Raw genomic sequence first — 111,697 nt, 5'->3', positions numbered from 1 at the left:
CCGCCTTGACCGCCAGCGCCTTTTTCAGGCGGGTCTGCATCTCGGTGTGCCGGGGCGGGTCCGTGACGGCCAGCTGCTTGCCGCCGGCCGGGTCGTCCGTGCCCAGCAGGTCGAGCATGGTGCCGCGTTCGGAGGTGAAGGTCGCGGTCTCGCGCAGTACCCGCTCGGCGTCCTCGAACCCGACGATGTTCCAGAATCCGCGCTTTTCGTCGACCTCCTGACGGGTCAGCGAGTCCAGCTCCCGCATCCGCCGCCACACGGCGTGCGCGTCACCCTCGCTGTAGAGCAGGGGATTGACGAGGTCGGCCGCTCCCGGGTGCACGGGGCATCTGGAAATGGCGGCATCGTGGACTTTCAAGGTCGTCATCCTTTCGTCCGTGTGCGGAGCGGACCCTCCTGAATTGCTCGGAGGCGTGCCGCAGGACAACGTACAGGACAGGCACCGAGGCGTGAGTCAATAACTCTCCCGTCCGCCCGATCCGAGCATGCGAAAGAATTCGGACACCGACTTCCGGCCAGGGGGAAGATATTGAGTCACGTGGCCGGAATCGAAAATGAGCTGGTTGGGGCTGCGCATTCCATACATTCGAGATCACCCTTGACATGCTGAATGCGGTCGACCTAGCCTCATCCAGCCGATGGTCGGAGATCACATCCGGCCGTGCACACCCTTCCTTTCCTGTTTGAATTGGCGTCGAAATATACGCGGCACAGACTGTCATTTTCGCGATCCCATCGTTAGGCGAGTATTGAGGGGGATTCTTTCTTGCTGTCCGCTTCATCACGGGAAGAGCCTCTTTGGTATCCGGCCACCCGGATGCAGCAGGGCCTGTGGGTGCTGGATCACGACGAACTCCTCAAGCCCACGCAACTTGTCCCCTCGGTGATCGAGTTCACGGGACCGGTGGATCACGCACTGCTCGTGTCCTCGGTGCGGCGCGCGCTCGGCAGGCACCCGTCGCTGCGAGCCCGGTTCCGGCTCGACATGAAGCGCCGCCGGGTCGAATACAGCACCCACGGGGAAGCGGCCGATGCCGGATTCCTCGACGCCGCGGCCGAAGGCTGGACCGAGGACGAGATCGACCGGCTGGTGCGCGCGCTGTGCTGCACTCCGTTCGACCTGGCCGCCGAGGCGCCCGCACGGGCCGAGGTCGTCCGGATCGACGCCGAGCGGACCCTCCTCGTCCTCACCTCGCACCACATCGTCTTCGACGGCCTGTCGCGCACGATGCTGCTTGAGGAGATCTTCACCATCTACCGGGCCGGACTCGCCGGTGTGGAACCGGAGCTGAGCAGCCCGCCACATCCGGCCTCGGTGGTCGTCACACCCTCGGAGGAAGAGGTGGCCGCCCAGGTCGCGGAGGTGGTCGCACGGCTGCGCGGCGCCCCCACCGATGTGCGGCTCCCCTTCGAACGTACCCACCAGGACACGTCACCGCTCGGGACCACCGTCACCACCCGCCTCGACGCGGAGCGGACGGCCAGGGCCATGGCGGTGGCGGCGCAGGAGGGCTGCACGCCCTTCATGCTGGGCGTCGCCCTGCTGGCCGGCACCCTGGCCCGGAGCAGCGTCCAGCGGGACTTCCTCATCGCCTTCGCCTGGCCGGGACGCGACCATCCCGAGGCCGCCGACGTCATCGGCATGTTCATCACCACGGTGGTCCTGCGCGTGTCCCTCGACTCCGGCACCACTTGGCGCCAACTGCTGCGCAACGCGCGGATCGGCAGCATGGAGGCGTTCATGGACAGCGACGTACCGCTGGACGCCATCTCGGCCGAGCTCAACCCGGACCGCAACGCGCTCTGGCCGCCCCTGACCCCGGTGCTCCTCAACCTGGACGACGCGCCGCACGCGCCCGAACTCGCCCCGGGTGTCACGGGCCGGCTCCGGCCGCTCGACCCTCTGTACATCAAGTACGACCTCGCGGTGTTCGTCCGTGTCGCGGACGACGCCGAGGGACGGCAACTGGAGCTGTCCCTGGACCACCCCGTGGACGTCACCGACCACGCCACCGTCTCCGCCTTCCTGACGAGCCTGCGGCGCAGTGCCGCGGACCTTGCCGCCTTCCCGGAGGAAACCGTGCTCGAACAGCCCATCGACGCGATCAACCTGGACGACCCCGCCGAGCGGCTCGAACTCGTACGGTCCATCTGGCGGGAGGTCCTGGAGAGCGACGAGATCGACGACGACGTCAGCTTCTTCGAATCGGGCGGCGACTCCCTGCTGCTCGTGCTGCTCGTGGAGCGGCTGAGCCAGGCGTCCGGGCGGGCGCTGCGCACCGTCGACCTCTTCCGCTCGGCCACGGTGAGCGGCCAGGCCGAGCTGCTCGCGGGTCCCGCCGGGGAATCCGCACCCACCGCCCCGGCCGGCCTCCTCGACGCGGCCCGCAACCGGCGCACCGCCGACGAGGCCGTCCGATGACGCGCGAAGAGCTGGCCCTGTCCGTCCTGGGTGAGGAGAGCGACCCGGCGAGCTTCGCCACGGAGAGCCTCATCGCCCTCGGCGGCGACTCGCTGCGCGCGATGCGTCTGGCCGCTCTGCTCCGGGAACAGCTGGGCCTGCGCATCGAGGTGGCGGCGCTGCTGAGCGCGCGGCCCCTCGCCGAGGTGCTGGCCGACGCGGCGCCCGAGGCCCCGGGCGCCGGCGCTCCGCCGGCCGGCGAGCGCCCCGATGCCGCGGACGACGGCTCCCTTTCCCCGGCGCAGCGCGGGATGTGGTTCATGGAGCGCGTGGCCGGCGGCTCCCCGTACAACCTGGTCTTCAGCTGCTTCGTCGAGGACGGCTCGCTGGACCGGGAGAAGCTCGCCAAGGCCCTGGCCGAGACCGCCGCCCGCCACGAAGGTCTGCGCACCGTCTTCCGCGAGAGCGACGACGGTGTCGCGGGCGAGGTCCTGCCCGCCCACACGCCGGAGCTGACGGCGTTCACGTACGACGGCCCGGCGGCCGGCTTCGACGCGTATGTACGCCGAGCGGCCACCGAGCGGGGGGGCGAGCCCTTCGATCTGTCGGCCGCTCCCGCCTACCGGTTCCTGCACTTCTCGCACCCGGGAGGCCGCGAAGCCGTCGTCCTGGCCGCACACCACATGCTGCTCGACGGCTGGGCGGTAGGACTACTGCTCAAGGAGGTGTTCGCCCGCTACGGAGCCCTCACCGGCAGCGCCCCCGGGCCGGACTTCGCCCCGGCCGTCCAGCTGCGGGCGCTGCTGCGCCGTCAGGAGGCCCTGCGCGCCGCGGGCGGGTGGGACAGCAGCGGAACCTTCTGGAAGAGACACCTCGACGGGGTCCCCCCGGTACTGGAACTGCCCGCCGACCGGCCGCGCCCCGCCGTCCAGGACGCCGCGGGCGCGCGTACCGCGCTGGACCTGGGCGCCCCGGCGACCGAAGCGGTGACCGAGCGGGCCCGGGAGCTCGGCGTCACCCCGTACGCCTTTCTGCTCGGTGCCTTCGGCCTGGTCCTGAGCCGGCGGACGGGCGCCCGCCGGCTGCTCGTCGGGGTGCCGCTGCTGGGCCGCGGATCCTCCGAGCTGGAACGTCTGATCGCCGTGTCCGGCAACCTCGTACCGGTACGTGTCGATGTCGACGACGAGTCGAGCGCCGCCGACTATCTCCGCTCGGTGCACGCTTCCCTGGCGCGGAGCATCGACGCGGGCGACCTGCCCTTCGAGGAGTTGGTGTCCCGCCTCGGGATCGAGCGCGGCCACGGCTGCCACCCTCTGGTCCAGGTCTGCTTCGGCATGCACGACCAGCTCGTGCCGGAGACTCTCAGCGCCGGAGCCACGCGACTGCGGGTCGAGGAGGGGCACGGCGGCGGTTCGCAGTTCGACCTCACGCTGCTCATCGGACGCGCCGAGCCGTCGTTCGCCGGCCACGTGGAGTACGCGACCAGCGTCTGGACCGAGGACGAGACCCGCGCGTTCGTCGCCGATTTCCGCGCGGCCGTGGACCAGCTGGCCGCCGACCCGGCCGTCCGGCTCGAGGAGGTGCGCTGCATCTCCTCAACGGGCCGGGCACGGCTCGACGAGATCAACAGAACGGGCCGTGACTTCCCCGCCACCTCCCTCGACGCGCTCTTCCGGGAGGTGGCCGCGCGGACGCCGGATGCCGTGGCCGTACGCGACGAGGCGTCCGCACTCACCTACGCGCAGCTGGCGGAGGCTGCCCGCGAGCAGGCGCGCCGGTTGCGCGAGGCCGGCGTCGAGCCGGGCGACCGGGTGCTGGTGGGCGTGGACCGGTCGGTGGCCGAGGCCGTGGCCGTCCTGGGAGTGCAGTGGGCGGGCGCCGCGTACGTCGGCGTGGAGCTGAGCGGGTCGGACCCCCATCTGGCGAGGATCGTGGGGCGTGCCGAACCGGCCGCGGCTCTGGTCGGCCCGGTCTCCGGGGCCGCCGCGACGCGGGTCGCCGCGCTGGGCGTCGCGCCGGTCGCCACCTGGGAGCCCTCCTGGGCGGCCCCGGCCGGTGTGCGGGAGAGCGCTGTGCCGTTGGCGCCGGAGGATCCCGCGCGCACGGCCTACGTGGCCTTCACCTCGGGGTCGACCGGTGAACCGAAGGGCGTGGTGGTCCCGCACCGTGCGGTGATCCGCCTGGTCCACCAGGCCGGCTACCTGAGTCTCGGCCCCGGCGAGCGGATGCTGCGGCTGTCGCCGCTGGCCTTCGACGCGTCGACGCTGGAACTGTGGGGCGCCCTGCTGACCGGGGCCACCCTGGAGGTGCACCCGGCCGGTCTGACGTCGCCCACCGAGCTCGGGGCGTTCCTGCGCGAGCGTGAGGTCACCGTCGCCTGGCTCACGTCGGGTCTGTTCCGGCTGCTCGGGGAATTCGCCCTCGACTCGCTCGCCGGTGTACGGCAGCTGCTGACGGGCGGCGATGTCGTGCCGCACGACCAGGCGGCTCGCGCGCTCGCCCGCCACCCGGGCCTGGTCATCACCAACGGCTACGGGCCGACGGAGAACACCACCTTCACCACCACCCACTCGGTGGAACGGCCCGAGGAGGTCGACGGCCCGCTGCCGATCGGCCGGCCGGTGCCCGGCACGCGGGTGTACGTGCTCGACGAGCGCCGCCGGGTGGTGCCTCCGGGAGCGGCCGGTGAGCTGTACGCGGGCGGCGCCGGTCTCGCCGACGGCTATCTCGGCGACGAGGACGAGACGGCGCGCACGTTCGGAGTGTTCTCCCCCGACGTGCCCGAACGCCTCTACCGCACGGGCGATGTCGTACGGATGGACGGGCTCGGAAGGCTGCGTTTCCTCGGCCGGGCCGACGATCAGGTCAAGCTCCGCGGCTACCGGGTCGAGCTGAGCGCGATCAGCGACGCCCTGACCGCTCATCCTGAGGTGCGGGACGCCGTCGTGAACGTCACGGACGGCGACAGCGCGGAGAAGCGGCTGGTGGCCGGGGTGGTGCTGGCCGACGGTGCCGGGATCGACGCGCCCGGGCTGCGCACCCTGCTCCAGGAGCGGCTGCCGGCCTACATGGTGCCCACGCTGTGGGCCGTCGTGGACCGGCTGCCGGTGACGGCCAACGGCAAGGTCGACCGGCGCGCCCTGGCGGCGCGCGCGGTCCCGGCCGGCCGGGCGGCGGCCGCCGCGTCCGGCGGTGCCTCGGCGGCGCGTCCCGCCGAGCCGGCGCGGGAGACGCCGCGGACGGCCGCCCGCGATCTGACCGAGCGGCTCGCGGAGCTGTTCACCACGGTCATCGAGGACAGTGAGCCGGTCACCGGGATCGTGGCCGACACCGACTTCTTCATGGTGGGCGGCAACTCCCTCGGCGCGGTCCGGCTCATGCGCAAACTGAAGGCACAGCTGGGAGTGAGCGTGCGCCTGCGCGACTTCCTGCTCTCCCCGACTCCGGACGGCCTGCGGGCACTCGTCGAGAAGGCCGCCGGCCGGTGAACCGTACGCCCGCGCTGTCGCCGTCCCTCCCGGAGGGCTCCCGGGCCCCGGAGTGGGACGAGGGGCTGGACTGCTGGGTCGTCGCGGATCCGCGACTGGCCCGACAGGTCCTCAACCACCCCGGCTTCGCCTCGGGGACCTTCGAGCGCTCCTTCCAGCTGTACATGCCGGAGGCGGCGCGGGAGGAGTACCGCGAACTCACCGCGTTCCTGCGGCTGTGGTTCGTACAGGCCGACGCCCCCGAGCACACGGCGCTGCGCCGCCCCGTGCAGCGGATGATGTCCGCCTCGTACGTCCGCTCCCTCGCCCCGCGCATCGAGGAAATCGTCGACGAGTCTCTCGACGGCCTCGCGTCGGCCCGGCCGCACGACGTGGTGCCGGCGGTCGCCGACGCGATCTCCGGCAGAGTCATGGCTCATGTGGTCGGCGTCGAGGAGGAGCCAGCGGTGTTGCACCGCTGGTCGCGGACGCTGTCCCTGTTCATCGGCGCCATGTACCGGCGCGATTACGCCAAGGAAGCCCACCACGCCATGACGGAGATGGCAGGGGCCCTGTCGCGGGCCTCCGCCCCGGCGGGCTTTCCGCGTGACACACCGGAGGACCGGGCCCGTACGACCGCGACCTGGGCGATGAACCTCTTCGGCGGTCTGGAGACGACGGCGTCGCTGCTGGGCTCGACCGTCCTGACCGCGCTGGGCGACCGGGCCGTATGGGACGGGATCCGCGAGGAGCGGGAGGGCGCGGTGGAGGCGCTCGTCGAGACCGTGCTCGTACGGCGTCCGCCGCTGCGGCATCTGGGGCGCGTCGTCGCGTACGACCAGGAGGTGGCCGGAGCGCGGCTGAAGGAGGGTGACCTCGTGCTCGTCAGCCTCACGGGCCATGGGCTGCTCGCCGATCCCGATGCCGATCCCGAGCCCGGTGCCGGCGGTTGCCCGGCCACCGGGGCCGGTCAGCCGGAGCAGCACCTGGTCTTCGGCCACGGACCGCACTACTGCGTCGGCGCGCCGCTCGCCCGGCTGGAGGCGGCCTTGCTGCTGCGCCGGTTCGCGCGGCGGTTCCCGGACGCCCGGCTCGCCCCCGACGCCGCCGTGTGGGGCCCCAACCTCTCGTACGTCGGTCTCGACCATCTGTACGTCGACCTGGGCCTGGAAGACACCCCGTCCCGTTCCGGAGGGGTGTGACCGTGTCGACGGAGAACGCTGTGGCCGTGGTGGGCATGGCCTGCCGGCTGCCGGGCGCCGAGGACGTCCGCCAGTACTGGGCCGCGCTCACGGGCGGTGTGGACGGGATCAGCCGCAGCACGCCGGAGCAACTGCTGGCCCGGGGGGCCGACCCCGACTACGTGCGCCGGGAGAACTTCGTCCCGGCCATGGGTGTCATCACGGGCTCCCGCCGGTTCGACTGGGCGTTCTTCAGGTACAGCCGGGCCGAGGCCGCGGCGATGGACCCGCAGCAGCGCGTGTTCCTGGAGTGCGCGACGACGGCGATCGACGACGCGGGCATCGATCCCACCCGGTTCCCGGGTCGGGTCGGGGTGTACGCGGGTGCCGACCGGGTCGGCTTCCGCGCCGACGACTCGCTGAGCGAACTCGCCCTGTACATCGGCCGGGAGAAGGACTTCCTCGCCACGCGTGTCGCCTACAAGCTGGGGCTGCGCGGTCCCGCGCTCACCGTCCAGACGGCCTGCTCGACCTCGCTCACCGCCCTCCACCTCGCCGTACGCGCCCTCGTCGGGGGAGAGTGCGACGCGGCCCTGGCCGGGGGTGTCAGCGTGATGCCCGGCGGGGAGTGGGGCTATCTCTTCGAGCCGGGCGGCATCCTGTCGCCCGATGGGCGCTGCCGGCCTTTCGACGAGAACGCGGCGGGCACCGTGCCCAGCGAGGGCGTCGCGGTGGTGGTGCTCAAGCGGCTCGCGGACGCGCTGCGCGACGGCGACCGGATCGCGGCGGTGATCGCCGGCACGGCGATCAACAACGACGGCTCGGACAAGATGGCGTACACCGCGCCCTCCATCACCGGGCAGAGCGAGGTGATCCGCGACGCCCAGCGGATCGCCGGCGTCGACCCGGCGGACATCGACTACGTCGAGGCGCACGGCACGGCGACCCAGCTCGGCGACCCGGTCGAGGTGCAAGCCCTGACCGATGTCTTCCGGGATGCCTCCGGCGCCACCGGCTGGTGCCGGCTCGGTGCCGTCAAGGGGAACATCGGACACACCGGCGTCGTGGCGGGCGCCGCGGGGCTGATCAAGACCGCGCTGATGCTGGAGCGCGGACAGCTCGTGCCCACCGCCCACTTCGGCAGTCCCAACCCGCTGCTGGAATTGGAGAGTTCGCCCTTCCGGATTGCCGCGCGCAACGAGCCCTGGCCCGCCCGCGGTACCCGGCTGGCGGCCGTCAGCTCCTTCGGCGTGGGCGGCACCAACGCCCACGTCCTGCTCCAGGGCGCGCCGAGCCGGGCGCCTCGGACCGCGCGGCCCGGGCCCCGGCCGCTCACGCTGTCGGCAGCCACACCGGACGCGCTGGGACGGCTGGCCGGGGCGCTCGCGGACCGGCTCGAACCGGCCCCTGCCGGGGAACGGGTGCCGTCGCTCGCCGAGGTGTCCCGGACCCTCGCGGAGCGGCGCGTCCACCGGCATCGCACGGCGGTGGTGGCCGGGGACCCGGCAGAGGCGGCGCGGCTGCTGCGCGAGGTCTCCGTACGGGCCGCCGAGGCCGGACCGAGCGCGGGTGCGGGTGTGCCGGATGCGAGCGCGAGCGCGGGTGCGGGTGTGGCGACGACGGCCGGGCGGCCGAAGAAGCTGGGGAAGGTCGCCTTCCTCTTCCCCGGCCAGGGCACCCTGCGGCACGGCGCGGGCGCCGCCGCGTACCGGCTGCTGCCCGGATTCCGGGCGGCGTTCGACGAGATACGCGAGGCCGTGGGCGACGCGGACGCCATCGACCTGGCACCCGTCGTCACCGACGCGGCGGCCGGGTCGGGTGCGTCAGCGGGCTCCGGGCCCGGAACCGGCGCGGCGCACGACTGGTTCGCCGACACCGTGCACCAGCAACTGGGCCTGTTCGCCCTCGGTTACGCCTTCGGGCGGCAGCTGGAGGCATGGAACATATATCCCGCCGCCATGCTCGGGAACAGCGTCGGCGAGTACGTCGCCGCCACCCTCGCCGGGGTCTGGGCCCCGGCGGACGCCGCCGCCCTGGTGCTCCGGCGCGCCCGCGCGATGGCGGACACCGAACCGGGCCGCATGCTCAGCGTCGGTGCCCGCGCCGAGGAGGTCGCACCCCGGCTGCCCCCGGACGGTGAGGTCACCATCGCCATCGAGGCCGCCGGCTCCGTGGTCCTGTCCGGCCCCGAGGCGGCCATGGCGGACCTGGTCGCGGGAGAACATCTCGCGGGCCTCGAAACCACCCCGCTGCACACCCGGCGCGCCTTCCACTCGAAGGCCATGGAACCGGCCGCCGAGGCGGTGCGGGCGACCATTTCGTCGATGCCCGCCCGTCCGCCCCGGCGGCCACTCGTCTCCAACACGACGGGAGACTGGGCCGACCCGCAGGAGGTCGCCGGCCCCGACTACTGGGCCGCGCAGCTGCGCCGGCCGGTCCTCCTGGGTGAGGCGATGACCACCCTGCTCGGCTCGGGCTGCACGACGTACGTCGAGCTGGGCCCCGGCAGCTCGATGATCGGCGGCCTGCGCGGCAGCCCCGGCTGGGACAGCGCGTACACCACGGTCCGGATGACCGCCCGGCCCGAGGAGCCGGCCGACGGCGGCCTGCTGGCGGCGCTGGGCACCCTGTGGGAACACGGCGCCGACCGCGCGCTCGACGACGTGTTCGACGCGCTGCACGGCACCGGCGAGGAGCGTCCGCCGCGCTGCTCCCTGCCGGGCTACCCGTTCCTCGGCGAGGACCCGGAGTCCGGGCGGCCCGCCCCGGTGCGGCGGCCGGGAACGGCGGCCCCGGCAGAAGGTCCCGCGCCGGCCGGGCGGGCGGTGGCGCCGGACGACCGGGGGGCGGCGGGGGCCACGGCGGTGCGGATCCTGCTGGAGGAACTGTGGTGCGGCGCTCTCGGTGTCCCCGGGGCGCTGGACAGCGACGACTTCTTCGCTCTGGGCGGGGAGTCACTCATGGCCGTCACCCTGACGGCGCGGGTCCGGGAGCGCACCGGCTGCGTGCTGTCCGTCACGGACTTCTCCCGGGCGCCGTCGTTCGGCGAGCTGGTCGCGGCGGTCGAGCGGCGGCTGCCGGCGTCCCCGGCGGCGGACGGTCCGCCCGCCACCGGTCCGGAGGCCGTGATCCCGGGCGTCGCCACCCTCAGCGAAGGCGGTACGGAGCGGCCGCTGTTCCTGGTCGCGGACGCGACCGGCAACGCGCTCCCCTACCGGGTGCTGGCCGATCTGCTGGGACTGGCCGGGGACCGGCCGGTCCTCGGCCTGGAGGACACCGGCACCGGGCGCCCGCGACCGCGCACGATCGAGGCCATCGCGGCCGCCCATGTCACCACGCTGCTCCGCGCCCAGCCCGAGGGTCCGTACACGATCGGTGGGTGGTCCTTCGGCGCCGTCGTCGCCCACGAGATGGCACGCCGGCTCACGCGGCGCGGCAAGCGCGTGGACCTGCTCGTGTGCCTGGACGGCTTCGTCCCGGACACCGGGGGGCTGCCGATGGCCTTCGCCCCCGACTTCCTGCGCGCGGGCCTGCGCGCCCAGGCCGAAGCGGCGCTCGGGATCGGCCCGCTCGCCCGCCAGGTCCGGCGCAGTCCGGCGCTGCGGAGGCAGTTCATCGCGAACCAGGCGACGCTGCTGCGCTACCGGCCTCGGCCCGTCGCGTGCCCGGCCGTGCTCTTCAAGGCGTCGAGCGGACGGCCGGAGGCCGACCGGCTGCGTACCCGGCTGTCCGGTCTCTACGGGGACGGGATCCGGGTGGAGCCGGTCGGCGGCGACCACTGGTCGATGATGGCGCGCCCGCACGCGGGCGACCTGGCGCTGAAGCTGCTCGACGTACTTCCGGGTGATTCCGGGTGATTCCGGCCGATTTCAGCGGCGGGACAAGGAGAGGATGACGATGGCTGACAAGCCGCCGGGCGGGGGCACCACCCGTGACCCGGGAGCCCTGACGACGGCAGACCCGGGGGGCGCGACGACGGCGGAGCCGGCCCGCGACCCGGGAGCCGTGGCGACGGCGGACGCGGGCCGGGAGGCCGGCCCGGCCACAGCGGAGACCTCGCTGCTGCGCAACGGGAACTTCCAGGCGCTGTGGACCAGCGAGGCGTTCGCCGCGCTCGCCAAGGAGACCGCGGAGGTCGCCTATCCGCTGCTGATCCTCGCGACCACCGGCTCAGCGCTCTACGCCGGCGCGGTGGGATCGGCGCAGCTGATCACGGCGAGTGTCATGTCGATCCCCGGCGGCACCCTCGCCGACCGGGTCGACCGGCGGATGCTGCTCATCGTCTGCAACGTGGCCCGTGTCCTCCTGCTCGGGTTGTTCGCCCTGCTCATCTCGACCGGGAACGTCAATCCGTTCGTCATCTTCGGCATCGCCATCGGTTCGGCGGTCTGCCTGGGCGTCTCGACCCCGACGGGCCTCGCGGTCATCAAGCAGTTGGTGCCACCGTCGCAGCTCACCCAGGCGACGGCGCAGAATCAGGTGCGGTACTTCGCGGCGACCATGGGCGGCCCGCCCGCCGGCGGGTCCCTGTTCGTGGTCGCCCGCGCGTTCCCGTTCCTGAGCGCGGCGGTGGCCTTCCTGATCTCGACGGTCCTGCTGCTGTTCATCCGCAAACCCCTCACGGTGGAGAGAGCCGCACCGGGAGAGAAGCGCAACGCGGCCCAGGGCTTCAGGTTCCTGGCCCGGCAGCCCGTCCTGCGCCTCCTGATCGTGTGGATCATGGGCTCGAACATGGCGTTCACCCACACCGGTGTCTTTCTCGCGCTGATCGCCACCGCCGAGAGCCGGGGCGCCTCGCCGGCCTTCACCGGCATGCTGCTGTCGATCGCCGGGGTCGGGGGGCTCGTCGGTTCCCTGCTGGCGGGCCCGATCATCAAGCGGGTGCGTCCGCCGGTGCTGTTCCTGGCCGCCGCCTGGATCGGGCCCGTCGCCGCCGTCCTGCTGGCGAACGTCTCCGGCCTGATCCCGCTCGGCATCATCGTCGCCTGTGTGTTCCTGCGTGGCCCGGTCACCAGCGCGCTGTTCCTCGCCTACCTGGCCGCCATGGCGCCCGACAAGATGCAGGGCCGCGTACTCGGCGCGGTGATGTTCATGTCCATGGTCGCCGCGCCGGTCGGTGTGTTCGGGATCGGTGCCCTCTTCGACCTGGCCGGCCCCACGTGGGTGTTCACGGCCATGGCCATCGCCTCCGGCCTCGCCGCGCTGCCCACCCTCAGCCCCCTCATCCGCAAGCTCGCCCCGCCGGAGGAGTACGCCGACACCACGGCGACCCCTGCAGCGGAGCCCACCCACAGGGAGACGTGATGACAGCCGAGACATCGGGCGAGACCGCCAGGGCCGACGGCGCGAGCGGCGCCGACCGCCTTCCGCCGGAGTTCTTCACGGCGCCCGAGGCAGGCGCCACCCACGCCGCGAACGCGAGGCTGCGCACGTCCGGCTGCCCCGTCCACGCCATCGACTACCCGCCGGGCGGCGACGCGTACGTCGTCGCCGACTACGAGACCGCGCTCAAGGGCTTCAGCGATCCGCGCCTGTCCAAGCGGGTCGACAACGCGCCGGGCTGGTTCCGGGACCTCCTCAAGGACAGCAGCCCGGTCCTCATACGCAACATGATCACCGCGGATCCGCCGGAGCACACCCGGCTGCGCAGGCTGGTCAGCAGGGCCTTCGTACCGCGCCGCATGGCACTGCTGCGGCCCCGCATCCAGGAGATAACCGACGAACTCATCGACGCCTTCCCCGAGTCGGGCGAGGTCGACCTGATGGAGTTCGCCTTCTCCCTGCCGATGCGTGTCATCTGCGAGTTCCTCGGCGTCCCGATCGACGACCGTCCGGAGCTGCACGCCTGGGGCAACTGGCTCAGCGGCGCGCCCTTCCCGGACGAGGAGTCGAACAACAAGCTGAAGTGGGCGAGCGACAGCATCGAGCGCTACCTGGTCGACCTGCTGGAGCGGCGTCGCCGCTCCGGGCTCGGCGACGACCTGGTCAGCATCCTGCTGCGGGCCGCCGACGAGGAGGACGTCTTCACCGACGACGAACTCGTCTCGACGCTGGTCCTGCTGATCATCGCCGGCCACAAGACGACGGCCAACCTCATCGGCAACGGGATGCAGGCCCTGTTCGGCCAGCCCGGCCAGCTCGAACTGCTGCGCTCGAAGCCGGAGCTGGCCGAGTCGGCCGTCGAGGAGTTCCTGCGCTTCGAACCGCCGGTCTACCGCGGCACCCTGCGGGTCGCCACCGAGGAGATGGAGCTCGCGGGCTGTCCCATTCCCAAGGAGGGGTTCGTCCATATCCTGATGGACTCCGCGAACCGCGACCCGGAGGCGTTCGAGAACCCCGACCAGCTCGACATCACCCGTGGCACCAACCGCCATCTGGCTTTCGGCCAGGGCGCGCACTTCTGCGTGGGCGCCCCGCTGTCCCGCGTCGAGGGGCAGGTGGCCTTCCCCACCCTGCTGCGCAGGCTGCCCGGACTGGCCCTGGCGGTCCCGCACGACCAGCTCGAATGGGTCTTCGACAACTCCACCAGTCGTGGCCTGAAGTCGCTGCCCGTGCGGTACGAGGCCCGGCTGGCAGCCGACGAACTGGAGCACTGAGATGACCGTCAGCACCACCCTGGTCTGCCTGCCCTTCGCCGGTGCGGGGGCCTCCTTCTACCGCCCGTGGCAGCGGCTCACCGGCGACGGTCTGACCCTGCTCCCGCTGCAGCTCCCGGGCCGGGAGCGGCGGATCGACGAGGACCCGTACACCGACGCCCATACCGCCGCCGACGGCCTGCTGGCCGATCTCCGTGACTCCCTCGGCACCTCGCAAGAGCCCCACAGGATCGCGCTGTTCGGCCACAGCCTCGGCGCCGTACTCGCCTACGAGCTGGCGCACCGGCTGGTCGCCGAACCGGGCTTCGCGCTGGTCCGGCTGTTCGTCAGCGGCTCCCCGCAGCCCTCGGAGCCGCGGGCCCGCCGCGCCACCGGGCTGCCGGACGACGCGTTCCTCGCGCGCGTGAACGAGTTCGCCGGCTACACGCACGAGGCGCTCGAAGACCCCGAGATGCGTGAGCTGATCCTCCCGGCCCTGCGGGCGGACGTCGAGATGCACGAAAACTACGTGCCGCGTACGGACCTGCCGCTGCCCGCCCCCATCACCTCCGTGCGCGGTGCCGACGACGAGCTGGTCACCCGCGACGAGGCCGCCGCCTGGTCGAAGGTCGCGGGCGGGGACTTCCGGTCCGTCGAACTGGCCGGCGGTCACATGTATCTCGCCGATTCCGCTCAGGCGCTGCTGGACGTCATCTCGGGCGACGTCGGCCGAACGGCGGGCGGGCCGTGCGCCTGAAGGGGAAGGTCGTCGTGGTCACCGGGGCGGCCCGCGGCCTCGGCCGCGCCACCTCGGTGGCGTGCGCCGCCGAGGGCGCCGACCTGGTACTGCTCGATCTCTGCGGCGACCTGCCCGGCGTGCCGTATCCGCTCGGTACGGCGGGCCAGCTGGAGCACACCGCGACGCTGTGCCGCAAGGCGGGCGCCGCGGTGCTCACGGCGGAGTGCGACGTACGGGATCTGCGCTCGGTGGAATCGGCGCTCGCGCTGGCCGAGGGCCGGTTCGGCCGGATCGACGGCGTCGTCAACAACGCCGGGATCGCGGCGCCTTCGGGCAAGCCGGCGCACGAGATCAGCGAGGACGAGTGGTCGCTGATGATCGATGTCGACCTGTCCGGGGCCTGGCGGGTGATCCGTACGGTCGGCAAGGCGATGAGCGAGCGCCGCTCGGGCAGCATCGTCAACGTCGCCTCCACGGCGGGGCTGGTCGGATATCGGCACTTCGCCGGGTATGTGGCGGCCAAGCACGGCCTGGTCGGGCTGACGAAGGCCGCCGCGCTCGACTACGCGCCCACGAAGGTCCGGGTCAACGCGGTCTGTCCCGGATCGGTACGCGACGACTCGGCCGCGGAGGGCCGGATGCTCACCGAGATCGCCCGGGCGCTCGACGTACCGGTGAGCGAGCACGAGCGGACGTTCGTCGAGGCACAGCCGATGAACGCGCTGATCGAGCCGGAGGACGTCGCCTCCGCCGTGGTCTACCTGGTCTCGGACGACTCCCGGCAGGTGACCGGGTCGGTGCTGACCGTCGACGGCGGATTCACCGCCCGCTGAAGGGCCGTCGCACCGACAGCCGAAATGACGAGGCGAATGAGCGAGGCCGGACGAGCGAGGCCGAACAGACAGGGAGGACACCCGTGCTGGGTGCACAATGCCATGCGGTCCGCGTCCGGCTGACCGCTCCACCGGTACCCGAGCGGGCGCTCGGCGCCCGGCTGACCGCCGCGGGGCCCTGGCGGCTGTGGGTGGACGACATACCGGCCGGGGCGGCGGAGCCGCTCGCCCTGCGCCGCCGCGCGGCCGAGCTGAACCGGCCGTCGGCCGGAGTACGGTGTGTCCTCCTGCGGTACGCCGACGGCGAGGCGGACCTGGTGATCGTGGCGGACCGGAGCCGGCTGGACCGGCACGGACTGCGGCACCTGATCGCCGTACTGACCGGGACGCGGCCCCCCTCGCTGTGCCCACCGCCCGCCGCGGGGCGTGCCGGGACGTGGGCCGAGGGCCCCGCGCCGGAGTGGGGCCAGGGGGAGCCGGGCTCTGTCCCGCACGGTACGCACCACCTCGACCTGGCGGACGACGGCAGCACGGACACGGCCGGCCTACTGGCCGCGCTCGCCCTCACTCTGAGCCGCTACGAGGGCCATGGCGCGACGGGGAGCGTGGTCGTCGCGACCGACCGCTCCGGTGCGCTGGAGATCGCGGCGGAGCCGACCGCCACCCTCGCGGATCTGCGCGAGGCCTCGCCGGCCCGGGTGGACGGTCCCGTCACGGCCGGGCTGATCGACGGGACGGACCCCGGCCCCGGGCGAACGCCCGGCGACGGTATCCGGCGGGGCGGCGACGGCCTCGGGCCGCTCGGCGACGAGTATCTGCCCTGCCTCGCCCCGCTGTTCCCACTGACGGTCGCGGTCTCCCCGCTGCCGGACGGAGGCTCGCGCCTGTGGTGCTCGTACCGGCGCAGCCACTTCTCCCCCGAGGCCGTCGAACAGTTCGCCCGGCATCTGGCCCACGTGTACGGGCAGTCGACGCGCGCGTCGCGGACTCCGGTCGCCGACGTGGAACTGCTGGACGCCCCGGAGCGGGACAGAGTCGCGCGGCTCGGGCGCCCCTCCGCCACCTGCCCGGACGAGCGGATCACGCTGCCCGAGGCATTCCGGCGGACCGCGTCCGTGACGCCCGACGCCGTGGCGGTGTGTGAGGGAGACGTACGGCTCACCTACCGCGAGCTGGACGACCGGTCCTCCCTTCTCGCGGCCGGCCTGCGGGCACACGGGGTCCGGGACGGCGACCGGGTGGGCGTCTGTCTGGAGCGGACGGCGGAGCTGGTCGTCACCATGCTCGGTGTGCTCAAGGCGGGTGCGGCGTACGTACCGTCCGACCCGGCCTATCCCGCCGACCGTCTCACCTACACGGCGGCGGACGCGGGGCTGGGTGTGGTCGTCACCCGGCTGTCCGAGTTCCCGCGCGGTGGGCGCACGACCACGCTGACCCCCGACGAGCTGTCAGCGGCGGCGCGCGGCGCCTCGCGGACGCCCGCGACCGAGGCGGCTCACCCGGCGACCACCCCGGACGATCCGGCGTACGTCATCTACACCTCGGGTTCCACCGGGCGTCCCAAGGGGGTGGTCGTCCCGCACCGCAACGTCGTCTCCCTCGTCGAGGCCACCCGCGGCGACTACCGGCTGGGGAGCGACGACGTATGGACGCTGTTCCACTCCGGAGCCTTCGACTTCTCGGTGTGGGAAGTCTGGGGCTGCCTGCTGACGGGGGGACGGCTGGTGGTGGTGCCGTACTTCGTCTCGCGTGACCCCGGCGAGTTCCGCGATCTGCTGGTCGCCGAGCGGGTCACGGTCCTCAGCCAGACCCCGACCGCCTTCTCGCAGCTGCTCCAGGTCGATCACGGCGAACTCGGCGTCCGCTTGGTGGTGTTCGGCGGCGAGCCGCTGGACAGCCGGATGCTGCCGCCCTGGTTCGACCGGCACCCCGAAAAGGTGTGCCGCATGGTGAACATGTTCGGCATCACCGAGACGACCGTGCACGTCACCGCCCAGACCATGACCCGCGAACTCGCCCTGGCGGGGTCGCGCTCCGTGGGCGCCGCCCTGCCCGGCTGGCATCTGTACGTGACCGACTCGCGCGGCCGGCTGGTGCCCCCCGGGGTGAGCGGCGAGATTTGCGTGGGCGGCGCCGGAGTGGCCCTCGGCTATCTCAACCAGCCCGAACTGACCGCCCAGCGGTTCGTGGCCGACCCGTACACCGGCGGACGGATGTACCGCAGCGGCGACCTCGGCCGGCTGCTGCCCGACGGGAGGCTCGAACACCTCGGCCGCATCGACAGCCAGGTGAAGATCCGCGGCTTCCGGATCGAGCTCGACGAGATCCGCTCCGTACTCCTGGAGGACCGGGACGTCCAGGCGGCGGCCGTCGTGGTCCGCCGGGACGACCCGGCCGATCCCGCCGCCGCCCGGCTGGACGCCTACGTCGTACCGGCCGACGGCGGAACCGGCGCGGACACCCCGGGGATCCGCAAGCGCGCCGCCGGCATCCTGCCCGAGCACATGGTCCCCGCCACGGTCACAGCCCTCCGTACGCTCCCCCTGACGACGAACGGCAAACTCGACGCCGCCCGCCTCCCGGCCCCGGCCCGGTCCCCGGCTTCCCGGCCGGCCGAGGCCGACACGGTCGCCGGACTCGCCGAAGCTCTCCGGGACATCTGGGCGACCGTCCTGGGCACCCCCGTCGGCCTGGACGACGACTTCTTCGAGCTGGGTGGCAACTCCCTCTTCGCGGTGCGCGTGAGCGCGGCCCTCCGTGCCCGCGGCCTCCCGTCCCTGCCCTTGCGCGACCTCTACCGGACGCCGACGATCCGTGCCCTGACCAAGGACTGAAGCGATCATGAGGCTCCGGAAGAGGCATCCAGCCGCCGCGATCTGATCCCGGAGAGCACAAAACCCCAGGTCACAAGCTAGGTGACCTGGGGTTTTCGCTGAGCCCCCTGTCGGATTCGAACCGACGACCTACGCATTACAAGTTGTCCGATCTTGATCCGGTGACGTCCGCTGGCATCCGCCGCACGGCTCCCGCACCTGTTCAGAGAACCTGCCACACCTTGCGGACGTCGATGGACCACCACGGAAGGGGATGTGATTGAGACCGCAATTGAGACCACGCCCCTCCGCCCCGAACACCATCAGGCCGAACCGCCGACATCGGCCGACCTTTAGCTCGTCAGCGGCCCTACGGCAGCACCTAGCCGGTTCGCCATTACCTGCGCCCCGCGTGCCCTTCGCCCTTTGGCAGCCTTCTCGATCTGGCACGCGGCGACACCCGTGCGGAAAGTTCAACTATCTTGACGTCCAGGGGCCCTCACCTCGAATTAGATTCTCCAGCAGAGTCAATCTCGTAGATGGAGTATCAGGCTCGGGAACCGCACAACTTCTTTGCAGCCTGCACCAAAAGATCCGTTCGCTCTTCGAGAAAAGCAGAGAAATCGTCCCTGAACAGGGAATCGGGCAGCAGTGCACCGTTTTGGATTGCCTCAATATCGGCAGGCATATCGGCACGATAAACTGACGGCGCACAGTCGCTAATCTTTCTATTCTCCGCCCGTGAAATGATCGCGAAGTTGGCGAGGCAATTCGCGACTTTCTCGGCCGGAGGATTAGAAAGTTTCCTGAGGTGCGATCGCGGAAAACAATGGTGATATTCGTGCCGATTTGGCTCGGCGAGCACCTTATCCAATTCGACGCCTTGGCCGGACAAGAATGACTTGGGCTTGAGACTCGCCAATAGGAGGATCATGGTTTTAGTCGCTACCGTCCGACTATTGAATTGATTTCCAGTGAAGAAGCGTTCATTGACATCAACAGGGATATCTTCAAGGATCGTGCTGGTGCCGTTTCTCAGCTCAAGAGCCGCCTCCACGTCACGCTTGATATTTCGCCCGGGGTTCCCGCTATAGCGATGGCCAAACGAACTACGCCAGAACCAGCGGAGGAGCACGGTCCGCTCATCATTCGTGATCGGTTGCGACTGACGCACCGAGAAGAAAGTCGCGAGCGGAATCAACTGAGCCGAGTAGGGCATGAATTTGAGATGCCGGATCCCCAGATTCGTTCGCACGAAATCGATAGCTAGCCCTAGCGCCTTTTCAACGATCTCGAACGATACCCGCACATCGCTTCCGTTGATATTTACAAGCGATTCAGGTGCAGGGTCACCCTGCAAAATCGCGGAGCAGCAGCGGAGCATTAGATCATTATCAGTTCCAATACTACCGAATCCGAAGTTCTCGAACGTCTCTGCCAGAGCAAGGAATTTCTCTTGCAAATCAAAATCTTCACTCCAGGTCCAAGCGGTAAGGAGTTCAAACATCGTCAGTTCGACGCCCATCCGGTTTACGCGCTCGAAGACAATGGCAACACTTGTCCTATCCTCGGATTCGAACGTTTCAACTGGAATCAGAGCTTCTTTAAACCTCTCCTGAACCTTCACGATTTCGACATTGCGATCGACAGTTAGAGGCTTAGTAGCCGAAGAAAAAGCCACTGGGTCAAAGAAACAGTTGAGCGGGAAGTAGCGGTCAGGGGCCTGCATGATCTCTGACTCTTGCAGGGCCACAAAGCGCGTGCCCTGAGCATCCCCCTCAGCCTTAAAGTCATAGTAAACTGGAAGCCAAACTTCGGGGTTCTCCTGCTTCGGTGTCAACTCGGTCTGAAAAGTAGAGAAAATAGAAGTTAGTCGCTGCTGCCCGTCGAGCACGTAATCTACCGGATAGTCCTTCTCCGGGGGGCGGAGTTCAAAGCCACCCAACTCCTTCTCTGTCTTCAGAGCGGTTCTCGTACGCCAGAGAAGTACCGACCCAAATGGAAATCCTTTATAAATGCTATCCATGAGGAGGGCAGCACTGGTCGGCTCCCAAATGTAGCTTCGTTGGAATCCAGGCACGCGCATAGTTCCATTGTGAATTCGCTCAATGGCCTTACGCAACGGCAGTGGCTCACTCACAGAATACCCCCAGAATGACTACAGAGTGCGATCGGTTCGATCGTACTGGACGCCGGATTCCTTTTTCGACTCTTTGTGGAAATACGGACTGAAACTCACCCCGGCGAGCGCGTCAGCGCCGTCTGCGTGGTCCACTGCGGCTCGCACACCGCCGGGATACTGCCGAACCCGTCTACCAGGGCCGCGTCACCATGTGCACGAACAACGACGGCAGCACCGACCGCAGAATCGCCGCGCCTAGAGCGAACCCGAAGTCCGCCACAAGGGCGAGGACTTGGAGACGCAACGCGGCGCGGGCCGCGCGCCCGTGGCCGGCCGAAGAGGAGTAACCCCCGCCTTGACCCTGGTCGATTCTGGCCAAAGGTTGGCCAGACGCCCTGGTCAACACTAGGAACCGGCGGCGGCGGAGTGAGACAGGGGGAAAGTAGAAGGGGTGCCCCTCATTGGGGGCCACCCCTTCTGACCAGCATCTACGCTGACCTGCACGGTGGGTGTGGGATTTGAACCCACGGTGACATCGCTTCTACGACGGTTTTTAAGACCAGCCGCTTAGCCGCTCCGAAAGCAGCCCCGACCTGCCCAAATGCCACTCACCTCCACGCTGGCGCGCCGATCTTGGCCGCAGGATGGCCACAGGCCCCTGACGGATCACCTGAGAGCGTCCGCGATGGCGTCCATCGAGTCGGTCACCGCCACGGCGCCCGCCGCCACCAACTTGGCTTCCTTTCCAGGCTTGTTGGCGTAGCCGATGGTGGCCACCTCCACGGCGCGCCCGGCCTGCACGTCGCGCGCCGCGTCCCCGACAAAGACGCACGACGCGGGCGCGGTAGACGCGGCGGACAGGGCATCGAGTAGCAAGCGCGGGTTGGGTTTCATGGAAGTCGGGTCGCCCGGCACTCGTCCGAACACCCCCGCGATGTCGCCGCTGAGCCCGTGATCATCGAGATAGGCGCGGATCGCGTCACCCGAGTTGTTGCTAATGATCCAGACGGAGCGGCCCGATTCGGCACAGGCGCGAATGACGGCTTCCCCGCCAACGGTCCGCTCAGCGAGGGCAACCGCCTCCACCTCCAATCGCGTCAGCGTCTCGTCCGCCGTGGCCGCCAAGTCCGGACGCATGTCGGCAACGTGCCGCAGCAGCGCGAGCGGGTCTGTCTCCGCCGCCCAATCCGCGGGGGCATCCACGGTGAGGACGGGAAGGAGCGCGCCGTACAGCTGGCGCGCGACGTCGGGCGCGGGCAGGCCGGCGAAGACCGAACAGACCGGGCCATCGAAGTCGAGGAGAACGTGCTTGACGGGTCGAAGCACGTCTGCGAGGGAGTTCGTGTTCATGGCTGCCGCTCATAGGAAATGGTGTTCCACACACTGTCGAACCAGAGCTGAGCCTGCTGAATGTAGAGCGATCCCAACGACGCGTCATCCGGTCCAGCAGAGTGGTGAAAGAGCGTCGTGTCCTTGCCGGTGACGTCGAAGAACGTACGCGGCTCGCCTTCGACGGAGAGGGACCGTTCACGCAGCGGGTAGAACCCGAAAAACGCTTCCCGCCGGTTCAGGATGTACAGCTTGAACAGGCTGGACGCCTTGTGAACGCGCACCTCAACGCTGACTGACTTCACCAGTCCGTACTCTGCGAGCACTTCCACAGAGTGTTTGATACCGCCGGCATTCGTCAGGGCGATGTTCCGCGCCCGATCACGTAGCGCGACTTCATCCTGTAGTCCGTCGACCAGAACGGGAACTGCCATGGGCACGGTTGTGTCGGGCAGAAGCAGGCGAACCGTGATGGATTCCGGGGTGAGCCGACCCGATCGGATCTTGTCTAGCGGTTCCTGCATGGCGTTGTACAGGGTTTCGCTGGAGAAACCGGCGAAGTCGAGAGTCACTTGCGGCTCGGCAAACGCCGCCTCGATGTGGGGCCGGAGCCCTACCGGGCGCTCCGTACGCTCCCGCACGAATGACCCGCTCCCCTGGCGAGTGATGATCAGGCCCTCACTCCGCAGTAGCTCTAGAGCCTTGTCCACGGTGCCGCGCGCCACGGTGTAGCGCCGGGCCAGCTCAGGGCCGGAGGGAAGTTTGTCGCCGGGGGCGAACCCTTCTTTCTTCGTAAGGATCGCAGCTCGCAGAGAGCTGCTGACCTGCTGATACGGCGGGCGCGGGTCATCCGGGTCAAGGCTCATCCACCCATCCTAAGCCACATGCCCAACATGCACGGGTCACCCAGCTCTCTTGACCTGCCTAAGCAGGTTGTCTATGTTGAGCATGTCACCGCGAACGAAGCGGAGACATCGAGAAGGGGCCTTCTTTGGGCTGCTTCGAACTGCACAGCAAGGGGCCCGGGATAGATCGGGCCGAGGGACCCGGACCCCTGGTCAACCGGAGGGCATCGAGACCGAAAGGTCATGTCTCTGCCTGAAACGGGAGCTCGTGTTCCCGAAGGAGACACATCGTCCATGTCCGCCCGAGATGAGGGGGTTGTCCATGTTCCAACGAAGTAGTGGGGCGTCATCTGCCGCTGGACCGGCACAGGTGACCACGCCCCATTGCGTCGGTGACCACGCGACATCGGTCACCACTTCCCACCCGTGATCCCCGTGGATAGCGCGGGGCCGGTTGCCTCCTCCGCCCGTCCGGGTCGCTGCGTGCGATGCCGTACGGGCGGGGTTGAGGGGAGCCGGAACATCTCCGGACCTGCACCGATACCGCAGGAAAGGTAGTCATGACAGGAACGATCCTTGCGATTCTCGGGACGCTGGCCGGGACGCTGGTTGCCGGGTTCATGCAGCACCGGACCACCTCCCGTACCGCGCGGGACGCGGTGGTCGAGCGGCGGCGTCAGGCGTTGGCCGAAGCGGTCCCGGCGCTGCTGGCCGCGCTGGTCCGCCACCGCGAACAGCAGTACTTGAAGATCGTGGCCCGCCGGGAAGGTGAGCCCGAGACGGCCGAGGCGCGGCAGGTGCGGTACGCGGCCCGGTCGGGTGTGACCGGGGCCATGGACACGCTCCACATGGCCACGGACCACCCCGCCCTGCTCGCTCTCGCGCAGGAAGCGGTGGACGCGGCTTTCGCGCTCGGAGACGTGCCGGCCCAAGAGCTGGACGCGGCGGGACTGCGGGCCCGCCAGGCACACACCGCACTACGCACCGCCGGCGCCGCGCACCTCTACGCCTGACCACCCCACCGTCGCACCACCCGATTGAGGAGAAACCCCATGCTCGGACGACGACGCCACACCGACGCTCAGGCCGCGCTTACCCAGCAGGCCGATGACCTCAAGTGCGCGGCCCGCGCGAAGAAGTGGGGCATGGACGACAGCGCGAAGAAGTGGAAGGCCAGCGCGGATGCCGCGTTCGGCGACTTCGCCCGCATCACGAAGGAAGAGCACGACCGCAAGAAGAAGTAGCAGTCACCCCCGATGGTGACCCTCACGGGCCGGCGGGTTCGACTCCCGCCCGGGGCACTCCAACCAAACAACGGCGCGCGGCCCCGGTGGTGAGACACCGGGGCCGCTGTTCGAGCCGTGTCACCTACCAGGGAGAACCCGACTCATGCCTTACATCGGTACTGATCAGACGGTCGTTACGGCCGCCTCGTACGACGGCGAGCCGACGGCCGCCGAGCTGGACGCGATCGAGATCGAGATGCCGCTCATCCGGGCGGAGGTGGAACTCCTCGACGCGCAGATCATGACCCTGGACCGTCCGGCCAACGAGCTGGACACCCGCCGGGTCCGCCGGGCCCGCCGCCGCGTGCTGGCCGCCCGCCGGGAGCTCTCGAACCGGGGCACCACGATGAGTACGTCCGGGGGTGCCGCGTGAGCACCGACCTGGACAAGAGGCTGACCGCCGCGCACGCCGAGGTGAAAGCGGAGATCGCCCGCACCGACACCAAGACGTCGTTGCTGCTGGCGTTCATCGGCGCCCTGCTGGCCGGGGTGTGGACGGTCGCCAAGGACGCACCCCTGCCGGTCGCCGCGCTGGTCGTCGGTGGCTTGGGTGTGGGCCTGTTGCTGGTTGCGGCGGGTCTGCTGCTGCGGGCGGTGCGACCGAACATGTCCGGCGCGGCCGTGGCGGGCTTCCCCTACTGGGCCCGGCTTACCGCTGAGGAGATCCGTACCGCGCTGGCGGAAGACCGGCGCGGTGCGGACATCGCGAATCTCTCCCGTATCGCCGTGGCCAAGTTCCGTCGCCTGTCCCGCGCGGTCGATCTGACCTGCGCGGCCGGCGTGCTGCTGATCCTGGCCGCTGTGATCGCGATCGGGGGTGGGCTGGCATGAACCGCACCGCCAAGACCCTGCTTGTCCTCGCCCTGGTCGGTGTGGTCGGGATGGCGTTTCGGGTGTCGTGGAACGCGTTGCGGGACGTGGCCCGTGCGATCGGCGCGGACGCGACCGGGGCCACCCTGTACCCGTTCGTAGTGGACGGCCTGATGGCCCTAGCGCTGGTCGCCGCGCTGGTTCTGGTGGGGGACGATCGCCGGTTCGCGCTGCGGGTGCTGGCCGCCTACACGGTCGCCTCGCTGGTCCTGAACTACGTGCACGGTCTCGTCCCCGGCCTGCACAGTCGGGCGGTCGACTGGGGACAGTTGGCCGACTGGAACCCCGCCAACTGGGCGCTGGTCCTGCTCGCCACGTCGCTCCCGGTCGGGTCGATCTACTTCGGTTCCGACCTCGTGGCGAAGGTGTTGCACCACCGACCGGCCCCGATCACAGATCAGGATGTATCGCCGCAGGTCATCGCAAATCGGTTGGGGTCTGACCTGCGGGAGTCGACCCCCGCAACGCCTGCCAAGGTGGCGGCGCTCCCCGCCCCCGCCGCTGTCGAGTCGGTGCCGGAAGTCGAGCCGACCGAGACGGCGCCGGTAACGGCCGTCGACGCTGTCGAGTCGCGTCCGCGTCGGTCGACGGGTCCGGTACCTGAGTCGGCCCGCACACCCCGACCGACCCGCACCCCAGATCAACTCCTCACCGAGGCGCGGTCGGCTACGGCTGACTGGCCGGACGCGGACCTGACGGCCGAAGCGGTCCGCAAGGCCGTCCGGACGTCGTCCGCCAACGCCCGCACACTGCGCGACGCACTGCGGGCCGAGCGCGCCGAAACGCGTGAGGCGGTGACGGTATGAGCGCCGTTCTGACCGTGCTGGCCACCGCCGGGCCGCTCGCGGCCGGATGGTCCGCCCACCTGTACGTACTGCGCCGCCGGTTGAGTACTGCCCGCCGCGACCCGCTCACCGGGCTGCGCACCAGGGACGGCTTCACCCGCCGCGCCACCACCCTGCTCAAAGATGAGCGGGCGGTGGTGCTGCTCGCGGACGTGGACCGCTTCAAGCAGATCAACGACACCTTCGGCCACGCCGCCGGGGACGCGCTGCTCAAAGCAACGGCGGACCGGCTCGCACACTACGTCGGCCCTACCGGGGTCGCCGGACGGCTGGGCGGTGACGAATTCGCCGCAGTGGTCATCGACAAACACAACACGGTCGCCGACCTGCTGACCGTCCTTCACGGGGTCCTCGCCCGGCCGGCCGCCGGCCTGGACCCGGCGGTGCACACCACGGTCTCCCTCGGCTGGGCCCGCGTGGCGGACTTTCCGGGCGAGGACCTGTCGGGTCTGCTGCGCCGGGCGGATGAGGCGATGTACGCGGCCAAACAGGCGCGGGCGGGTGTCCGGCGGGCCGGTCTCGGCATGCTCTTCGCCACCCTGACCGGCCGCCGCTCCGGCCGGCGTGGCGCCCGCACCACCGCCCCTGACCTGGGGCGGGCGGCCTGATGTCGGCCCGGTTCTTCGACCCGGACGGCGACCTGTACGGCCTCCCGACATTCCCTTTCCGTATGGCCCCGGACGGCTACGCGACGCGCCGCCAGCTCCGGGCCGACGGCCTGCGGCCCGGGGGCCAGCCGGCCGCCGCGCAACTTCTGTGGTTCTCCAACCGCCGCCGCCGCACCGGCCAGCCCCCGACGCTCCGTGTCGCCTACCTCTACCACCGCGACCTCGCCAAGCCCGTACGGCCCATGACCCCGGGCCGTGCGGCGGCGCTCGCCAAGGCGATGCTCGCCCGCCGCACCTGCCCGGAATGCCACACGGACACGGGGTACTGCATCCCGCGCTCGCTCGGCATGTGCGTCACGTGCGCCTATCCCGATTCGGAGACTCCGTGAAGCTCACCCTCAGCACACACAAGCTGTCCGGCCACCGCTCCACCCTCCGCACCGCCAAGGGCATCACCGACAAGGCCGTACGCCTGGTCGACCGGCAGGTCAGGGGGACCATGCCGGACGTCGACGTCGTCCTGACCACCGAGCGCGGCATGGTCGACCTGATGGTTGCCGCCGACCTCGCTCTTGCCGGCGCGGACGACCGCCGCTCCCAGCACCGAGCCACCAGCAACGCCCGGCAGGCCGCCCGCGACATCCTCGCGGTCGCCCTGCCCTGCCCGGACGGATCGGCACTGATCGTGATCCGGGCGGACAAGCACGCGACACCGGGCGCGTTCGCCGTGACGGTCGTGCACGAGCTGGTCCACGCCGTGCAGTTCAGCCGCAGGGACGTCACCGAGCACCACGTCCGGCAACTGCGTGCCGAACTCGGTATCCAGCGCCAGACCGGCCGGCAGGCCCGGCAGTACGAGCGGCTGCTTCGCGAGCACGAGGGCGAGGCGTACAGCAACGAGTACCTCGCCGACCACATCGTGCCCGGCGCCACCGCCGCCCGCGCCGCCTGACCACACCCTCACCAGTTCAGCGCGCCCCGGGGTGGCCGCGCCCGGCCAAGGAATCGCGGCCACCCCGGCTCTCTCTCACTCCCGCCCCGTTGGGGCAGTCAGGAGCACTTCCAGCATGTCCGAGAACGTCGTACAGCTCCACAAGAACACCGACCCCCCAGCGGACGATCCGGCGCCTGTCACGATGCTCACCGTCGTTGACGCCCCGCCGGCCCCGCAGCCCGTACCGCTGTGGGTGCGCTCGGGGCGCGCGGTCAAGACGGCCCTCACGCACGAGTCGACCCGTTCGACGGCGCGGGCGGTCGTCCGGCACGGTCTCTACACGTTCAACGGCGGGCGGATCGTGGCCCGCCGTACCTGGGACGGCCGTACCGGTGCCCGCTACGAGCGGATGCTTCGCGCGGCGGAAGCCGCGGGAAACCATGAGCTGGCCACCGAGTGGGAAGAGCGGTTGCAGCACTTCCGCGACGCCCGGCACCGCCGCCGCATGGACCTGCTCACCTCACCCGTCGACGTCGCCAAGGGCGCCGCTGTCGGCACCGGGATGAGCATCGGCCTGCTCATCGCCCTGGGCGTCGTGATGGCCATCAACACCGGATCGGTCGGGGACGTGATCACGCCCCTGTCCGCGACGGTCGACTTCATCGCCCTGCTGATCCGGATCGTGCAGGTGGTGTGGGGCCCGGCGCTCACGATCGGCCCGCTGCTCGCGCTACTGGCCCTGTGGTCGGTCGGCCGCAAGCAGCACGCCGCCCCCGCATGGGCCCTGCCCGCCAACATCCGCAACGGCGAGGGCGAGCCCATCACCCCCTCAATCGTGGTCAAGGCCCTGCGCGACCTCGGAGTCCCGGCCCTGGGCCGGGCCATCAAGGAGATGGGCGACGCCGGCGCATCCATGCTCGGACCCATCCGCATCGCCGGATGCGGCGTCGAAGTCGACGTCACCCTGCCCTCCGGGGTGTCGACCAACGAGGTCCAGAGCAAGCGCAGGAAGCTCGCCGAGAACCTGAGCCGACACGAGCACGAGGTGTTCATCACCATCCCCACCGCCGCCCGCACCGTGCGCCTGTGGGTCGCCGACTCCGGCGCCCTGGACGAGCCCATCGGCCCCTCTCCGCTGGTCACCGACGAGTCGATGACCGCCGACTACATCAAGGGACGGGCCCCGTGGGGGCAGGATCTGCGCGGCGACGCGGCGAGCCTGAGCCTCTACCAGCGCCACCTTCTGATCACCGGCCTGTCGAACCAGGGCAAGACTGCCGCGCTGCGGGCGCTCGCCCTGTGGCTGGCCCTTGACCGGTCCGTCGAGTTCTGGATGGGCGACCTCAAAGGTGTGGGCGACTGGGACATGTTCGACGGTCTCGCCGCCCGGCTCATCCAGGGACCGACCGACGAACACGTCATCCAGGTCACCGAGATGGTCGAAGACGCCGTGGAGGAGATGAACCGTCGTCTCCAGGCGCCGCCCGGCACCGTGTTCCCGCTGCTGGTCGTCATCGTGGACGAAGCACAGATGGCGTTCATGTGCCCGGCCGTCGGAGACGACAAGCGGCCCTACGGCGGATCCAAGGCCACCTCCCGGTACTTCATGGGCGTCCGCAGGATCCACAACCAGGGCCGGGCAGTCAACGTCCTGATGTGGCAGGGCACCCAGGACCCCACCGACCAGAACCTTCCCAAACTGGTCCGCGAGGGCGCCCACACCCGCGCCTCCCTCGCGCTGGGCACCGAGTCCCAGGCCCGCATGGCCCTCGGGGACAAGGCCGTCGACGGCGGCGCCGCCCCCAACCTGCTGCGCCCCGGCCTGGACAAGGGCACGCTGGTCGTCGCCTCCGACGGCATCGCCATCCCCGCCGGCCAGGCATCCATCACCGTACGCACGCACTACATCAGCACCGACGACGCCAAGGACATCGCGGAGCGGGCCAAGGCACTGCGCGACGGCGTCACCACCCTGCACGTCATCGACCGGGGCGAGGACCGCGACACACTCGCCGACATCGCCTCAGTCATCGGCGACGCCCCCCGGGTGCGCACCAAAGACGTCCTCGCTCGCCTCGCGATGCTCAGCGAAGACGCCTACGGCGCCTGGTCATTCATCGACCTCAAGCGCGTCCTGGACGACGCAGCACCGGACGGCCCGGACCTCGCCTACAAGTCCGACGGCGTCATGGTCGTCGGCCGCGACCGCCTCGCCCGCGCCCTCGCCAACCGCGACGAGACCGGTTCCGGTTCCGGTTCCGCTGCCTGACGGCAGGGAAGCGACCACCCCAGGGTCAGGGAGGGAGGGAGAACTCCCTGAACACCTCCCTGACCCGCCTCCCTGGCCCTGAGCTGCACAAATGATCGCTCAGGGAGTCAGGGAGGCCCGCAGGTCAGACCCCCCAAACACCCTCCACAGCACCCCGGGCAGGGGGTGCCCACGCCTCCCTGCCCCACCCCCGGAAGGGATTCCGCATGTACCCCGACCACACCCACCAGCCGCACGCACAGCGGGCCGTGGAAGTCCACCAGCCCACGCCCCTCGCCCCCGTGACCGCGGCGCCGCTCGTGCCGATGCAGCCGGGCAGCGTCCCGACCGTGGCGAGCATCGTCCTCACGGACGGCCGTGTCGTCACCGGCTACGCCATCGCCCCCGCGCAGCCGGCACCGCTCGCGGCCAAGCCGCCCGTATCGCGAGCCGCGGTGAACGTCGCCCTCGGCGGCGTCGGGTTCCTCGCCGTGTGCGGCGGACTCCTCATGCTCACCGCCTTCATCACCGCCCTGACCGCGTTCATCACCCAGCTCATCATCCTGGCCGCGGTCATCTTCGGCGGATGGATCGCCGTACAGGTCCTCGGCACCGGACGCAGCAACGGCGGGACCACAGTCAACATCCGCAAAGCCGTGATCAAGCGCAACCACTTCGGCGGCTGAGGGGGTGCCGTGACAGCCCCGCCCAACGCGCAGAGGCTGCACATACAGCCCATGAGGTGGAAGGCAGCGTGCGCCTACGTCGCAGAACACCACCGCCACCACGCCCCGCCGCAGGGACACCAATTCTCCCTTGGTGTCCACACCCAGGAGGGCCGCTTGGTTGGCGTCGCGATCGTGGGACGTCCCGTCAACCGTCACCTCGACAACGGACTGACCGTTGAGGTCACCCGCGTGGCGACAGACGGCACCCCCAACGCCTGCTCCGCCCTCTACGCAGCTGCATGGCGCACCGCCCGCGCTGCTGGATACCGGCGCGCCATCACCTACACCCAAAACGGGGAGAGCGGAGCCAGCCTGAAAGCCGCGGGGTGGCGCAAGGTCGCCGATCTCCCCGCTCGGGGCGGTTGGAACAGCCCGAGCCGGCCGCGATGCGCTCTCGGCACCGAGAACGTGGCACGGGCGCTGTGGGAAGTCACGACCCACAACGCCCCTCCGCTTTTCGCGCCTTGTGATGAAACCCGTGACGGAACGGGGAGCGCTCAAAGCCGTAGACGCTGCTCAGAGTGCCGCGAGCCGATCGCGGCAGCTGCTACGGGGCGCCCCGCGCGTTACTGCTCGCCGGCCTGCCGGCAACGCGCCTACCGAAAACGCAGCCGCTGAACCCGCTCACGCCTCTTCGGAGGCGAGCGGCCAGCCGGCGAATCCGTTCGCGGTCCGGTAAACCAGCGCCACACCCTGCTCGGCAAGGAGGGCCTGCACGTCCGTAGTGGGCGCGCTCGGCAACAAAACAGCGACACGCAACCCCTCATTACCGGGGACGTGACGGCGGTAGTCGGCAAGCTGCCCGATCGCCATACGGACGTTGGCCCGGCTCGTCAGCCCCTTGGCCTCGAACAGCACGTGATCCGTCGCGTCATACAGATCAGGGGTCAACGCGCCCGGCTCCCCCTCGATGGTGAACTGGAAACTGTGGCTCTTGTGCCCCGCGGCCGTCAAGTGGGCCACGAACGCCTTGACCAACTCACCCTCACGGCGAAGCACCTTGCGCTTCCCGGCGGGGATGTCCGCGACCGTTTCCGCGGTGTTGTGCTGCTCGGTCTTCTTGACCTTCGCACCGCTCTGCGCGGGCAGTTCAACCGGCTCCGGCAACTCGGTCACCGGGTTGGTGATCTCGTAGCCGGATGCGGTGGCGGGCTGCTGCCAGTCAGCCTCCGTCCACGCCGGCGTCGTACCCGGCGCCGGCCGGAACCGGAACACCAGCGCATCCCGCATGACCTTGTCCTTGCCGGGACCGCGGCGCACGTCGTATGCCTTTACGGGGTCCACCACCATCTGGCCGATGTACCGCTGCCGCATGGCCGCACTGTCGGGCATCTTGCCGTCCGCGACGAACAGGTGAATCTCACGATTCTTCTCGGCAGCAGTCAGCAGTGACCCGTTGCGGCCAGACGGCTTCTGAGGCCCGTTCGCGCCGGCACCGGTGTACAGGTACAGCGGCCCGAACTCGTCGTCCTCCGCACGGCCGTCAAAGGTGTAGCCGTACTCCTCGCCCGCAGATGGGTCGGAGTACACGAACACTTTGCCGGCATCGTCGGCCGGTTCGATCCCCTGGAACGTGCCACACCCGTAGATCGCGGCGATCTCCTCGCGGCTCGTAAGCACGCCCGGCGAAAGATCAAAACTCGTCGTCATGCCGCGACGATAACCGCCCCCACTGACAACCTGCCGACCCATTTCCCTCTGGTCGCAGGTGAAAGGGCGGCCCCCGTCTCGCCAAAGTCACGGGCCGCCCTCGCCAGCCAGTCCCTCGAAGAGAACTGGAGACACCCAGCATGACCCAAGCCGCGTCCATTCATCCACTCACCGCTGCCCTGGATCTGGCGAGCCGAGGCGTGCCCGTCTTGCCGCTGCGGGCGGGGAAGGTCCCGTTCGGGAACTGCCCGCCCTGCCGGGACAACGCCTGTGGTGGCCGGCCGAACATGAAGACCCCCGGCCCCTGCCTGTGCCACGCGCCGTGCCACGCGTGGGCCGCCGCAACCACCGACCCCACCGTTCTCCGAGCACGGGAGTGGAAGAGGGCATGGCGCGAAGCCGCGGCGGTGGCCTACCACCCCGGCGGTGTCAGGCTGACCGTCGTGGACCTGGACCACGCCGACGCCGCCGCCTGGGCCCGGCAGGCACTCCCCGCGACCCGCACGGTTGCGACGACGCGGGGCGAGCACTGGATCTACCGGGGTGCGATGCAGTCCGCTAACGCGGTCCGCGACGGCGTCGACATCAAGTCCACGATGTCCTACGCCCGGTGGCTCGGACCCGGCACCGGCACCATGACCGCCCTGCCCGACGCCGTGCGCGCCCTGGTCGTCAAGGAACCCTCCACGACCCGGGCCACCCCGCGCGCCGCCGCCGTGTCCGCGCCGGTCGCGAACGGGGAGTGCCCCCACCGCACGCCCGCTTACCTGGATCGGGGCGTTGCGATGGCTGAGCAGCGGATCACCGAGGCGTCCAGTGCGGTACACGCGACCGTCTATCGCACGTTCCTCGCCGTGCTGGCCGCGCACGGCCGGTGCGGTTGCCTGATCGACACCCACGTGGCCCGGCTGTTCGCCGCCGCGCAGGCCAAGGGCGAGTCCCCCCGGCACTGCACCGACGCGTGGGCCAACGCCTTGACCCGGTTGGGACTGTGACCATGGCTGATGACGAGAAGAACCCGGCCCGCGAGGTCATCACCGAGTACGCGCAGACGCACTTCCGGTACTTCCGCACCGCCGACGGCACCGTGTACGCGCAGAAGAACGGGCACCCCGTGGCCCGTCCGATCCGCTCGCAGGGCACGACGGGCAGCCACCGCCAGGAACTCATGGTCGGTATGTACAGGGACGGGCGCGGCGTGTTCAACGGCAGCTCCCTCAAAGAGGCGTTGGACTTGATCGAAGCTCTCGCGCTGACCGAGAACACCCAGGCTGTCTATATCAGGGTCGCCCCCGGGTTCGACGGGGCGACGTGGCTCGACTTGGGCCGCGCTGACGGGCGGTCCGTCCGTATCCACCCCACCGAGTGGGACATCACCGTGCCCGACCCGCGCGAGGTGTGCTGGCGGCGCACCCAGCTCACTGGGGAACTCCCCCTGCCCGTGAAGGACACCGACGGCAAGGGCATCGATCTGCTGCTGAGGCTGTGCAACTTCGCCGGCGCGGAGACCGAGTGTCTGGCCCTCGCCTGGCTGGTCGGCTGCCTCGGGCCGTCCGTTCCCGTCCCCGCCCCGTTCCTCACCGGCCCCCAGGGCGCGGGCAAGTCGACCGGCGGGCGGATGCTCGTGCGGATCATCGAGGGGATGAGCGGGGACCTGCGGCGGGCGCCGAAGGATGAGGAGAACCTGATCGCGGCCGTGGCCGCAGGATGGATCACCGCCCTGGACAACCTCTCCCACATGACCCCGGACCTGTCCGACGCCATGTGCTGCATCGTCACCGGGGCCGAGAGCGTCAAGCGCGCGCTGTTTACCGACGGGGACGTGCACCGGGCCCGCTACCGCCGCCCGTTGCTCCTGACCGGCATCGACGTCGGCGTCATCCGGCCCGACCTCGCCGAACGCCTCCTCCCGCTCCGCCTGGAACGGCCCCGCGTCCGGCGTACCGAGGCCGAGCTGTGGACGGACTTCGAAGAGGCACTGCCGGTGATCCTCGGCTCGCTTCTGGACCTCACGGTCAAGGTCCGCGCCGCCCAGGCGGAGACGCCGACCGATCTACGGATGGCGGACTTCGCCCACCTGTGCGCGCAGCTCGACATGGCCGCCGGCCTCGGAGCGCTGGCCGCGTACCGGGCCAGCCTGGACGACCTCAACGACGACGTCATCGAAGGCGACCTCTTGGCGCAGACCGTTCTCCAGCACGCCGAGACCATGGCTCCCGGCGGCGAGCAGCGCATGACGTCCACGGAGTGGCTGCACTGCCTCAGTCGCCTCTACAGCGGCGACGAACTACGGCCCCTGCCTAAAGGCTGGCCAACCACCGGAAAAGTCCTCTCAGACCGCCTCAAACGCCTTCAACCCACTCTCGCGGCCCGAGGCGTCCTCATCGACAGCGGCCGTACCCGCGAAGGCCGTTACCTCGAAATGACCCGCAAGGGCCCACCATCACCCCCCGAACAATCGGCAGCGTTCTGACCCGCAACGCCGGTCACGGGAACAAGCAAGAGGAGCACGCCCGCGCGGGTGCTCCTCTTGCTTGTCCGGCGGAACGCCGCCCCAAGGTCGTGCCGCGCAGCGGCTCCTCATCGCACCCAAGGGAGCACGGCACTACTACAGACTTCCCCTCCTTTTTCCTAAGTAGGGAAGCTCTGCGTCACAGCGTCACGCACACCCACAAACGGCCCCCTGACCTGCTGCAACGGGCGTGACGCAGACCGCATTTTCTGCGTCACCGCTGCGTCACAGCGTCACGCCGTGACGCAGCCCATGACGCAGCCGTGACGCACCCCACACCCCTGCGTCACCCAAAACCCCAGGTCACAGCCCTACATGACGCACGTGACGCTGTGACGCAGAAATCCACACCTCGGACAGACACCGCTCTTCGCCAGCCCAAGGAGCCACGGTGACCACCCCGACGCGACCCATCGAACCCCTTCTCTACACCCCGAAAGAGGCCGCAGAAGCCCTGCGGCTCGGCCGATCCACCGTCTACGAACTGATGGCCCAAGGCGCCCTGGAGTACGTCAAGCAGGGCCGCGCCCGGCGCATCAAGGTGACCACCCTGAGGGCGTACGTCGACGGAATGCCCGCCCAGAACACATCACACTGAACCCCCCGTCGAAGCGCGGCCCGGACGGCCCTCGGGTCGCGCTTCGGCGTTGAAGGAGCACGATGAACACCCGCAAGCCGAACATGGAGTCATCGATCTACCTGGGCGGCGACGGTTGGTGGCACGGCCGCGTCACCATGGGCACCAAGAACGACGGGAGCCCCGACCGTCGGCACCGCCGCGCCAGGACCGAAACCGAGATCAAGCGCAAGGTCAAGGCGTTGGAGAAGCAGCGCGACGAGGGCAGGGCGCCCGTGGCCGGCCGCAAGCCGACCGTCGAAGCGTGGATGACCACGTACCTGACCACGATCGCCAGCCTCAAATTGAAGCCCCGGTCGCTCGATGACTACTGGTCCAAGACCCGCAACGACATCATCCCCGGCGTCGGAAAGCACCGGATCGACAAGCTCGCCCCGGAGCACCTGGAGCGCATGTACGCCGACATGCTCCGCGAGGGACACGCCCCCTCCCACGTGCTGAAAGTCCACCGCATCCTGTCCCGCGCCCTGAAAATCGCCCACCGGCGCAGGATGATCGTGGAAAACGTCGCCACGCTCGTTGACCCGCCGACGGTGGACGAGACCGAAGCGAACCCGTTCACCATGGAGGAAGCGAAGGCGTTCCTGCTAGCCGCCGCGAAACGGCCCACGTTCATGCGGTGGCTGGTCGGGGTCGGCATGGGCTTCCGCCAGGGCGAGGCGCTGGGCCTGCGCTGGAAGTACGCCGACCTGGAAGCGGAGTTGTTCAACCCGCACTGGCAGCTCCAGCGCCTCACCTGGCGCCACGGCTGCGACGACCCCCACGCCTGCGGTGCGCGCCTTCACCGCTTCGAGCTCTGCCCGCCGGACTGCGCGACGCACCGCACGTACACCCGGGGCTGTCCCCGACCCTGCCCGAAGGGCTGCACCCGCCACGCGAGCACCTGCCCGCAGCGCAAGGGCGGCGGACTCGTCTTCACCCGACCCAAAACCAAGAAGAGCCGCAACGCGGTTCCGATCCCACCGCCGTTCATCCCGGCACTGCTCGAACACCGCGAGCAGCAGAACGAGGCACGCACCGCCGCCAGCGACCTGTGGCAGGAGCACGACGTCCTGTTCTCCCGGCCCGACGGCCGCCCGCTCGACCCGCGCCAGGACTGGGAGGAATTCAAGGAATTGCTGGAGGAAGCGGGCATCAGCGACCGACGCCTGTACGACGGGAGCCGCCACACCGCCGGCACGATCCTGAACGAACTGGGGGTGGACATGCCCACGATCATGGAGATCCTCCGCCACACCCAGATCAGCCAGACACGGCGCTACGTCAAGGGCCGCTCCGCACTTTCCAAGGACGCCATGCAACGCATGGGAGACGCCTTCATCCCCGGCCCCGGGGCCACTACTGAGACCAGGACTGAGACCACAGCCAGCCGAGCGGCCCGCGCCCGGTATCGGCGCCGTATCCGCTGAACAAAAAAGCCCAGGTCAGACACCGTCTGACCTGGGTTCCACCAGAGCCTCCTGTCGGATTCGAACCGACGACCTACGCATTACAAGTGCGTTGCTCTGGCCAGCTGAGCTAAGGAGGCGTGCGCGAGCAGTGTAACCGCCCTGCGACACCACCCGGTGATGAATTCGTCATCGCCCGGCTGCTGACAGATCGGAAAACGCCAGGTAGCGTCACCTCCAGTTCACCCAGGTGGACTAGACCCGTCCTCCGCCTTCCGGCGGAAGACCCATTCCTTTACTCGGATCGTCCGGCACGTTCCTGCCGGTGAGGGGACACAGCACCATGGCAACTGTCTCGTTCGACAAGGCAACCCGCGTCTACCCGGGTTCCACCAAGCCCGCCGTCGACCAGCTCGAGATCGAGATCGCGGACGGCGAGTTCCTCGTCCTCGTCGGTCCCTCCGGCTGCGGCAAGTCGACCTCCCTGCGCATGCTCGCGGGTCTTGAGGACGTCAACGGCGGCGCCATCCGCATCGGTGACCGCGACGTCACGCACCTGCCGCCGAAGGACCGGGACATCGCCATGGTGTTCCAGAACTACGCGCTGTACCCGCACATGTCCGTCGCCGACAACATGGGCTTCGCGCTCAAGATCGCCGGCGTGAACAAGGCGGAGATCCGCAAGAAGGTCGAAGAGGCCGCGAAGATCCTCGACCTCAGCGAGTACCTGGACCGCAAGCCGAAGGCGCTCTCCGGTGGTCAGCGTCAGCGCGTCGCGATGGGCCGCGCCATCGTGCGTGAGCCGCAGGTGTTCCTCATGGACGAGCCGCTGTCGAACCTCGACGCCAAGCTCCGTGTCTCCACCCGTACGCAGATCGCGTCGCTGCAGCGCCGCCTCGGCATCACCACGGTGTACGTGACCCACGACCAGGTCGAGGCCATGACCATGGGTGACCGTGTCGCGGTCCTCAAGGACGGTCTGCTCCAGCAGGTCGACTCGCCGCGCAACATGTACGACCGCCCGGCCAACCTCTTCGTCGCCGGCTTCATCGGCTCCCCGGCCATGAACCTGGTCGAGGTGCCGATCGCCGACGGTGGCGTGAAGTTCGGCAACAGCGTCGTCCCCGTCTCCCGTGAGGCGCTCGCCGCCGCCACGGCCAAGGGTGACAAGACCGTCACGGTCGGCGTCCGCCCCGAGCACTTCGACCTCGCGGACCAGGCCGAGGCCGGCGCGCTGTCGAAGGACGCCCCGGCCGGCCTGGCCGTCACCGTGAACGTCGTCGAGGAGCTCGGCGCCGACGGTTACGTCTACGGCACCGCCGACCTCGGCAGCGAGAAGAAGGACCTCGTGGTCCGCGTCAACGGCCGCGCCGTGCCGGACAAGGGCACCAAGCTGCACGTCGTGCCGCGCGCGGGCGAGCTGCACGTCTTCTCGACCTCGACCGGTGAGCGCCTCACCGACTGATACCGCACCACCCGCACCACTCGCGATACCGGCGCCACTCGCGCCACCCGCACAACGGACACCCGACGACTGACGCGCCCGCACCGCATCGCGGCCCGAATTCGTCCGCGCGGCCCCGCACTCCGGTGCGGGGCCGTTCGCGTATGTTTGCAAATAACGTGACAGGGAGGCTATTTCGGGCGGGGTTCGTCAACACCCGATTCGAAAAGACGCATCGAACCATCCCCCGCGAGAGTGACTAAATGTCGCCAAATCATCACTGGCCGCTACGCTCGCCTGCGTGACCCACACTGCCCGCCGTATCGGCCGAACTCTCGCTTTCGTACTGCCCGTCGTCCTGGTTCTCTCCGGGACCCTCGCGGTCGCCCGCGTTCCGTGGGCGTCCAGCACCGCCGAGTCGCAGATCCTGACCGCTTCCTCGGACACCGCCTCCGTGCGGGCCAAGTCCCGTACCCCGCAGGACATTCTCCGCGACAAGCTCCTCGTGGAGCTCCAGGAGAAGGACCCGGGGATCGCGCTGACCCACCTGCAGCGTGAGGTCGAGGAGCACCCGTCGCTCGCCAAGCACTGCGTCTCGATCGCCCGCGCCCTGGGCCGCGCCGCCGTGGCCGCCTACGGCCCCACCCGCGCGCAGTCGTTCTCGCGCCCCGTCTGTGACACGTCGTTCGCCTTCGGGGTGTCCCAGCAGAGCGCGGGGAGCTGACCGCCGGCGCCCTGTCCGCCCCGCCTATCGTTCACGGCATGCATACGTTTCCGACGCAGGCCGTGATCCTCGCGGGTGGCCAGGGGTCGCGGCTGCGCCCGTACACCGATGACCGTCCCAAGCCGATGGTCGAGATTCCCGGCACGGGGACCCCGATCATCGGCCATCAGCTTGCCTGGCTGGCCGCCGAGGGCGTGACGGACGCCGTCGTCTCGTGCGGCCATCTCGCCGAAGTCCTCCAGGAGTGGCTGGACTCGGCCGATCTTCCGCTGCGTGTCACCACCGTGGTGGAGCCCGAACCCCTGGGCCGTGGCGGGGGTCTCAAGCACGCCGCCGCCCGACTGCCGGAGCCAGGACTCCCCTGGTTCGCCACCAATGGCGACATCTGGACACGTTTTTCACTCCGCGAGATGGCGGCGTTCCATGCCGAGCGTGACGCGATCGCGACGCTCGCCCTCGCCCGTCCACGGATCCCGTGGGGGGCTGTGGAGACCGATGAGTTCGGCCATGTCCTGGACTTCATCGAGTCGCCCCCGTCGCCCTTTCTGATCAACGCGGGTGTGTACGTGTTCTCGGCGGCGTTCGTCGATCTGCTGCCGGAGCGCGGCGACCACGAGCGGACGACGTTCCCCGGGCTGGCGCGCGAGCGCAGGCTGGCGGGCTTCCCGCTGCCGCAGGGCGCGTACTGGCGGGCCATCGACACCGCGAAGGACCTCACGGAGGCGGCCAAGGAGCTGGCCACCGTGAGGTCCTGAGGCGTGCGGAGGCGTTGAAGAGCCCTACAGCGGGCCCTAAGGCGAGGCCCTGCGGAGCCGTACCGAAGGAAGCCGTACCGGAGCCGGACAGAGCCGGACAGAGCCGTGACGGAGCCGTACGGAGTCGCCGTACGAGGCTGAGCACCACGGAGCCGTTCCCCGCCCGCGCGGACACACGGGAGGGGCGGCCGCCCTGACCCGGGTGGCCGCCCCTCCTGCCCACGGTGACGCGTCAGCCGAGCAGGCCACCGATGGGGTTGTGGTTGCCGCTGCCGCCCGACGAGCCGCCCGTGCCGGATCCTCCGCCGTCGCCGCTGCCGGTGGCCCCTCCTCCGGTGCCACCGCCGCTTCCGTCGCCCGTACCGCCCGTGGAGGACGGTCCCTGGCTCATGGACGGCGGCGGGGCCTGCTGCGCCGTCCGCGGGGGCTGCTGGGCCGTTCCCTGGGTCTGGCTGGGCTGCTGGGCTCCCTGCGCGCTGCCGACGCCGCCGGTCTCACGGACCGCGCCACTGCCGGGAGTCGACTGCTGGGCCGACGGGCTGCCCGACCGGGTCGCCGAGGGCTTCTTGGAGCGTTTGGCCGTGGTGCCGCCGCCGGCCGGTGTGCCGGAGGCGCTGCTGCGGCCGTCACCGGGCTGGTGGGGCAGCGGGACGCCGGGCAGTTGGTTGACCGGGTCGACGCCCGGGCCGGGCACCGTGACCATGTCGGAGGAGCGTACGGCTCCGCCGAGGACCGAGCCGATCAGCAGCGTCAGGCCGATGACGACGGTCGCGGCGATCGCGCCCCGGCGCAGGACGCGGCGGCGCAGGTCCCAGAGTTCGGAGCGCGGGCCGAGCTTGCGCCAGGCCTCGCCGGCGAGGCGCGCGTCCACGGAGTAGACGGGGGCGCCCGCGATGATCAGCGGCGACCAGGCGGCGAGGTAGATGATGTCGGGCGCGTCGTACGCCGGAACGGTCCGCCAGCTGACGGTGAGGAGCAGCGCGGCCGACAGCAGGGTGCCGAAGCAGGCGGCGAGGCGCTGCCAGAGACCGAGGACGGTGAGTACGCCGGCCACGACCTGAAGGAAGGCGACGCTGAGGCCGGCCCCGACGGGGTGGGAGAGCGCGAAGTCCCTGAGGGGTTCGGCGAGGGCCCAGGGGTGCAGTGAGCCGAGCCACTTGACCATGGACCCGCGCTCGCCGCCGTCGAAGTAGACGGGGTCGCAGAGCTTGCCCATGCCGGCGTAGATGGAGATGAAGCCGAGGAAGACGCGCAGCGGGAGCAGCACGACGCCGAGGTTCATGCGGCGGCCGGGGTAGTAGGCGTGCCGGACGCCCGCCGTCCCGTCGGCCCGGGTGCCCGTGGCGCCGTACCGCCCGGCGGGCGACCGGTCGTCGTCGAACTCGTCGTCGAGGCCGGTGTCGAATTCGTCGTCGAGGACGGCGTGGGGGCCGGTGCGGAGATCGTCGTCGTAAGCGAGGCCACCGTCCGGGGCCCGACCGGCGTTGCCGCGCCGGGCGTACGGCACACGCTCGGGCGCGTCGTAGGCGCCGACGGCCTGCCGCATCGGCGGCAGCAGCGGGGTGGTCCCGGTGCCGGGACCCGCGCCCCGGACCACGGGGGTCGGCATGGTGGTGTCGTCGAGGTCGATCCGTGGGATGACCTGGGTGGAGCCGGTTTCGTACCCCCTTACGGGTACGTCGTTGACGGCGCTGCCCGCGCGGCCCACGGAGGAGTTCCGTACGGCCTGGAGGAGTCCGGTGGCTCCGGGGTCGCCCGGCTCGGACTTGCCGCTCCAGACGACGGGGGCCCTGCGGCGGGCCGTCCCGCCGGCGGAGCCGCCGATCCCGGGGATGCGTGCGGTGTCCGCCGCGGCGCGTGCGGGGCTGAGGCGCTGAGGCGATGCCAGCTTCACCCGGAAGCTGGCGTGGTTCACGATGACCTGCGCGGGATCGCAGTCCACCTTGAGCATGCTCAGCGGGGGCTGATCGTCGAACCCGGACCGGGGCGTTCTGGTGTCCACACTCATCTAACCGAGTGACTTGTGTTTAGGACACTGCCTTGACGCGGGCGGAATGTCCGAGACCCGTCAAGATCACCGGACGGGGCCGTTCGAGTGGCCCCCGCCCGGGGTCTCGGACGATCTCAGACGCGGCGGCGGGACGCCTCGTACAGCACCACTCCGGCGGCGACTCCGGCGTTCAGGGACTCGGCGCCGCCCGGCATCGGGATCCGGACGAGGTAGTCGCAGGTCTCGCCGACGAGCCGGGAGAGGCCCTTGCCCTCGCTGCCGACGACGATCACGACGGGGCCGCCGAGGGCCGGGAGGTCACCGACCTCCGTCTCGCCGTCCGCCGCGAGGCCGACGACGGTGAGACCGGCCTTCTGGTAGGCCTCCAGGGTGCGGGTGAGGTTGGTGCAGCGGGCGACCGGCGTGCGGGCGGCCGTACCGGCCGAGGACTTCCAGGCACCGGCGGTCATACCGGCCGCGCGGCGCTCGGGCACGACGACGCCGTGTCCGCCGAAGGCGGAGACGGAGCGGACGACGGCGCCGAGGTTGCGCGGGTCGGTGATGCCGTCGAGGGCGACGATCAGCGGGTCGTCGCCGTTGTCGAAGGCGGCGGCCGCGAGGTCGTCCGGGTGCGCGTACTCGTACGGCGGGACCTGGAGGACGAGGCCCTGGTGGTTGAGGCCGTTCGTCATCCGGTCGAGCTCGGGCTTGGGGGCTTCCATCAGGTGGATGCCGCCGCGGTCGGCCGCGAGCTGCAGCGCCTCGCGGACGCGCTCGTCGTTGTCGATGAACTGCTGCACGTAGAGCATCGACGCCGGCACGCCGTCGCGCAGCGCCTCGAAGACGGGGTTGCGGCCGACGACCATCTCGCTGGTGCCCTTGCCGCCACGGCGGGCGACCTGGCGGCGGGCCGTCTGCTTGGCCTTGGCGTTGGCGGCGCGGTTCTGGACATGGCCCTTACGGGCGGACGCGGGCGGCGTGGGGCCCTTGCCCTCAAGGCCGCGGCGTCGCTGGCCACCGCTGCCGACCTGCGCGCCCTTCTTGTTGGACGTGCGGCGGTTCCTGCGCTGGCTGTTCCCGGCCATGACCTACCTGTTTCGTTTGCTTTCGACGTGCGTACGCGGCGTACGCGGCGTTCATATGTGTAACGGCTTGTGTATCAGCGTACGTAACTGTGCCGCCCGGCGTTCCCGGGCGGCACAGCCTACGGACGAGGGTCAGCGCGGTCCCAGCGTCCAGCGCGGGCCCGACGGGCCGTCCTCGATGACGAGTCCGGTCTGCTGGAGCTGGTCCCGGATGGCGTCGGCGGTGCCCCAGTCCTTGCGGCCCCGGGCCGCCTCGCGCTGCTCCAGTACCAGTCGTACGAGGCTGTCGACAACGCCGTGAAGGTCTTCGCCCCGGTCGGCCTCACCGGCCCAGCGCGGGTCGAGCGGGTCCAGGCCGAGGACACCGAGCATGGCCCGTACCTCGGCGAGCCGGGCGACGGCGGCTTCCTTGTCGTCGGCGGCCAGCGCCGAATTGCCCTGGCGGACGGTGGTGTGGAGGATCGCGAGGGCCCCCGGGACGCCCAGGTCGTCGTCCATGGCCTCGGCGAAGGCGGGCGGCACCTCGTCGGCCGGGGCGACGGTCTTGCCGGCCTTCTCGGTGACGCGCTGGATGAAGCCCTCGATCCGCGCGAAGGCGGACTCCGCCTCGCGCAGGGCCTCCTCGCTGTACTCGATCATCGAGCGGTAGTGCGGGGTGCCGAGGTAGTAGCGCAGGACGATCGGGCGCCACTGCTTGACCATCTCGGAGACGAGCACCGAATTGCCGAGCGACTTGGACATCTTCTCGCCGCTCATGGTGACCCAGGCGTTGTGCACCCAGTACTTGGCGAACTCGTCGCCGTACGCCTTCGCCTGCGCGATCTCGTTCTCGTGGTGCGGGAAGATCAGGTCGAGTCCGCCGCCGTGGATGTCGAAGACGGTGCCCAGGTACTTGTGGGCCATCGCCGAGCACTCCAGGTGCCAGCCGGGCCGGCCCCGGCCCCAGGGGGTCTCCCAGCTGGGCTCGCCGGGCTTGACGGCCTTCCAGAGGGCGAAGTCGCGCGAGTCGCGCTTGCCGGCCTCGGCGTCGCCGGACGGCTGGCGCAGGTCGTCGAGATCCTGGTTGGACAGCTGCAGGTAGCCGGGGAAGGAGCGGACGTCGAAGTAGACGTTGCCCTCGGCCTCGTAGGCGTGGCCGCGCTCGATGAGGCCGCGCATCATCTCGATCATCTCGGTGATATGGCCGGTGGCGCGGGGCTCGTAGGTGGGCGGCAGGCAGCCGAGGACGTCGTAGCCGGTGTTGAAGGCCCGCTCGTTCTCGTAGCCGATGGCCCACCACGGGCGGCCCTGCTCGGCCGACTTCGCGATGATCTTGTCGTCGATGTCGGTGACGTTGCGCACGAAGGTCACGTCGTAGCCGCGGTAGTCGAACCAGCGGCGCATGATGTCGAAATTCAGTCCCGACCTGATGTGGCCGATGTGCGGGGCGGCCTGCACGGTGGCGCCGCACAGGTAGATCGAGACACAGCCCGGCGTGAGCGGGACGAAGTCGCGGATCTGCCGGGCGCCGGTGTCGTACAGCCGAATGGTCACGCAACAAGGGTAGTGCTCCGCGGGTAGTGCCCCGCGACCCTTTGGGCCACGGGGACACACAAGCGTGACGTTGCTGACCCGATGGCCATGTCATCGGTCACCTTTCGGGCCCGCCGGCCGCCCCGGAACGCCCGACGCGCCCCGACGCGCCCGGCCGCCGTCCGGCGGCTGCCCGGCGGCTGCCCGGCCGCCCCGGCCTCCGGACGGGGGCCACCCCGGTCAGATCCTGCCGACGACCTTGCGCGGGGTGACGCGTACGACCACGCGCTCGCCGTCCTGCGGGGAGGCGGGATTGAACTCGGCGTACGGCTTGCCGGTGTACTTCACGGACAGCTCGTCGATCAGCTCCTGGCCGCCCTCCGTGGTCAGGGCGGCCGTGCCCCGGATCTCGGCGTACGTGTACGGGGCGTCGAAGGGCTGCACCAGGACTGTCACCCGGGGGTCCCGGCGCAGATTCAGCTCCTTGCGCCGGCCGACCGTGGTGGAGATGAGCAGGTCGTCGCCGTCGCGCTTCACCCAGACAGGCGACACCTGCGGGCTCCCGTCGGGCTGGATGGTGGCGATGCTGACGAAGACCGGTCCGTCGAGGAGGTCCCTGAGCCGGTCGGAGAGTGCCGCTGCGGTGGACATGAATGCCTTCCTGATGCCTGGGGCGTGCGGAGTACGGCGATACGCATACCCATGGCCACCACCCCAACTCGCCGCAGGCGCGGCGCCTTTCGGCCCGCGCCCCCCGACCGGCCCCGCCGTCAGCCCGTACGGACCACCAGCGCGGTGGCGATCGCCGCGAGCCCCTCCCCGCGGCCGGTGAACCCGAGCCCGTCGGAGGTGGCGGCGGAGACCGAGACGGGTGCGCCGACCGCCTCGGAGAGGACCTTCTGCGCCTCTTCCCTGCGCTTGCCGATCTTCGGCCGCAAGCCGACGACCTGGACGGCGACATTGCCGATCAGGAAACCGGCGTCGCGCACGATCCGGGCGGCCTCGGTGAGGAGGGTGAGCCCGGAGGCGCCGGACCACTCGGGGCGGCCGGTGCCGAAGTGGGCGCCGAGGTCGCCGAGCCCGGCGGCGGAGAACAGCGCGTTGCAGGCCGCGTGGGCGACGACGTCCGCGTCGGAGTGTCCGGCCAGGCCGGGCCCCTCGTTCTCCCAGAGCAGCCCGGCGCACCACAGCGCGCGGCCCTCCTCGAAGGCGTGGATGTCGGTACCGATGCCGACCTGCGGCAGCGGCACCGGCCGCGCCACGGCCTGCGGCACCGACTGCGGCACGGAAGCCTGAGTCGCGTCAGAAGCCATCGTTGGCCCTCCTCCGGGCGAGAACCGCCTCGGCCAGCACGAGATCCAGCGGCCGGGTCACCTTGAACGCCTCCTCGTGGCCGGGTACGACCACGACGGGGGCGCCGAGCCGCTCGACCATACCGGCGCAGTCCGTCGCGCCCTCGCCGACCGGCGGCACCGTCTCGTGGGCGCGCTGCAGCGTGGCGCGGTCGAAGCCCTGCGGCGTCTGCACGGCGCGCAGCAGGGAGCGCTCCGGGGTGGCGACGACCGGTTCGGGTTCCCCCTTCGGCCGGGGGTCCACCTGCTTCACGGTGTCCGCGAGCGGCAGTGCGGGTACGACGGCCGGCGCTCCGTCGCGTACGGCCTCGATGACGGCGTCGACGGTGTCGACGGGCACCAGCGGGCGGGCCGCGTCGTGGACGAGGACGGTGGTGATGGCCTCGGGGAGCGCCGCGATGCCGAGCCGTACGGATTCCTGGCGGGTGTCGCCGCCGGGCACGACGAGGTAGTCGGTGCGCTCGGGCAGCGCGTGTTCGTCGAGGAGGTTCTTCACCCCGGGCGCGCCGTCGGGCGGGGCGACCACCACGACGAGCGAGACGGCACGGGAGGCGGCCATCGCACGGACGGCGTGGATCAGCATCGGGGTGCCGCCCAGCGCCCGGAGCGCCTTGGGCGCGCCTGGTCCGAGCCGTACACCCCGGCCCGCCGCGGGGATCACCGCGGCCGTGCGGTGGGGGCGGTCTTCGTCTGACATCGGTTGCTCTCCGGCAGGTTTGTGTCCGCGGCCGACGTGGGTATGGCCACAGCGTGCCGGGCGCAACGCCTTGACCGGACCCTTCCGTGACATACGGTCGAGGCCCGTTGCGCCGGCCGCCGGAGCCCGGCCACCCCGGTTTCGGCACGCGGGGACGGGTAGACGCGGGGGACGAGGTAGAAGCGGCACGGCGAAGCTACGCAGTGGGTGGTCATGCCACGGCGTTGGAGACCGGGGCCGGACATGCCGCAGCGCCCGGCGACTCAGCTTTTCCTGCATAGCTGGTCAGCGGGCACCACGGCATTGGCTGCGTTGTACGGCACGCACTGTTCTACGTCATGCACCGTGTATGGCGTGTACTGGTACGGCATGTACTGCTGAAGCGGCCGAAAAGGCGTTGGCCTGGATCGGCAGCATCATTCAGGACGCGAGAACCTCGTCGAGCAGAGCCTCGGCCTTGTCCTCATTGGTGTTCTCCGCGAGAGCGAGCTCACTGACAAGAATCTGCCGCGCCTTGGCGAGCATGCGCTTCTCACCTGCGGAGAGTCCGCGCTCACGCTCCCGACGCCACAGGTCGCGCACTACTTCAGCGACCTTGATGACATCGCCGGAGGCGAGCTTCTCGAGATTTGCCTTGTAGCGACGGGACCAGTTCGTCGGCTCTTCCGCGTACGGTGCCCTGAGCACCTCGAAGACCCGGTCCAGCCCATCCTGGCCGACCACATCACGCACGCCGACGAACTCCGCATTGTCCGCCGGTACACGCACCGTCAAGTCGCCCTGGGCGACCTTGAGCACCAAGTAGGTCTTGTCCACGCCTTTGATCTGGCGCGTTTCGATGGCCTCGATCAGCGCGGCCCCGTGATGGGGATAGACCACGGTGTCGCCAACCTTGAACGTCATGTGACAGGTACCCCTTCCGTGGCTATCCAGGGTAACACGAGAATGGCTTCTTCTGAATGGCGTTTTCGCAGGTCAGGGCGCATCTCGGGGCTTGACAACAGCATCACGAACGTGCTGCGAACGGCTTCCGGAAGGGGGTATTCGCAGGTCGGAGCCGTTGCGCGGGCGTACGGAAACGCGCGCGTCCCCCGGCGCACAACACCCTCCAAAGAGACTGAAAGTCCCAATTTGCCGGATTCAAGGCGTCAAACTTCCCGTACTCCGTTCGGATGTCGGTCATCCGTGCGGGTGGAAGTGTGGCGGAAGTGCGAGGGATTCTTAATTTGATCACCACGACTCGGCGCGCGGTATTCAGAAGGAATCCGCAGCGGCCCGCGGAATTGATCACCGGCGTTATGTGAACGGCCCGCGAACCGGCGGGAACGGACCCGGGACCCGTCCTGGCGGACGATCATCGGCAGGGCGATACGCGATACGAAAGCCCGGCCATCACCCCGCCATCACCCGACCAGCAGCAGACCAGCAGCAGATCGCCACCCGGCCGCCCCCGGATGCCGGCCCGATCGCCTTCCGGGAACGGTCTCCGGAAACGGTCGGGGACGGTTCGGGGGCGGGTCGGGTGCGGGGCGGCGACAACGGCTCGGTAATCTAAGCCCGCTGACACACCTTTGGACCGAAATCCTCAGGCCGTCGCCAGCTCGTCCTCAGCCCCTCCGTCCGTACGTCCTAGGAGATGCCGCCGCCGTGAGCCGCAGCCTTCGACGCGGCGCTCTCGCCGCTTCTGCCCTCGTGATCTCGCTTGCCACGCTCACCGCCTGCGGCGCCGGCAACAACGCGCAGACGCTCGGCGTCGAGCCGGACAGCGCCGCCGTCACCGTCGACACGATCAGCGTCCAGAACGCGACCGTGGTCACCCAGCCCGAGGCCGACGCGGAGGGTCCGGCGGTCGTCACCGGCACGATCTTCAACAACGGCCGGAGCGCGCAGACCCTCGACACGATCAAGCTGCCGGGGCGCAACGCCACGGTGAAGCTCTCGGCCGCCAAGGGCTCCGGGCCGATCACCGTACCGGCGCTCGGCTCGGTGCAGCTCGGCGGCGAGGGCAACGCCTCCGCCGTGATCGAGAACGGCCACGAGGCCGCGAGGAACGGCGACGTCCAGGAAGTCGTCTTCACGTTCAGCGAGACGGGCGACGTCAGCCTGCAGGCCTTCGTCTCTCCGGCCGCCAGCTACTTCAAGGTCGTCGGCCCGAGCATGCTGCCGATGCCGGCGGCCCCGGCCGGCACCCCCTCCGGTTCCCCCTCGGAGCCCGGCGAGCCCGGCTCGACGGAGACGCCGGCCGAGGGCGGGACGCCCTCGGAGAGCTCGTCCTCCTCGCACTGAGTACGGACGAACCCGGTACGGACAAAGCGACGAAGCGGTGGCGCCCCACCCGGATTCCTCCGGGCGGGGCGCCACCGCTTCGTTCTGCCAGGCCGAGCCTTCGTTCTGCCAGGCCGAGCTTTCGTTCTGCCAGGGCAGGGCCGGGCCGAGGCCGGTTTACGGCTCGAACTTGTAGCCCAGACCGCGCACCGTCACCAGGTAGCGCGGGGCGCCCGGGTCCGGCTCGATCTTGGCGCGCAGGCGCTTCACGTGGACGTCGAGGGTCTTGGTGTCGCCGACGTAGTCCGCGCCCCAGACCCGGTCGATCAGCTGCATGCGGGTCAGTACGCGGCCCGCGTTGCGCAGCAGCATCTCCAGGAGGTCGAACTCCTTCAGCGGCAGGTCGACCTTGCCACCGGAGACCGTGACGACGTGGCGGTCCACGTCCATCCGGACCGGTCCGGCCTCCAGCGCGGCCGGAGTGACCTCCTCCGGCTCACCCCGGCGGCGCAGGACCGCGCGGATGCGGGCGACCAGTTCGCGCGAGGAGAAGGGCTTGGTGACGTAGTCGTCAGCCCCTATCTCCAGGCCGACGACCTTGTCGATCTCGCTGTCCTTGGCGGTCACCATGATCACCGGGACGTTGGACTTGCCGCGCAGCTGGCGGCAGACCTCGGTGCCCGGCAGGCCGGGCAGCATCAGGTCGAGGAGCACGAGGTCGGCGCCGTTGCGTTCGAACTCGTCGAGCCCCGCGGGCCCGGTGGTCGCGATCGCGACCTCGAAGCCTTCCTTGCGGAGCATGTAGGAAAGGGCGTCGCTGAAGGATTCCTCATCCTCGACGACGAGCACTCGGGTCACGGAAGGACCTCCGGGGCAGGAACAGCGGTGGGTGGAACGAGTTCGATGCTGGGATCGGTGTCGTAGGGCCGGTCGTCTTCGTCCGGACCCAGGAGCGGCGTACGGTCCCGTGCGGCGCGTGCCTCGGGGAGCCTCAGGGTGAAGGTGGAGCCCTGGCCCTCGGAGCTCCATACGGTGACCTCCCCGCCGTGCGAGGCGGCCACGTGCTTGACGATGGCGAGGCCGAGCCCCGTACCGCCGGTGGCGCGCGAGCGGGCGGGGTCGACGCGGTAGAAGCGTTCGAAGACCCGCTCGCGGTCCTTCTCCGAGATACCTATGCCCTGGTCGGTCACGGCTATCTCGATCAGGTCCCCGCCGGGAGCGGGCACGCGGCGGGCCGCGATGCCGACGCGGGTGTGGGCCGGGGAGTAGTTGACGGCGTTCTCGACCAGATTACCGAGGGCGGCGGCGAGCTGGCCGCGATTGCCCCAGACGCGCAGGTCGACGGTGCCGCCCGCGGCCATGGTGATGTTCTTGGTGGACGCGGGGTGCCGGGAGCGGTCGATGGCCTCGTCGACCAGCTCGTCCACCCGTACGGGCTCGGCGTCCTCCAGCGGGTCGTCGTTCTGCACCCGGGAGAGGTCGATGAGTTCCTGTACGAGATTGGTGAGCCGGGTCGCCTCGATCTGCATGCGGCCGGCGAAGCGGGTGACCGCCTCGGGATCGTCGGAGGCGTCCATGACCGCCTCGGAGAGCAGGGAGAGCGCCCCGGTGGGGGTCTTCAGCTCGTGGCTGACGTTGGCGACGAAGTCGCGCCGTACCGCTTCGATACGGCGGGCTTCCGTGAGGTCCTCGACCAGGAGGAGCACGAGGCGGGAGCCGAGCGGGGCGACCCGGGCGGAGACGGCGAGCGCCTCGCCGCGACCCGTACCGCGCCGGGGCAGGTCCAGCTCCACCTGCCGTATCTCACCGTCCCGGCGGGTGTCCCGCGCCATGTGCAGCATCGGCTCGACCGCGAGCTTGCCGCCCCTGACCAGCCCCAGCGCGTACGCCGCCGAGCTGGCCTTGACCACGGAGTCGCTCTCGTCGAGGACGACCGCCGAGGAGCGGAGTACGGAGAGTACGGTGTCGACTCCGGGCGGCAGTACCGCGTCCGTGTGCAGGGAGGAGCGGGTGGGCCTCGCCTGGTCGCGTTCGCTCCAGCGAAACGCCAGCATGGCGATCACGCCGGTGCACACCCCGGCGATCGCTGCCAATGCGGCGACTGCCGCGTTCACGTCCATGCAGTCAGGTTATGCGGGGTGAACGGCACTCTCCCAGCCGTCCGGGTGTCTCCTCCAACACTCGTCGCCCAGAGTTCACCGGGGGGAAAGTGATGGTTCACTTCCGCGGGAGGCGCCGGACGCGTGACGCACCGAACGTGGGACCGTGGGGGCAGGGGCCCCGGCCCCCGGCAGGAAACGTCAAGAGAGGGACACACCCATGCGGGACGCGTACCACGAGGAACTGGACTCGATAGGCGAGAGCCTGGTCGAGATGGCCCGGCTGGTCGGGTCCGCCATCGGGCGTGCCACCACCGCCATGCTCGACGCCGATCTGAAGCTCGCCGAGAACGTGATCGCCGCCGACCAGAGGGTCGACGACCTCCAGCACGACCTGGAGGCGAGAGCCATCGCGCTGCTGGCGCGGCAGCAGCCGGTCGCGACGGACCTGCGGATCGTGGTCACGTCCCTGCGGATGAGCGCCGACCTGGAGCGCGCGGGCGACCTGGCGCAGCACGTCGCCAAGCAGACCCGGCTCCGCTTCCCCGCCTCGCCGGTGCCGCACGACCTGCACTCGACGCTGCTGGAGATGGGGCAGCTGGCGCAGCGCCTGATGGCGAAGGCGGCCGAGGTCATCATCACCAAGGACGTCGAGCTGGCGCTCCAGCTGGAGCAGGACGACGACGAGATGGACCTGCTGCACCGCACGCTGTTCCAGCACCTGATGGACGACCGCTGGAAGCACGGCATCGAGACGGCCGTGGACGTGACGCTGCTGGGCCGCTACTACGAGCGCTTCGCGGACCACGCGGTGTCGGTCGCCAAGCGGGTCGTCTACCTGGTGACGGGTGAGCACGCGGACGAGATCCAGCTGACGGAGACCCCGGTCGAAGGGGCGTAGCGACGCGCGGCCGGTCGGGGGCGCGGGCGGGGTCACTGGGGGCGTACGGCGGGCGCTTGCGCGCATGCGCCGTTGATGCGCCCGCCCGGATGGGCATGCAATGAGCTGGGGCGACCACGCTCAGCACGACCCACGCACGCCTTTGAGGAGGGACCCATGGCCGATTCCCCCATGACCGACCCCCAGCGGGAGACGCCTGTCGAAAGGGCGCACCCGCCGGTCCTCGGCGCCTGCGGCTGCGGCTCCGGCTGCGGCTGCGGCTGCCAGTCGGGCTCCCCGTGCCAGTGCGGCGGCTGCTCCGGCTGAGCACCGCATCCGGCCGGGTGCCCGCTCCCGGAGGGGGCCCGCTCCCGGCTCCGGCTCGGCGGTGAGCACAGCGAAGGCCCCCTGCCCGCGGTTTCCCGCCGGCAGGGGGCCTGGTCGCAAAGCGCGAGGGCGAAGGTAGCACCGTGGGGGAAGCAGGCAACCTTCCCTGGTCAGTCACCCTTGGTGCGGCAGCCTGGTCCGCCCCGGGAGTCGAACGAAACCGCCTAGCTGCCCAAAATGGTCTCCCGTGCCGCCCTTGCCCAGATGGCCTGCTGGCGCAGGGTGAACTCCATGCGGTTCCAGTGGAACAGGACGTACCGGGCGAGGATGGAGCGCGTGCCGAGGCCGAGCCGTCCTTCGCGGCCGGCGCGGCCGAGAGCCTGACCGCCCTGCCTGATCGCGCCGGCCCACGGGGCGAGGTGGGCCAGTGGGCTGCCGGGTGTGAGGGCCGGCGCAGTGTCGATCGCCAGAAGCCTGTACATCGCGCCGGTCATGGCGCTCACGCGCTCGGCCGCGATGTCCTCGGGGAGGAGTCGCTTGGCTTCAACCCTTGCCCACACGTCGCCTTGCTCGCTCCACTCCTGGCCGGCGGCGCGTAGGAGGATGCTGGTGATGATCAGAGAGGTTGCCTTGGCATCGAGCTGACCGTTGCCCTCTGCCCCCGAGTGCAGGTGGTCGAGAACCCCGACGCTGTCAGCGTGAAAGAGAGCATGGGCGATCTCCATTCCTTCTGGGCCGCCGAAGGCCGTGGTCTCGGGTTCGTACGGTGAGGGCCACCACCGCTCGCTCCGGACGTTCTCGACCGCGAGGATGTCCGCCGAGCCCTGTCGGAGCACGACTTCGCCGCCGCCTTCCGCCTTCCGCCTTCCGCCTGATCAAGAATTACGGCGGCCTGTCCCAGAACCGCATCGCCTCCGCCTGCCAACTCACACCGGGCAAGGTCTCCACGATCATCAACGGCCAGCAGCACGTGACGAGTGTCGACGTCATTCGCCGGATCTCCGACGGCCTGCGCATCCCGGGGCAGTTACTCGGTCTCGCGGCCCGCTCATGGGAAACCCGAGAGCCTCAGGAAGTCCCCCCACAGCAGTCGAAGGGTGAGCGGGCCCGTGCCGATGAGGTTCCATGGCAGCCAGACGCCACTGTGGGCCTGGCGGCCGACCTGACGAGGAGCGATCTCGTGATGGATCGACGTGCGGTCACCCGCGCTCTCGCCGGAACCGCAATCTCCGGCGCCGCCCTGCTCGATCCTCTGGAGGGATGGCTGCGACCGGCGGCAGTGGCCCCCGCATCGCACCGTCGAGGGCGACTGGGCGTACGCGAGACAGAGGAACTGGAGTCCACCGCTCGTGCGTTCCGGGCCTGGGATCACCGGTTCGGCGGCGGTCTGCGCCGTAAGGCCGTCCTGGGACAGCTGAGCGAGATCGCCGCTCACCTCGACGAGCACCAGGCGCCGCAGGTGGAGCGGCGTCTGTACGAGGTCATGGCACAGCTGGCGGGCACCGCTGCCACCATGGCCTGGGACTCCGGGCTGCAACGCCGCGCCCAGGACTACTACCTGCTGGCCCTGCGCGCCTCGCACGCCGGAGGGGACAAGATCTTCGGCGCGAACGTCCTGGCCGGTATGGCCCGCCAAATGCTCTACCGCGACAAACCGCAGGACGCCCTCGAACTTGTCCGCCTCGCCCAGGAAGGCGCCCGGGACGTGGCCGGCCCCCGGGTCCGCGCCATGCTGCACACCCGCGAGGCGTGGGCGCTGTCCGCCATGGGACGCACCGCCGCGTTCCAGCGCGCCACCGCTCAGGCCACTGAGTCGCTCGCGGCGGCGTCACCGGGCGAGGAGCCCCACTGGATCGCGTAGTTCGACGAGGCCGAGCTGGCGGGCGTGACGGGCGGCCGCCTCCTCGATCTGGCCCGTCAGAACCCCAAGCAGTACGCGGAGGGGGCGGCGGTCGAAATCCGCCAAGCCCTTTCGAGGCGCGGCCCCGAGGCCGGCCGCAGCCATGCCCTGGACCGTATCGGCCTGGCCGCCACTTCCTCCTCGGGGACCTGATCGGAGCGGTGGAGGAAGTCCATCGCGCCGTGGACGCGGCCCGCTTTACACGGTCCAGCCGCGTTCGTACGCAACTCGGCGAGCTCTACCCGTACACCGTGGGACACAGCGCGTCCAGGCCGGTCCGGGAGGCTCGCGATACGATCCGCGACCTGCTGGCCAACTGACACGACACCGGAAAGGAAACCCGTGACCACCATCGCGGTGACCGGACACATGGACCTGACCGAGGCCGGCATCCCGCTGGTCCGCGAAGCCCTGGCCGAACTGATCAAACGGCACGCCGACGGCTCTCTGGTCGGCGTCTCGTGCATCGCCAAGTGCTCCGACTCCCTGTTCGCCGAAGCCGTCCTGGCCGCAGGGGGACGCCTGGTCGTCGTCATTCCCTCGCGCGACTACCGTCAGCGGAAGGTCAAGCCCGACCACGCGCCTCTCTTCGACCGGCTGGTCGAGGCTGCGGACGAGGTGCTGGTGATGGACCACGAGACGGCGGACCGGCGGGCGTACGAAACGGCCAACGCCGTACTCCAGGAGCGAGCCGACCGCCTCGCCGCCGTGTGGAACGCTGAGCCGCCCACCGGCAAGGGCGGCGGCAGCGCGGACGTGGTCTTCGAGGCTCGGGAGGCCGGCGTTCCCGTGGACGTGGTGTGGCCCGACGGGGCGGCTCGCGCCAACTGACCACCGGGGCCGAAAGTCGGGGCAGCGGTAACGATCACCGTCAGCACGGTCGTGCCGTTTCCTGCCGGGGGATGTCGTCACGACACATACCGGGGCGGAAATCGGCCTGGGACGCCGGGGCGATGTGGTGACGTATCCGAGGTGGTGGAGCCGCCGGATGAGGACATCGCCGGCCAACCGGCGCGGTCAAGTTCGTGCTCTGCGGCGGCTGTGCCCAGCAGGAACGGTGTCGAAGCCTGCGCGTGCCGTCAAGCCAGGAACGCACGTGCAAGGCCTTGGCCGCGATCTTTGCTCGCCGCTGAGGGGGCACGACCAAGATCCGGTGAAACCGAAGCACAGCAGGAGAACTTCACGGTCCCACGTACGGGCGTGAGAATCGACATCCACCCTCGTGATCTACCGACCGCTTTGATCGGCACGGGCGCTGGAGTACTCGCGCTGCGGGCAGACGCGCCCGCCGAGATCGCGATCCCGACAGCCCTACTGATCCTTCTCGACATCCGCGTGCGCACCTGGCGCCGTCGAGCCTGACGGCCAGAGACGGCTCAGCCCAGCAGAGAGCCCCCTGCCTGGCGGACAACTCGCAGGCAGGGGGCTTACTCGTGCGGCCTTACTTCTTCTTGCCCTGGTTCTTGACGGCCTCGATCGCCGCCGCCGCGGCGTCCGCGTCGAGGTAGGTGCCGCCCGGCTTGACCGGGTTGAAGTCGGCGTCGAGCTCGTAGACGAGCGGGATGCCGGTCGGGATGTTCAGGCCCGCGATGTCGGCGTCGGAGACACCGTCGAGGTGCTTGACCAGCGCGCGCAGGCTGTTGCCGTGCGCGGCGACCAGGACCGTACGGCCGGTGAGCAGGTCCGGGACGATCGCGTCGTACCAGTACGGCAGCATCCGCTCGACGACGTCCTTGAGGCACTCCGTGCGCGGGCGCAGCTCGCTCGGGATCGTGGCATAGCGGGCGTCGTCGCTCTGCGAGAACTCCGTGCCGTCCTCCAGGGCCGGCGGCGGGGTGTCGTACGAGCGGCGCCACAGCATGAACTGCTCCTCGCCGAACTCGGCGAGCGTCTGCGCCTTGTCCTTGCCCTGGAGCGCGCCGTAGTGGCGCTCGTTCAGGCGCCAGGAGCGGTGGACGGGGATCCAGTGGCGGTCCGCGGACTCCAGCGCGAGCTGCGCGGTGCGGATGGCGCGCTTCTGGAGGGAGGTGTGCAGTACGTCGGGCAGCAGGCCGGCGTCCTTGAGCAGCTCACCGCCGCGGACTGCCTCCTTCTCGCCCTTTTCGGTGAGGTTGACGTCCACCCATCCGGTGAACAGGTTCTTCGCGTTCCATTCGCTCTCGCCGTGGCGGAGGAGGATCAGCTTGTACGGTGCGTCGGCCATGGCCAGAGCCTAATGGACCCGTGACCCGTCACGATTGACGGCCCTCGTCAATTGACTGGCGGCCACCGGACGGCTTCCGTAAGTTGCTGTCGGGCGTTCAGCCACTTACACCACCTGTCCTGGGTCCTTGGGGGGATGCCGTATGTCTGTCAGCGATCTCAGAGGGCTGAGAGGGGTCAGGGGGCTCAGACGTGCGCTGACCGAGAGTGTCTCGGGGCTCCCCCGGGAATTCTGGTGGCTGTGGACCAGCACGCTGGTCAACCGGCTCGGGGCGTTCGTCGCCATCGTCATGGCCCTCTACCTCACCGTGGACCGGGGCTATTCGGCGTCGTACGCGGGACTGGTCGCCGCGCTCCACGGGCTCGGCGGGGTCGTCTCGTCGCTCGGCGCGGGGGTGATGGCCGACCGGCTCGGCCGGCGGCCCACGCTGCTGATCGCGCAGTCGTCCACGGCGGCCTCCGTGGCCCTGCTCGCTTTCATGCGGGATCCGGTGGCGATCGCCGCCGTGGCGTTCCTGGTGGGCATGACGTCCAGCGCGTCCCGTCCGGCCGTACAGGCGATGCTGGCGGACATCGTGCGGCCCGCGGACCGGGTGCGGGCCTTCTCCCTGAACTACTGGGCGATCAACCTCGGGTTCGCGGTCTCCTCCGTGGCGGCGGGCTTCATCGCGCAGTACAGCTACCGCGCCGGTTTCCTGGGCGAAGCCGTGATGACCTTGATCTGCGCCGTCCTGGTCTTCCTGAAGCTGCCGGAATCCCGGCCGAAGCGGGTGGCGCCCACGGCTCAGAAGCCGGCGGTGCCGGAGGTGGGACTGGGTTCGGTCCTGCGGGACCGCCGCTTCATGGGCGTCGTCACGCTGTCCTTCGTCGTCGCGCTGATCTTCCAGCAGGGCTCCATCGGACTGCCGCTGGCGATGGGTCTGGACGGCTTCTCCAGCTCCGACTTCGGGCTGGCCGTGGCCGTCAACGGGGTACTGATCGTGGTCCTGCAGATCCCCGTCACCCGCTTCATCGAGCACCGCGACCCACGCCGCCTGCTGATCCTCTCGTCACTGCTGGCGGGGTACGGCTTCGCGCTGACGGCGCTCGCCGGATCGGTGGCCGTCTACGCGCTGACCGTCGCCGTCTGGACCCTGGCCGAGATCATCAACGCTCCGATCCAGACCGGACTGGTGGTACGGCTCTCCCCCGTGCAGGGCCGGGGCCGCTACCAGGGGATGTACACGATGTCCTGGTCGGTGGCGGCCCTGGCCGCGCCGCTGATGGCGGGCTTCATCATCGACCACCTCGGCGCCGAGTGGCTGTGGGGCGCGTGCGGGGTGCTGGGGATGATCGCGGCGCTGGGGTACTGGCTGCTGATGCGGGGGCTGTCGGCGGACGGGGTCGTGGAGACGGGGGCCGAGGCGAGGGCGGATGTGCTCGCCGTACCCGAGGCGCTCGCCGTCGAGGGCACGGCTCCCCGCCCCTGAAGCCTTCAGCCTCCCGGCCGTGATCCGGGGCCTGGCCCCGGTACGCCGGTCGGACCCGTATTCGGGCCCGGGCTCGCATCCGGGCTCGACGTCGGATCCGGGCTCGGGCTCGCATCCGGGGTCGGCGTCGGCGTCGGCGTCGGCGTCGGCGTCGGCGTCGGCGGGGAGCTCGTCACCCTGGTCCCCGGGTGGAAGTGCGCGCAGACGAAGGCGACAGCGAGGGCGATCGCCATGCCGTAGAAGACCACCCTGTTGGCCTCGGCGAAGTCCAGGCGGATCGCGGACATCGCCTCGCGCGTCGTCGTCGCGACCCGGCCCGAGCCGGTCGGTCCCCGGGTGTCCGCGTTGCCGGTGACGGCTTCGGCGATGGTGTGCGCCGCCCCCCGGGCCGCCGCCTCCGGTACGCCCCTGCCCCGGAGGGTGCTGACGACGCGGTCGGTGGTGACATGGGTGAGGACCGTGCCGAAGACGGCCAGGCCGACGCTGGCCGCGTAATTGCGGATGGTCTGCGTGATGCCGGTGACCTCCCCGTACGACGCGCCGATCGAGCGGTTGACCGCGTCCGTGGAGGCCGGGGCGAGCAGGAAGCCGATACCGGCGCCGGCCAGCACGACGTACGGCCACTGGGCGCCCATGGACAGGTCGGTCAGCTTGCTCGCCCACAGGGCGTAACCGACCGTGCCGATCAGGGTGCCGAGCCGGATGGCGGGCTTCGCACCGTGTTTGTCCAGGATGCGGCCGCCCCACTGGGAGGTGATGGCGAAGCCGATGAAGAAGTACAGGAGGTAGAGCCCGGCCCCGTTCGGTGAGGCGCTGAGCGAGACCTGGGCGTACACCGACGCGAAGAAGAACACCGGGACGAACGCCATCATGGCGAAGAACAGCACCGCCGAGTCGGCGGCGAAGGCCCGGTCCTGGAAGACGCGGAGCTTGATGAGCGGGTGCGCGACCCGTAGGTCGTACCAGCAGAACAGCACCAGGATGAGCAGGCCGCCCACGATGCAGCCCCAGGTCGCGCCGGAGCTCCAGCCCCAGGTCGCCGCCTGCTGGAAGCCGAGCACGCTCAGCGCCATGCCGACGGCGATCAGCACCGCGCCCCGCACGTCGAGCGGTTCCCGCCGGGAGATGTTCGGGATCCTGGCCAGGCCGGTCAGGACGAGAGCGATGACCGCGACCGGGACGTTCACCCAGAAGATGGCCCGCCAGGTCCAGTCGGTGAGTACGCCGCCGAGGAGCGGGCCCACCGCGGTGAGTCCCCCGGAGAGCCCGAAGAACAGGGCCAGCGCCCGGCCGCGCCGCTCCACCGGGAACACGGCGACGACCACCGCGAGCGCCGCCGGGAACAGCAGCGCCGCACCCGCTCCCTGGGTGGCGCGGAACGCGATCAGCCAGGTCTCCGCGCCGCTCCCCCGGGGCACGGCCCCGCAGAGGGCGGAGGAGATGACGAAGACGAGGGTGCCGATCACCACCATGCGGCGGTGGCCGAAGATGTCGGCCAGCCGCCCGCCGAGCGCGAAGAACGCGGCCAGGGTCAGCAGATAGGCGTTGATCACCCACTGCATGCCGGACGAGGTGAGGTGCAACTCGTCGATGATGTCGGGTGCGGCGATGGCCACGATGGTCTGGTCGATGAACGTCATCGACACGGCGAACAGCATCGCGGCCAGCGACAGCGTCTGGTTGACCGCCCCGCCGGTGCCACCGCCCGCGCCGCTGCCACCACCGCCCGCGCCGCTGCCGCTACCAGGGCCGGCGCCCGCTCCGGCGGCCGACCCGGGGCGCAATTCGTCCCCTTTGTCGCTCATGCGGGAATCCTGCCCCGGCCCGGCGGGTCACGCACCCGGGGAGACTCCCGTTCGGGCAGGTCAGCGCGCGCCGGGGCGTCGGTTCTGGCCGGGGCGTCGGCTCGCCCGGGACGGCTCGCGCCGCGCCTCGTACAGGTCGCCCGGCCTGAGGTCCTCGGGCCGGGCGTACGCCGCCAGCCGCGCGTGCGGTTCGCCCGCGTCAGGTGTGCGGTTCGCCCGCGTCAGGCGTGCGGGCGCCGGGTCAGTCGGCCGGGCGCTGGGTCAGGTGGGCGAAGGCGTCCAGATTGCGGGTCGGTTCACCCCGCGAGACCCGCCAGGCGTACTCCTTGCGGATCGCGCTCGCGAAGCCCAGCTCCAGCAGCGTGTTGAAGGAGCCGTCCGCCGCTTCGAGTACCGAGCCCAGCAGCTGGTCGATCCCGTCCTCGGTGACGGCCGCCAGCGGGAGCTTGCCGGTGAGATAGACGTCGCCGAGGCGGTCGACCGCGTAACTCACCCCGTACAGCTTGAGGTTGCGCTCCAGCAGCCAGCGGTGGACGGCCTCGGTGTTCTCGTCGGGGTGGCGGATCACGAAGGCGTTGACCGAGAGTGCGTGCCGGCCGACCAGCAGGGAACAGGTCGTGGCCAGCTTGCGCGTGCCGGGGAGGGTGACGACGTACGAGCCGGTCTCCGGGCTCTCCCACTCCAGCCCGGCGGAGTTCAGCGCCTGCTCGACGACCCGCGCCGCCGAACGCGCGCCGGCCGGCGGCCCCGCCTGTCCGTCAGCCTCTTCAGCCTCGTCAGCCATGGTGCGAGGGTACGTGACGGCGGTGATCACGCATGGCCTCCGTGTAGACGTCCGCCGTCGCCGAGGCCGCCGTGTCCCAGCCGAAGGACTGGGCGTGGCGGGCCGCCGCCGTACCCATCCGTTCGACGAGTTCCGGGCGGTCCACGAAGCGGCGCAGCGCCCGCGCGTACTCCACCGGGTCGTGTCCGGGGATCAGAAAGCCGGTCTCCCCGTCCTTGACCGCCACCGGAAGACCGCCCACGGCCGCCGCCACCACCGGGGTGCCCGCCGCCTGCGCCTCTATCGCGACGAGGCCGAAGGATTCGCTGTACGAGGGCATGACCAGGACGGAAGCCGCCCGGAACCAGTCCGCGAGCCGGTCATGGCCGACCGCCGGCCAGAAGTGGACCACGTCGGAGATACCGAGGCGCGCGGCGAGCTTCTGCGCGCACTCCGGCTTGGCGAGGCCGGTGCCGCTGGGGCCACCGACGACCGGTACGTACAGATTCGTCCGCAGCGACGGATCCTGCTCCAGCATCACGGCCACGGCGCGCAGCAGCACGTCCGGGGCCTTCAGCGGCTGGATACGGCCCGCGAAGAGCGGGATGAACGCGTCCTGCGGCAGTCCGAGGCGGGCGCGGGCGGCGGCGCGGCCGTCCCTCGGACTGAAACAGTCGAGATTCACCCCGGGGTGGACCACGGCCGTCTTGGCCGGGTCGGCGTCGTAGTGGCGGACGAGTTCGTCGGCCTCCCCCGCCGTGTTGGCGATCAGCCGGTCGGCGGCGCGCACGACCTGGGTCTCGCCGATGACGCGGGCCGCGGGCTCGGGCGTGTCGTCCTCGGCCAGCGCCGCGTTCTTGACTTTCGCCATGGTGTGCATGGTGTGGACGAGCGGGACGCCCCAGCGTTCGGAGGCGAGCCAGCCGACATGACCGGACAGCCAGTAGTGGGAGTGGACCAGGTCGTAGTAACCGGGCCGCTGACCGGCCCACGCGTGCATGACCCCGTGGGTGAAGGCGCAGAGCTGCGCCGGCAGGTCCTCCTTGGGCAGCCCCTCGTACGGGCCCGCGTCCACATGGCGCACGAGTACGCCGGGCGCCAGTTCCACGGTGGGCTCCAGGCCGCCGGCCGTGGCGCGCGTGAATATCTCCACCTCGACGTCGATGGCGGCCAGGCGCTTCGCCAGCTCGACGATGTAGACGTTCATGCCGCCCGCGTCGCCCGTGCCCGGCTGGTGCAGCGGGGAGGTGTGGACGCTGAACATGGCGCACCGCCGGGGGCGGCGCGGCGCGCCGGGTGTTCCGGGCATGGCGCTGGGCGGCCGGAGCCTGGGCGGCCCCGCGAACGTGCCTGCGATACGGGACACGTACTGGCTCACGTCTACGGTCCTCTCGCCTCTCGCTCGGAGCACAACAAAAATCGGAGCACGACAAAAAGAGGGCATGCGTCACCCTCCGAACGCCTTCAACAGCGGCACGCGCCCCCGCATTTCCGCTTTACCCAATCATTACCGGTGGCCGCTCAACCTGCGGCACAGGCCCCACGTGACGTGGCTCGCACGCGATCCGCCCGCGCGCGTGACCCAGCCCTCATCCGCCGCGGCCCCCGGTGTGCCCCGGCCCACGCCCGACCCGGCCCGGCCCACGCCCGACCCGGCCTCCACCCGACGCGGCCCCCACCCGACTGCCCGAGGTCGTTAGGCTCATTCCCATGCCGCCTCCCGCTTCCCGCCCGGTGCGCGCCGCGTCCCGCCCGGTGGGCACGGTGACCCGGGGCACCACCCACCAGAACCGGCTGCGCCGCATGGACCGCTGGATCACCGCCACGCACGGCCCCGCGCTGCGCCGCTCGGCCGATCCGGTGGTGGTGGACCTGGGGTACGGCGCCGCCCCCTGGACCGCTGTCGAGCTGCTGCGGCGGCTGCGTACGGCCGACCCGCGTACCGAGGTCGTCGGTGTCGAGATCGACCCGGCCCGGGTCGCCGCCGCGCGGCCGTACGAGCGGGACGGGCTCCGCTTCCGGCACGGCGGCTTCGAGATCCCGCTGGACGACGGCCGGCGGCCGGTGCTCATCCGGGCGGCCAATGTGCTGCGGCAGTACGAGGAGGGCGAGGTCGCCGCGGTCTGGGCGCGGCTGTGCGCGCGCCTCGCGCCCGGCGGCCTGCTCGTCGAGGGCACCTGCGACGAGATCGGCCGCCGCCATGTCTGGGTCGCGCTCGGCCCGGAGGGGCCCAGGACGGTCACCTTCGCCACCCGGCTGGGTTCGCTGGAGCGCCCCTCCGACCTGGCGGAGCGGCTGCCGAAGGCGCTGATCCACCGCAATGTGCCGGGCGAGCCGGTGCACGCGTTCCTGCGGGACTTCGACCGGGCGTGGGCGGCGGCCGCTCCGTACGCGTCGCTGGGCGCGCGGCAGCGGTGGGCCAGGGCCGTACGGGATCTGGCGGCGGACTGGCCGCTCGTGAACGACCCGCGCCGGTTGCGGCAGGGTGAAGTGACGGTGAAATGGTCGGCGATCGCCCCCGGCGCCGATATGAACACCAGTTGAAATGACGTGACGTCACCACCCCGATGGGCGGCCCTTTTGTCTGTTCTGGGGTGGTGTGCGTGACCTGTGAGCTTCCGTTTTCCTCTGTCGCTCCGGGGTACGACATGGCACGATCACGACGACGCAAAAAGGTTACTGCCGGTCAATCAGACATGTAGGTGCTTGTAGGGCCTGCTCGGAGGGGGAGTCAGTGAGCCGACGCCGCTGTGCCACTGCCGCCATCACCCTGGTCTGCGCGCTCGCCGTGCTGGTCTCGCCGGACATGATGAACCGGGCGTACGCGGCGCCCGCACCGCCGCCCGTATCGTCCCCGCCGGCCGTACCCCCGCCGCCGGTCGAACTCCCGCCGGGAGCCGGTGCCTCCGGGGCCGGAACACCGGCCTGGTCCGGCGGGACCTCCGGCAAGAAGTCCCTCGAAGACGTACGCGCGGAGATCGAGGCCCTCTACGAGCAGGCCGCGTCCGCGACCGACGCGTACAACCTCGCCGTGGAGCAGACCGAGAAGCAGTCCACCGAGGTCGCCCGGCTGGCCGAGGACATCGTCAAGGGCCAGCTGCGCCTCGACGCCCTGAAGCAGCAGGCCGGCGCCGCCGCCCGCGCGCAGTACCGCAGCGGTGGACTGCCGCCCGAGGCACATCTGATGCTCACCGACGACCCGCGGCTCTTCCTGGACGGCGTGGGCCGAATACGGCAGAGCCAGAAGGCCACGCAGGAACTGATCGATGAACTGACCGGCGCGCAGGATGACTTGCGTACGTACACGGCGGACGCGGGCACACAGTGGCAGAAGCTGGAAACCGGCCTGGCCGCGAAGGAAAAGGCGAAGAAGCAGATCACGGAGCGGATCGCCGCCGCCGAGGAGCTCGAAGCGGGCCTGCAGAAGGAGGAGCTCGCGCGGCTGGCGCAGCTGGAGAGCGAAGCGGCGATGCGGGCGCAGACGGCGTGGCTCAGCTCCGGGGTGGTGAAGGACATCAACCGCTCGGCGAGCGCGCGGGGCAAGAAGGCGATCGCGTTCGCGACGGAGCAGATCGGCAAGCCGTACGTCTGGGGCGCGGAGGGGCCGTCCTCGTACGACTGCTCCGGGCTGACCTCACAGGCGTGGGCGGCGGCCGGCCGGCCCATCCCGCGCACCTCGCAGGAGCAGTGGCGGCTGCTGCCGCACATCGCGATCAGGGACATGCGCCCCGGTGATCTGATCATCTACCACCAGGACGCCAGTCATGTGGGGATGTACATCGGCGACGGGGCGATCGTGCACGCGCCACGGCCGGGGCGGAACGTGACCCTGGCGGGCGCGGGATCGATGCAGATCCTCGGAGTCGTACGCCCGGACAAGTAGCCGGACGAATAACCGGACAAATGGCCGGACGAAAAGGGCGATCGGCGATGGTGGGCCGCAGGCCGCACGGAGAGGCACCACTCCCACCCCTGTGACGCACTCCCTTCCCACCCGTTCCGGGCCGCCCGCCCGGAGCGGGTGATGTTTGTCATGGCGATCTCCCCCACATCCCGCGGGCGCCCTGGACAGGGCGCATATGACGGCGGCCCTTCACCCCTGCGCCATTCCGCTGAGCGACGGCTACCGCTAAGGTCCCCGTCTGGTGGGGCGTCGATCGTCGCTCCACCGCGCCCTCGGGGGGAGGGAAGGAAACCCAGACCGATGCCCGTACCCGTACCGCGGCAGCGCACAGGTTCGACCGTTTCGACAGTGGAGAGGCACCCGGCCGCGGAGGCCACCAACGGCGGCGAGCTCACGCTCCTGGTGATCGAGGACGACCCGGCGGGCACCTTCACCGCTCCGGAGCCGCCGGAGGGGGCCGGAACCCGCGTCCGTATCCGTACCGCCCGCAACCTCACCGAGGCCGAGCGGCTGCTCACGGACGACATCCACTGCATCCTCGTCGACCTCGCCCTGCCCGGAGCGAACGACAGCGACGAGCTGGCCACCCTGAAACACGTCCTGCGGCTCGCACCCCGCCACGCCGTCCTCGCGCTGGCGGCCCAGGGCGACGCCGAGCGGGCCGCGGCGGCGGTCCGCGTCGGCGCCCAGGACTACCTCTTCCGCGACGAGCTGGACGGGCGGCTGCTGAGCCGCGCCATCCGGTACGCCGTCGAGCGCAAGCGCGCGGACATCGCGCAACGCCAGCTGACCGAGTCGCGGCTGCGCGCCCAGGAGAACGCCCGGCTGGAGCGCGGCCTGCTGCCCACTCCCCTGCTCCAGGGCTCCGACCTGCGCTTCGCGGCCCGTTACCGGCCGGGCCGGTCGCGGGCGCTGCTGGGCGGCGACTTCTACGACACGGTCCGTACGGCGGACGGCACGGTCCACGCGATGATCGGCGACGTCTGCGGGCACGGCCCCGACGAGGCCGCGCTGGGGGTGGAGCTGCGGATCGCGTGGCGGGCCCTGACACTGGCCGGGTTCTGCGGCGACCAGCTGCTCTCCACGCTCCAGCAGGTCCTGGAGCACGAGCGGCAGAGCGAGGAGATCTTCGCGACGCTCTGCACGGTCGACATCGCCCCGGACGGGCGGCGGGCCGGACTCTGCCTGGCCGGCCATCCCTCACCGCTGATCACCCGCCACGGGCGCGCCGCGCAGCTGCTCCCGTACGAGGAGGGCGGCCCGGCCCTGGGCCTGCTGCCGCGCGCCCGCTGGCCGCGCCGGCAGGTCGAACTCGGCGGTTCGTGGAACCTGATCATGTACACCGACGGCCTGATAGAGGGCCGGGTGGGACCGGGCGCCACGCGCCGGCTGGGCCAGGAGGGCATGGTCGAGATGGTCAACCGGCAGCTGGCGGCAGGACTGACCGGCGATGACCTGCTGGAGGCGGCGGTCACCCGGGTGCGGGAGCTGAACGGCGGGGAGCTGACCGACGACGTGGCCGTACTGCTGCTGGGCCGAGGGGCCCCGTAGCGCCCCCCCGTGGCGCCCCCCGTGGCGTCAGCGTCCGCCGTTGTACGGACCGTAAGGACCGTCGCTGCTGGAACCGCCCCGGCGACCGCCGCCACCGGAAACCTGCCGGATGGCGGGCCGCACGTCGACCATGAAGACGATCGTGGCGACGAGGCCGGCGATCTGCAGGAAGAGGAACGGCACGAAGAGGTTCACGGCGACCGTGATGCCCAGAAGGATCAGCCAGAACTTCTTGGACTGCTTGTCGGCGGCGCGGTAGGCGTCCCCGCGCGCCAGCGCGGAGAAGGCGAGCGCGACGACAGCGAGGACGAGCATGGCCATGTTGAGCAGCCAGAGGACCGTGCCGAAACCTTCGAGCAACATGCAGTGCACCGCCTGATCAGTGAGGAAACGTCTCGCGGCCCGATGGCCTCCGGCCCCGGTCCCGCCAGGCCAACGTACCCGGACGGCGGGCCGGACACCCTTGAGGTGCCCGGCCCGCCCTTCTTCGTTACTTGCTTACTTCGCTACTTCGTTACTTGCTTACTTCGCTACTTCGCTACTTCGCTACTTCACTGCTTCGCTGCTTCACTTCGCTGACGGCGGAGTGGTCTTCTTGGCCGTCGTCTTGCGCGGAGTGCTCTTCTTCGCGGCGGCGGACTTGGCGGCCTCCGCCGGCTTGGCCCCGGCCGGCTTGACCCCGGCGGGCTTCGGCCCGGCGGCCTTCGGCGCCGGCTCGGGCTCGACGGCGACAGCGATCTCGGTGATCTCGTCCGCCGCCTCACCGCGCCAGGCCCGTACGGTCTGCTCGCCGCGCTCGGCGACCTTCTCGTACGTCTCCCGGGCCTTGACCGCGTACTCGGCGGCCACACCGACGCTGCGCAGCGCCAGGTCCTGAGCGGTCTCGGTCAGCTTCCTCAGGTCGGTGTCGAACGAGCCGAACACCTCGGAGACCTTGGCCTGCACGTTGGCCTGGGCCTCCCGGGCCTGGACGGTGACCCTGTCCTGGACCTCCTTGGGGTCGGAGTTCCGCACAGCGTCGAACCGCCCCGGGGCCTCGGCCCGCAGCTGTTCGAGCAGGGCCGGCACCTTCCGGGCCTGCTCGACGGCGATGTCGGCGGTGCCGGCGGCGAAGTAGAGGGGCGTCGGGTCGGTGAGGGTCTTGCGCAGGTCATCGGCGATGGCCATGACTGTGGTCCTCCCGGATCGGTTGATCAGTTTGAGGGTGGGTCGGCAGCACTGCCGTCGGCCGTGTCATCGAAGCCCCCGTCAACGCCGACGTCCGCACCGGCCGTCCGTTGCGTGGTCTCCGTGCCTCGGCTCTCCGTGCTGCCCGCACTGTCTGTGCTCCGCGTGCTCTCCGTACCTTCCGTACTCTCCGCGTCGAGAGCGTTCTCCTTGCGGAACGACTCGTAGATCTGCAGCAGTACCTGCTTCTGGCGCTCGTTGATCGAGGGATCGGCGAGGATGACGGCACGCGTCTCCAGCTCCTCGCGCTCCCGCTCGTCCAACATCCCGGCCTGCACATACAGCGTCTCGGCGGAGATCCGCAGTGCCTTGGCCAGCTGCTGCAGAATGTCGGCGCTCGGCTTGCGCAGCCCGCGCTCGATCTGACTCAGATACGGATTGGACACCCCGGCGGCATCGGCGAGCTGCCGGAGCGACAACTGCGCATTGCGCCGCTGCTCGCGCAGGTACCCACCGAGATTGCCGACGTTGAGTGATGCCATAGCCCCATACTGCGCCCACTCCGCTAACTTTTGCAAGCACCCGCTTGCAAAAGTGTTCCGCACGACCAGCGTGCATGCTTGTGACTCGCAGCGGTAACTGTCCGTTCTCAGTAGATGTGGCGAGTCCCAGCGCTTCTGGCGAACGACTTGGCGGAGTCCTGGCGAAGCTGGCCAGCCTGTTGTCCCGCCTCGCTGAAACCGGCGGATTCCCACTCATTCTCGTTCGCACTGTCGGGTTCTCTTTGCGTAGCGCTCTGAGCGGCTGTCCGCTCTCGTTCCAGTGGCTGGTCAGAGCCCCTGTGGATCAAAATCCAAGTGCGTATGAGCTGGTTCGCATTCGTATACTCGTGCGAGCTCATGGAGGGGGAGGTGGAGACAGTGAAGCTTGCTGAGGCACTGGCAGAACGTGCGGAAGCGACGCGCCGTGTAGAACAGTTGCGAGCGCGCGTCGTCAGCAGTGCGCGGTACCAGGAGGGGGAGACGCCCGCCGAGGATGCCGCCCAGTTGCTGGCTGAGGCCGGTGAGGTGCTGAGCGCTCTGGAAACGTTGATCCGGCGGATCAACCGGACCAATGCCACCGTGGAGATGGGTTCGGACGGCACGCTCACCGATGCCCTCGCACGCCGGGATGTCCTGCGGTTGCGTCACTCCGTGGTCACCGCGGCGGCGGACGCGGCGGCGGGTAGCGGCGAGCGGGGATACGGCCGACAGCTTCGGTCCGAGCTGATGATGCTTTCCGCGCTTCCGGTGGCGGAACTGCGCGGTCAGGCGGATGTTCTCGCGCGGGAGATCCGCGAGGTCGATATACGGATCCAGCGTACGAACTGGGAGGCGGATCTGCTGGACTGAGTAGTCCAGCAGGCGGGGACGATGTGGAGCAGGTAGCAGCTTCGGAGGCGTGCACACACCGAGGGCCGGCGGTTTTCCAGCCCACTCCTGGCGCGTGAAGAGCAACGCGGGGGTTCGACTCCCCATCAACAGTGCAGCTCAGCACGGCGTACAGGTAAAGGTGCACATCGCACAGCACATCACCACGTGCAGATCCGAAGCGGTGAGGGCGGGTTCGGGGCTTTCCACATCGCAACACCATGGACAACGGCGATCCGAGCGCAACGGGGGCGTGCGAATGGCTGATCCGTACATCACTCTCAACGAGCTCGCCCAGCAGCTTCGGCCGATGCCACAAGGCATCGAGTGGTTCGAGGGCCTCTCGACTGAGGAGCAGTCCAACACCCTGCGTCTCCTGTCACATTTCTGCATTCAGGCCCGCGCCACCACCGAGGACGGCCCGGAAAGTATCCGACGCGCCGGACTTCGCGCCACGCACACACCGGCAGTTCTGATCACACGAGGGCGGATCGACCAGCAACTCGGAAAGATCGCCAGTCTCACCCCGCACGACGAGCGCCTCAAGTCATTCCGGCTACTGATCGCGGTGCTGGCCGTCGCCGACGAACGCCGACGAGAGCGCTTCTGCTCCGACGGCTGCGGCCACGCGTGGCATCGCCTGTCTGTCGACACCCCCGAAGCCTCGGCCTGATCCCTCGCGCTTTCGCGCCTACCAGACCAGTGGCCGGAGGGGAAACATCGCGCTCAGTCTCGGCAGTTTGCGCAGCGCCTCGTCTTCGCATCGCACGTCCCACTGCTCGCCGCGCGGCCCTCGATTGCCGCCTACAGCGCCCTGCTCGGCTTCGACGGCTTCATAGAATGCGTCGCCGCAGTCGTCTTCCGCGCGGGTGAGTAGTCCATACGCCTCCATGGCGACATAGTCGAGAGACTCCCACTCCGGCCAGTCGTCGTTCCAGAGCTCCCGAGGGCGACCCACCAGGCACTGAACCTCTGGAGTGTCGGCCAGAGAGTCGGGATCGATCACTGCCCGAGCCCCTCTCTGTCAGCCTTGGGTGAGACATCCCGTTCTGCGGGGTTGGCCTGAGAGGGCACGATAGGAGAACCGTCCCTTATGCCCAGCACAGAACCCGTCGGGTCCGACCCGGCACCGAGGCCGAAGCGCCGCACTTTCACCTCGGAGTACAAACTGCGGATCGTAGCCGAGTACGACGCCGCCCCCAGGAACGAGAAGGGAGCGGTCCTGCGCCGGGAACGGCTCTATCACTCGCACGTCAAGGAGTGGCGGGCCGCCCGGGATGCCGGGGCCCTGGAGAACCTGGTCGACCGCCGGACGAGCCCGGCCCGCGCGAAGAAGTCCGCCGCGGAGGTGGAGAACGAGAAACTGCGGCAGCAGGTGGAGCGGCTGCAGAAGGATCTGGCCCGGAACAAGGCCGCACTCGAGGTGATGGGAAAAGCCTCCGCGCTCTTGGAAATGATCTCCGAGAGCGCGGACTGAAACCTGCCGCCGACCCTGTCGTGGACGAGGCGTTCACCGGCCTCGAGACTCAGCTGGGCATCACCGCCGCCTGCCGGCTGACCGGCCGCTCCCGCGCCACGCATTACCGTCGGCTTCGGCCGGCACCACCGTGCAGGGAACTTGCCCCGCAGGTCCAGCCCTCGGCCCTGACGGCCGAAGAGCGGTCTGCGGTAATGGAGTTGATGAACGGCGACGAGTACGCCGAGCTGGCGCCCGCGCAGATCTGGGCCCGCGAGCTGGATGCCGGGCGCTACCACTGCTCCGTCTCGACCATGTACCGGATCCTGCGCGATCAGGGCCAGTCCGGTGAGCGCCGGCGGCAGGCCACCCATCCTGCCAGGGCGGTGCCCGAGCTGGTCGCCACCGGGCCCTCGCAGGTGTTCACCTGGGACATCACCAAGGCGGCCGGACCGGCCAAGGGCGTCTGGTACCACGCCTACGTGATCATCGACATCTTCAGCCGGTACATCGTCGGCCACACCGTCGAGCAAGCCGAATCAGCGGTGCGGGCCGAGGAGTTGATCCGCGAGACCATCGCCCGCAACGGCATCGTGCCCCAGACCGTGCACGCGGACCGCGGCACCTCGATGACGTCGAAGAAGGTCTCCCAACTGCTGATCGATCTGGGCGTGACGCGGTCCCACTCGAGGCCGAAGGTCTCCAACGACAACCCTTACAGCGAGGCCCAGTTCAAGACCACGAAGTACATGTCGGACTGTCCCGAACGGTTCGATTCGCTGGCCCACGCCCGCGAGTGGTTCGACGCGTTCATCGCGTACTACAACCATGAGCACCGGCTCGGAACTGGTTCCACCATGAATGGCAATCCACCGCAGGTTGCAAGAAGCGTGACCCGATGGTTCCAACAAACGTGTCCCGCAAGGTCAAAACCTGCAGGTCACGTCGGTTCCATCTATCCTGTCCCGGCTTACGGGTCACGAGATTTGTGTCCCGTCGCACTCCAGCTGGCAGATTCTCAATGCTCTCCAGACCAACCTTGCGGATTCTCATTCGCCGCGGAGGCGGACCAGACGCCGAGGTCGCCTCCCGGCAGGGACACGAACCTCCATCCTCCAGGTCCTGTGATCTGCCACGCCTTGAACGCCGCATCGGTTGGACACGTCAGATGCGTGCCATCCTCGAACACCATCCGAAGCGTGCCGGACTTGAAGGCGACCGCAGAGACGACCTTCGTCCCGAAGAGCGGGAGGGCTGCGGCCACGTCCTGAGTCTCCGGCACCAGAAGCACGCCGGGATTGGTGTGGGACGGCCCGGATGAAAGCCGAGCAGGCGTTTCGAGTACGGCTTCCCAACCTTCGTCGAGGGCCAGCGTGAGGCGGTAGTCGACAGTGATCCCAGCAACGCCCCACCCTCGGAGATTCAAGATCCACCGGTCATCGTGTTCGACCGGTTCTGCTTCGGTGCTCATCACCCCACCATGGTGCACGGCCCAGCCGAGGGCGACGGACGTCATCAGGGATTCCGCCGAAGTCACGCCTGTTGAGAATCCTGCGAGGTGTGTTCTCGATCCACTTGGCGAACCATCAGCTCGGGCCAAGATCCAGAGACAGCTCCGATGCGACGGCACGCGTTGGAACCAGTGTGGCCAGCGCCGACTAGGCTCACTTCCATGTCCGTGCCAGCCGACCCTCGCATGCAGTTCTTGATCGACCAGCTCCGGCCGGGTGCCGTAAGAACGGTGAAGGTCGCGGGGTTCGACGGAGCGGACGTCCTGGTGCAGCTCGTAGATGCTGAAGGGGAGAAAGCCGAGATCGGTCGGATTCCTGGCCATGAGGCGTCGATGCGTCGGATGGAGCATCCATCCGAGCTGTTTGAGGTCGGCCAGGAGATCAATGCCGAAGAGATCGGAAGTTGGCGCGAAGGTCAGCTCCACCTCTCCGCCAGGGCATGCGAGAGTCCGGCCCTGCGGTCTTTTCTCCTCGCGTTTGATCCAGGGCAGGTCGTTGCTGGGACGGTCTCCGCGGTCCACAACTTCGGGGTCTTCGTTCACATCGATGGCGAACCGGACGGCCTGTGCACCGGCTTCATCCGAGTGCCGGACCTGACGTGGGGCTGGACCAACCACCCCTCCGAGGCAGTCGAAGCCGGCCAGCGGATCACCGCTGAGGTGATCATTGCCGAGACGCGCTCCGGACAGGTCACTCTCTCGTTGAAGGCTCTGCAGGAAGATCCACTCATTCGCTTTGCGGATCAGGTCGGCCGGGTCCTCACCGGGCCAATCACTAAGATCGTTCCTTTTGGTGTGTTCGTGCAGCTTGCTCCCGACGTTGTGGGATTCCTTCATCTATCTGAACTGACTGACGAGTCGGTCGAGACCCCGGATCAGCTTGTCGATGAAGGCGAGCTGATCACGGTGAAGGTCGCCGAGGTCGACCTCCAGCGTCACAGGGTGCGGCTGGGCGCCGTTGGCGGAGCGGACAGAACGTAGCGAACTGACGCCAAGAAGACCGACAACTCGCGTTTGGTTGCAAGAGGCGTGACCACACATCTGCTCGCGGAGCCTCACCGGTTCCAACTAACGTGTCCAGGCTCAGGCGAGGAGCGCCACTCGCGGTCGCGTGCCGCCGGGTACTGGCGGATTTCCTTGGTCCGCTCCCACACGGTTCACGTCTACGACGAGGGCAAGCCGGACGGGGCGGCCTACCACCTGGAGACCACCCCCCGCGAAGGCGCTCGCATCGAGGACTACACCGGCGATGTGGAGGTCCGGGTCACCAAGACCGGCTACAGCACCCCGATCGGCGGCACCTCCGGCTGGACGCTGCGCGCCGAGACCTCGGTGACCACGGATGCCGTCACCGGCGGCGCCAACCTCACCTCGACGATCAACTACGACGCGGCGGGGCGTGCGGTGGAGTCCCGCAGGCCGGGCTCAGGCGGCACGGAGGCCGGCACGGTGAAGACCGTCTTCTACACGGCCGGGGCCAACCCGGACGACGCGGCCTGCGGCAACCGGCCCGAACGGGCGGGCAACCCGTACGGGGACGACTCCGACGAGCCCCGCTGGATCATCGAGGACACCACCCAGAACAGCCTGACCCGTAACGTCTCCGGCCCCGATGGCGATCTGGTCGCCACCACGTCCGCCACCGGCGACGTGGAGCTGCAGTTCGTCAACCTGCACGGTGACGTGTCCGTCACCCTGGACACGGCGATGACGGCACCGAAGGTGCTGCTCTACGACGAGTTCGGAGTTCCGACCGACGGCCAGGCACCGCAACGCTACGGCTGGCTCGGCGCCAAGCAGCGTTCCGGGGAAGCCCTGGACGGCGTCATCCTGATGGGCGCCCGCCTCTACAGCCCCTAGCTGGGCCGGTTCCTGCAGACCGACCCCGACCCCGGCGGCAACGCCAACGACTACTGCACCGGAGACCCCGTCAACTGCGTCGACCTCGACGGGCACTGGGGCTTCAGCTGGAAGAAGGCGTTCCGAAGAGTCGCCCGGGTCGCGGAGGTCGCCTCTTACATCCCCGGTCCGATCGGCAACGTCGCCTCCGCCGTCGGCGCCATCTCCTATGCCGCCACCGGCAACTGGCGCAAGGCATCCGAGATGGGTGTCGGCGTCGCCTTCGGCTCCGCCGGCCGCCTGGCGGTGAGGGGCTTCAAGGCCGCGCGCACGACCCGCAAGGCCAGCCGCACCAGGCGATACGCTTCCAGAGCCCGGTCGGTGTTCCGCCGCTCGCGGTGCAACTCCTTCGCGCCACAGACCATGGTCCTGATGGCCGACGGCAGGTACCTGCCCATCGGCGCCGTCCAAGTCGGCGACTAAGTGGCCGCCACCGACGCCGAGACCGGCGAGACCTACGCCGAACCGGTCCTGGAGGTCTTCGACGGCTACGGCACCAAGCACCTTATCGAGATCGACACCGACCTCGACCCCACGACACCGCCGCTCCAGGCTACGGCGGAACACCCTCTGTGGGTCGTCGACAAGGGCTGGGTGAAGGCCGCCGATGTGCACATGGGCGACATGCTCACCGACCCAGAGGGCACTCAGCGACGAGTCACCGCCACCCGGAACCTGGGCGAAATCCCGGACCAGTTCGTCGTCAACCTGAACGTCGGAAACGTCCACACGTTCATCGTGAACAGCGGCGAAGGTGATGTCCTCGCCCACAACTCGTCGCGTGGATATCACGGCAACTCACTCAACTGCACCTGCAAGACATACGTGTACTCCATCTACAAGAACAAGTCAGTCTGGAAGTACGGAGAAGGCAAGGGACGCCGCGTCCACAGCCAGGTGGCGAAGCTGAAGAGAAAACAACCTCAGCACGTATGGTCCTACCGGATCCATGGCAGCTTCAAGGGAAAGAAGGCCGCCCGCTGGATGGAGACATGGCTGATACGCCGCTATAAGCGGAAGAACGGCGGTTTCCGACCTCCAGGCAACCCCGTCGACAGGTGACGTAATCGAGTGCGGACGCCTTCCTGGACGTCCGCACTCGAGAATGAAAATTGCTCGAGCGTTGTCCGCTGGGTAGACTTCAGCCGACGTGCGGCAGCACTACCGAAAGGACAAACGAAGATGATGCCAGAGGCGAACTTCTGGGAGATCGTCCGATCGAACCATCACGGCCGTCCGAACGAGCAGTGCGCCCTCATTCAGGAAAGGCTCTGCCAACTCAACAGAAAAGAGATCGAAGACTTTTCGGACCGCCTCGCTGAGATTCTTTTCCGCCTCGACAGAAAAGAACTGGCAGACATTCCCGTGGCAGGGGCCACCTCTGGCTCCGGAAGGCCTGTAAAACAATCTGAGGATCGATTCCTTTATGCCAGGTGTGCGGTGGTCCTGGTCGGCCCGGACGCCTTTACTCAAGTCCTCGCACGAGCACAGGACTTCTCACCCTTCACCAGTGACGAAGCAGCAGCGGCAGAAGAGCTCCTTGAGGTCGCACCAGCGGCGTTCGAAGAGGTTACAGGGGAGGAATGGGATCACATCGAGCCGCATGACTACGAAACCGGAAGCAACGTGGAGGGCTGGCGGTAGACGGGGTAGAAGGTACCCGCAGGGAACTCGAACATGAGGATCACCAGACGGCGGTCCGGGTGGGTTGAGATGTTCGTGACCGGCGAGGACTGGCGAGCCGAACAAACGCAGCGCTTCGTCAACGGCAGGTGTAATGGCCTAGTGGTGGGTGCACCCCGCCGGGGGGGGGAGGCTTGGACATTTCTTTCCTCAAGGAAATCCCGCACCTACGGAGCCTCAGACTGCTGCGCGGAGTCTCGGACCTCACGCCCGTGACGCGGCGCACGCACCTGGAGCGCCTCTGGGTCTCCGAATTCCATTCCCAGGAATTGGACCTGTCGAGTTTTTCGCGTTTACGGGAGGCAGAAATTCCCTGGAAGGTCGGGGCGCGCAGTCTCTCCCAACTCGAAGCAGTGGAAGAGCTGACCGTGACCCGTTGGAAGGGCGCAGTCGTTGTCGGCATATGCCTGGACGAAGGCTCGGACTGGCAGTTCTTTTCGGCGGAGGATCGCGAGTTCCAGGGCGAGCCGAAACTCATCCACTTCAGGCATCTGCTGGAAAACGACCCCCATTGACGAGCATGCCGAGACTCCCGCTCTCCCACTGGGCCCTGCGTGATGGGCCGGGCGCCACTTAGAGGATGTCTCACGTGGTGAGCTTCGCGAGTCTCTTGTAGCAGGTGAGGGCTGCGGCGAGGCCGAGGAAGGCGAGGAAGTGGTTGCCTTTTCGCTCGTACCGGACGGTGAGGCGGCGGTAGCCGAAGAGCCAGGAGATCGGCCGCTCGATCTTCCAGCGGTGCCGGCCGAGGCGCTCGCCGGACTCGATGCCGGGACGGGCGATCCGGGGGACGAGGTTGCGGTGGCGGAGCCAGCTCAGGTGTTCCGCAGAGTAATAAGCTTTGTCTGCGCGGATCTTCATCGGTCGTCTCCGGCGTGGTCCTCGCCGGGAGCGGACGGCGGGCATCCCGAGGATCAGCGGCTTGAACGCCTGGCTGTCGTGCAGGTTCGCACCCGACACCGCTACGGCCAGCGGCAGGCCCTGAGCCTCAGACAGCACGTGCAGTTTGCTGCCTTTCTTGCCTCGATCGACCGGATTCGGCCCGGTCAGCGGGCCCCCCTTTTTGCCCGCACCGACGCGGCATCGACGATCGCGGACGACCAGTCCAGCTCACCCCTGGCGCCGAGTTCGTCCAGCACCGTCCGGTGCAGCCTGCGCCACAACCCGGCCTCGGTCCACACGGTGAACCGGCGGTGCGCGGTGGCCGGCGAGACGCCGAACGACTCCGGCAGATACCGCCAGGCGCACCCGCTCGTCAGCACGTACACCACGGCCGTGAACACCGCCCGCTCGTCCACCGGAGCCGTACCACCGCCCTGCGGACGGGACGTGAACCTTGGCAACAACGGAGCCGCCAGCTCCCACAGTTCATCCGGAACCAGCCGACGCGACAGATCAACCCTCACGGGACAACATCATGCCTCACCATCAACTCACCACGTGAGACATCCTCTTAGACAGTGGTCCCTGATTGAGCCTCGTTGCAGCCTCGCGGGGCCCCTGTCCCTACCGCACTCGACTTGCCGCATGCGCTGTTTGCCGCTTGAAGATCGTGAGACGTGGGCCGACCTTGCAGCGGTCGGCCGACCGACCCGGCTTTCAGGGTGCGACAAGCCGCCACATCCCATGCAAAGTCGACGAGTTACGCACCTCGACACTCCTCAAAGCCTCTGGTCGTGGGATCCGGAGGATGCCGTGATCAAGGCAGGACAGGAGGCGTTCGCAGGCCTGCCAGCCGAGGTGGAGATCCGCAACGAGGCCCGTGAGCATCTCTCGTACGAGCCGAAATTCGGCGTGCCTTGTCCGCCGCACGAGTCCACCGAGGCCGCGATCGACTCGTTCGCCGCGACGACGTGTTGTCTGAGGGTGCGGCTGGAGTCCGGCGGAGGGCGGCGGGTCTATGCGCCCCACGGGCTGTCCGACGTGTTCAACCTCGTGGTCCGGCCCAACCCGGTGCTTGCCCCGCGGGAGGTCTATGAGGCCAAGGCGGTGCGCTGGAAGGACGAGTGGCCGGAGCTCACCGTGCTGCCGTGGCCGAGCCGACGCTCGGATGCGAGTGGTCACGCGGCGTGTTCCTCTCCGGCGGGCCAGCTGTCCTTGACGGCCTCCCGCAATGGCTGCGAGATCCATGCCGGGCGTCGGAGGTAGGTGCTGAGAGCACGGTCGGCGTCGCGCAGGTGCTGGACAAGCGGGGCCAGACGCTGTCGCGCTTCGTGTGGGTCAGCGGCTCGGAGGAGCTGGGAGGCGATGTCCAGTACCGCGCCGGCAGCCAGAGAGTCCGCGGGCGGCGCGGTGTAGGGCTTGGAGGTCTTCTTCTTGCCCGGGGTGTTGAGCAGGGGCTCGGCCTGGGCGGCGCGGGCGGCGTGCTCCGCATCGAGGGCGGTGGCCAGGCGGGGTGTGCTGGCGTAGCCGCGTGCGACGGGCCAGGTCCGGAAGATCATGGCGACCATAGCCCGTAGATCGGCGAAGTAGGCGGGGACGGGAACCGGGGTGGCGGCGCTCCTCGTCATCGTGGGCCCTGTCGGCGTACGACCTGAGCTCCCCAGGCGCGTACGGATGAACGTCCCCAGCTATGTCACGGGCAGGAGCACGGCTGAGGATTCTGGTTGAGATCGTCAGGCTGGCCGGAGACACTCGCAAGATGAGTCAGAAGGCATCGCCCGGATCGGTCGAACGAGGTTGGGACGGGCCGTGGTATCGGGTTCGATCGGACTCATTCGAGGTGTCGTTCCTGCCCAGCTCTGGCGAGGACCTGGACTTGGTGTGCAACGTCGATGCCGAGGTCCGGCTGACGGACGGATCCTGGTGGAGCGCGACCGTCGTCACCGTCGCTGAAGTCGAGAGGTTGCTGGAGTCGTGGAGACGCAGCGGCGAGGCCTTGGGCGGCCGCTACTTCTGGGTCTCGGACGGGCTGATCGTCCGGGACCCGGCATCGACAACATGACCCAGGTGATCGCCGGGCTGATCGAAACGGAGGAGTTCTCCTCGATCTTCCAGCGACTCGACGGCGACTGATCAGGTCTCCAGCCGGCGAGTGCGAAGTGGCATGTCAGGCCACGTCTGTATCCCGCTCGATGGCCTTGAGCCGGTTCTTGAGCCGGTAGCTCGGTCCGTTGATGGAGATCACGTCGCAGTGGTGCAGGAGCCGGTCGAGGATGGCCGTAGCGAGGACTTCATCGCCGAACACCTGTCCCCATTCGCTGAAAGTCTTGTTCGAGGTCAGGATGATCGAGCCCTTTTCATACCGCTTTGAGATGACCTGGAAGACCAGGTTGGCTTCTCCGCGTTCGAGGATCTCGTAGCCCACCTCGTCGACGACGAGGACGCCCGGCCGCAGGTAGGTGCCGAGCTTGTTGGCCAGGCGGCCGGCGGCTTCGGCGGCCTTGAGGTTGCGGACCATGTCGTCGAGGCTGGTGAAGTAGACCGAGTAGCCAGCCCGGCAGGCCGCGACGGCCAGAGCGCTCGTCGGCCTCGGTCAGGAGTGCGCCACGGTAATGCGCCGCATCGACCGCTACACGGAAGAGCAGCCAGCTCCTCGATAGTTGACCTTCACCTTGGGGGAAGCCACAGCATCGGTGGGGCCGGGCGATGTGCTCGGCATGAGGAGGAACGAGCATGGGGTTGCTGACCATCGGGACGTTCGCGAAGGCGTCCCGCCTGTCACCGAAGGCGCTGCGTCTCTATGACGAGCTCGGACTGCTGACCCCCGCTCGCGTCGACCCGGCGAGCGGCTATCGCCTCTACGCGCCGGAACAACTGGACCAGGCCCGGCTGGTCGCCTGGCTCCGGCGCCTGGGGATGCCCCTGGCCCGCATCCAGCACGTCAACACGCTGGAATCAGCTGCGGCGACCCAGGAGATCCGCGCGTTTTGGGCCGAGGTCGAGGCCGACACCGCCGCGCGACGGGACCTCGCTTCCTTCCTCATCAACCATCTGTCCTGGAAGGGCCCCGCCATGTCTCCGACCGCCAAGCCCCTGGGAATCCGTTACGCCGCTCTTTCCGACACCGGCCTGGTCCGTGAGAGCAACCAGGACACAGCCTATGCAGGGTCCCGCCTGCTCGCCGTCGCCGACGGCTTCGGCAGCCAAGGAGCCCCCGCAAGCGCCGCTGCCGTCGACGCGCTCAAGCACCTCGAAACCGACAGCATTCCGGCAGGCGATCTCCTCAACCTCCTCGAAGACGCCATCGAACAGGCCAAACAGGCCGTCAACGGCGTCGCCGGACCCGCCTCATCGCCCGAAGAGGCCGGCACCACACTCACCGCAATGCTCTGGACCGGCTCACAGCTGGCCCTCGTCCACATCGGTGACTCCCGCGTCTACCTCCTGCGCGACGGAGAGCTGTTCCAGATCACCCACGATCACACCATGGTGCAGTCGATGGTCGACGAAGGACGCATCAGCCCGGAGGAGGCCGTCTCCCACCCCCAGCGGTCCCTGTTGATTCGGGCCCTGGGCCAGGGAGCTGATGGCACCCCCGACATGCGCCTGCACGACGCCCAGCGGGAAGACCGCTACCTGGTCTGCTCCGACGGCCTGTCGACCGTCGTGCCGACCGAAGAGATCCACCGGGTGCTCTCCGAGATCAGTGAGCCCGAGCAGGCGGTCCGCGAACTCATCGCCCTCGCCAACGGCTCCGGCGGCCCCGACAACGTCAGCTGCGTGGTCGCCGACGTGACGGAGCTCCAGCAGTAGGAGCGAGCGGCATGCACTTCGAGTTGCACCAGATCCGCTCTCATGAACTCGTCCGCGAGGCGGACGAATACCGACTCGCCCAACAAGTCAGGAAAGCCAAATCGGCTCCCCGATCCATGCCGGCCGACACATGGCGACCGACTCCACGACGCCTGCTGGCTTGGCTCCGGGGGTGAACCATCACGCTGCCTACGGTTGAGCGGGACACCGACCGCCAACCTGTCCCGCTCAACCGTAGGCACCGCAGGCCAGAGCCTCCCCCTGCCCACAGATATCTGGGACAGGACATGTCCGTTCTCAGTAGACGTGGCGAGTCCCAGCGCTTCTGGCGAACGACTTGGCGGAGTCCCGGCGAAGCTGGCCGGCCTGTACGGTCCACCGCATGGTTGACGCGTTCGATGTGGCTCAAGCTCTGCGCGGTGGGATACCCGACAGGGCGCGAGCCTGGGCCTTCGTTCGGGACTTTGCCGCAGCGTGGGCGGATCCGCTCGCCGACGGCGCGGGTACGCGAGCGGAGGAGCTGGAGCGAGCCGAGGCGGTGCTCGGGCTCGCGCTGCCGACCGCGTTGCGCGAGGCGTATTCGCTTCTCGGCACGCGTCACGACCTCACCGGGAACCAGGACCCGCTGCTGCGCCCTTCCGAGCTGTTCGTACACGACGAGTTCGGTGGAGTGCTCGTCTTCCACAGCGAGAACCAGGGATGCGCTTTCTGGGGAGTGCGGCTGCGGGACCTCGGTCAGGACGATCCGCCGGTGTTCGTCCAGTCACGGGGTGGTTGGGTTCGCTTCCTGGAGCGGGTCTCCCTCGCCTGTGTCGAGCTCGTACTCAGCGAGACGCTGCTTGGCAGCGAAGGACGGTTCTACAACGCCTGCGAACTTCCCGACAGCCTGATTCGAGAGCTGCCGAGCCGGTTCGCGCCGGTGGAGTTTCCCGAGTACCCGATGTGGACGGGGAAGGAAGATTCACCCGTGTGCTGGTTCTCCGCGCCGGGGAAGCTCTTGCGGCTCGACGGACTGAGTGACCACAGTTGGCTGCACGTTCGGGGAAGTACGCTCGCCGACCTGGAGTCGCTCTGCGCCACCCTCCCCGGCCACTGGGTACGCGGATACTCCGAGCCGTTGGAAGCCGACGAACTGTCTTTCTAGGCGCCCGATGGCCTGCTTGGATGACACCGGGAAAGTCTGTGAATCGAGCGCAACGGGGGCGTGAGAATGGCTGATTCGTACATCATTCTCAACGAGCTCGCCCAGCAGCTTCGGCCGATGCCACAAGGCATCGAGTGGTTCGAGGGCCTCTCGACTGAGGAGCAGTCCAACACCCTGCGTCTCCTGTCACATTTCTGTATTCAGGCCCGCGCCACCACCGAGGACGGCCCGGAAAGTATCCGACGCGCCGGACTTCGCGCCACGCACACACCGGCAGTTCTGATCACACGAGGGTGGATCGACCAGCAACTCGGAAAGATCGCCAGTCTCACCCCGCACGACGAGCGCCTCAAGTCATTCCGGCTACTGATCGCGGTGCTGGCCGTCGCCGACGAACGCCGACGAGAGCGCTTCTGCTCCGGCGGCTGCGGCCACGCGTGGCATCGCCTGTCTGTCGACACCCCCGAAGCCTCGGCCTGATCCCTCGCGCTTTCGCGCCTACCAGACCAGTGGCCGGAGGGGAAACATCGCGCTCAGTCTCGGCAGTTTGCGCAGCGCCTCGTCTTCGCATCGCACGTCCCACTGCTCGCCGCGCGGCCCTCGATTGCCGCCTACAGCGCCCTGCTCGGCTTCGACGGCTTCATAGAATGCGTCGCCGCAGTCGTCTTCCGCGCGGGTGAGTAGTCCATACGCCTCCATGGCGACGCAGTCGAGAGACTCCCACTCCGGCCAGTCGTCGTTCCAGAGCTCCCGAGGGCGACCCACCAGGCACTGAACCTCTGGAGTGTCGGCCAGAGAGTCGGGATCGATCACTGCCCGCGCGAAGGCTTCCCGACCGAGCCCCACCATCCACAGGCCGAAATAGCAGAATCCGTCGTCCGAACACCAACCGCCGAAGATGCGTTCCGCAGCAGCCCACAGATCCCAGGTGAAGGCTTCATGCGTCACCTCGTCCAGGCGCACCTGGAACTGCACGATCTCTGTCAGCGGCCTCCGCGACAACTCGTCACGCAACCACGCCAGCTGTTCGTCCCGGCCCCGCGTCTGCCGTCGGCACTCTTCGATGAGCTTCCAGAAGGAATCGATGTCCACGGCGGCACTGTGCCAGGCACCTCTGACACCGCGGGGTCGGCAAACTATGTTCGAGCAGTGGAGAACACGGAGATCATCATCAAGCTCACCTCTGATGAAGCGCTGGTCTTGTCGGACTGGCTGGAGCGAGTGCAGATGACGGACCTCGGCCGTCTCGTCGACGACGAGGCGGTCTGGGCCCCCATTCATAGGCTGGCCGGAACGCTCGACAGGTCCCTGCCTGGGATCTTCGCAGCGGACTATGGCGAACGCCTGGACGCGGCCCGCAGCAGGCTTCGTCCAGACCTGGACGACAGCGCCAGTGACGAGGAGGGTGCGGACGCATGAAGCCCCTCTCGGAGATGACTGAACGCGAGTACTTCGCCAGCGTCGGCCAACGTCCTGGCGTGTTCGTCGGTAAGACCTCCTTCCACATGCTGACCGCGTTCCTGACCGGTTATGACCAACATGCTCTCCGGCACGGTGGGCCCGGGCTCACCGGCTGGCACGACTGGCTCGTCGCCCGTCGCGGACGCGACTGCTACCACGCCTGGCGCGGTCAGGTCCTCCACGTCGCCCTCCCAAACGGCTGGGACAACTTCTGAAACCTTCCACCTGAGGTGGATCAGCATGCGTCAAGGTCCTGTTCGAGCTCCTTGACGAGTTCGCTGCCGAGCGCGAGGCAGCACAGGACTCCCAGACCTCAGATTGACTGAGACACCGGGCTGCACCGCGTCTCACTCAAGATGAACCACTACTGGTCAGGGCCTTGTCGTGGTTCACCTCGACTGGGACGGGACACTGATGTCCGTCTCAGCAGAAGTGTGACTCGCAGCGATAACTGTCACTTCGCAGGGACTTCTGTCACCAGTCGCCCGTAGTCGCCGAGCGGTAATCCCCCAGGCCCTGGCCGTGTGGGCCACTAGGTTGGTGTGCGTGGAGATACGGGGGCAGAGGTATCGGTATGTGGGTCCGCCTGAGCTGAAGGTGCTCGTCCGGGCGGGTGGTGGCTCTGTCCACGAGAACCGACAGCAAATGTCCACCACTTCGGGAGGCACCCGGCACGCCGGGGATTCGAACGGTGCGTTACACACCGTGGCGGTGCATGGTCCCGCTCCGCGGATGAGGAAACACGTTGGAAGGTCCGCCACAGAGCTACGACGATGCCCCCTGCTTTCTTCGCGGAGGACATTTGTACGTTTTCGTGTGTGCGGGATGTGGCGCCGCGCTGACCATCCCGCTGTCCCCGGTCGCGCTGCCGGTCCATGCCCATCAGAAGTACGGGAACGGGATCCAGCTCCCGGTGCTCATGGAGTCGGGCACATTCGCCGTGGACCCGGAGCCCTGGGGGCCGCCGTGGCGGAGGTGGGAGGAGATTGACCCGGACGAGGCGGCGGCCCGCGGTATCTACGCTCCGCTCTACGCCTTGTCCGACAGCACACCCGGCACCGTCGTCATCGCCCCCGGGGATACCCGCGGCACCGTGCTCATCCCGCACGAAGCCGGCGGCTACTGCTGCGGCCTCGACTGGGGTGACGGCCCCAACATGGCCTGCGAGGCGTGCGGCCTGCCGGTGGCGAGCCGGATCGACGACTGCTCACTCTGGCAGGCGGTCTGGCTCGCGCCGGACGCCGTGCACCGCCTCCCCGTCGACGACACCGACTCCGATACCGCAATCCTCTCCTGGGAGGAACTGCTGGAGGAGGGGGTAGCCACGCCCCCGATGGAGCCGATCAGCAGGTGGGGCTTGCTCCTCGGGTTGGACCACTGGTGGTCATGGAGCCCACAGTGGGAAGCGGCGGCCGGTCAGGCCCTGGCCCACCTCCTGGGAGCTTCCGACGGCCAACCGGTGACGGTCCCGCCCGGCCTGATCACGGAAGTGTTCCAACGCGCCCTCGACGCCCTGCTGCCCGCGGACCAGCCAGCGCGACGCGCCGTCCTAGCCGGTCCGGGGCTGTCCGCCCCCGGCCCGGACGCCGACATGATCCTCGTGCCGACCCACCCGCAGACGGGGGAACTCTGGAGCCCGGCCGGACCGGACGCGTCTGCACGCCCGGTGCCACTGCCGTTCGGGATATGGATGTGGATGGCCTTCCCCGAACCACACCTCTACCTCCCCACCTCGGGAACCATGCCCGACGGCGTACTGCGCGACGACCCGACCCCGCCGCGCCCCCACCACCTGTTCCGAGCCGACTCGGGAACCTTCCAGCACACCCTGGTCCGATTGCCAGCGGTCCGCAGCCCGTGGCTGCGCGAGATCCTCGACAACCTCACGCGCCACATGCAAGCCGGTCTCTTCTAGCCCATTGCCAGACCACGCCGGTGCTCACGCTCCGGATCTGCGCGTTCGAACAGCACCAGGTAGTGGTGCCTCCCGAAGTGGTGGACATTTGCTGTCCGTTCTCGTGGACAAAGCCATATGGCTTTATCGAGCAGTAGTGACGTCACTTGTCGATGGGTTTGGGAGGCGCCCAGAACCACGGTCGGGTGATGTTGATGAGTTCGGGAGGCGCTGGGGTTCTTGCCAGGGCAGCATCGGGATGCTCCTGGTGAAAGGTCCTGGTCATGCCGCAAATGTCGAAGGTCGAGCTGTACGCGGCGATCCGGCGTGACCATCGCGGCGGCATGTCGATGCGGGAGCTTGAGCGCAAGCACGGCGTGACCTGGCGGACGGTACGGAAGGCGCTGGACTCGTCCTGGCCGGAGCCCCGCAAGAAGCTCCCGCCTCGCGCCACCACGCTGGACCCGTACAAGCCGGTGATCGACGAGATCCTGCGGGCGGACCTGGACGCGCCGCGCAAGCAGCGGCACACAGTCACCCGGATCTTCCACCGGCTGATCGAGGAGCACGGGGCGGAAGTCTCCTACGGTGTCGTGCGCTACTACGTCGCCAGCCGGAAGCCCGAGATCCTGGTCGAGTCCGGCAAGGCGCCGCTGGAAGCATTCGTCCCACAGACACACCTGCCCGGCCACGAAGCGGAGGTCGACTTCGGTGACGTGACCGTGCGCCTGGCCGGCGAACTGGTGACCTGCTACCTGTTCTCCTTCCGGCTGTCGTACTCGGGCAAGGCCGTCCACCGAGTCTTTGCCTCCTGCGGCCAGGAAGCCTTCTTCGAAGGCCACGTCCACGCACTGCGGACCCCTGGGCGGGGTCCCGCGCACCAAGGTCCGCTACGACAACCTGAAGGCCGCCGTTGCCAGGGTGCTGGGGCAGAGCCGGGGAAGAGTGGAGGCCGACCGGTGGATCGCTTTCCGCTCGCACTTCGGCATCGAGAGCTTCTACTGCCGGCCCGGGATCGAGGGCGCCCACGAGAAGGGCGGAGTCGAAGGGATGATCGGCTATTTCCGCCGCAACCACTTCGTTCCCGTCCCCGAGGTCTCCTCGCTCACCGAGCTGAACGAGATGGTCGAACAGTGGGACCAGCAGGACGACGCCCGCCGCATCGGCTCCAGGCCCAAGACGGTCGCGGAGTACTTTGCACTCGAACAACCACTGCTGATGCCGCTGCCCGAGGAGCCATTCGAGACGGGCCGGCTGTTCACGCCGCGGGTCGACCGCTACGGACAGATCCCGGTCCGCACCAACCGTTACTCGGTCCCGATCCGGCTGATCGGAAAACGCGTGCGCGTCGTGCTGCATGCCTCTCACCTGGTGGTTTACGACCAGAACGTGGAAGTCGACCGGCACGAACGGCTGATCGCGAAGGGTGCCGTCCGCCTGGACCTGGACCACTACCTGGAAGTCCTGGTCCGCAAGCCCGGCGCCTTCCCCGGCTCCACAGCCCTCGAACAGGCCCGCTCGGCGGGCAGGTTCACCCCGGTCCACGACGCCTGGTGGGACCAGGCCCGCAAGTTGCATGGTGAGCGGGACGGCACCCGGGCTCTCATCGAGGTACTCCTGCTGGGACGTCATCTGCCCCACGAGCATGTCGTCGCCGGCCTGGCCGCGGCCCTACGGGCCGGAGCCATGACCGCGGACGCGGTCGCCCTGGAAGCCCGCAAGGCCGCCCAGGCCGAGACCGAACCCGCCCCTGCAGCGGACCGGCTGGTTCCCGGGAAGCCGTCGGCGACGGTGACGTCCCTGCACGAGTGGCGGCTCGCGCACCTTCCTGCGGACTCCAGACCGCTGCCCTCGGTGGCCCCCTATGACCAATTGCTCCGACGCCGTCGCACCAGCGGCGGCGACCACCGTGAGGGAGAAGCACAGTGACCCTGCCCCGCCAGCGAGGCTTGACCGAGCAGGCCGCCGACGCCGCCATCGACAGCGCCTGCCGGCTTCTGCGGTTGCCGTCGATTCGCAACGAGTTCTCCGACTTCGCCGACCGGGCGATGAAGGACCAGATGACCTACCGGGGCTTCCTCGCTGAGCTGCTGATGACCGAGTGCGACGACCGGTCCCGTCGCCGTTCGGAGAGGCGGATCAAGGCGGCCGGATTCCCGCGGGAGAAGTCCCTGCGGCTATCTGGGGTTCATTTGTGCCCGTCTGGAACGTCAGTCAGCGTGGGGTTCACTCGTTTTGGTGGTCGTTGGCGTTGCGCTATCCGGGGTGGCCCGACAGCGTCGGTGACGTCGGCAGCATGGTGCCGTGCCAGTGCAGAGAATCGAGTTGGTTGATGGGCGGACGTGGACGGTGGTCGGTCCCGACTACCTGCCGATCGTGCCCGTCGAGGAGTTCTTGGAGTTCCTGCGCGTCGGCCGGGACGCGTCGCCTCACACCCTCCGTTCTTACGCCGCGTCGCTGAACGCGTGGTGGGACTACCTGGAGGCGGCCGGGCTGGCGTGGGAGGAGGTGACGCTGGCGTCGTTCTTGCCGTTCCTGACGGTGCTGCGGACCGGCGATCCCGTCGGAGTGCACCGTTTGCCGGGTGCTGGTGCCGCCCAGGTCCGCGGGGTGGCGGAGTCGACGGTGGGGCTGCGGGTGGCGGCGGTGCTGTCGTTCTACCGGTATCACGCGGATGTGCACGGGGTCGCGGTCGCCGGACGGCTCTACCGGGTCGGTGGGCGCCGGGCCCGCAGCCGATACGTTGGGGCCCTGGCTCACCTGGACCGCGGAAGTGCCCATGTGAGCCCGGCGGTGCGCGTCCGGGCCCGCGATCGCGGGCCGGCGCCCGTGCTCACGCCGGCCCAGGCAGAGGCGATCCTCGACGGATGCGCGCGCTTCGACGTCGTCTCCGGTTGTTGGTCGGGATCGGTACGCGATCGGCTGCTGTTTGCGACGCTGAGCGAGACCGGGATGCGGCTGGGCGAATGCCTGTCGCTCAAGCACTGCGACTGGCACGTGGGCCGGGGCGGGACCCCGTTCGTCGAAGTCGTACCGCGGCAGGACCACCCAGCCGGCGTGCGGGTGAAGAACAGCCGGTTCCGCCGCATCTACATCAGCGACGACCTGGAGCGTCTGCACAGCGAGTACGTGTGGGAACTGTGCGACGCCGACGCCCATCGGGCGGTGGACCTCGAGAACTGGTGGGTGTTCGTCAACCTGCGCCGCGGCGAGTGGCTTGCGCCGATGCGGCCGGAGACCGTCTACGACCTGGTCGACGGTCTCAAGCGCCGGCTGGGGAAGACGGTTCCGTCCGCCTGGACACCGCACTGGTGGCGCCATACCCACGCGACCGCTCTGTTGCTCTCCGGGGCTCACGAGCACGTGGTGATGCGGCGGATGGGCCACGCCGACGTGCAGACCACGCTGTCCCTCTACGGCTGGGTCACCGAGGACGCCGAGTTGAAGACCCTGGCGAACTGGAAGTCATTCACTGCCAACTGGCGCGGGATGGAAGGAAGTTCCGTATGAACGACCATCGCATCCTCTCAGTTCCCACCTACGGTTCGACCGCCCCGGACCGGTCCGCCCAGAGCGCCGCGCTGATCGACGGACTGGACCCGGTGTTCACCGGGCCGCTGTTCGATGGGCGCGACCCGAAGCTGGCCGGGGTGTTCATGCGCGGATCGCGGCAGGTCCGGCTGGATATCACCGCCCTGCCGCTGGTCATGCGCCGCGAGGTCGGCTGGTGGCTGGCCACCTGCGCGCGTACGGGCGAACGCCAAGCCCACGCCAGTGAGTGGAACCGCTGGGCGGCGACCGCCGCCGACGTCATCGCACGCCACCCCCACGTCGTCTCCTTCGCCGACCAGCCGCTGGCCGAGTGGATGACCGCCTGGGCCCGGAGATTCCACGCCGACCGTGGTCGGATGCCCGCCCCCGGGCATCGGCTCCGGGCCGAGCACGCTTTGCACGGCATGCTGGAGCGGCTGCTGCGGCAGTACGCCAGCAAGGTCGACTGGTGGCGGCACGACATCTGGTCGCTGCGGCTGGACCCGCGCATCCCGCGGCGCGAGCACGAACCGCGCGCCAACACCGCCGTCCGCTGGGGCGACATCACCCCGGTCTGGCTGCGGGAGGGGACCAGGTTCTACCTCCGGCTGCAGATGGAGTCCGGACAACTGACCTGGTCAACGGTGATGCAGCACCGCGTGAACACGGCACGTTTCGCCGCGTTCGCGGCTGAACGCGGAATCGACCACCCCGCTCTGGCGGATGGCTCTGAGCGGGGCCTCCGTACACTCGCGCTGGACTTCGGTACCTTCCTGCACCACTGGAAGCGCGAGACGCCGGGCCGCGCCGAGGCCGGCGGCAGCCTCCAGCCGAGGACGATCAACAAGAACCTGCAGACGATCGACCTGTTCTACCGGGTCATGACCGACTGCCGCACTGAGGCCGCCGAAGCCCTGGACGACGCCCGGTGGCTGGCGCTCACCGACAGCCACGCCCGCATGTTCCGCCCCGGCGACCGGCCCCGGCAACGCGAGGTCCGCGAGGCCGACGAGCGCAACTACATCAACGACACCGACCTCAGCCGCATGCTCACCCACATCGAGCTCCTCGGCTTGCCGACCGAGCAGACTCGCATCGTCGTCCGCGACGCCCGCCAAGTCGAGCTGACCGGACTCGGACATCCCGCAGTCATGCGGGCCTGGCTCATCCAGGCCATGACCGGACGCCGGGCCAGCGAAGTACTGATGATGGACTTCGAACCGCTCTCCGACATCCCCGGCCTGGACGCCGCCGCCGTCCCCGAGGGAGGAATGGTCGCCCGGCTCCGCTACCAACAGACGAAGATCGACGCAGCACCGAACACCATCCTCGTCGGCCGCGACGTCGTCGAGATCATCCGGGAACAACAGTCATGGGTGCGCGAGCACTGGCACCTGGGCCCCGCCGACACCATCCGCTACCTGTTCCCGAAGACCACCGGCAACCGGCACGGCACCAAGTCCTGGGAAACCAGCAACTACAACCACGTCCTGAAGGACTTCAGCCACCACCTGGACCTGCGCGACTCGCGCGGCGAGCTCCTCCTCTACTCACGAAGCCACCGGCTCCGCCACACCAAGGCGACCACCCTGATCAACGCCGGCGCCCCCATCCACGTCGTCCAGCGCTACCTCGGCCACCTCTCCCCGGAGATGACGATGAGATACGCGGCGACCCTCGCAAGCACCGCCGAGCGTGAGTTCCTCGCCCTGGCCAAGATCGGGCGCGACGGGCGAGAGGTCGGCATGGACCGCCGCGACATGCTCGACCTCGTGCAGCTCGACCGCCGCACCGACCGCATCCTGCCCAACGGCTACTGCCTGCTGCCGCCCACCCGGTCCTGCGACAAGGGAAACGCCTGCCACGGCTGCGACCACTTCGCCACCGACCGCACCTTCCTGCCGGACATCCAGCGCCAACTCGCCGAGATCCAGTCCCTGGTCGCCACCCGGCAGGCCCGACACACCGAGCGCTACGGCGAGCCGATGAGCGGGACAAACGTCTGGATGGAACAGCGTGACGCCGAAATCCGCAGCATGCAGCTGGAGATCCTCGCCCTCGAAGCCCAGCCAGCCGACAGCACCACCGTCATCCGCGGCGCCGGCGTGCTCGGTCGCACCGGCTACCAGGACGTCGCCGGCACCTCGGACAGCAAAGGGGCGTCACGCTCATGAGCGAGCGGCTGAACGAGACAGCCCCGGAAGCCGTAGCTCCTACTGACAGGCGGATCGCCGCCCTGCGGCAGGCCGCCCAGGACAAACACCAGCAGGCCGTCCAACGGGCGGAGGCGGGCATCCGAAGGCTGATCAAGGAGGGCGAGGAGATCAACTTCCGGACCGTCGCTCGTGCGGCGAGGGTCAGCCTGGACTTCCTCTATGCCCACACCGACCTGCGCAAACGCATCGAGACACTGCGCGGCCAGCAACGGACCGAGTACCGACCTGCCCCTCAGGCGCCCTCAGTCGACGACGGCACGGTCATCCATACCCTCACCGAAGCCCTTCGTCGTGAGCGCACCACTCACCGCGAGCGCGTCCAAGAACTCGAACAGCGACTGGCCGCCGCACACGGCGAGATCCTGCGCTTGCAACGCGTGATCCAGTCACACGGCCCGAGGCTGTGAACAGGCACCAGGCTGCGGAGCCTACGATCCCGAGCGCAACCCCAGGCCGCTGTGCTGCACAACGCCCGAGGGAAGATCGCTCCTTCCGGAAGCCCGAGCAGTCAACTCCACGAGACCGGCACGGAGGTCGGCGGCGGGCTCACCAAGGACGATCGCGCTGACGACCAACTCCATCATCAGACAGTCGTACTCGTCGCCGGTGCTCCGATAGCGCTCCACATCAGCCTCCACCACCGCAGAGGCGATCCTCCTCCCACCGCCAGCCGCAGGAGCAAAGGACACCTCATAGACCCCGTGACCGGTCCAACTCCGGTGCATGAAAAGGACATCGCCTTCAACGAAGACGTTCCACTTCTCATCCATGTCCCGGGCTCGATATCCGCGCCGGATCCGGTCCCAGTCCTCGTCAGTCCAGACACGATCCGGCAACTGAGACACCGGACGGGGCATGCTGATCGGGTGGAGGCGCCGGAACGACTCTCGGGTGAGCGGGATATCGGCAGTCATGACGTGATCCTACGGAAGCACCACTCCAACAGGACAGCGGATTGCCGCCAAGAGCAGGCAACCCGGGCGGAGGATGCCCCTCACCCACCTTCCCGACGCGTCCGCAGCGTCCTGAACAGAAGCTTTGCAAGAGTCCTTCACCACTACCCCAGATAACTCCAGGCCTTCGACTTCGACGCGAACCCGAACATTGACGCCGCCACGATCCACACGCTGGCCAGCTGTGAATGGATCAAGAAGAGCCAGCCGCTCTGCCTGATCGGCGACTCCGGCACCGGCAAGTCCCACATGCTCGTCGCCCTGGGCACCGAGGCCGCGATGAAGGGCTACCGCGTCCGCTACACGCTGGCCACGAAGCTGGTGAACGAGCTGGTCGAGGCCGCCGACGAGAAGCAGCTCAACAAGACCATCGCCCGCTACGGCCGCGTCGATCTTTTGTGCATCGACGAGCTCGGCTACATGGAACTCGACCGCCGCGGAGCCGAACTTCTCTTCCAGGTGTTGACCGAACGCGAAGAGAAGAACAGCGTCGCCATCGCTTCGAACGAGTCCTTCGGCGGCTGGACCAAGACGTTCACCGACCCCCGTCTCTGCGCGGCCATCGTCGACCGCCTCACGTTCAACGGCACCATCATCGAGACCGGCACCGACTCCTACCGCCTCGCCAGCACCCGAGCCCGAGCCGAAGAACCCGCTAAGACCGGCTGACTTCCCGTGAGCGTGGGGGGCATGTCACCGTTGATCTCCGGCAGGCTTCAACCCTCACGCTCTGCCGGTCGTGGCTCTTCTGGATCTCGCCTGTCCATGCCAGCCTGAGGCGGTCTGGGGGACTTGGTGGGGCGGCAGATGGGGGCAGGGTGAGGGACATAGCGGTGCAGGTAAATAGCGACTTCGACGGCCGGTTGAAATGGCGCTCTCGCTATCTGATCCACAGGTCCCGCCGCCGAGGCCGGACCGGGCTGCTGTTGCAGGTGGACCTGCGTGACCCGCCCCGCAGCATGTCACTCAAGTGGTGCCTGGTGTCGGTCACCGAAAGCGGGCGCCAGCTCTGCAGCGTCGATCGGACCAGCATCAGAAAGGTCCGTTTCATCCCCTTGCCCCCAGGTCCGCACTCACTGCACCTTGAGGTCACGCGGCATCGCAAACGTCGCTGCACACAGGCCCAGCAGAACGTGGTGCTCGGGCAGGGAGACATTCTCCTGGTGACGTGCGACCCGGTGCAGCCGAACGTCTTCTACCGGCGCAGTCCCGTGGTGGACACCTGGAGTGCGCAGATCCTTCAAGCGGATCCGAACGCCTGATCAGCTGAGGCTCGCCAAGGGCCAGCCCGAGTTTCGCTTCTGCCACCACGTGTTTCGGCGGCCGGCGGCCCTTGCGGGCCGCTGGCCGCCAGGCGCCCGCAGTCGCTCCGGTGCCGTCATTTCTGCTCGACAATCACGGGCCTGTTGATCTCCAACTGACTCCGAAACCGGTCGACAAACGCTGTCCTCAGCAATCGACGAAGCCACGCGTACGTACTGATGGATCAGGCGGGTGCGGGTGGCCATCCCGACCCGGGACCGGCCCTGCACTTCGGCGTGGACCGCGAAGATCGCCTCCCGGATCTCCGGGCCGATGCTCGGGCGGTGCCCGCCCGGCCGCAGCCACCGGTCATCGGCGCATCCGATCAGCCCGGACCGCTCACGGCCACGCTCCCAGCGGATCAGCGTGCGGTAACCGACCCGGTCCAGTCCCAGCATCCGGGCCTCCTGCCGGTCCATCGCCGCCAGCTCAGCGACCTTGGCCCACCGCCGCTCGGTCAGTGTGGTGACGGCCGGGTCGTAACAAGGCCTTGGTTCCCCCGGCCCGGGATCCTCAGGATTCCCACTACGGAACCCGGTGCCCACCTCCAGCAGGTGGGCCATCCGTAGCCGAACCAACTCCAGCCTCCCCGGCGGAAGATCAGCCACGGACGCGGGCTGCCGCCCACGGTCCGGGCCATCGGCCGCTGTGCGCGAGGACGGCTGACAAGCCGGATGGTTGACGAGGAACCGGAAGGTCAGCTGCTGCCGGGCTCCCGCCGGATCGCGCACCACGACCCGCCCCAGATGGGGCTCGTGCCGTTCGACAGTCCACTCCACCCCGTCCAGGACAAGCCCGGCCCCCGGAGCGAGATCAAGCGCCAGCGGAGGACTCACAGGGCCCCACCTGCCGGCTTGACCAGCGAGCGGTCACTCAGCGGGACAGAAAGATCGATACCGAGCGAACGGTTCCAGAGCTGGTGCAGCAGCTCCGCCCGAGCCAGTGCCGGAACCGTGGAAGCGGCCACGAGTTCCCCGAACGTCACTCGGGACCGAGCCCGTTCCAGGAGATCCGCCCGCAGCCCGAGTGGATCGGGCAGCGGGCGGCGCTGGCAGGACAAAGCGTCCAGTCCGGTGAAGACCTGTCGCCTCCAGCCTGCGGCCACTACGTATTCCCAGCCGCAGGCCAGTGCCATCTCATAGGCGGCGGCGAACGACTCGACGTCCTTCGCGCGTACCCGGTCGAGCGGTCGGACATCGATCAGACACACCCCAGCCCGGGACAGCACCAGGAAGTCCGGAACATGGACACGCGGCCCACCGCCGGTCCGGAACTGCAGCTTCAAGGGCTGCGGGACCACCTCCCGCACCTGGCCGGCGAAGTCCAGCGCGAGCAGAACCTTCGCTTCCTCCAGACTCTCGAAGCCGTGATGCCGCCCTGTGCTGACCATGTACTGCAGCCCAGGCCGATGACGCTGCCGCCGATGCCACGAGAACCAGCGAACCGGCCCGACCCCAGGAAGCTGAACCTGGGCAAGGTCCCGGACCGGCACGATCAGTTCGCCGCCTCCGAGGTTCAAGGTGACCGCCCAGCGACGAGTCCAGCCATCCGCGAGATCCACATCCTGACGCCCAGAGACAGCCGACGCCCGTAGGAGCAAGTCGTCCCAGCGGCAGCGGTGCGACCACACCGCCCCCGCCTCAGGGTCTGCCGCAGGCAGCAGTCCGTACTCATCGGCCATGCCTTCAAGCAAACGCACGCCCACGGCGCCCGCACCAGCGCGCTTCGCAATTGGTGACAACCCGACTGCGAACACGAACCTTGTGACAACTAGCCCGAGCATTTGGTGACGACCATCGCTGCGAACGTGACCGAGAAGGCCAGGTCAGATCTCTCGCTCGGTGACAGTTATCGCTGCCAGTCACAATGCCGTTGGGAACTCGGCTGAGCTTTGTGGGTGACCCGGCCGGTAGGGTCGCGCGCATGTGGGGGGAACGCGCGCATGTGGTGGCAATGGACGCGGTCGACTGGGCTGGGCTGAAGCACAACTACGGGTCGGCCGAGGACATACCCGGCCTGCTCCGCCGATGCGGGGGTCCGGATTCGGAAGATGCGGAGGACGCCTCGTCCGAGCTGCTCAACCTGCTCTTCCATCAAGGCGGCTGGGTCTGTTCCGCCGCCTCGGCCGCACTGCCCTTCGTACTCCGCCTGGCCGCGGCACCGCAGGTGCCGAGCCGCTGCGCGATGCTGGAACTGGCGGCGATGCTGGCAGCGGAAGCCGGTCGGACCGAAGCCCGGTTCCTCGATCCCGGCTGGGCGCCCGCGTGGGAACAGGCCCTGCCGGAGTTGCTGGGCCTGCTGGACGATCCCGAGCCGGAGATCCGGCGGGCCGCAGCCGACGTGCTCGCCGCCTGTGACAGCCCCGGTGAGCTGGTTCTGCCCGGGCTGCTGCGGTGCTGGGAGGCGGAGGATGATCTGGCGACCCGCCTTGATCTGGTCCTCGCACTGGGCCAGGCGGCCCTGCGCGCGCCGGCCGGCGAGCATGGCGCCGAGGTCTTCGATCTGCTCCGTGGTCTGCTCGACTCTCCACAGGCCCAGATACGCCTGGCAGCGGTGCACGCACTTGCCCCGAACGACCCGGGCCTGCCTGCCCGGATGCTCGACCTCATGCTCGAAGCGGTCCGGGACCCGACCATCGAGCTGTGGCGCCACACCAGCGCGGTGAGCACCGGAGTACTGGGTGTCCATCACCGGGCTGCGAGGCTGATGAGCGGCCCCGCCCCCACATTCACGCTCGGCTTGCTGGCAGACCATCACGACGGCGAACAGCGGATCAGTGCCTTGGCCCAGGCGGGCAGACTGCTGTCCCAGTGGCGCTCACCGACCGCCGCCCTTCTGCCACGTCTCGTCGTGCGACTGGACGATCCCGCCCCCGAAGCCCGCTTCCGGGCGGCCGAGCTGCTGGCCTGCCTCGGCCCGGCGGCCGCCGTCCACGCCGACGAGGTCGCCACACTCCTCTCCGACACCGCCGCCCGCACCACACGTAAACGGGAGACCGTCGGCGAGGCCGCCCTGTGGGCCCTGGCCCGGATGAACGATCCGCGCTGCCTGCCGGGCCTGATCGAACTGATCGCCGGCACACACTCCGGCTTCGCCTCGACCTCCGCCCGCTATCCCGCCACCGGCCCGCACCATGTCGTCCTCCCCGCACTCCATGAGGTGCTGGGTTACCTCCCGGACCACGCCGAACCGCTCCTTCCGTCGATCTGCGGCCAACTCGAAACCACCACGGATGACCACCTGCTCACCCGGCTCTGCGAGGTAATCGCGGACTGGGGGCCCGTGGCAAAGGCAGCGGTTCCACAGCTGCTCGGCCTGTTGGAGGACGACCGGACCTGGATGGCGGCGGCGAAGGCCCTGGCAGGGATCGGCTTGGCGGGAAACGGAGCACGGGACCTGCTCCTGTCCCGATCGCGTGCCGCCGGACCGCACACGGAACTCGCGGCTTGGGCGTACTGGAGAGTCGGCGGCGAACCTGGGCCGGCCCTGGACGTACTCGGCCGCAGCGTCGAGGCACAGAGATTCCACCACGCTGCCCTGCGCAAGCTCGCCGGCCTCGGACCGCATGCCGCCCCCTGCGCGGACCGGCTCAGGGCGCTGACAGCCGACACCGCCCCCTGGACCCGCGTCGAGGCAGCACACGCCCTGTGGGCTGCGACCGGCGACGCCGAGACCGCTGTCCCGGTGCTGACGACGGCCGTTCTGGATCTGACCAAGAGCACCTACCTGCCCGTCATGCTCCCCGCACTGGAGCACCTGGCCCGGATCGGGCGGGCGGCCCAGCCCGCCGCACACCTCTTGCGCGACGTACCCGCCCGTGACCAGCGGCTGCGCAGCAACGGCGGCTGGCGAGGCTTCGTCCAGGACGAGAACATCCGCACCGCCGTCAGAAAGCTGCTCAGCGCCTCCGGCCTATCCGCGTGAGGTACGGATGCGGGCCCTGGCCGGACTGTGCGGGAGCGGACTCCTCCGCGATGGCAGGCACCAGTTGTTCAGGCGGATCACGTTGGCGCTGCGCGGGTCCGCCTTCGTCGACGCCGCGAGGGGCTGTTGGATGACCTGCTCCGCTGTCGGTCGGTCGTACCCCAGGAGCCGCTCAGCGGTCGCCAGGACGGCAGCACATGCAGGGCTGTCAGCTGGTGGATGGTTCCCGTGGAGAGTCGTGCCCTTCGGCCTCGTACCGACGCGTTCCGTGCCACCTCGGTGAGCCGTCGATATCGCCTCGCATGGAGCTTCGCCTCCTGTCCGCGCGGGGTCGCGCTGATCCAGTGGCCGCCGGCGCGGTCGGTCTTCGTCGCGGTCCGGTTGGTGAGACGCACGATGACCCTGCTGGTCCGCCCGGCCCGGGGCGGGCCGGGCGGAGCGGCCGGTGCCGGGTTGTCAGCGCACGTCGACGTAGTCGCCCGTGGCGTTGACCGCCGACGTGGTGGAGGTGCCCGCGAAGGACCATCGCCAGTAGCCGTCAGCCGAGGCCTTCACCGTCGTCGACAGGCTGCCCGTCGAGTTGGTTCTGACCGTCTTGACGGTCTTGTAGGTGCTGGCGCCCGCCTTGCGGAACTGCAGCTTCACGGGCTGGCCGGTGTAGCCCGCGTAGATGCGCTTGTCCCAGTTGGCGCGGGTCAGCTTGCCCGTGACCTTGAGCGGCTTGCCCTTTTTCACCGGCTCGGGCCCGGCGTCGGCGCTGAGCTTGCCACGGCGCAGGACCGGGTGGGTGATGTTGCCCTCATTGGTGTAGATCTCGCCGTCCTTGGACTGGAGCACGAAGATCACCTTCCACGGACCCGCGAGGGCGTTGCGGGGCACGCCCCAGCCCGACTCGAGCTTGTGGGTGAGCTTGCAGGTGGAGGTGGTGGCGCTACTCGCGGTGCACTTCGGAGTTCCTTGGTACGACCAGTAGTTGGCCCCGACCTCGCGCTGAATCTTGAAGTACGGGAGCTTGCCGCTGATCCCCGAGTCGTCCGAAGCCGTCACCGAGATGGTGAACGACTCGTTCTGGGCGGTGCCAAGGACGATGGGCTTGCCGCCGTTCACGGACACCTTCCGGATCACCACACCGGTCTCCGCGGCGTACGCGGCCGGAGCGGTGACAGCGGAGGCGGAAAGGACCAGGGCGCCGGTGAGTACGGCGCCTATGGATGTTGCGCGCAATGAAATCCCCAATATGTCGAGCCGGCCCCGGCCGTGTGAATCCCCCCGGCCGCAGGCTGGGCAGGTGGCGTGAGGATACGTCACCTGTGCGGGTCGGCCTCAGCGGTGTACGGGCCGCGCAGGCCCCACGCCTCGTGCAGCCAATTCCGGCTGTAAGAGGTTGTTGGTGTATTCGTCCACCGGGTCGCTGTAACCGTCCTCGACTTTGCCCCCGAGCCTGAAGGACACCACGACCGGCATCACGATCGCCCCCGGATGCTGCTTCGGCCTGGAGAACTGGCGCGACTGGCTCGTCCTCATGAATGCCGGGGATCCCTGGCTGGGACACGGCACCGTCACACACGTCGAGCGCCTGGGAACCCTGATCCACGTATGGCCTGACACGGATCCGTCGACGCGCACCCCCCTCGCGATTCCGCTCGTCGAGCTGCCCATTCTCCTCCGGGCCGTGCACGAACAACTCAACGGATTCATCACCCTCGCGGACAGTGGGCCCACCACCACGCGCCCGCGCCGGCTCCCGCGCTCATCACCAAGCTCAGCGAAGATCTGAACAGGCGCCTCGCTGGACGAAGAGCTGAGACGCTCCACAGTCGGTCCGCAGCACGAAAGCAAGATCCATCCTTCACCGACATAGGGCTTGCTGAAGAGGGTGAAGGTCTGTCCGCTGCGGACGCGAAAAGCCAAGCAAAAAGGCAAGAAAAAAGGCAAGAAGAGTACCCAACTCCTTGCCGTGCTCAAGATATAGCGCACCGGGGGGCTTGCCGCAAGGCCCCGGTGATGCCGCAGAATGATCCGCCAAGGCCAGATCCTGCCGAAATGACAGATTCACGAGGCATGTGGCTGTTTATCGGCATAGCCGATGTAGTCGGTGTAGTCGGTGTAGCCGATGTAGTCGGTGTAGCCGATGTAGTCGGTGTAGCCGATGTAGTCGGTGTAGCCGATGTAGTCGGTGTAGCCGATGTAGTCGGTGCTCGGGACTCGAACCGCCGTGGATTCGCGGTGCGGTTGCGGGGACTCGGCGGGGGCCCGCGTGTGTGCCACCGGACTGCGCGGAGCAGCCGGTCGCCATCCAATCTCCTTGAATGGGCGTTCTGATGATTGACGTGATCGTGGTCGGCGGCGGACCGACCGGCTTGATGCTGGCGGGCGAGTTGCGGCTGGCCGGAGTGCAGGTGGTCGTGCTGGAGAAGTTGGCCGAGCCGACCGAGCAGTCCCGCGGGCGCGGCCTGCACGCGCGCAGCGTCGAGGTGATGGATCAGCGCGGCCTGCTGGACCGGTTCCTCGCGGTCAGTGAGAAGTTCCAGGTGGGTGGTTTGTTCGGCGGCATCCTCAAGCCGTGGCCGGATCGGTTGGACACCGCGCACCCGTACGGCCTGACCACGCTGCAGCCCGTCACCGAGAGGCTGCTCAGCGAACGCGCCCTCGAACTCGGTGCCGAGATCCGGCGCGGCCGCGAAGTGGTCGGGCTGAGCCAGGACGAGGACGGGGTGACCGTCGAGCTGGCGGACGGCACGCACCTGCGCTCGCGCTACCTCGTCGGGTGCGACGGCGCCCGCAGTGCGGTGCGCAAGCGGCTCGGCGTCGGTTTCCCCGGCGAGCCCGCCACGGTCGAGACGCTTCTGGGTGACATGGAGGTGACCGAGGATCCGGCGACGGTCGCCGCCATCGTCGCGGAGGTCCGCAAGACCCACCTGCGGTTCGGCGTCATCCCCAACGGGGACGGGAACGAGGGGGTGTACCGGATCATCGTGCCCGCCGACAAAGTGGCCGAGGACCGTACGACCGCGCCGACCCTCGATGAGTTCAAGCAGCAGCTGCGGGCCTTCGCGGGCACGGACTTCGGGGCGCACTCGCCGCGCTGGCTGTCCCGGTTCGGCGACGCCACCCGGCAGGCCGAGCGCTACCGGGTCGGCCGGGTGCTGCTGGCCGGGGACGCGGCGCACATCCACCCGCCGACCGGCGGGCAGGGGCTCAACCTCGGCGTGCAGGACGCGTTCAACCTCGGCTGGAAGCTGGCCGCGGCGGTCAACGGCTGGGCACCGGAGGGGCTGCTGGACAGCTACCACGCCGAACGGCACCCGGTGGGCGCCCGCGTGCTGGACAACACCCGCGCGCAGATCACGCTGCTGGGGACCGATCCGGGTGCGACCGCGCTGCGGGAGCTGTTCTCGAAGCTGATGGACTTCGAGGAGGTGAACCGGTACGTGACCGGGATCATCACCGCCGTCGGGGTCCGCTACGACTTCGGCGAGGGCCACGAACTGCTCGGTCGGCGGCTGCGGGACGTGAAGCTGAAGCAGGGTCGCCTCTACGAGCTGATGCACGGCGGCCGCGGACTGCTGCTCGATCAGACCGGCCGGCTTACGGTGGCGGGTTGGGCGGACCGAGTCGACCACGTCGTCGACGTCAGCGAGGAACTGAACGCCCCGGCGGTGCTGCTGCGGCCGGACGGCCACGTGGCGTGGGTCGGTGAGGATCAGCGGGATCTGCTCGGCCAGCTGCCCAAGTGGTTCGGCGCTGCTGCCAGCTGAGACCGCGACACGTCCGACCGCGACGCTCCGGGGGCGGGGCAAGCCGTACCCACGTGATTCGACTGTTCAGCGTGGGGGCGGCCATGGGAACCCCCTGGCCGCCTCCGCCGACGGACACCGTTGTCGGAGCCGATCACTAGGCTCCTGTCCATGGCCAACGATCTTGGATACACCTGCTCGTGCTGCGGCGAGCGTCATGGGGAGCTGCCGATGGGCTACTCGACCACGGCCCCCTACGTCTGGGACCAGAGTTTCGCCGATGCCCCCGATTGCCTGCTCTCGTCGGATCAGTGCGTCATCAAAGGGCAGCACTACTTCGTCAAGGGTCTGATCGAGATACCGGTCATCGGCAGCGACGACGTGTTCTCCTGGGGGGTCTGGGTCTCCCTCAGCCGCGAAAGCTTCGCCCGCGCGGCGGACTTGTGGGATACGCCCGGCCGCGAGTCCGAGAAGCCGTACTTCGGCTGGCTGACCACCGAGTTGCCCGTCTACTCCCCCAGCAGCGTCAACCTGAGGACCCACCTCCACACGAGGCCCGTCGGTGAGCGCCCCTTCATCGAACTCGAACCCACCGACCATCCCCTGGCCGTCGAGCAGCGGACCGGCATCACCCTGGAGCGCGTACGTGGGATCGCCGAGACCGTACTGCACCCCGGCAGCGAGGACTCCTGATCAGGACGGGCAAGGCGGGGACCCATGAAACAGCTCTCGGGGATGAGTGAACGCGCGCTCTGTCGCTCGGCGTGTACCGGCTGCCCCCCGACCGTGTCGCCGACAGGGTGAACCGGACCGGGCACCGTCGCCGCTCGGCTGATCCGCGCACCCGACGAACGCGAGAAGCCCGGCCAGGGCCAACAGGTCTCCCTGTCGGCCCGTACACCGGAGCCTCACCTTCATGACCGCGAAGCACGCGCGGCGGCCGGAGTCAGAAGACGTCCGGGCACCACGGGCTCCTCGCGGTACGGAAGAGGAGCTCCGCCACCGTCGCCGCTCCCGGCTTCTCCTCGGTCAGGGTGCCCAGCGCCGCGAGCCGTACCGCCGACGCGTCGCCCAGGTACAGCGCGCCCAACTCCCGTACGTCCAGGCTGATGTCGGGAGACTCCGTCGTCGGGGAGCAGGCGGCCCCCTCCTCGGACGCGTCCAGCCGGAAACGGCCGCCCGCCAGTCCCGCCGTGTCGGTGATCTCCAGGACCAGCGTCGCCGGGACCGCGTACGTACGGGCCTCCAGGGCGCGTATGACGTCGAGGATCCGTACCCACAGGAAGTCGGCCCGCGTCACGATCCGCGCCGCGCGCGGGTCGGGGAGGAAGTGGGGCATCAGGTCGTCCTGGGGGCGGTGCCCCGTCCGGACCGTCGTCACCCAGTCGACGGAGCAGAGGAAGTGCCACAGGGCGCGCTCGGCGGCGGGGGTCACGGCGATCAGCCGTTTCACCTTCGCCGTGTTCTGCGGCTGCTTACGCTCGCCCCACGTGTCGTCGGCGGTGTAGCCGACGAGGCCCTCGATCTCACCCGCCGCTGAGCGGTGGACCGCGTAGAAGGGCTCGGTCCAGGGGAAGCCGTTCGGCTCCTCGCCTGTGTCCAGCCGCCACCAGCGCGCGTCGCGGTTGATGGCGCCGTGCTGCCGCGCGCGGAACCGGTCGTGCAGCTCCGGGCCGATCTTCCGTACGTCCTCGCCGTCGACCAGATCGATCCGGCCGCCGTCCGCCGGGGCCGCCCAGCGCGGGTCGAGGCCCGCACGCGGTACGTCGATCTCCCACTCGGTGAACCCGGCGGCGGGGCCGAACCCGTACCGCCCGTAGATCGGGTACTCGGCGGCGATCAGTGTGGCGACGGCGTCGCCGCGTTCCTTCGCCGCCGCCAGATCGGAGTTCATGATCCGCGTGAGCAGGCCGCGCCGGCGGTGGGTGGGCGAGACGGACACATTGCTGATCGCGTCCGCCGTGAGCACCGCGCCGCCGGCGACCGTCAGCTCCTGCGCGAAGGACCGGAAGGTCGCGACGCACCGGCCGTTGTCGAACGCGCCCCACAGGCGGTCCGGATCGGCGTCCTTGAGCCGGCCGCGCATCACCTCCTCCGAGATGACGGGGGGCCGCAGGAATCCGGTGTGCAGGGCGCGCGTCCAGTCGGCGTGCTCGGACGGGTCGACGGTACGGACGTCAAGGCTCATGGCGAGCACGCTAGGTGGCGGACGGGACCGATCGCATCCCGTTTTCCGGCCCACCGCCGCCCCGCCGCTCACCGCCGCCCACCGCCGCCCACCGTCCCGCCGCCGTCCCGCCGCCCGCCCGCCGCCGTCCACCAGCACCCCGTCACCAGAGCCACCCTGACGGCCAGTCACTCCGAGGCCAGGTCACGCCAAGGACAGGTCGCGCCAAGGACAGGTCACGCCAAGGACAAGTCACGCCGAGGGCAGGTCGCGAGCCGCTCAGAACGCCGCCCGCACCCCGCCCACTTCCGCCGCCCCGCCCAGCAGCGGCGCCCGTCCGATGCGTCCCAGCACCTCCGCCTCGACGCCCAGCAGATCCAGCGCCCGCGCCAGCACCGGGCCCAGCGCCCGGAACGAACCGTCGTCGATCTTGAGGGCCAGCGCGCGGCCGTCTGCCAGCGCCACCGCCTGCACGGCCTCCGCGCCCATCTTGGAGAGCGTGCCGGGCACGTCCCGCATCAGCCAGGTGTCGGATCGGCGCGTGCCCGCCACGTACTCGGGGTGGGCACGCATCGCGTCCGCCACCCGCCGCTCGGCCGTACCCGGCTCGGCGAGCACGAAGTGCCGGAAGGCGCGCGCGAGGCCGGTGAGGCTGATCGCCATCAGCGGGGCGCCGCAGCCGTCCGTCCCGACCGCCGTGACCCGCTCCCCGGCCGCCTCCTCCACCACCGTGTGGATGAGCTGCTGCAGCGGGTGGGCGGGGTCGAGATAGGTGTCCGTGGGCCAGCCGTTCAGGGCGCAGACCGCCAGCATGGCCGTGTGCTTGCCCGAGCAGTTCATGACGATCCGTTCGCGCACCCCGCCACCGGCGAGATACGCCTCGGCCTCGACCTGGTCCAGCGGGAGGTCCGGCGGGGTCTGCAGGTCGTCGGCCGTCAGTCCGTGCTCGGTGAGCATCCGCCGTACGAGGTCGAGGTGGAAGCCCTCGCCCGAGTGGCTCGCGGCGGCCAGTGCCAGCCGTTCGCCCGACAGGTCGAGTCCGGCCCGCAGGATGGCCGCCGCCTGCATCGGCTTGTTGCTGGAGCGGGGAAAGACCGGGGCATCGGGGTCGCCCAGCTCCAGTTCGACCGTGCCGTCCGCCGCGAGCAGCACCAGCGACCCGCGATGGTGGCCCTCCACGAATCCGGACCGTACGACTTCGGCGAGAACGGGGGACAGGACGCTGCCGCTGGACGTCATCATCAGCCTTTACGTGATTTTGTGCTCACGTGAGCAGAGCTACGTGAGCAGATCATCTACTTGCGCTTCTCCTTCACGGTACCTGCGGGCGATCTCCGCGCTGCAATCGTCAGCGGTACGTTGCAGCTGGTGGCGGCGGCGCGAGAGCTGCTGCTCATTGCCGACCAGCCGCCCCATCGCCTGGTGCAGCTCGTCGTCCGTCCGCGCCTGAAGGTCCGACAGCTCCACCTCGGCGAGCGTCTCGGCGGCGAGCCGGCGGTACTCGGCGCTGCGGGGCGTCGAGAGCGTGACGTGGCGGGCGGAGGAGCGGTGCCGCGAGGGGGTGTCGGCGAGGATCTCGGAGAGCCGGTCGACCACCGGCGTCTCGGGCGCGGTACGGCGGGCCAGTTCGGCCCGCAGGATGTCGATACGCCCCTGGAGCAGTCGGCGCAGATAGCTCAGGTCGGCCTCGTCGCGCTGGGAGTCGCGGCGCAGGGCGCGCAGTTCGGGGAGCAGCAGCACACCGAAGTCGTACGGTCGGGGGGCGGGCAGGGCGCCCTCGCCACCGGTCCGCTGCACGGGCGGCCGGGACCCGGTGGCGCCGGACCCGGAAGTGGCGCCGCTACCGGGACAGGGGCCGGGCCCCGCGGCTCCGGTGGTGCCGGTACCGCTGGTGGTACGGGTCGCCGGTACGGGACCGTGCGACTGCCCGGCGCCAGATGTACTGCTCATCGCGCGTACTTCCCCTCACTCCGCTGGGGAGATCCCCTCGCTCACCCGGCAGGGGAGACCCCCGGCCCTCGGGAGGACCTTGCCCCCGCCCCTCGACCGGTGCGCGAACGCACCGCCTCCGTGCATCGTGCCACTCCCGCCCCCGCCCATGCGGGCACTCTGCACCCGTTCGGCCCCGGATAGGTTGGTCCTTATGCGTGCAGTGGTGCAGAGAGTCGACGGCGCGAGCGTCGTCGTCCATACGGAGTCCGGGACGGAAACCGTCGGCGAGATCGTCGGCGAAGGGCTGTGTGTGCTGGTGGGGGTCACCCACGAGGACACGAAGGAGCAGGCGGAACGGCTCGCCCGCAAGCTCTGGTCGATACGGATGCTGGAGGGCGAGAAGTCCTGTTCGGAGGTGAACGCCCCGCTCCTGGTGATTTCGCAGTTCACTCTCTACGGGGACGCCCGCAAGGGCCGGCGCCCCACCTGGAACGCCGCGGCGCCGGGCCCGGTGGCCGAGCCGCTGGTCGATGAGGTGGTGGCCCAGCTGCGGGCGCTGGGCGCGCATGTGGAAACGGGCCGGTTCGGAGCGGACATGCGCGTCTCGCTCACGAATCACGGCCCGTTCACGGTGCTGCTGGACATGTGAGGCCCTGCCTCACTTGTCGGCCTCGACTCAGGCCTCGACGACCACTTCCTGCGCCGCCGCCGTGTCCCCCGCCATCAGCTCGGCGTCCAGCGGCACGTTGCGCTTGACCAGGGCCAGCGCGATCGGCCCCAGCTCGTGGTGTCGGCCCGAGGTGGTGATGAAGCCCAGCTGGCGCCCCTCGGGCCCGTCCGCCGCGAGGCGGACCGGCGTGCCGGGGCCCGGCAGGTGGACATCGCTGCCGTCCAGGTGCAGGAAGACCAGCCGGCGCGGCGGCTTCCCCAGGTTGTGGACGCGTGCCACGGTCTCCTGCCCCCGGTAGCAGCCCTTCTGGAGGTGCACGGCGCTGCCGATCCAGCCCAGCTCGTGCGGGATGGTCCGGTGGTCGGTCTCGAAGCCGAGGCGCGGCCGGTGCCCCTCGATACGCAGCGCCTCGTAGGCCAGGATCCCGGCCAGCGGCCCGTGCGCGGTGGCGTACGGCTCCAGGTCGGCGCGCGGCAGGAAGGCGTCCCGGCCGTACGGGGTCTCCCGTACGACGGTGCCCTCCGGCACCTCCGCGATGGAACCGGCCGGGAGGTGCACGACCGCGAAGTCGCCCGTACGGTCGGCGACCTCGACCCGGTAGAAGAACTTCATCGACTCCAGGTAGGCGATCAGCGCCTCCTGGGTGCCCGGTTCCACGTGCGCCCAGACCGTCTCGCCGTCGTCCACGAGATACAGCGCGTGTTCGATGTGACCGTTCGCGGAGAGGATCAGCGCCTCGGTGGCCTGCCCGGCCGGCAGGGCGCTCACATGCTGGGTGAGCAGCAGGTGCAGCCAGGCCAGCCGGTCGTCACCGGTGACGGTGACGACGCCGCGGTGCGAGAGGTCGACGAGACCGGCGCCTTCGGCGAGGGCGCTCTGTTCCCGGAAAAGATCGCCGTAGTGGGCGGCGACACCTTCGTCCCGCCCTTCGGCGGCGACGGCTCCGGGCAGGGACAGCAGGGGGCTCTTCATGTCCGCAAGCCTACGACTCGCCGTTCGAGGCGCGTGATGCCTGGGCACCCTGCGCCGCCCGGACGGAGCAGTCGCGGCAGCGGCCGAAGATCGCGAAGTGCTTGAGGTCCGTCTCGAAGCCGAAGGTCTCGCGCAGCTTGTCCGTGAACTCCGCCGCTACCTCCGTGTCGGCCTCGATGACGTTCGTGCAGTCCCGGCAGACCAGATGGATGTGGTCATGCCGGTCGGCCAGGTGGTAGGTGGGAGCGCCGTGCCCGAGGTGCGCGTGGGAGACCAGGTCCAGCTCCTCCAGCAGCTCCAGGGTTCGGTAGACGGTGGAGATGTTCACGCCGGAGGCGGTCCTGCGCACCTCGCCGAGGATCTCGTCCGGGGTCGCGTGTTCGAGGGTGTCGACGGCTTCGAGGACAAGCTGCCGCTGAGGGGTCAGCCGGTAACCGCGCTGCCGCAGATCGCTCTTCCAGTCGGTGCTCACCACGCCCCCAGTGTAGGCAGGCGCGGTGGCCCTCGGAACTGATCAGTCAGGGACCGTTTTCCCGCCGGGACCACTTCGGGAATCCTCCGCGACTCCTCGGCGGCCCCGCCGGGGCTTCTCCGGGCCTCCTCCAGGACTACTTGAAGAAGGCGATGCCGTCGTCCGGCAGGTCACCGAGGTCCTTGGCCCATTCCGCGACCTGCTCCGGGGAGACGACCTTCTTCAGGTGCGCCGACATGTACGGGCGCAGCGTCACCTCGGGGGTGGACTTCTCGCCCACCCACATCAGGTCGCTCTTCACATAGCCGTAGAGCCGCTTGCCACCGCTGTAGGGGCCGGAGGCCGCCGTACGCGCCACCGCGTCCGTCACCAGGTCGATCTGCGGCTTCTGGTCGGCCAGATCGCCGTACCAGATCTCCACGACGCCCTGGTCGCGGACCATCACGACCTCGACCTTGCGGTCCTTGTCGATCCGCCAGAAGCCGGACTCGGACTCGATCGGCCTGATCTTCCGGCCCTCGGCGTCGAGCGCCCAGGTGTGCGAGACGTACTCCAGGAAGTCCCGGCCGTCGTGGCTGAAGGTGACTTCCTGGCCGAAGTTGGCCTTCTCCTCGCCGGGGAAGTCGAAGACGCCCGCGCCCTCCCAGTGGCCGAGGAGAAAGACGAGCGGAACAAGGTCCGGGTGCAGGTCGGACGGGATCTCGATCATGAGCAGCTCAGACGATCTGTAGAGGTGGGGGCGGTGGCGGGGCGTACGGGTGAACCGTACGGCCAGAGCGCTAGGGGGTGCTGCGAAAGTAGCGCCGTCCGCCCGAAGGGCGGGGCTCACGGCGTCTGGTGCGTGCCATCGCAAGGCGGAGGATCGTCCTCGTACTGGACGTACTCGGACGACTCCGACAACGCGGCGAGTGTGCGTGCCAGGCGTCGCGAGCCAGGCGGAACTTTCGCAACAGGCCCTAGCGCTGGCCCTGGTACAGCTTCTTCACCGCCAGGCCGGTAAAGGCGAGCACGCCGACACAGACGAGGATGAGCAGGGAAGTGAAGAAAGCCTCAAGCACGGGGTGCTCCTCGGATGCGCGGTATGGGCGGTAAGGGCCGGGCCCCAGCCTAATGGGTGGGAGCCCGGCCCTCTCGGCGAGGTGCGGGGAGGTGCCGTGCGGATGCCGCGCGGCACCTGCCTCAGCCCAGCAGCTGGTTCTGGAGGATCAGCGTCTGGTCGAAGGGGACGCGGGGAGCGCCGCCCTTCTTCTCGTGGACGATCAGTGCCAGGGTGTCCCCGGCCAGTACGTACGCCCCCCGGACCTGCGTCGCGCCGTACGGCTTCGGCTCGACGAACGGATACGCGCTGGTGAAGGTCACGGCGGTGGTCTCGGCGTAGTCCTCGTCCAGCTCGGTCACCGGCGCGGCGGCCAGCGGCACGCCGGCGTCGGTCACGGGCGCGATCTGACTGTCCTTGTAGCCCTCCGCGAACGCGACCGACGGGAAGCGCAGCAGGTAGATCCGTGACGTGGTGCCGTCCGGCATCCTCCAGCCACGTGCCGCGATGTGCCGTACGGCGTGATCGCGCAACGCCAGCCGCAGGTCATCGCGGTGCTCCTCCGTGTACTCGGAGAGGTACTGGTCGGTGCTCACCCAGCCGCCGGCCAGTCTCTTGTCGGCGGTCGCGCCCCGGGGGGCGGGCAGCAGCAGTGCGCGCAGATCGGCGTGGTGGACCTGCGCCGTGTTGGCCTCGGTGAAGGGACGCGGGGCGCCGGCCGGCAGCGCGGGCAGCGAGAGCCGCGGGTACTCCCAGCGGCCGTCGCTCAGCGTCGAGAGACCGGGGACATCTCCGCGCTCCTGGTCGCTGACGCCGAACGCGGCGCCGGCACCGAGGCCACCGCAGACCACCGCGGCGACGGCCCAGCGCGCGACGGCACGCAGCACCCTGCGGCGGGGCCGGGGCGGCCGCGGGCCGGTGACCGGGACTGCGCCGGTGACCGGGACTGCCCAGACCGGGTCGACGGCGTACGCGGCCGGCACGGCGGGCGGCTCGGTCGGGCGCGGCGGCACCGGGGAGGAGCCTGCGATCGCGGACTCGGGCGCGGACAGGGTCTCCGGCAAGGGTGCGGGTCCGGGCTCCGGTACGGGTCCGGGGTCCGGTACGGATACGGGCTCCGGCGCGGGCCCGGTCTCGGGCAACGGCTCTGCCGCCGGCGCCGGGGTGTTCTGCTCGCTCATACGTACTTCCCCGGGGATGCGATGTGGTCGAGCTGGTCGCCCAGCAGCTCAGCGACGGCGGACGCGTCGACCGGATCGGTGCCGACAGCGTTGACCTGGACGGACAGGTCGCCGTCGTATGCCACGCAGACCATCTCGGCCAGACCGCTCTTGTCGCTTTTGTCCTTCTTCGACAGGAAGCACGTGGCGTGCTTGTGGCCCTTCACGGCGGGCCCCTTGCGGACACCGGGCAGGGACGAAGCCGCCCTGTAGAAGTCGATGACGGCCTTGCGGTCCTTGATCTGCGTGAGGTGCGTCTCGATGACCAGGTCATTGGTCGTGGAAACGTACGAGCGCACGGCGACGCCCGTGATGCCGAGCTTGTCGATCTGCTTCTCCATCGCCCGGCGCTCGCCGCCGGAGAGGCCCTGCCCGAGCGCCTTGATCAGCGAGGACGCTTCCCGCCCGGAGAGTTCACCGTCGTTGCCGTACTCACCGATGTCGGGCCCGAGCCGGTAGCTGGAGGGCACCGGCAGCAGCTTCCGGCTCAGCGGCGTGTCGGTCCGGCCCCTGCCGCTCTCCGCGGCCGGATCCGGCACCGCCTGGGCGGAGTCGGGCTTCTGCCACACCTGGGTGGGCGCGGTCCGGTCGGCGCGGTCGACGGTGACCTTGATGAACCCGGCCCCGCCACCGACCGCGCCGAGGACGAGCACGACCGGCAGTACGGTCCCGACTAGACACCGGGTGAGAGATCGGGGGGCGCGCCCCGGTGCGGAGGGCAGATCCTCCACCGCTGCCTCGGCGGGCATCTGCGGTCGTTCGGCCGCGTCCGGCGCGGGCACCTCGGCGGCCGGCGCGGGTGCCTCGGCGGCCGGCGCGGGTGCCTCGGCGGCCGGCGCGGGTGCCTCGGCGGGCATCTGCGGTCGTTCGGCCGCGTCCGGCGCGGCTTCCGGCGCGGGCTCCTGTGTGGCGGGGGTGGTCCGGTCCTCGTTCACAGGCGCTCCAGCTGCCGCTCGGCCAGCGTCCGGATGTCCTTCTTGCTGATCGGTTTGATGTCGAAAACGTGGATGTCGAACATGATGTCCCCCCGCTGAGCCACCGCGCGTGCGTGGTAGACGGGCTCGTAGCCAGGCTTCCGGTCCGCCTTGTAGAGGTAGTAGCGGCCGTTGCCGCTGCCCTTGATCGGGTCGCCGTCGTTGCCCGCGCCCTCCTTGGCGTCGGGCATGTAGGACATCTGGCCCTCCGCGTAGTCCTGGGCCGCCAGCAGGGTGCCGGCCCGGAACTGGACGAGCTCGACGTTGACCTCGCGGAACGCGCCCTGGTCCCAGGAGACGCGCGCGATCCGGCGCACGTCCTCCTCCAGCAGATACGCCAACTGGTAGTCGGGTTCCTCGAAATCGTGCGCGTACGTGTACACGGTCACGATGCCGTTCTCCCTCGACGGCACCTTCGGATCACGCGCCCCGGAGGGTTTGCCGATCAGCAGATCACGCAGGTCACCGGAGGTCCTGACCTGGTGGTCCTCCTTGGCGGACAACGGATCCGCGGCCTTCCCCTCGGACAGGGGCTTGGCCGGATACATCAGGTCCGGCTGGGACAGCGGCGGTAGCGCGGTCGGCGGCCGGTGGGCCTGGATGCCGTATCCGGTCGCCGTCCCGCCGACGATGCCGACAAGGGCGGCCGCCGCGATGAGCAGGGCCGTACGGCCACGACGGCGCGGCGGCACGGCCGGAGACGGCTGAGCGGCCTCCGGGACGGCAGCGTCCGGCCCCTGAGCGGACTCGACGGTCACGGGCTCGACGGTCACGGGCTCGACGGTCACGGGCTCGACGGTCACGGGCTCGACAGCCTCCGGCTCACCGGGCACGCGCGCGGCAGGCACGCGCTCGGCGGCCGCCGCGTCGGTGCCCGCCGGCTCGGAAGTCGGCGAAGATTCCAATGGTTTCCCCCACAAGCACTGAAGCGCGGATTCACTACCCGCGCGCCAGTGCTGACCAGCGGGGAGAGACAGGGGTTGTACCTCGGCGGATTACAGTTCCGCATATGAACCCGGCCAAGAAGCTCGTGATCAAGGTGACCGCTGGGGCCGACGCCCCCGAGCGTTGCTCCCAGGCCTTCACGGTGGCGGCGGTCGCCGTCGCCAGCGGTGTGGAGGTGTCGCTGTGGCTGACGGGCGAGTCCGCGTGGTTCGCGCTGCCGGGCCGGGCGGCGGAGTTCGAACTCCCGCACTCCGCGCCGCTGCCGGACCTCATCGAGTCGGTCCAGGCCGGTGGCCGGATCACGCTGTGCACGCAGTGCGCGGCCCGGCGCGGCATCGCGGAGAAGGACGTCCTCGACGGGGTACGTATCGCCGGTGCGCAGGTCTTCGTCAGCGAGATCATGGCGGACGGCGTCCAGGCACTCGTGTACTGAGCCGCCTCCTCCGGATCACCGTGCGGGCCCGGTGAGGTGCCCGCACCGGGCGGCCGGGTAAACGGTGGCGAACGCTGATCACGCGCCGACGCGACGGACTCGACGGACTCGTTCACCGGGCTGCACACCGACGGGACGGTGCGATCCCGCACCAGGGATTCATCCGCGCGATCCGTGAACACTTCCTCGCGAACGAGCCGGACGCACCGGACGCACCGGACGCACCGGACGCACCGGACGCACCGGACGCACCGGACAGCCTCTTCTCCCGCCACATCCGATCGGCGGAGACTCCCCCACGGGCCGGCCGCAGCCGGACCGGACCAGCGATCGGACGATCCGGGGCCTGTCCCACGCCGGGACGGGCCCCGGCGTCTTTTCCGGCGGCGACCCCGCTCGGGCGGGAGCGGACAGCGCGCCGCGTACCGGACACGCGGCGGTGACCGCGTCCGAATACCGCCGACCACGCGGCCAAACCCTTCTCCCGGCACGATCATCGCATCGAGCTAATGGCATCGGCTTCTCTGGACCAACCGGGCGCACCGGCCGTTACTGTTCCCTGGGTCTGGACGGGTTCCCGGATATTTGCCCCTCTTTTTCCCCTTCCCGATGCCGCGCACGCACGTCGGCCACCGCCTTTACGAAGGAGAGCGCGCCCGATGACTGTTGACACCAGCCCGGAAGCACAGCGGGAGTCGCCCCGGCAGTCCAGCCTGAGCACGGCGGCCGCCCGCAATCTCGCCACCACGGCCAAGTCCGCCCCGCAGATGCAGGGGATCAGCTCCCGGTGGCTGCTGCGGATGCTCCCCTGGGTGGAGACCAAGGGCGGCAGCTACCGGGTGAACCGCCGGCTGAGCTACACGGTCGGCGACGGGCGCGTGGAGTTCGTCCAGGACGGTGCCCATGTCCGGGTGATCCCCCGTGAGCTCGGCGAACTGGCTCTGCTGCAGGGCTTCGAGGACGTGGAGGTGCTGACCGCGATCGCCGACCGGTGCGTCCAGCGCGACTTCGGGGCGGGCGAGACGCTGGTCGTGCGCGGTGCGCCCGCCGACCGGATTCATCTGATCGCGCACGGCCGGGTCAGCCAGACCTCCGTGGGCAAGTACGGCGACGAAGTCGCCGTCGCCGTCCTCGCCGACGGCGACCGGTTCGGTGAGGACGCCCTGCTGGACGCGGATGCCCGGTGGGACAGCACCGCCACCGCCGAGACCGCCGGCACCCTGCTGACTCTGTCCCGCGCCGACTTCGCCGCCGTGCTGTCCTCGGCGCCGGGCCTGCGGGCCCACGTCGACCGGTTCAGCTCGCTGCCCCTCAAGCGGCAGAACCGTCACGGCGAGGCCGAGATCGCCCTGTCGGCCGGCCACACCGGCGAGCCCGAACTGCCCGGCGCCTTCGTCGACTACGAACAGAAACCGCGCGAGTACGAACTCTCCCTCGCGCAGACCGTTCTGCGGGTCCACACCCGGGTCGCCGACCTCTACAACGGGCCGATGAACCAGACCGAGGAGCAGCTCAGGCTCACCATCGAGGCGCTGCGTGAGCGCCAGGAGTACGAGCTGATCAACAACCGGGAGTTCGGTCTGCTCCACAACGCCGACTTCCGGCAGCGCATCCAGACCCATGCGGGCCGGCCCAGCCCGGACGACCTCGACGAGCTGCTCTGCCGCCGCCGCGGCTCCAAGTTCTTCCTCGCCCACCCCAAGGCGATCGCCGCGATCGGGCGTGAGTTCAACCGGCGCGGCCTCTACCCGACCCACGTCGACCTCGGCGGGCAGCAGGTTCCGGCCTGGCGCGGAGTCCCGATCCTGCCCTGCGGCAAGATCCCCATCACCAAGGAGAAGACCACCTCGATCTTCGTCATGCGTACCGGCGAGGACAACCAGGGTGTCATCGGTCTGCGTCAGACAGGTCTGCCGGACGAGTACGAACCAGGCCTGTCGGTGCGGTTCATGGGCATCGACGAGAAGGCGATCATGTCCTACCTCGTCACCACCTACTACTCCGCCGCCGTCCTTGTGCCGGACGCGCTCGGCGTCCTGGAGAACGTGCAGATCGCCGGCAGGCACGACTAGGGCCTGTGTGAGGTCGTGATCAATATCTGCGTTCCGCTGCCGTGCCGGGACGGATCACGGTAGAACGCCGGTGTGACGCGCCGACAGCTCA

103 protein-coding genes, 1 tRNA gene and 8 pseudogenes (1 of these 112 cut by a window edge) are annotated in these 111,697 nt (G+C 69.4%); 68 read left to right on the top strand and 44 right to left on the bottom strand.

Features of this window, described 5'->3' with window-relative positions:
* Nucleotides 1-322, bottom strand: partial view of a cytochrome P450 gene (locus tag ACIBAE_RS15285; protein ID WP_399285228.1) — the 5' portion only. Its footprint begins 908 nt before the window's first position; the window shows 322 of its 1,230 coding nt (coding positions 1-322); it begins with the start codon at nucleotides 320-322; its stop codon lies off the left edge, out of view.
* Between the two features lie 444 nt (nucleotides 323-766).
* Here ACIBAE_RS15285 and ACIBAE_RS15280 point away from each other — a divergent pair, with 444 nt between their 5' ends.
* The 9 genes from ACIBAE_RS15280 (at nucleotide 767) to ACIBAE_RS15240 (ending at nucleotide 18,030) form a co-directional block, all read left to right on the top strand.
* A complete protein-coding gene (locus tag ACIBAE_RS15280) occupies nucleotides 767-2,422 on the top strand; it encodes a condensation domain-containing protein (protein ID WP_399285226.1) in 1,656 nt (551 codons plus the stop codon).
* Nucleotides 2,419-5,889, top strand: a complete 3,471-nt coding sequence (locus tag ACIBAE_RS15275) for an amino acid adenylation domain-containing protein (protein ID WP_399285224.1) — start codon at nucleotides 2,419-2,421, stop codon at nucleotides 5,887-5,889. Before ACIBAE_RS15280 ends, ACIBAE_RS15275 begins: the two co-directional genes overlap by 4 nt.
* Nucleotides 5,886-7,070, top strand: coding sequence for a cytochrome P450 (locus ACIBAE_RS15270; protein WP_399285222.1), 1,185 nt, complete (start codon nucleotides 5,886-5,888; stop codon nucleotides 7,068-7,070). Before ACIBAE_RS15275 ends, ACIBAE_RS15270 begins: the two co-directional genes overlap by 4 nt.
* 2 nt (nucleotides 7,071-7,072) lie before the next feature.
* On the top strand, nucleotides 7,073-10,906 hold the full coding sequence (locus ACIBAE_RS15265) for a type I polyketide synthase (protein ID WP_399285221.1): 3,834 nt from the start codon (nucleotides 7,073-7,075) through the stop codon (nucleotides 10,904-10,906).
* Nucleotides 10,907-10,946: 40 nt separating this feature from the next.
* Nucleotides 10,947-12,353 carry an MFS transporter gene (locus tag ACIBAE_RS15260; RefSeq protein WP_399285220.1) on the top strand — a complete coding sequence of 469 codons (1,407 nt, stop codon included), beginning with the start codon at nucleotides 10,947-10,949 and terminating at the stop codon, nucleotides 12,351-12,353.
* Nucleotides 12,353-13,645, top strand: a complete 1,293-nt coding sequence (locus tag ACIBAE_RS15255) for a cytochrome P450 (protein WP_399285218.1) — start codon at nucleotides 12,353-12,355, stop codon at nucleotides 13,643-13,645. The genes ACIBAE_RS15260 and ACIBAE_RS15255 overlap by 1 nt, the downstream gene beginning before the upstream one ends.
* Nucleotide 13,646: 1 nt before the next feature.
* A complete protein-coding gene (locus ACIBAE_RS15250; protein WP_399285216.1) occupies nucleotides 13,647-14,381 on the top strand; it encodes a thioesterase II family protein in 735 nt (244 codons plus the stop codon).
* On the top strand, nucleotides 14,372-15,196 hold the full coding sequence (locus ACIBAE_RS15245; protein ID WP_399285214.1) for an SDR family oxidoreductase: 825 nt from the start codon (nucleotides 14,372-14,374) through the stop codon (nucleotides 15,194-15,196). The genes ACIBAE_RS15250 and ACIBAE_RS15245 overlap by 10 nt, the downstream gene beginning before the upstream one ends.
* A gap of 83 nt (nucleotides 15,197-15,279) precedes the next feature.
* Nucleotides 15,280-18,030 carry an amino acid adenylation domain-containing protein gene (locus ACIBAE_RS15240; RefSeq protein WP_399285213.1) on the top strand — a complete coding sequence of 917 codons (2,751 nt, stop codon included), beginning with the start codon at nucleotides 15,280-15,282 and terminating at the stop codon, nucleotides 18,028-18,030.
* Between the two features lie 526 nt (nucleotides 18,031-18,556).
* Here ACIBAE_RS15240 and ACIBAE_RS15235 read toward each other — a convergent pair.
* The 3 genes from ACIBAE_RS15235 to ACIBAE_RS15225 all read right to left on the bottom strand — a co-directional run bounded on the left by ACIBAE_RS15235 (nucleotide 18,557) and on the right by ACIBAE_RS15225 (nucleotide 22,326).
* Nucleotides 18,557-20,149 (bottom strand): DUF262 domain-containing protein, encoded by a 1,593-nt coding sequence (locus tag ACIBAE_RS15235; RefSeq protein ID WP_399285211.1) that lies wholly within the window; start codon nucleotides 20,147-20,149, stop codon nucleotides 18,557-18,559.
* A gap of 648 nt (nucleotides 20,150-20,797) precedes the next feature.
* Nucleotides 20,798-21,481 carry an HAD family hydrolase gene (locus ACIBAE_RS15230; RefSeq protein WP_399285209.1) on the bottom strand — a complete coding sequence of 228 codons (684 nt, stop codon included), beginning with the start codon at nucleotides 21,479-21,481 and terminating at the stop codon, nucleotides 20,798-20,800.
* The gene (locus ACIBAE_RS15225; protein WP_399285207.1) at nucleotides 21,478-22,326 is read right to left on the bottom strand and encodes a GntR family transcriptional regulator; all 849 of its coding nucleotides are present in this window, start codon (nucleotides 22,324-22,326) and stop codon (nucleotides 21,478-21,480) included. Before ACIBAE_RS15225 ends, ACIBAE_RS15230 begins: the two co-directional genes overlap by 4 nt.
* A 539-nt stretch (nucleotides 22,327-22,865) precedes the next feature.
* Here ACIBAE_RS15225 and ACIBAE_RS15220 point away from each other — a divergent pair.
* The 11 genes from ACIBAE_RS15220 to ACIBAE_RS15170 all read left to right on the top strand — a co-directional run bounded on the left by ACIBAE_RS15220 (nucleotide 22,866) and on the right by ACIBAE_RS15170 (nucleotide 30,442).
* The gene (locus ACIBAE_RS15220; protein WP_399285205.1) at nucleotides 22,866-23,318 is read left to right on the top strand and encodes a protein kilB; all 453 of its coding nucleotides are present in this window, start codon (nucleotides 22,866-22,868) and stop codon (nucleotides 23,316-23,318) included.
* Nucleotides 23,319-23,357: 39 nt separating this feature from the next.
* Nucleotides 23,358-23,549: a hypothetical protein gene (locus ACIBAE_RS15215; RefSeq protein WP_399285203.1), complete on the top strand. Its 192-nt coding sequence runs from the start codon at nucleotides 23,358-23,360 to the stop codon at nucleotides 23,547-23,549.
* A 145-nt stretch (nucleotides 23,550-23,694) separates the two neighbouring features.
* The gene (locus ACIBAE_RS15210; RefSeq protein ID WP_399285201.1) at nucleotides 23,695-23,964 is read left to right on the top strand and encodes a DUF6284 family protein; all 270 of its coding nucleotides are present in this window, start codon (nucleotides 23,695-23,697) and stop codon (nucleotides 23,962-23,964) included.
* The gene (locus tag ACIBAE_RS15205; RefSeq protein ID WP_399285199.1) at nucleotides 23,961-24,422 is read left to right on the top strand and encodes a Pycsar system effector family protein; all 462 of its coding nucleotides are present in this window, start codon (nucleotides 23,961-23,963) and stop codon (nucleotides 24,420-24,422) included. The genes ACIBAE_RS15210 and ACIBAE_RS15205 overlap by 4 nt, the downstream gene beginning before the upstream one ends.
* Nucleotides 24,419-25,267, top strand: a complete 849-nt coding sequence (locus ACIBAE_RS15200) for a DUF2637 domain-containing protein (RefSeq protein ID WP_399285196.1) — start codon at nucleotides 24,419-24,421, stop codon at nucleotides 25,265-25,267. The genes ACIBAE_RS15205 and ACIBAE_RS15200 overlap by 4 nt, the downstream gene beginning before the upstream one ends.
* Complete coding sequence (locus ACIBAE_RS15195) at nucleotides 25,264-25,914, top strand: GGDEF domain-containing protein (protein ID WP_399285194.1); 651 nt, start codon at nucleotides 25,264-25,266, stop codon at nucleotides 25,912-25,914. The genes ACIBAE_RS15200 and ACIBAE_RS15195 overlap by 4 nt, the downstream gene beginning before the upstream one ends.
* Entirely contained in the window at nucleotides 25,914-26,303 is a 390-nt protein-coding gene (locus ACIBAE_RS15190) for an RRQRL motif-containing zinc-binding protein (RefSeq protein ID WP_399285192.1), read from the top strand. The genes ACIBAE_RS15195 and ACIBAE_RS15190 overlap by 1 nt, the downstream gene beginning before the upstream one ends.
* Complete coding sequence (locus tag ACIBAE_RS15185) at nucleotides 26,300-26,866, top strand: hypothetical protein (RefSeq protein WP_399285190.1); 567 nt, start codon at nucleotides 26,300-26,302, stop codon at nucleotides 26,864-26,866. The genes ACIBAE_RS15190 and ACIBAE_RS15185 overlap by 4 nt, the downstream gene beginning before the upstream one ends.
* A 115-nt stretch (nucleotides 26,867-26,981) precedes the next feature.
* On the top strand, nucleotides 26,982-29,117 hold the full coding sequence (locus ACIBAE_RS15180) for an ATP-binding protein (RefSeq protein ID WP_399285188.1): 2,136 nt from the start codon (nucleotides 26,982-26,984) through the stop codon (nucleotides 29,115-29,117).
* Nucleotides 29,118-29,323: 206 nt separating this feature from the next.
* The gene (locus ACIBAE_RS15175) at nucleotides 29,324-29,782 is read left to right on the top strand and encodes a hypothetical protein (RefSeq protein ID WP_399285186.1); all 459 of its coding nucleotides are present in this window, start codon (nucleotides 29,324-29,326) and stop codon (nucleotides 29,780-29,782) included.
* Between the two features lie 51 nt (nucleotides 29,783-29,833).
* Nucleotides 29,834-30,442 carry an XF1762 family protein gene (locus ACIBAE_RS15170; RefSeq protein ID WP_399285184.1) on the top strand — a complete coding sequence of 203 codons (609 nt, stop codon included), beginning with the start codon at nucleotides 29,834-29,836 and terminating at the stop codon, nucleotides 30,440-30,442.
* Nucleotides 30,443-30,448: 6 nt separating this feature from the next.
* Here ACIBAE_RS15170 and ACIBAE_RS15165 read toward each other — a convergent pair whose 3' ends face one another.
* Complete coding sequence (locus ACIBAE_RS15165) at nucleotides 30,449-31,474, bottom strand: hypothetical protein (RefSeq protein WP_399285183.1); 1,026 nt, start codon at nucleotides 31,472-31,474, stop codon at nucleotides 30,449-30,451.
* Nucleotides 31,475-31,614: 140 nt separating this feature from the next.
* Between ACIBAE_RS15165 and ACIBAE_RS15160 the strand changes: the two genes are divergently transcribed.
* The 4 genes from ACIBAE_RS15160 (at nucleotide 31,615) to ACIBAE_RS15145 (ending at nucleotide 36,032) form a co-directional block, all read left to right on the top strand.
* Complete coding sequence (locus ACIBAE_RS15160) at nucleotides 31,615-32,469, top strand: bifunctional DNA primase/polymerase (protein ID WP_399285181.1); 855 nt, start codon at nucleotides 31,615-31,617, stop codon at nucleotides 32,467-32,469.
* A gap of 2 nt (nucleotides 32,470-32,471) precedes the next feature.
* The gene (locus ACIBAE_RS15155) at nucleotides 32,472-33,947 is read left to right on the top strand and encodes an ATP-binding protein (RefSeq protein ID WP_399285180.1); all 1,476 of its coding nucleotides are present in this window, start codon (nucleotides 32,472-32,474) and stop codon (nucleotides 33,945-33,947) included.
* Between the two features lie 430 nt (nucleotides 33,948-34,377).
* A complete protein-coding gene (locus tag ACIBAE_RS15150) occupies nucleotides 34,378-34,584 on the top strand; it encodes a helix-turn-helix domain-containing protein (protein ID WP_399285178.1) in 207 nt (68 codons plus the stop codon).
* A 62-nt stretch (nucleotides 34,585-34,646) separates the two neighbouring features.
* Complete coding sequence (locus tag ACIBAE_RS15145; protein WP_399285177.1) at nucleotides 34,647-36,032, top strand: tyrosine-type recombinase/integrase; 1,386 nt, start codon at nucleotides 34,647-34,649, stop codon at nucleotides 36,030-36,032.
* A gap of 45 nt (nucleotides 36,033-36,077) precedes the next feature.
* Here ACIBAE_RS15145 and ACIBAE_RS15140 read toward each other — a convergent pair.
* Nucleotides 36,078-36,151: transfer RNA gene (locus ACIBAE_RS15140), tRNA-Thr, on the bottom strand.
* Between the two features lie 203 nt (nucleotides 36,152-36,354).
* Between ACIBAE_RS15140 and ACIBAE_RS15135 the strand changes: the two genes are divergently transcribed.
* From ACIBAE_RS15135 to ACIBAE_RS15125, 3 genes are all read left to right on the top strand, one after another.
* Nucleotides 36,355-37,476 (top strand): ABC transporter ATP-binding protein, encoded by a 1,122-nt coding sequence (locus ACIBAE_RS15135; RefSeq protein WP_399285176.1) that lies wholly within the window; start codon nucleotides 36,355-36,357, stop codon nucleotides 37,474-37,476.
* Between the two features lie 280 nt (nucleotides 37,477-37,756).
* Nucleotides 37,757-38,179, top strand: coding sequence for a hypothetical protein (locus ACIBAE_RS15130; protein WP_399285174.1), 423 nt, complete (start codon nucleotides 37,757-37,759; stop codon nucleotides 38,177-38,179).
* 38 nt (nucleotides 38,180-38,217) lie between these two features.
* On the top strand, nucleotides 38,218-38,934 hold the full coding sequence (locus ACIBAE_RS15125; protein ID WP_399285173.1) for an NDP-sugar synthase: 717 nt from the start codon (nucleotides 38,218-38,220) through the stop codon (nucleotides 38,932-38,934).
* 232 nt (nucleotides 38,935-39,166) lie between these two features.
* On the opposite strand, the gene ACIBAE_RS15120 is transcribed toward ACIBAE_RS15125, so the two are convergent.
* From ACIBAE_RS15120 to ACIBAE_RS15090, 7 genes are all read right to left on the bottom strand, one after another.
* On the bottom strand, nucleotides 39,167-40,942 hold the full coding sequence (locus ACIBAE_RS15120) for a DoxX family protein (protein ID WP_399285171.1): 1,776 nt from the start codon (nucleotides 40,940-40,942) through the stop codon (nucleotides 39,167-39,169).
* A gap of 116 nt (nucleotides 40,943-41,058) precedes the next feature.
* The gene (rlmB, locus tag ACIBAE_RS15115) at nucleotides 41,059-42,009 is read right to left on the bottom strand and encodes a 23S rRNA (guanosine(2251)-2'-O)-methyltransferase RlmB (protein WP_399285168.1); all 951 of its coding nucleotides are present in this window, start codon (nucleotides 42,007-42,009) and stop codon (nucleotides 41,059-41,061) included.
* Nucleotides 42,010-42,141: 132 nt separating this feature from the next.
* Complete coding sequence (gene cysS / locus ACIBAE_RS15110) at nucleotides 42,142-43,542, bottom strand: cysteine--tRNA ligase (protein WP_399285166.1); 1,401 nt, start codon at nucleotides 43,540-43,542, stop codon at nucleotides 42,142-42,144.
* A gap of 219 nt (nucleotides 43,543-43,761) precedes the next feature.
* Nucleotides 43,762-44,172 (bottom strand): PPOX class F420-dependent oxidoreductase, encoded by a 411-nt coding sequence (locus ACIBAE_RS15105; RefSeq protein ID WP_399285164.1) that lies wholly within the window; start codon nucleotides 44,170-44,172, stop codon nucleotides 43,762-43,764.
* A 119-nt stretch (nucleotides 44,173-44,291) separates the two neighbouring features.
* Nucleotides 44,292-44,834, bottom strand: a complete 543-nt coding sequence (ispF, locus tag ACIBAE_RS15100; protein ID WP_399285162.1) for a 2-C-methyl-D-erythritol 2,4-cyclodiphosphate synthase — start codon at nucleotides 44,832-44,834, stop codon at nucleotides 44,292-44,294.
* Nucleotides 44,824-45,570, bottom strand: coding sequence for a 2-C-methyl-D-erythritol 4-phosphate cytidylyltransferase (gene ispD, locus ACIBAE_RS15095; protein WP_399285161.1), 747 nt, complete (start codon nucleotides 45,568-45,570; stop codon nucleotides 44,824-44,826). The genes ispF and ispD overlap by 11 nt, the downstream gene beginning before the upstream one ends.
* A gap of 420 nt (nucleotides 45,571-45,990) precedes the next feature.
* Entirely contained in the window at nucleotides 45,991-46,473 is a 483-nt protein-coding gene (locus tag ACIBAE_RS15090; RefSeq protein WP_003953493.1) for a CarD family transcriptional regulator, read from the bottom strand.
* A 744-nt stretch (nucleotides 46,474-47,217) separates the two neighbouring features.
* On the opposite strand from ACIBAE_RS15090, the gene ACIBAE_RS15085 reads away from it, so the two are divergent.
* Complete coding sequence (locus tag ACIBAE_RS15085; protein ID WP_399285160.1) at nucleotides 47,218-47,856, top strand: DUF461 domain-containing protein; 639 nt, start codon at nucleotides 47,218-47,220, stop codon at nucleotides 47,854-47,856.
* Between the two features lie 156 nt (nucleotides 47,857-48,012).
* Here the strand turns inward: ACIBAE_RS15085 and ACIBAE_RS15080 are convergent, their stop codons facing one another.
* Together ACIBAE_RS15080 and ACIBAE_RS15075 are read right to left on the bottom strand one after the other, a co-directional pair.
* The gene (locus ACIBAE_RS15080) at nucleotides 48,013-48,693 is read right to left on the bottom strand and encodes a response regulator transcription factor (protein ID WP_030353388.1); all 681 of its coding nucleotides are present in this window, start codon (nucleotides 48,691-48,693) and stop codon (nucleotides 48,013-48,015) included.
* Nucleotides 48,690-49,955, bottom strand: coding sequence for a sensor histidine kinase (locus tag ACIBAE_RS15075; protein ID WP_399285157.1), 1,266 nt, complete (start codon nucleotides 49,953-49,955; stop codon nucleotides 48,690-48,692). The genes ACIBAE_RS15080 and ACIBAE_RS15075 overlap by 4 nt, the downstream gene beginning before the upstream one ends.
* Nucleotides 49,956-50,154: 199 nt before the next feature.
* Here ACIBAE_RS15075 and phoU point away from each other — a divergent pair, with 199 nt between their 5' ends.
* Nucleotides 50,155-50,835: a phosphate signaling complex protein PhoU gene (gene phoU, locus ACIBAE_RS15070; protein ID WP_399285155.1), complete on the top strand. Its 681-nt coding sequence runs from the start codon at nucleotides 50,155-50,157 to the stop codon at nucleotides 50,833-50,835.
* 156 nt (nucleotides 50,836-50,991) lie between these two features.
* On the top strand, nucleotides 50,992-51,141 hold the full coding sequence (locus ACIBAE_RS15065; RefSeq protein WP_399285154.1) for a hypothetical protein: 150 nt from the start codon (nucleotides 50,992-50,994) through the stop codon (nucleotides 51,139-51,141).
* 224 nt (nucleotides 51,142-51,365) lie between these two features.
* Here the strand turns inward: ACIBAE_RS15065 and ACIBAE_RS15060 are convergent, their stop codons facing one another.
* Nucleotides 51,366-51,977 carry a thiopeptide-type bacteriocin biosynthesis protein gene (locus ACIBAE_RS15060; protein WP_399285152.1) on the bottom strand — a complete coding sequence of 204 codons (612 nt, stop codon included), beginning with the start codon at nucleotides 51,975-51,977 and terminating at the stop codon, nucleotides 51,366-51,368.
* Between ACIBAE_RS15060 and ACIBAE_RS15055 the strand changes: the two are divergent.
* From ACIBAE_RS15055 to ACIBAE_RS15045, 3 genes and pseudogenes are all read left to right on the top strand, one after another.
* A pseudogene (locus ACIBAE_RS15055) lies at nucleotides 51,908-52,114 on the top strand (hypothetical protein); the annotation flags it as partial. The gene ACIBAE_RS15060 and the pseudogene ACIBAE_RS15055 sit on opposite strands and share 70 nt — an antisense overlap.
* A 210-nt stretch (nucleotides 52,115-52,324) precedes the next feature.
* On the top strand, nucleotides 52,325-53,002 hold the full coding sequence (locus ACIBAE_RS15050) for a hypothetical protein (RefSeq protein WP_399285375.1): 678 nt from the start codon (nucleotides 52,325-52,327) through the stop codon (nucleotides 53,000-53,002).
* 381 nt (nucleotides 53,003-53,383) lie between these two features.
* A complete protein-coding gene (locus tag ACIBAE_RS15045) occupies nucleotides 53,384-53,872 on the top strand; it encodes a hypothetical protein (protein ID WP_399285151.1) in 489 nt (162 codons plus the stop codon).
* 610 nt (nucleotides 53,873-54,482) lie between these two features.
* On the opposite strand, the gene ACIBAE_RS15040 is transcribed toward ACIBAE_RS15045, so the two are convergent.
* Nucleotides 54,483-55,244 carry a phosphoglyceromutase gene (locus ACIBAE_RS15040; protein WP_399285150.1) on the bottom strand — a complete coding sequence of 254 codons (762 nt, stop codon included), beginning with the start codon at nucleotides 55,242-55,244 and terminating at the stop codon, nucleotides 54,483-54,485.
* 142 nt (nucleotides 55,245-55,386) lie between these two features.
* On the opposite strand from ACIBAE_RS15040, the gene ACIBAE_RS15035 reads away from it, so the two are divergent.
* Nucleotides 55,387-56,712 (top strand): MDR family MFS transporter, encoded by a 1,326-nt coding sequence (locus ACIBAE_RS15035; RefSeq protein WP_399285148.1) that lies wholly within the window; start codon nucleotides 55,387-55,389, stop codon nucleotides 56,710-56,712.
* A gap of 5 nt (nucleotides 56,713-56,717) precedes the next feature.
* On the opposite strand, the gene ACIBAE_RS15030 is transcribed toward ACIBAE_RS15035, so the two are convergent.
* The 3 genes from ACIBAE_RS15030 to mshA all read right to left on the bottom strand — a co-directional run bounded on the left by ACIBAE_RS15030 (nucleotide 56,718) and on the right by mshA (nucleotide 60,658).
* A complete protein-coding gene (locus ACIBAE_RS15030; protein ID WP_399285362.1) occupies nucleotides 56,718-58,370 on the bottom strand; it encodes an MFS transporter in 1,653 nt (550 codons plus the stop codon).
* A gap of 388 nt (nucleotides 58,371-58,758) precedes the next feature.
* On the bottom strand, nucleotides 58,759-59,301 hold the full coding sequence (locus ACIBAE_RS15025) for a YbjN domain-containing protein (RefSeq protein ID WP_399285147.1): 543 nt from the start codon (nucleotides 59,299-59,301) through the stop codon (nucleotides 58,759-58,761).
* Complete coding sequence (mshA, locus tag ACIBAE_RS15020) at nucleotides 59,294-60,658, bottom strand: D-inositol-3-phosphate glycosyltransferase (RefSeq protein ID WP_399285145.1); 1,365 nt, start codon at nucleotides 60,656-60,658, stop codon at nucleotides 59,294-59,296. Before mshA ends, ACIBAE_RS15025 begins: the two co-directional genes overlap by 8 nt.
* Before the next feature lie 332 nt (nucleotides 60,659-60,990).
* Between mshA and ACIBAE_RS15015 the strand changes: the two genes are divergently transcribed.
* From ACIBAE_RS15015 to ACIBAE_RS15005, 3 genes are all read left to right on the top strand, one after another.
* Nucleotides 60,991-61,824: a class I SAM-dependent methyltransferase gene (locus ACIBAE_RS15015; protein WP_399285144.1), complete on the top strand. Its 834-nt coding sequence runs from the start codon at nucleotides 60,991-60,993 to the stop codon at nucleotides 61,822-61,824.
* A gap of 190 nt (nucleotides 61,825-62,014) precedes the next feature.
* Nucleotides 62,015-63,163, top strand: a complete 1,149-nt coding sequence (locus ACIBAE_RS15010) for a C40 family peptidase (RefSeq protein WP_399285142.1) — start codon at nucleotides 62,015-62,017, stop codon at nucleotides 63,161-63,163.
* Between the two features lie 321 nt (nucleotides 63,164-63,484).
* Nucleotides 63,485-64,735, top strand: a complete 1,251-nt coding sequence (locus ACIBAE_RS15005) for a PP2C family protein-serine/threonine phosphatase (protein ID WP_399285140.1) — start codon at nucleotides 63,485-63,487, stop codon at nucleotides 64,733-64,735.
* 27 nt (nucleotides 64,736-64,762) lie between these two features.
* Here the strand turns inward: ACIBAE_RS15005 and ACIBAE_RS15000 are convergent, their stop codons facing one another.
* The 3 genes from ACIBAE_RS15000 to ACIBAE_RS14990 all read right to left on the bottom strand — a co-directional run bounded on the left by ACIBAE_RS15000 (nucleotide 64,763) and on the right by ACIBAE_RS14990 (nucleotide 66,444).
* On the bottom strand, nucleotides 64,763-65,098 hold the full coding sequence (locus ACIBAE_RS15000) for a DUF2516 family protein (RefSeq protein ID WP_399285139.1): 336 nt from the start codon (nucleotides 65,096-65,098) through the stop codon (nucleotides 64,763-64,765).
* A gap of 204 nt (nucleotides 65,099-65,302) precedes the next feature.
* Entirely contained in the window at nucleotides 65,303-65,902 is a 600-nt protein-coding gene (locus ACIBAE_RS14995; RefSeq protein WP_399285137.1) for a hypothetical protein, read from the bottom strand.
* A 26-nt stretch (nucleotides 65,903-65,928) separates the two neighbouring features.
* Nucleotides 65,929-66,444 carry a helix-turn-helix domain-containing protein gene (locus tag ACIBAE_RS14990; protein ID WP_399285135.1) on the bottom strand — a complete coding sequence of 172 codons (516 nt, stop codon included), beginning with the start codon at nucleotides 66,442-66,444 and terminating at the stop codon, nucleotides 65,929-65,931.
* A gap of 378 nt (nucleotides 66,445-66,822) precedes the next feature.
* Between ACIBAE_RS14990 and ACIBAE_RS14985 the strand changes: the two genes are divergently transcribed.
* Together ACIBAE_RS14985 and ACIBAE_RS14980 are read left to right on the top strand one after the other, a co-directional pair.
* Nucleotides 66,823-67,293, top strand: coding sequence for a DIP1984 family protein (locus ACIBAE_RS14985; protein ID WP_108710717.1), 471 nt, complete (start codon nucleotides 66,823-66,825; stop codon nucleotides 67,291-67,293).
* Nucleotides 67,294-67,570: 277 nt separating this feature from the next.
* A complete protein-coding gene (locus tag ACIBAE_RS14980; protein ID WP_399285133.1) occupies nucleotides 67,571-67,984 on the top strand; it encodes a DUF5958 family protein in 414 nt (137 codons plus the stop codon).
* Between the two features lie 18 nt (nucleotides 67,985-68,002).
* On the opposite strand, the gene ACIBAE_RS14975 is transcribed toward ACIBAE_RS14980, so the two are convergent.
* Nucleotides 68,003-68,317, bottom strand: coding sequence for a hypothetical protein (locus tag ACIBAE_RS14975; RefSeq protein WP_399285132.1), 315 nt, complete (start codon nucleotides 68,315-68,317; stop codon nucleotides 68,003-68,005).
* A gap of 87 nt (nucleotides 68,318-68,404) precedes the next feature.
* Here ACIBAE_RS14975 and ACIBAE_RS14970 point away from each other — a divergent pair, with 87 nt between their 5' ends.
* On the top strand, nucleotides 68,405-68,788 hold the full coding sequence (locus ACIBAE_RS14970) for a hypothetical protein (protein WP_266425331.1): 384 nt from the start codon (nucleotides 68,405-68,407) through the stop codon (nucleotides 68,786-68,788).
* A gap of 194 nt (nucleotides 68,789-68,982) precedes the next feature.
* A pseudogene (locus tag ACIBAE_RS14965) lies at nucleotides 68,983-69,591 on the top strand (transposase); the annotation flags it as partial.
* A gap of 194 nt (nucleotides 69,592-69,785) precedes the next feature.
* On the opposite strand, the gene ACIBAE_RS14960 reads toward ACIBAE_RS14965, so the two are convergent.
* Nucleotides 69,786-70,238, bottom strand: coding sequence for a DUF6188 family protein (locus tag ACIBAE_RS14960; protein ID WP_399285131.1), 453 nt, complete (start codon nucleotides 70,236-70,238; stop codon nucleotides 69,786-69,788).
* A gap of 225 nt (nucleotides 70,239-70,463) precedes the next feature.
* Here ACIBAE_RS14960 and ACIBAE_RS14955 point away from each other — a divergent pair, with 225 nt between their 5' ends.
* Together ACIBAE_RS14955 and ACIBAE_RS14950 are read left to right on the top strand one after the other, a co-directional pair.
* Nucleotides 70,464-71,258: a S1 RNA-binding domain-containing protein gene (locus tag ACIBAE_RS14955; protein WP_399285130.1), complete on the top strand. Its 795-nt coding sequence runs from the start codon at nucleotides 70,464-70,466 to the stop codon at nucleotides 71,256-71,258.
* Nucleotides 71,259-71,414: 156 nt separating this feature from the next.
* The gene (locus ACIBAE_RS14950) at nucleotides 71,415-72,137 is read left to right on the top strand and encodes a hypothetical protein (protein ID WP_399285129.1); all 723 of its coding nucleotides are present in this window, start codon (nucleotides 71,415-71,417) and stop codon (nucleotides 72,135-72,137) included.
* A gap of 206 nt (nucleotides 72,138-72,343) precedes the next feature.
* On the opposite strand, the gene ACIBAE_RS14945 is transcribed toward ACIBAE_RS14950, so the two are convergent.
* A complete protein-coding gene (locus ACIBAE_RS14945; RefSeq protein WP_399285127.1) occupies nucleotides 72,344-72,574 on the bottom strand; it encodes a hypothetical protein in 231 nt (76 codons plus the stop codon).
* Between the two features lie 25 nt (nucleotides 72,575-72,599).
* On the opposite strand from ACIBAE_RS14945, the gene ACIBAE_RS14940 reads away from it, so the two are divergent.
* The 3 genes from ACIBAE_RS14940 to ACIBAE_RS14930 all read left to right on the top strand — a co-directional run bounded on the left by ACIBAE_RS14940 (nucleotide 72,600) and on the right by ACIBAE_RS14930 (nucleotide 74,374).
* The gene (locus tag ACIBAE_RS14940) at nucleotides 72,600-73,238 is read left to right on the top strand and encodes a polymorphic toxin-type HINT domain-containing protein (RefSeq protein ID WP_399285125.1); all 639 of its coding nucleotides are present in this window, start codon (nucleotides 72,600-72,602) and stop codon (nucleotides 73,236-73,238) included.
* A gap of 120 nt (nucleotides 73,239-73,358) precedes the next feature.
* Entirely contained in the window at nucleotides 73,359-73,820 is a 462-nt protein-coding gene (locus ACIBAE_RS14935; protein WP_399285124.1) for a DUF4240 domain-containing protein, read from the top strand.
* A gap of 173 nt (nucleotides 73,821-73,993) precedes the next feature.
* On the top strand, nucleotides 73,994-74,374 hold the full coding sequence (locus tag ACIBAE_RS14930; protein WP_399285123.1) for a hypothetical protein: 381 nt from the start codon (nucleotides 73,994-73,996) through the stop codon (nucleotides 74,372-74,374).
* Nucleotides 74,375-74,444: 70 nt separating this feature from the next.
* Here ACIBAE_RS14930 and ACIBAE_RS14925 read toward each other — a convergent pair.
* Nucleotides 74,445-75,262, bottom strand: a protein-coding gene (locus ACIBAE_RS14925; RefSeq protein WP_399285122.1) for an IS5 family transposase whose coding sequence is annotated in 2 segments (ribosomal slippage) — nucleotides 74,445-74,912 and nucleotides 74,915-75,262 — 816 coding nt in all. Because the reading frame shifts where the segments join, the coding sequence is not laid out codon by codon here.
* Between the two features lie 268 nt (nucleotides 75,263-75,530).
* On the opposite strand from ACIBAE_RS14925, the pseudogene ACIBAE_RS14920 reads away from it, so the two are divergent.
* Nucleotides 75,531-75,896, top strand: a pseudogene (locus ACIBAE_RS14920) (nucleotidyltransferase family protein); the annotation flags it as partial.
* Between the two features lie 20 nt (nucleotides 75,897-75,916).
* Here the strand turns inward: ACIBAE_RS14920 and ACIBAE_RS14915 are convergent.
* The gene (locus ACIBAE_RS14915) at nucleotides 75,917-76,366 is read right to left on the bottom strand and encodes a hypothetical protein (RefSeq protein WP_399285121.1); all 450 of its coding nucleotides are present in this window, start codon (nucleotides 76,364-76,366) and stop codon (nucleotides 75,917-75,919) included.
* A 131-nt stretch (nucleotides 76,367-76,497) separates the two neighbouring features.
* Between ACIBAE_RS14915 and ACIBAE_RS14910 the strand changes: the two are divergent.
* Nucleotides 76,498-76,871, top strand: a pseudogene (locus tag ACIBAE_RS14910) (hypothetical protein).
* A 34-nt stretch (nucleotides 76,872-76,905) separates the two neighbouring features.
* Here the strand turns inward: ACIBAE_RS14910 and ACIBAE_RS14905 are convergent.
* Nucleotides 76,906-77,316 (bottom strand): annotated as a pseudogene (locus ACIBAE_RS14905) (ATP-binding protein); the annotation flags it as partial.
* Between the two features lie 155 nt (nucleotides 77,317-77,471).
* Here ACIBAE_RS14905 and ACIBAE_RS14900 point away from each other — a divergent pair.
* From ACIBAE_RS14900 to ACIBAE_RS14890, 3 genes are all read left to right on the top strand, one after another.
* Nucleotides 77,472-78,551 (top strand): protein phosphatase 2C domain-containing protein, encoded by a 1,080-nt coding sequence (locus tag ACIBAE_RS14900; protein ID WP_399285120.1) that lies wholly within the window; start codon nucleotides 77,472-77,474, stop codon nucleotides 78,549-78,551.
* Nucleotides 78,552-78,933: 382 nt separating this feature from the next.
* A complete protein-coding gene (locus ACIBAE_RS14895) occupies nucleotides 78,934-79,695 on the top strand; it encodes an SMI1/KNR4 family protein (RefSeq protein ID WP_399285119.1) in 762 nt (253 codons plus the stop codon).
* Between the two features lie 66 nt (nucleotides 79,696-79,761).
* A complete protein-coding gene (locus ACIBAE_RS14890; RefSeq protein WP_399285118.1) occupies nucleotides 79,762-80,175 on the top strand; it encodes a DUF5958 family protein in 414 nt (137 codons plus the stop codon).
* 18 nt (nucleotides 80,176-80,193) lie between these two features.
* Here ACIBAE_RS14890 and ACIBAE_RS14885 read toward each other — a convergent pair whose 3' ends face one another.
* Nucleotides 80,194-80,787: a DUF4240 domain-containing protein gene (locus ACIBAE_RS14885; protein ID WP_399285117.1), complete on the bottom strand. Its 594-nt coding sequence runs from the start codon at nucleotides 80,785-80,787 to the stop codon at nucleotides 80,194-80,196.
* 57 nt (nucleotides 80,788-80,844) lie between these two features.
* Between ACIBAE_RS14885 and ACIBAE_RS14880 the strand changes: the two genes are divergently transcribed.
* The 8 genes and pseudogenes from ACIBAE_RS14880 (at nucleotide 80,845) to ACIBAE_RS14845 (ending at nucleotide 89,204) form a co-directional block, all read left to right on the top strand.
* Complete coding sequence (locus ACIBAE_RS14880) at nucleotides 80,845-81,114, top strand: hypothetical protein (RefSeq protein ID WP_399285116.1); 270 nt, start codon at nucleotides 80,845-80,847, stop codon at nucleotides 81,112-81,114.
* Nucleotides 81,111-81,371 (top strand): hypothetical protein, encoded by a 261-nt coding sequence (locus ACIBAE_RS14875; protein WP_399285114.1) that lies wholly within the window; start codon nucleotides 81,111-81,113, stop codon nucleotides 81,369-81,371. Before ACIBAE_RS14880 ends, ACIBAE_RS14875 begins: the two co-directional genes overlap by 4 nt.
* Nucleotides 81,372-81,958: 587 nt before the next feature.
* On the top strand, nucleotides 81,959-83,071 hold the full coding sequence (locus ACIBAE_RS14870) for a hypothetical protein (RefSeq protein ID WP_399285113.1): 1,113 nt from the start codon (nucleotides 81,959-81,961) through the stop codon (nucleotides 83,069-83,071).
* A 272-nt stretch (nucleotides 83,072-83,343) separates the two neighbouring features.
* A pseudogene (gene istA / locus ACIBAE_RS14865) lies at nucleotides 83,344-84,979 on the top strand (IS21 family transposase).
* Nucleotides 84,976-85,227 (top strand): annotated as a pseudogene (locus ACIBAE_RS14860) (ATP-binding protein); the annotation flags it as partial. The pseudogenes istA and ACIBAE_RS14860, both read left to right, overlap by 4 nt.
* Before the next feature lie 172 nt (nucleotides 85,228-85,399).
* On the top strand, nucleotides 85,400-86,560 hold the full coding sequence (locus ACIBAE_RS14855; RefSeq protein ID WP_399285112.1) for a tyrosine-type recombinase/integrase: 1,161 nt from the start codon (nucleotides 85,400-85,402) through the stop codon (nucleotides 86,558-86,560).
* The gene (locus ACIBAE_RS14850) at nucleotides 86,557-88,755 is read left to right on the top strand and encodes a tyrosine-type recombinase/integrase (protein ID WP_399285111.1); all 2,199 of its coding nucleotides are present in this window, start codon (nucleotides 86,557-86,559) and stop codon (nucleotides 88,753-88,755) included. Before ACIBAE_RS14855 ends, ACIBAE_RS14850 begins: the two co-directional genes overlap by 4 nt.
* Nucleotides 88,752-89,204 carry a DUF6262 family protein gene (locus tag ACIBAE_RS14845; RefSeq protein ID WP_399285110.1) on the top strand — a complete coding sequence of 151 codons (453 nt, stop codon included), beginning with the start codon at nucleotides 88,752-88,754 and terminating at the stop codon, nucleotides 89,202-89,204. Before ACIBAE_RS14850 ends, ACIBAE_RS14845 begins: the two co-directional genes overlap by 4 nt.
* Nucleotides 89,205-89,225: 21 nt before the next feature.
* On the opposite strand, the gene ACIBAE_RS14840 is transcribed toward ACIBAE_RS14845, so the two are convergent.
* Nucleotides 89,226-89,711 carry a hypothetical protein gene (locus ACIBAE_RS14840; RefSeq protein WP_399285109.1) on the bottom strand — a complete coding sequence of 162 codons (486 nt, stop codon included), beginning with the start codon at nucleotides 89,709-89,711 and terminating at the stop codon, nucleotides 89,226-89,228.
* A gap of 165 nt (nucleotides 89,712-89,876) precedes the next feature.
* Between ACIBAE_RS14840 and istB the strand changes: the two are divergent.
* Both istB and ACIBAE_RS14830 read left to right on the top strand, forming a co-directional pair.
* A pseudogene (istB, locus tag ACIBAE_RS14835) lies at nucleotides 89,877-90,419 on the top strand (IS21-like element helper ATPase IstB); the annotation flags it as partial.
* 164 nt (nucleotides 90,420-90,583) lie between these two features.
* Nucleotides 90,584-91,012 (top strand): hypothetical protein, encoded by a 429-nt coding sequence (locus ACIBAE_RS14830; protein WP_399285107.1) that lies wholly within the window; start codon nucleotides 90,584-90,586, stop codon nucleotides 91,010-91,012.
* Here ACIBAE_RS14830 and ACIBAE_RS14825 read toward each other — a convergent pair whose 3' ends face one another.
* Nucleotides 91,013-91,615, bottom strand: a complete 603-nt coding sequence (locus ACIBAE_RS14825; protein ID WP_399285105.1) for a hypothetical protein — start codon at nucleotides 91,613-91,615, stop codon at nucleotides 91,013-91,015. It abuts the gene before it with no gap.
* A gap of 269 nt (nucleotides 91,616-91,884) precedes the next feature.
* Nucleotides 91,885-92,733 carry a TnsA-like heteromeric transposase endonuclease subunit gene (locus tag ACIBAE_RS14820; protein ID WP_399285104.1) on the bottom strand — a complete coding sequence of 283 codons (849 nt, stop codon included), beginning with the start codon at nucleotides 92,731-92,733 and terminating at the stop codon, nucleotides 91,885-91,887.
* Nucleotides 92,734-92,975: 242 nt separating this feature from the next.
* On the opposite strand from ACIBAE_RS14820, the gene ACIBAE_RS14815 reads away from it, so the two are divergent.
* Nucleotides 92,976-94,976: a hypothetical protein gene (locus ACIBAE_RS14815; RefSeq protein ID WP_399285103.1), complete on the top strand. Its 2,001-nt coding sequence runs from the start codon at nucleotides 92,976-92,978 to the stop codon at nucleotides 94,974-94,976.
* Between the two features lie 456 nt (nucleotides 94,977-95,432).
* On the opposite strand, the gene ACIBAE_RS14810 is transcribed toward ACIBAE_RS14815, so the two are convergent.
* Nucleotides 95,433-96,200, bottom strand: coding sequence for a hypothetical protein (locus ACIBAE_RS14810; protein WP_399285102.1), 768 nt, complete (start codon nucleotides 96,198-96,200; stop codon nucleotides 95,433-95,435).
* A 205-nt stretch (nucleotides 96,201-96,405) separates the two neighbouring features.
* Between ACIBAE_RS14810 and ACIBAE_RS14805 the strand changes: the two genes are divergently transcribed.
* Nucleotides 96,406-96,753, top strand: coding sequence for a hypothetical protein (locus tag ACIBAE_RS14805; RefSeq protein WP_399285100.1), 348 nt, complete (start codon nucleotides 96,406-96,408; stop codon nucleotides 96,751-96,753).
* 275 nt (nucleotides 96,754-97,028) lie between these two features.
* On the opposite strand, the gene ACIBAE_RS14800 is transcribed toward ACIBAE_RS14805, so the two are convergent.
* The gene (locus tag ACIBAE_RS14800) at nucleotides 97,029-97,244 is read right to left on the bottom strand and encodes a hypothetical protein (protein WP_399285098.1); all 216 of its coding nucleotides are present in this window, start codon (nucleotides 97,242-97,244) and stop codon (nucleotides 97,029-97,031) included.
* A gap of 53 nt (nucleotides 97,245-97,297) precedes the next feature.
* Between ACIBAE_RS14800 and rox the strand changes: the two genes are divergently transcribed.
* Both rox and ACIBAE_RS14790 read left to right on the top strand, forming a co-directional pair.
* Nucleotides 97,298-98,734, top strand: coding sequence for a rifampin monooxygenase (gene rox / locus ACIBAE_RS14795; RefSeq protein WP_399285097.1), 1,437 nt, complete (start codon nucleotides 97,298-97,300; stop codon nucleotides 98,732-98,734).
* A gap of 210 nt (nucleotides 98,735-98,944) precedes the next feature.
* Complete coding sequence (locus ACIBAE_RS14790; RefSeq protein WP_399285360.1) at nucleotides 98,945-99,406, top strand: DUF2199 domain-containing protein; 462 nt, start codon at nucleotides 98,945-98,947, stop codon at nucleotides 99,404-99,406.
* Nucleotides 99,407-99,659: 253 nt separating this feature from the next.
* Here ACIBAE_RS14790 and ACIBAE_RS14785 read toward each other — a convergent pair whose 3' ends face one another.
* The 3 genes from ACIBAE_RS14785 to ACIBAE_RS14775 form a co-directional block, all read right to left on the bottom strand.
* A complete protein-coding gene (locus ACIBAE_RS14785; protein ID WP_399285095.1) occupies nucleotides 99,660-100,901 on the bottom strand; it encodes a GNAT family N-acetyltransferase in 1,242 nt (413 codons plus the stop codon).
* A 258-nt stretch (nucleotides 100,902-101,159) separates the two neighbouring features.
* Nucleotides 101,160-102,122 (bottom strand): asparaginase, encoded by a 963-nt coding sequence (locus ACIBAE_RS14780; protein WP_399285094.1) that lies wholly within the window; start codon nucleotides 102,120-102,122, stop codon nucleotides 101,160-101,162.
* A 36-nt stretch (nucleotides 102,123-102,158) separates the two neighbouring features.
* On the bottom strand, nucleotides 102,159-102,830 hold the full coding sequence (locus tag ACIBAE_RS14775) for an ABC transporter substrate-binding protein (protein WP_399285093.1): 672 nt from the start codon (nucleotides 102,828-102,830) through the stop codon (nucleotides 102,159-102,161).
* 193 nt (nucleotides 102,831-103,023) lie between these two features.
* Between ACIBAE_RS14775 and dtd the strand changes: the two genes are divergently transcribed.
* Nucleotides 103,024-103,461 carry a D-aminoacyl-tRNA deacylase gene (gene dtd, locus ACIBAE_RS14770; protein WP_399285091.1) on the top strand — a complete coding sequence of 146 codons (438 nt, stop codon included), beginning with the start codon at nucleotides 103,024-103,026 and terminating at the stop codon, nucleotides 103,459-103,461.
* A gap of 27 nt (nucleotides 103,462-103,488) precedes the next feature.
* On the opposite strand, the gene ACIBAE_RS14765 is transcribed toward dtd, so the two are convergent.
* The 6 genes from ACIBAE_RS14765 to ACIBAE_RS14740 form a co-directional block, all read right to left on the bottom strand.
* On the bottom strand, nucleotides 103,489-104,454 hold the full coding sequence (locus tag ACIBAE_RS14765) for a YgfZ/GcvT domain-containing protein (RefSeq protein WP_399285089.1): 966 nt from the start codon (nucleotides 104,452-104,454) through the stop codon (nucleotides 103,489-103,491).
* A 10-nt stretch (nucleotides 104,455-104,464) separates the two neighbouring features.
* Nucleotides 104,465-104,929, bottom strand: a complete 465-nt coding sequence (locus ACIBAE_RS14760; protein ID WP_399285087.1) for a Fur family transcriptional regulator — start codon at nucleotides 104,927-104,929, stop codon at nucleotides 104,465-104,467.
* Between the two features lie 133 nt (nucleotides 104,930-105,062).
* Nucleotides 105,063-105,635 carry an FABP family protein gene (locus ACIBAE_RS14755; protein WP_399285086.1) on the bottom strand — a complete coding sequence of 191 codons (573 nt, stop codon included), beginning with the start codon at nucleotides 105,633-105,635 and terminating at the stop codon, nucleotides 105,063-105,065.
* Between the two features lie 470 nt (nucleotides 105,636-106,105).
* Nucleotides 106,106-107,143, bottom strand: coding sequence for a hypothetical protein (locus ACIBAE_RS14750; RefSeq protein WP_399285085.1), 1,038 nt, complete (start codon nucleotides 107,141-107,143; stop codon nucleotides 106,106-106,108).
* Nucleotides 107,140-108,117 (bottom strand): hypothetical protein, encoded by a 978-nt coding sequence (locus ACIBAE_RS14745; protein ID WP_399285084.1) that lies wholly within the window; start codon nucleotides 108,115-108,117, stop codon nucleotides 107,140-107,142. The genes ACIBAE_RS14750 and ACIBAE_RS14745 overlap by 4 nt, the downstream gene beginning before the upstream one ends.
* Nucleotides 108,114-109,061: a hypothetical protein gene (locus ACIBAE_RS14740; RefSeq protein WP_399285082.1), complete on the bottom strand. Its 948-nt coding sequence runs from the start codon at nucleotides 109,059-109,061 to the stop codon at nucleotides 108,114-108,116. The genes ACIBAE_RS14745 and ACIBAE_RS14740 overlap by 4 nt, the downstream gene beginning before the upstream one ends.
* Nucleotides 109,062-109,165: 104 nt before the next feature.
* On the opposite strand from ACIBAE_RS14740, the gene ACIBAE_RS14735 reads away from it, so the two are divergent.
* On the top strand, nucleotides 109,166-109,534 hold the full coding sequence (locus ACIBAE_RS14735) for a DsrE family protein (RefSeq protein ID WP_399285081.1): 369 nt from the start codon (nucleotides 109,166-109,168) through the stop codon (nucleotides 109,532-109,534).
* Nucleotides 109,535-110,193: 659 nt separating this feature from the next.
* Entirely contained in the window at nucleotides 110,194-111,606 is a 1,413-nt protein-coding gene (locus tag ACIBAE_RS14730; protein WP_399285079.1) for a family 2B encapsulin nanocompartment shell protein, read from the top strand.
* The last annotated feature ends 91 nt before the right edge of the window (nucleotides 111,607-111,697 follow it).

Origin of the sequence: Streptomyces sp. NPDC051569 (genome assembly GCF_044454085.1) — a bacterium.
In the GTDB taxonomy this organism is placed as follows: Bacteria; Actinomycetota; Actinomycetes; order Streptomycetales; family Streptomycetaceae; genus Streptomyces.
This window is presented reverse-complemented; position numbering and strand designations above follow the sequence as displayed.

What these genes read in the sequence shown, in the direction of transcription:
- ACIBAE_RS15275 (WP_399285224.1), top strand. Translation starts at nt 2,419, where the DNA reads ATGACGCGCGAAGAGCTGGCCCTGTCCGTCCTGGGTGAGGAGAGCGAC.
- ACIBAE_RS15260 (WP_399285220.1), top strand. Translation starts at nt 10,947, where the DNA reads ATGGCTGACAAGCCGCCGGGCGGGGGCACCACCCGTGACCCGGGAGCC.
- ACIBAE_RS15255 (WP_399285218.1), top strand. Translation starts at nt 12,353, where the DNA reads ATGACAGCCGAGACATCGGGCGAGACCGCCAGGGCCGACGGCGCGAGC.
- ACIBAE_RS15250 (WP_399285216.1), top strand. Translation starts at nt 13,647, where the DNA reads ATGACCGTCAGCACCACCCTGGTCTGCCTGCCCTTCGCCGGTGCGGGG.
- ACIBAE_RS15230 (WP_399285209.1), bottom strand. Translation starts at nt 21,481, where the DNA reads ATGAACACGAACTCCCTCGCAGACGTGCTTCGACCCGTCAAGCACGTT.
- ACIBAE_RS15225 (WP_399285207.1), bottom strand. Translation starts at nt 22,326, where the DNA reads ATGAGCCTTGACCCGGATGACCCGCGCCCGCCGTATCAGCAGGTCAGC.
- ACIBAE_RS15220 (WP_399285205.1), top strand. Translation starts at nt 22,866, where the DNA reads ATGACAGGAACGATCCTTGCGATTCTCGGGACGCTGGCCGGGACGCTG.
- ACIBAE_RS15215 (WP_399285203.1), top strand. Translation starts at nt 23,358, where the DNA reads ATGCTCGGACGACGACGCCACACCGACGCTCAGGCCGCGCTTACCCAG.
- ACIBAE_RS15210 (WP_399285201.1), top strand. Translation starts at nt 23,695, where the DNA reads ATGCCTTACATCGGTACTGATCAGACGGTCGTTACGGCCGCCTCGTAC.
- ACIBAE_RS15200 (WP_399285196.1), top strand. Translation starts at nt 24,419, where the DNA reads ATGAACCGCACCGCCAAGACCCTGCTTGTCCTCGCCCTGGTCGGTGTG.
- ACIBAE_RS15195 (WP_399285194.1), top strand. Translation starts at nt 25,264, where the DNA reads ATGAGCGCCGTTCTGACCGTGCTGGCCACCGCCGGGCCGCTCGCGGCC.
- ACIBAE_RS15190 (WP_399285192.1), top strand. Translation starts at nt 25,914, where the DNA reads ATGTCGGCCCGGTTCTTCGACCCGGACGGCGACCTGTACGGCCTCCCG.
- ACIBAE_RS15180 (WP_399285188.1), top strand. Translation starts at nt 26,982, where the DNA reads ATGTCCGAGAACGTCGTACAGCTCCACAAGAACACCGACCCCCCAGCG.
- ACIBAE_RS15175 (WP_399285186.1), top strand. Translation starts at nt 29,324, where the DNA reads ATGTACCCCGACCACACCCACCAGCCGCACGCACAGCGGGCCGTGGAA.
- ACIBAE_RS15170 (WP_399285184.1), top strand. Translation starts at nt 29,834, where the DNA reads ATGAGGTGGAAGGCAGCGTGCGCCTACGTCGCAGAACACCACCGCCAC.
- ACIBAE_RS15165 (WP_399285183.1), bottom strand. Translation starts at nt 31,474, where the DNA reads ATGACGACGAGTTTTGATCTTTCGCCGGGCGTGCTTACGAGCCGCGAG.
- ACIBAE_RS15160 (WP_399285181.1), top strand. Translation starts at nt 31,615, where the DNA reads ATGACCCAAGCCGCGTCCATTCATCCACTCACCGCTGCCCTGGATCTG.
- ACIBAE_RS15155 (WP_399285180.1), top strand. Translation starts at nt 32,472, where the DNA reads ATGGCTGATGACGAGAAGAACCCGGCCCGCGAGGTCATCACCGAGTAC.
- ACIBAE_RS15145 (WP_399285177.1), top strand. Translation starts at nt 34,647, where the DNA reads ATGAACACCCGCAAGCCGAACATGGAGTCATCGATCTACCTGGGCGGC.
- ACIBAE_RS15135 (WP_399285176.1), top strand. Translation starts at nt 36,355, where the DNA reads ATGGCAACTGTCTCGTTCGACAAGGCAACCCGCGTCTACCCGGGTTCC.
- ACIBAE_RS15125 (WP_399285173.1), top strand. Translation starts at nt 38,218, where the DNA reads ATGCATACGTTTCCGACGCAGGCCGTGATCCTCGCGGGTGGCCAGGGG.
- ACIBAE_RS15120 (WP_399285171.1), bottom strand. Translation starts at nt 40,942, where the DNA reads ATGAGTGTGGACACCAGAACGCCCCGGTCCGGGTTCGACGATCAGCCC.
- rlmB (WP_399285168.1), bottom strand. Translation starts at nt 42,009, where the DNA reads ATGGCCGGGAACAGCCAGCGCAGGAACCGCCGCACGTCCAACAAGAAG.
- ACIBAE_RS15105 (WP_399285164.1), bottom strand. Translation starts at nt 44,172, where the DNA reads ATGTCCACCGCAGCGGCACTCTCCGACCGGCTCAGGGACCTCCTCGAC.
- ispF (WP_399285162.1), bottom strand. Translation starts at nt 44,834, where the DNA reads ATGGCTTCTGACGCGACTCAGGCTTCCGTGCCGCAGTCGGTGCCGCAG.
- ispD (WP_399285161.1), bottom strand. Translation starts at nt 45,570, where the DNA reads ATGTCAGACGAAGACCGCCCCCACCGCACGGCCGCGGTGATCCCCGCG.
- ACIBAE_RS15090 (WP_003953493.1), bottom strand. Translation starts at nt 46,473, where the DNA reads ATGACGTTCAAGGTTGGCGACACCGTGGTCTATCCCCATCACGGGGCC.
- ACIBAE_RS15075 (WP_399285157.1), bottom strand. Translation starts at nt 49,955, where the DNA reads ATGGACGTGAACGCGGCAGTCGCCGCATTGGCAGCGATCGCCGGGGTG.
- phoU (WP_399285155.1), top strand. Translation starts at nt 50,155, where the DNA reads ATGCGGGACGCGTACCACGAGGAACTGGACTCGATAGGCGAGAGCCTG.
- ACIBAE_RS15065 (WP_399285154.1), top strand. Translation starts at nt 50,992, where the DNA reads ATGGCCGATTCCCCCATGACCGACCCCCAGCGGGAGACGCCTGTCGAA.
- ACIBAE_RS15050 (WP_399285375.1), top strand. Translation starts at nt 52,325, where the DNA reads ATGGATCGACGTGCGGTCACCCGCGCTCTCGCCGGAACCGCAATCTCC.
- ACIBAE_RS15040 (WP_399285150.1), bottom strand. Translation starts at nt 55,244, where the DNA reads ATGGCCGACGCACCGTACAAGCTGATCCTCCTCCGCCACGGCGAGAGC.
- ACIBAE_RS15035 (WP_399285148.1), top strand. Translation starts at nt 55,387, where the DNA reads ATGTCTGTCAGCGATCTCAGAGGGCTGAGAGGGGTCAGGGGGCTCAGA.
- ACIBAE_RS15030 (WP_399285362.1), bottom strand. Translation starts at nt 58,370, where the DNA reads ATGCTGTTCGCCGTGTCGATGACGTTCATCGACCAGACCATCGTGGCC.
- ACIBAE_RS15025 (WP_399285147.1), bottom strand. Translation starts at nt 59,301, where the DNA reads ATGGCTGACGAGGCTGAAGAGGCTGACGGACAGGCGGGGCCGCCGGCC.
- ACIBAE_RS15015 (WP_399285144.1), top strand. Translation starts at nt 60,991, where the DNA reads ATGCCGCCTCCCGCTTCCCGCCCGGTGCGCGCCGCGTCCCGCCCGGTG.
- ACIBAE_RS15005 (WP_399285140.1), top strand. Translation starts at nt 63,485, where the DNA reads ATGCCCGTACCCGTACCGCGGCAGCGCACAGGTTCGACCGTTTCGACA.
- ACIBAE_RS15000 (WP_399285139.1), bottom strand. Translation starts at nt 65,098, where the DNA reads ATGTTGCTCGAAGGTTTCGGCACGGTCCTCTGGCTGCTCAACATGGCC.
- ACIBAE_RS14995 (WP_399285137.1), bottom strand. Translation starts at nt 65,902, where the DNA reads ATGGCCATCGCCGATGACCTGCGCAAGACCCTCACCGACCCGACGCCC.
- ACIBAE_RS14990 (WP_399285135.1), bottom strand. Translation starts at nt 66,444, where the DNA reads ATGGCATCACTCAACGTCGGCAATCTCGGTGGGTACCTGCGCGAGCAG.
- ACIBAE_RS14980 (WP_399285133.1), top strand. Translation starts at nt 67,571, where the DNA reads ATGGCTGATCCGTACATCACTCTCAACGAGCTCGCCCAGCAGCTTCGG.
- ACIBAE_RS14970 (WP_266425331.1), top strand. Translation starts at nt 68,405, where the DNA reads ATGCCCAGCACAGAACCCGTCGGGTCCGACCCGGCACCGAGGCCGAAG.
- ACIBAE_RS14960 (WP_399285131.1), bottom strand. Translation starts at nt 70,238, where the DNA reads ATGAGCACCGAAGCAGAACCGGTCGAACACGATGACCGGTGGATCTTG.
- ACIBAE_RS14955 (WP_399285130.1), top strand. Translation starts at nt 70,464, where the DNA reads ATGCAGTTCTTGATCGACCAGCTCCGGCCGGGTGCCGTAAGAACGGTG.
- ACIBAE_RS14945 (WP_399285127.1), bottom strand. Translation starts at nt 72,574, where the DNA reads ATGGGCAGGTACCTGCCGTCGGCCATCAGGACCATGGTCTGTGGCGCG.
- ACIBAE_RS14935 (WP_399285124.1), top strand. Translation starts at nt 73,359, where the DNA reads ATGATGCCAGAGGCGAACTTCTGGGAGATCGTCCGATCGAACCATCAC.
- ACIBAE_RS14915 (WP_399285121.1), bottom strand. Translation starts at nt 76,366, where the DNA reads ATGACGAGGAGCGCCGCCACCCCGGTTCCCGTCCCCGCCTACTTCGCC.
- ACIBAE_RS14900 (WP_399285120.1), top strand. Translation starts at nt 77,472, where the DNA reads ATGGGGTTGCTGACCATCGGGACGTTCGCGAAGGCGTCCCGCCTGTCA.
- ACIBAE_RS14895 (WP_399285119.1), top strand. Translation starts at nt 78,934, where the DNA reads ATGGTTGACGCGTTCGATGTGGCTCAAGCTCTGCGCGGTGGGATACCC.
- ACIBAE_RS14890 (WP_399285118.1), top strand. Translation starts at nt 79,762, where the DNA reads ATGGCTGATTCGTACATCATTCTCAACGAGCTCGCCCAGCAGCTTCGG.
- ACIBAE_RS14875 (WP_399285114.1), top strand. Translation starts at nt 81,111, where the DNA reads ATGAAGCCCCTCTCGGAGATGACTGAACGCGAGTACTTCGCCAGCGTC.
- ACIBAE_RS14850 (WP_399285111.1), top strand. Translation starts at nt 86,557, where the DNA reads ATGAACGACCATCGCATCCTCTCAGTTCCCACCTACGGTTCGACCGCC.
- ACIBAE_RS14845 (WP_399285110.1), top strand. Translation starts at nt 88,752, where the DNA reads ATGAGCGAGCGGCTGAACGAGACAGCCCCGGAAGCCGTAGCTCCTACT.
- ACIBAE_RS14840 (WP_399285109.1), bottom strand. Translation starts at nt 89,711, where the DNA reads ATGACTGCCGATATCCCGCTCACCCGAGAGTCGTTCCGGCGCCTCCAC.
- ACIBAE_RS14825 (WP_399285105.1), bottom strand. Translation starts at nt 91,615, where the DNA reads ATGGCCCACCTGCTGGAGGTGGGCACCGGGTTCCGTAGTGGGAATCCT.
- ACIBAE_RS14820 (WP_399285104.1), bottom strand. Translation starts at nt 92,733, where the DNA reads ATGGCCGATGAGTACGGACTGCTGCCTGCGGCAGACCCTGAGGCGGGG.
- ACIBAE_RS14815 (WP_399285103.1), top strand. Translation starts at nt 92,976, where the DNA reads ATGTGGGGGGAACGCGCGCATGTGGTGGCAATGGACGCGGTCGACTGG.
- rox (WP_399285097.1), top strand. Translation starts at nt 97,298, where the DNA reads ATGATTGACGTGATCGTGGTCGGCGGCGGACCGACCGGCTTGATGCTG.
- ACIBAE_RS14790 (WP_399285360.1), top strand. Translation starts at nt 98,945, where the DNA reads ATGGGCTACTCGACCACGGCCCCCTACGTCTGGGACCAGAGTTTCGCC.
- ACIBAE_RS14785 (WP_399285095.1), bottom strand. Translation starts at nt 100,901, where the DNA reads ATGAGCCTTGACGTCCGTACCGTCGACCCGTCCGAGCACGCCGACTGG.
- ACIBAE_RS14780 (WP_399285094.1), bottom strand. Translation starts at nt 102,122, where the DNA reads ATGATGACGTCCAGCGGCAGCGTCCTGTCCCCCGTTCTCGCCGAAGTC.
- ACIBAE_RS14775 (WP_399285093.1), bottom strand. Translation starts at nt 102,830, where the DNA reads ATGAGCAGTACATCTGGCGCCGGGCAGTCGCACGGTCCCGTACCGGCG.
- dtd (WP_399285091.1), top strand. Translation starts at nt 103,024, where the DNA reads ATGCGTGCAGTGGTGCAGAGAGTCGACGGCGCGAGCGTCGTCGTCCAT.
- ACIBAE_RS14765 (WP_399285089.1), bottom strand. Translation starts at nt 104,454, where the DNA reads ATGAAGAGCCCCCTGCTGTCCCTGCCCGGAGCCGTCGCCGCCGAAGGG.
- ACIBAE_RS14755 (WP_399285086.1), bottom strand. Translation starts at nt 105,635, where the DNA reads ATGATCGAGATCCCGTCCGACCTGCACCCGGACCTTGTTCCGCTCGTC.
- ACIBAE_RS14750 (WP_399285085.1), bottom strand. Translation starts at nt 107,143, where the DNA reads ATGAGCGAGCAGAACACCCCGGCGCCGGCGGCAGAGCCGTTGCCCGAG.
- ACIBAE_RS14735 (WP_399285081.1), top strand. Translation starts at nt 109,166, where the DNA reads ATGAACCCGGCCAAGAAGCTCGTGATCAAGGTGACCGCTGGGGCCGAC.
- ACIBAE_RS14730 (WP_399285079.1), top strand. Translation starts at nt 110,194, where the DNA reads ATGACTGTTGACACCAGCCCGGAAGCACAGCGGGAGTCGCCCCGGCAG.